Source organism: Gemmatimonadota bacterium, from assembly GCA_026387915.1.
Classification (GTDB): Bacteria; Gemmatimonadota; Gemmatimonadetes; order Gemmatimonadales; family Gemmatimonadaceae; genus Fen-1231.
Genome location: JAPLKS010000014.1, coordinates 57,672 through 173,014 on the forward strand (window position 1 = coordinate 57,672; position 115,343 = coordinate 173,014).

Annotated in this window: 96 protein-coding genes and 1 tRNA gene (2 of these 97 cut by a window edge); 53 read left to right on the plus strand and 44 right to left on the minus strand. The window is 64.2% G+C overall.

Going from position 1 to position 115,343, the window contains the following annotated elements; translation table 11 throughout:
* On the minus strand, positions 1 to 1,704 hold the 5' portion of the coding sequence (gene mprF, locus NTZ43_08485; GenBank protein MCX5767241.1) for a bifunctional lysylphosphatidylglycerol flippase/synthetase MprF. 894 nt of this gene lie to the left of the window's left edge; only the first 1,704 of its 2,598 coding nucleotides appear in the window; the start codon lies at positions 1,702 to 1,704; its stop codon lies off the left edge, out of view.
* A gap of 313 nt (positions 1,705 to 2,017) precedes the next feature.
* Here mprF and NTZ43_08490 point away from each other — a divergent pair, with 313 nt between their 5' ends.
* The 3 genes from NTZ43_08490 (at position 2,018) to NTZ43_08500 (ending at position 5,492) form a co-directional block, all read left to right on the plus strand.
* A complete protein-coding gene (locus NTZ43_08490) occupies positions 2,018 to 2,359 on the plus strand; it encodes a c-type cytochrome (protein ID MCX5767242.1) in 342 nt (113 codons plus the stop codon).
* 55 nt (positions 2,360 to 2,414) lie between these two features.
* Positions 2,415 to 3,902 carry an SDR family oxidoreductase gene (locus NTZ43_08495; protein MCX5767243.1) on the plus strand — a complete coding sequence of 496 codons (1,488 nt, stop codon included), beginning with the start codon at positions 2,415 to 2,417 and terminating at the stop codon, positions 3,900 to 3,902.
* A gap of 147 nt (positions 3,903 to 4,049) precedes the next feature.
* Positions 4,050 to 5,492, plus strand: a complete 1,443-nt coding sequence (locus NTZ43_08500; GenBank protein MCX5767244.1) for an aminotransferase class V-fold PLP-dependent enzyme — start codon at positions 4,050 to 4,052, stop codon at positions 5,490 to 5,492.
* A 66-nt stretch (positions 5,493 to 5,558) separates the two neighbouring features.
* Here NTZ43_08500 and NTZ43_08505 read toward each other — a convergent pair whose 3' ends face one another.
* Both NTZ43_08505 and NTZ43_08510 read right to left on the minus strand, forming a co-directional pair.
* The gene (locus tag NTZ43_08505) at positions 5,559 to 6,713 is read right to left on the minus strand and encodes a hypothetical protein (protein ID MCX5767245.1); all 1,155 of its coding nucleotides are present in this window, start codon (positions 6,711 to 6,713) and stop codon (positions 5,559 to 5,561) included.
* A gap of 135 nt (positions 6,714 to 6,848) precedes the next feature.
* Complete coding sequence (locus tag NTZ43_08510) at positions 6,849 to 9,179, minus strand: discoidin domain-containing protein (GenBank protein ID MCX5767246.1); 2,331 nt, start codon at positions 9,177 to 9,179, stop codon at positions 6,849 to 6,851.
* Positions 9,180 to 9,321: 142 nt separating this feature from the next.
* Between NTZ43_08510 and NTZ43_08515 the strand changes: the two genes are divergently transcribed.
* The 3 genes from NTZ43_08515 to NTZ43_08525 all read left to right on the plus strand — a co-directional run bounded on the left by NTZ43_08515 (position 9,322) and on the right by NTZ43_08525 (position 11,036).
* Entirely contained in the window at positions 9,322 to 10,263 is a 942-nt protein-coding gene (locus tag NTZ43_08515) for an alpha/beta hydrolase (protein MCX5767247.1), read from the plus strand.
* A gap of 90 nt (positions 10,264 to 10,353) precedes the next feature.
* Positions 10,354 to 10,779, plus strand: coding sequence for a hypothetical protein (locus NTZ43_08520; GenBank protein MCX5767248.1), 426 nt, complete (start codon positions 10,354 to 10,356; stop codon positions 10,777 to 10,779).
* Positions 10,780 to 10,841: 62 nt separating this feature from the next.
* Complete coding sequence (locus tag NTZ43_08525; GenBank protein MCX5767249.1) at positions 10,842 to 11,036, plus strand: hypothetical protein; 195 nt, start codon at positions 10,842 to 10,844, stop codon at positions 11,034 to 11,036.
* Positions 11,037 to 11,121: 85 nt separating this feature from the next.
* Here the strand turns inward: NTZ43_08525 and NTZ43_08530 are convergent, their stop codons facing one another.
* The 3 genes from NTZ43_08530 to NTZ43_08540 are packed head-to-tail and all read right to left on the minus strand — an operon-like array spanning position 11,122 to position 13,733.
* On the minus strand, positions 11,122 to 12,639 hold the full coding sequence (locus NTZ43_08530) for an ATP-binding protein (GenBank protein MCX5767250.1): 1,518 nt from the start codon (positions 12,637 to 12,639) through the stop codon (positions 11,122 to 11,124).
* Positions 12,639 to 13,457 (minus strand): response regulator transcription factor, encoded by an 819-nt coding sequence (locus tag NTZ43_08535; GenBank protein ID MCX5767251.1) that lies wholly within the window; start codon positions 13,455 to 13,457, stop codon positions 12,639 to 12,641. The genes NTZ43_08530 and NTZ43_08535 overlap by 1 nt, the downstream gene beginning before the upstream one ends.
* A gap of 33 nt (positions 13,458 to 13,490) precedes the next feature.
* Positions 13,491 to 13,733, minus strand: coding sequence for a helix-turn-helix transcriptional regulator (locus NTZ43_08540; GenBank protein ID MCX5767252.1), 243 nt, complete (start codon positions 13,731 to 13,733; stop codon positions 13,491 to 13,493).
* Positions 13,734 to 13,817: 84 nt separating this feature from the next.
* On the opposite strand from NTZ43_08540, the gene NTZ43_08545 reads away from it, so the two are divergent.
* Positions 13,818 to 14,078, plus strand: coding sequence for a hypothetical protein (locus NTZ43_08545; protein ID MCX5767253.1), 261 nt, complete (start codon positions 13,818 to 13,820; stop codon positions 14,076 to 14,078).
* 65 nt (positions 14,079 to 14,143) lie between these two features.
* Positions 14,144 to 15,358: a DUF4143 domain-containing protein gene (locus NTZ43_08550; protein MCX5767254.1), complete on the plus strand. Its 1,215-nt coding sequence runs from the start codon at positions 14,144 to 14,146 to the stop codon at positions 15,356 to 15,358.
* A 51-nt stretch (positions 15,359 to 15,409) separates the two neighbouring features.
* Here NTZ43_08550 and NTZ43_08555 read toward each other — a convergent pair whose 3' ends face one another.
* From NTZ43_08555 to gspG, 5 genes are all read right to left on the minus strand, one after another.
* Positions 15,410 to 16,540 carry a ketoacyl-ACP synthase III gene (locus NTZ43_08555; protein ID MCX5767255.1) on the minus strand — a complete coding sequence of 377 codons (1,131 nt, stop codon included), beginning with the start codon at positions 16,538 to 16,540 and terminating at the stop codon, positions 15,410 to 15,412.
* Positions 16,541 to 16,587: 47 nt separating this feature from the next.
* Positions 16,588 to 17,376, minus strand: coding sequence for a tryptophan-rich sensory protein (locus NTZ43_08560; GenBank protein ID MCX5767256.1), 789 nt, complete (start codon positions 17,374 to 17,376; stop codon positions 16,588 to 16,590).
* Positions 17,376 to 20,066, minus strand: a complete 2,691-nt coding sequence (locus NTZ43_08565) for a response regulator (protein MCX5767257.1) — start codon at positions 20,064 to 20,066, stop codon at positions 17,376 to 17,378. The genes NTZ43_08560 and NTZ43_08565 overlap by 1 nt, the downstream gene beginning before the upstream one ends.
* Positions 20,067 to 20,108: 42 nt before the next feature.
* The gene (locus NTZ43_08570) at positions 20,109 to 22,439 is read right to left on the minus strand and encodes a DUF5916 domain-containing protein (GenBank protein MCX5767258.1); all 2,331 of its coding nucleotides are present in this window, start codon (positions 22,437 to 22,439) and stop codon (positions 20,109 to 20,111) included.
* A 141-nt stretch (positions 22,440 to 22,580) separates the two neighbouring features.
* The gene (gene gspG / locus NTZ43_08575; protein ID MCX5767259.1) at positions 22,581 to 22,994 is read right to left on the minus strand and encodes a type II secretion system major pseudopilin GspG; all 414 of its coding nucleotides are present in this window, start codon (positions 22,992 to 22,994) and stop codon (positions 22,581 to 22,583) included.
* Between the two features lie 306 nt (positions 22,995 to 23,300).
* Here gspG and NTZ43_08580 point away from each other — a divergent pair, with 306 nt between their 5' ends.
* The gene (locus NTZ43_08580) at positions 23,301 to 23,612 is read left to right on the plus strand and encodes a Rieske (2Fe-2S) protein (GenBank protein MCX5767260.1); all 312 of its coding nucleotides are present in this window, start codon (positions 23,301 to 23,303) and stop codon (positions 23,610 to 23,612) included.
* Positions 23,613 to 23,676: 64 nt separating this feature from the next.
* On the opposite strand, the gene NTZ43_08585 is transcribed toward NTZ43_08580, so the two are convergent.
* From NTZ43_08585 to NTZ43_08630, 10 genes are all read right to left on the minus strand, one after another.
* Positions 23,677 to 24,309, minus strand: a complete 633-nt coding sequence (locus NTZ43_08585) for a V-type ATP synthase subunit D (GenBank protein MCX5767261.1) — start codon at positions 24,307 to 24,309, stop codon at positions 23,677 to 23,679.
* Positions 24,306 to 25,682: a V-type ATP synthase subunit B gene (locus NTZ43_08590; protein MCX5767262.1), complete on the minus strand. Its 1,377-nt coding sequence runs from the start codon at positions 25,680 to 25,682 to the stop codon at positions 24,306 to 24,308. The genes NTZ43_08585 and NTZ43_08590 overlap by 4 nt, the downstream gene beginning before the upstream one ends.
* The gene (locus tag NTZ43_08595) at positions 25,679 to 27,349 is read right to left on the minus strand and encodes a V-type ATP synthase subunit A (GenBank protein MCX5767263.1); all 1,671 of its coding nucleotides are present in this window, start codon (positions 27,347 to 27,349) and stop codon (positions 25,679 to 25,681) included. The genes NTZ43_08590 and NTZ43_08595 overlap by 4 nt, the downstream gene beginning before the upstream one ends.
* On the minus strand, positions 27,346 to 27,675 hold the full coding sequence (locus NTZ43_08600) for an ATPase (GenBank protein MCX5767264.1): 330 nt from the start codon (positions 27,673 to 27,675) through the stop codon (positions 27,346 to 27,348). The genes NTZ43_08595 and NTZ43_08600 overlap by 4 nt, the downstream gene beginning before the upstream one ends.
* Positions 27,672 to 28,682 carry a V-type ATPase subunit gene (locus tag NTZ43_08605; GenBank protein ID MCX5767265.1) on the minus strand — a complete coding sequence of 337 codons (1,011 nt, stop codon included), beginning with the start codon at positions 28,680 to 28,682 and terminating at the stop codon, positions 27,672 to 27,674. Before NTZ43_08605 ends, NTZ43_08600 begins: the two co-directional genes overlap by 4 nt.
* On the minus strand, positions 28,679 to 29,278 hold the full coding sequence (locus tag NTZ43_08610) for a V-type ATP synthase subunit E (GenBank protein ID MCX5767266.1): 600 nt from the start codon (positions 29,276 to 29,278) through the stop codon (positions 28,679 to 28,681). Before NTZ43_08610 ends, NTZ43_08605 begins: the two co-directional genes overlap by 4 nt.
* A 3-nt stretch (positions 29,279 to 29,281) precedes the next feature.
* Complete coding sequence (locus NTZ43_08615; GenBank protein MCX5767267.1) at positions 29,282 to 29,509, minus strand: ATPase; 228 nt, start codon at positions 29,507 to 29,509, stop codon at positions 29,282 to 29,284.
* Positions 29,506 to 31,419 carry a hypothetical protein gene (locus NTZ43_08620; GenBank protein ID MCX5767268.1) on the minus strand — a complete coding sequence of 638 codons (1,914 nt, stop codon included), beginning with the start codon at positions 31,417 to 31,419 and terminating at the stop codon, positions 29,506 to 29,508. The genes NTZ43_08615 and NTZ43_08620 overlap by 4 nt, the downstream gene beginning before the upstream one ends.
* Entirely contained in the window at positions 31,416 to 31,775 is a 360-nt protein-coding gene (locus NTZ43_08625; GenBank protein ID MCX5767269.1) for a hypothetical protein, read from the minus strand. The genes NTZ43_08620 and NTZ43_08625 overlap by 4 nt, the downstream gene beginning before the upstream one ends.
* A gap of 221 nt (positions 31,776 to 31,996) precedes the next feature.
* Positions 31,997 to 33,295, minus strand: coding sequence for a 4-hydroxybutyrate CoA-transferase (locus NTZ43_08630; protein MCX5767270.1), 1,299 nt, complete (start codon positions 33,293 to 33,295; stop codon positions 31,997 to 31,999).
* A 70-nt stretch (positions 33,296 to 33,365) separates the two neighbouring features.
* On the opposite strand from NTZ43_08630, the gene NTZ43_08635 reads away from it, so the two are divergent.
* From NTZ43_08635 to hypF, 12 genes are all read left to right on the plus strand, one after another.
* Complete coding sequence (locus NTZ43_08635; GenBank protein MCX5767271.1) at positions 33,366 to 34,295, plus strand: prenyltransferase; 930 nt, start codon at positions 33,366 to 33,368, stop codon at positions 34,293 to 34,295.
* Between the two features lie 197 nt (positions 34,296 to 34,492).
* Positions 34,493 to 36,925 (plus strand): TonB-dependent receptor, encoded by a 2,433-nt coding sequence (locus NTZ43_08640; GenBank protein ID MCX5767272.1) that lies wholly within the window; start codon positions 34,493 to 34,495, stop codon positions 36,923 to 36,925.
* Between the two features lie 38 nt (positions 36,926 to 36,963).
* On the plus strand, positions 36,964 to 37,254 hold the full coding sequence (locus tag NTZ43_08645) for a HypC/HybG/HupF family hydrogenase formation chaperone (GenBank protein MCX5767273.1): 291 nt from the start codon (positions 36,964 to 36,966) through the stop codon (positions 37,252 to 37,254).
* Positions 37,251 to 38,363, plus strand: coding sequence for a hydrogenase formation protein HypD (gene hypD / locus NTZ43_08650; GenBank protein MCX5767274.1), 1,113 nt, complete (start codon positions 37,251 to 37,253; stop codon positions 38,361 to 38,363). The genes NTZ43_08645 and hypD overlap by 4 nt, the downstream gene beginning before the upstream one ends.
* Complete coding sequence (gene hypE / locus NTZ43_08655) at positions 38,360 to 39,463, plus strand: hydrogenase expression/formation protein HypE (GenBank protein ID MCX5767275.1); 1,104 nt, start codon at positions 38,360 to 38,362, stop codon at positions 39,461 to 39,463. Before hypD ends, hypE begins: the two co-directional genes overlap by 4 nt.
* A gap of 217 nt (positions 39,464 to 39,680) precedes the next feature.
* Positions 39,681 to 40,826, plus strand: a complete 1,146-nt coding sequence (locus tag NTZ43_08660; protein ID MCX5767276.1) for a hydrogenase small subunit — start codon at positions 39,681 to 39,683, stop codon at positions 40,824 to 40,826.
* A complete protein-coding gene (locus tag NTZ43_08665; protein ID MCX5767277.1) occupies positions 40,819 to 42,540 on the plus strand; it encodes a nickel-dependent hydrogenase large subunit in 1,722 nt (573 codons plus the stop codon). The genes NTZ43_08660 and NTZ43_08665 overlap by 8 nt, the downstream gene beginning before the upstream one ends.
* Positions 42,537 to 43,343, plus strand: coding sequence for a Ni/Fe-hydrogenase, b-type cytochrome subunit (cybH, locus tag NTZ43_08670; protein MCX5767278.1), 807 nt, complete (start codon positions 42,537 to 42,539; stop codon positions 43,341 to 43,343). Before NTZ43_08665 ends, cybH begins: the two co-directional genes overlap by 4 nt.
* Complete coding sequence (locus NTZ43_08675) at positions 43,340 to 43,843, plus strand: HyaD/HybD family hydrogenase maturation endopeptidase (protein ID MCX5767279.1); 504 nt, start codon at positions 43,340 to 43,342, stop codon at positions 43,841 to 43,843. The genes cybH and NTZ43_08675 overlap by 4 nt, the downstream gene beginning before the upstream one ends.
* Positions 43,831 to 44,088 carry a hydrogenase maturation nickel metallochaperone HypA gene (locus NTZ43_08680; protein ID MCX5767280.1) on the plus strand — a complete coding sequence of 86 codons (258 nt, stop codon included), beginning with the start codon at positions 43,831 to 43,833 and terminating at the stop codon, positions 44,086 to 44,088. Before NTZ43_08675 ends, NTZ43_08680 begins: the two co-directional genes overlap by 13 nt.
* Complete coding sequence (gene hypB / locus NTZ43_08685; protein ID MCX5767281.1) at positions 44,069 to 44,740, plus strand: hydrogenase nickel incorporation protein HypB; 672 nt, start codon at positions 44,069 to 44,071, stop codon at positions 44,738 to 44,740. Before NTZ43_08680 ends, hypB begins: the two co-directional genes overlap by 20 nt.
* Positions 44,692 to 47,028: a carbamoyltransferase HypF gene (hypF, locus tag NTZ43_08690; protein MCX5767282.1), complete on the plus strand. Its 2,337-nt coding sequence runs from the start codon at positions 44,692 to 44,694 to the stop codon at positions 47,026 to 47,028. The genes hypB and hypF overlap by 49 nt, the downstream gene beginning before the upstream one ends.
* On the opposite strand, the gene NTZ43_08695 is transcribed toward hypF, so the two are convergent.
* From NTZ43_08695 to NTZ43_08715, 5 genes are all read right to left on the minus strand, one after another.
* Positions 47,029 to 47,592 (minus strand): cytochrome C, encoded by a 564-nt coding sequence (locus NTZ43_08695; protein ID MCX5767283.1) that lies wholly within the window; start codon positions 47,590 to 47,592, stop codon positions 47,029 to 47,031. It abuts the gene before it with no gap.
* 107 nt (positions 47,593 to 47,699) lie between these two features.
* A complete protein-coding gene (locus tag NTZ43_08700; GenBank protein MCX5767284.1) occupies positions 47,700 to 48,122 on the minus strand; it encodes a hypothetical protein in 423 nt (140 codons plus the stop codon).
* A complete protein-coding gene (locus tag NTZ43_08705; GenBank protein MCX5767285.1) occupies positions 48,122 to 50,596 on the minus strand; it encodes a DPP IV N-terminal domain-containing protein in 2,475 nt (824 codons plus the stop codon). Before NTZ43_08705 ends, NTZ43_08700 begins: the two co-directional genes overlap by 1 nt.
* Positions 50,597 to 50,693: 97 nt before the next feature.
* Entirely contained in the window at positions 50,694 to 52,067 is a 1,374-nt protein-coding gene (locus NTZ43_08710) for a pitrilysin family protein (protein ID MCX5767286.1), read from the minus strand.
* Positions 52,064 to 53,494 (minus strand): pitrilysin family protein, encoded by a 1,431-nt coding sequence (locus NTZ43_08715; protein MCX5767287.1) that lies wholly within the window; start codon positions 53,492 to 53,494, stop codon positions 52,064 to 52,066. Before NTZ43_08715 ends, NTZ43_08710 begins: the two co-directional genes overlap by 4 nt.
* Positions 53,495 to 53,591: 97 nt before the next feature.
* Between NTZ43_08715 and NTZ43_08720 the strand changes: the two genes are divergently transcribed.
* Positions 53,592 to 54,434, plus strand: a complete 843-nt coding sequence (locus NTZ43_08720; protein MCX5767288.1) for a DNA methyltransferase — start codon at positions 53,592 to 53,594, stop codon at positions 54,432 to 54,434.
* Between the two features lie 121 nt (positions 54,435 to 54,555).
* On the opposite strand, the gene pap is transcribed toward NTZ43_08720, so the two are convergent.
* From pap to NTZ43_08735, 3 genes are all read right to left on the minus strand, one after another.
* Positions 54,556 to 56,040 carry a polyphosphate:AMP phosphotransferase gene (gene pap, locus NTZ43_08725; GenBank protein ID MCX5767289.1) on the minus strand — a complete coding sequence of 495 codons (1,485 nt, stop codon included), beginning with the start codon at positions 56,038 to 56,040 and terminating at the stop codon, positions 54,556 to 54,558.
* Between the two features lie 89 nt (positions 56,041 to 56,129).
* The gene (locus NTZ43_08730; protein MCX5767290.1) at positions 56,130 to 57,236 is read right to left on the minus strand and encodes a hypothetical protein; all 1,107 of its coding nucleotides are present in this window, start codon (positions 57,234 to 57,236) and stop codon (positions 56,130 to 56,132) included.
* Between the two features lie 58 nt (positions 57,237 to 57,294).
* The gene (locus NTZ43_08735) at positions 57,295 to 59,052 is read right to left on the minus strand and encodes a hypothetical protein (protein ID MCX5767291.1); all 1,758 of its coding nucleotides are present in this window, start codon (positions 59,050 to 59,052) and stop codon (positions 57,295 to 57,297) included.
* Positions 59,053 to 59,103: 51 nt separating this feature from the next.
* Here NTZ43_08735 and dut point away from each other — a divergent pair, with 51 nt between their 5' ends.
* The 3 genes from dut to NTZ43_08750 are packed head-to-tail and all read left to right on the plus strand — an operon-like array spanning position 59,104 to position 63,091.
* Positions 59,104 to 59,595, plus strand: a complete 492-nt coding sequence (gene dut / locus NTZ43_08740; protein MCX5767292.1) for a dUTP diphosphatase — start codon at positions 59,104 to 59,106, stop codon at positions 59,593 to 59,595.
* 59 nt (positions 59,596 to 59,654) lie between these two features.
* On the plus strand, positions 59,655 to 60,992 hold the full coding sequence (locus NTZ43_08745; GenBank protein MCX5767293.1) for a pitrilysin family protein: 1,338 nt from the start codon (positions 59,655 to 59,657) through the stop codon (positions 60,990 to 60,992).
* Positions 60,989 to 63,091, plus strand: coding sequence for an insulinase family protein (locus NTZ43_08750; GenBank protein MCX5767294.1), 2,103 nt, complete (start codon positions 60,989 to 60,991; stop codon positions 63,089 to 63,091). The genes NTZ43_08745 and NTZ43_08750 overlap by 4 nt, the downstream gene beginning before the upstream one ends.
* Positions 63,092 to 63,105: 14 nt before the next feature.
* Here NTZ43_08750 and NTZ43_08755 read toward each other — a convergent pair whose 3' ends face one another.
* The 5 genes from NTZ43_08755 to NTZ43_08775 form a co-directional block, all read right to left on the minus strand.
* On the minus strand, positions 63,106 to 64,665 hold the full coding sequence (locus tag NTZ43_08755) for a M20/M25/M40 family metallo-hydrolase (protein ID MCX5767295.1): 1,560 nt from the start codon (positions 64,663 to 64,665) through the stop codon (positions 63,106 to 63,108).
* On the minus strand, positions 64,665 to 66,263 hold the full coding sequence (locus NTZ43_08760) for an amidohydrolase family protein (GenBank protein ID MCX5767296.1): 1,599 nt from the start codon (positions 66,261 to 66,263) through the stop codon (positions 64,665 to 64,667). The genes NTZ43_08755 and NTZ43_08760 overlap by 1 nt, the downstream gene beginning before the upstream one ends.
* Before the next feature lie 24 nt (positions 66,264 to 66,287).
* Positions 66,288 to 68,906, minus strand: coding sequence for a zinc-dependent metalloprotease (locus NTZ43_08765; protein MCX5767297.1), 2,619 nt, complete (start codon positions 68,904 to 68,906; stop codon positions 66,288 to 66,290).
* A 152-nt stretch (positions 68,907 to 69,058) separates the two neighbouring features.
* Positions 69,059 to 70,303 carry a DNA polymerase IV gene (locus NTZ43_08770; GenBank protein ID MCX5767298.1) on the minus strand — a complete coding sequence of 415 codons (1,245 nt, stop codon included), beginning with the start codon at positions 70,301 to 70,303 and terminating at the stop codon, positions 69,059 to 69,061.
* A 106-nt stretch (positions 70,304 to 70,409) separates the two neighbouring features.
* A complete protein-coding gene (locus NTZ43_08775; protein ID MCX5767299.1) occupies positions 70,410 to 71,480 on the minus strand; it encodes an OmpA family protein in 1,071 nt (356 codons plus the stop codon).
* Positions 71,481 to 71,657: 177 nt separating this feature from the next.
* Between NTZ43_08775 and NTZ43_08780 the strand changes: the two genes are divergently transcribed.
* The 6 genes from NTZ43_08780 (at position 71,658) to NTZ43_08805 (ending at position 79,028) form a co-directional block, all read left to right on the plus strand.
* Positions 71,658 to 73,712, plus strand: a complete 2,055-nt coding sequence (locus NTZ43_08780) for an acetoacetate--CoA ligase (protein MCX5767300.1) — start codon at positions 71,658 to 71,660, stop codon at positions 73,710 to 73,712.
* Positions 73,709 to 74,677: a threonine/serine dehydratase gene (locus NTZ43_08785; GenBank protein ID MCX5767301.1), complete on the plus strand. Its 969-nt coding sequence runs from the start codon at positions 73,709 to 73,711 to the stop codon at positions 74,675 to 74,677. The genes NTZ43_08780 and NTZ43_08785 overlap by 4 nt, the downstream gene beginning before the upstream one ends.
* 235 nt (positions 74,678 to 74,912) lie before the next feature.
* On the plus strand, positions 74,913 to 76,037 hold the full coding sequence (gene hppD, locus NTZ43_08790) for a 4-hydroxyphenylpyruvate dioxygenase (protein MCX5767302.1): 1,125 nt from the start codon (positions 74,913 to 74,915) through the stop codon (positions 76,035 to 76,037).
* A complete protein-coding gene (locus NTZ43_08795) occupies positions 76,037 to 77,218 on the plus strand; it encodes a homogentisate 1,2-dioxygenase (GenBank protein MCX5767303.1) in 1,182 nt (393 codons plus the stop codon). The genes hppD and NTZ43_08795 overlap by 1 nt, the downstream gene beginning before the upstream one ends.
* 7 nt (positions 77,219 to 77,225) lie before the next feature.
* A complete protein-coding gene (locus NTZ43_08800; GenBank protein MCX5767304.1) occupies positions 77,226 to 77,846 on the plus strand; it encodes a flavin reductase family protein in 621 nt (206 codons plus the stop codon).
* A 3-nt stretch (positions 77,847 to 77,849) separates the two neighbouring features.
* On the plus strand, positions 77,850 to 79,028 hold the full coding sequence (locus NTZ43_08805) for an aminotransferase class I/II-fold pyridoxal phosphate-dependent enzyme (GenBank protein ID MCX5767305.1): 1,179 nt from the start codon (positions 77,850 to 77,852) through the stop codon (positions 79,026 to 79,028).
* Here the strand turns inward: NTZ43_08805 and NTZ43_08810 are convergent.
* From NTZ43_08810 to NTZ43_08830, 5 genes are all read right to left on the minus strand, one after another.
* Positions 79,006 to 79,431: a thioesterase family protein gene (locus NTZ43_08810; protein MCX5767306.1), complete on the minus strand. Its 426-nt coding sequence runs from the start codon at positions 79,429 to 79,431 to the stop codon at positions 79,006 to 79,008. The two genes, NTZ43_08805 and NTZ43_08810, sit on opposite strands and share 23 nt — an antisense overlap.
* Positions 79,428 to 80,459: an LLM class flavin-dependent oxidoreductase gene (locus NTZ43_08815; GenBank protein MCX5767307.1), complete on the minus strand. Its 1,032-nt coding sequence runs from the start codon at positions 80,457 to 80,459 to the stop codon at positions 79,428 to 79,430. The genes NTZ43_08810 and NTZ43_08815 overlap by 4 nt, the downstream gene beginning before the upstream one ends.
* A gap of 113 nt (positions 80,460 to 80,572) precedes the next feature.
* The gene (gene thrC / locus NTZ43_08820; protein ID MCX5767308.1) at positions 80,573 to 81,877 is read right to left on the minus strand and encodes a threonine synthase; all 1,305 of its coding nucleotides are present in this window, start codon (positions 81,875 to 81,877) and stop codon (positions 80,573 to 80,575) included.
* Positions 81,870 to 82,814: a homoserine kinase gene (locus NTZ43_08825; GenBank protein ID MCX5767309.1), complete on the minus strand. Its 945-nt coding sequence runs from the start codon at positions 82,812 to 82,814 to the stop codon at positions 81,870 to 81,872. The genes thrC and NTZ43_08825 overlap by 8 nt, the downstream gene beginning before the upstream one ends.
* A complete protein-coding gene (locus NTZ43_08830; GenBank protein ID MCX5767310.1) occupies positions 82,811 to 85,303 on the minus strand; it encodes an aspartate kinase in 2,493 nt (830 codons plus the stop codon). The genes NTZ43_08825 and NTZ43_08830 overlap by 4 nt, the downstream gene beginning before the upstream one ends.
* Positions 85,304 to 85,428: 125 nt before the next feature.
* On the opposite strand from NTZ43_08830, the gene NTZ43_08835 reads away from it, so the two are divergent.
* A complete protein-coding gene (locus NTZ43_08835) occupies positions 85,429 to 87,615 on the plus strand; it encodes a S9 family peptidase (protein ID MCX5767311.1) in 2,187 nt (728 codons plus the stop codon).
* 94 nt (positions 87,616 to 87,709) lie between these two features.
* Positions 87,710 to 89,023: an APC family permease gene (locus tag NTZ43_08840; GenBank protein ID MCX5767312.1), complete on the plus strand. Its 1,314-nt coding sequence runs from the start codon at positions 87,710 to 87,712 to the stop codon at positions 89,021 to 89,023.
* A gap of 40 nt (positions 89,024 to 89,063) precedes the next feature.
* Here the strand turns inward: NTZ43_08840 and NTZ43_08845 are convergent, their stop codons facing one another.
* Positions 89,064 to 90,413, minus strand: coding sequence for an amidohydrolase family protein (locus NTZ43_08845; protein MCX5767313.1), 1,350 nt, complete (start codon positions 90,411 to 90,413; stop codon positions 89,064 to 89,066).
* Positions 90,413 to 90,976 carry a DUF502 domain-containing protein gene (locus NTZ43_08850; protein ID MCX5767314.1) on the minus strand — a complete coding sequence of 188 codons (564 nt, stop codon included), beginning with the start codon at positions 90,974 to 90,976 and terminating at the stop codon, positions 90,413 to 90,415. Before NTZ43_08850 ends, NTZ43_08845 begins: the two co-directional genes overlap by 1 nt.
* Positions 90,977 to 91,146: 170 nt before the next feature.
* On the opposite strand from NTZ43_08850, the gene NTZ43_08855 reads away from it, so the two are divergent.
* Both NTZ43_08855 and NTZ43_08860 read left to right on the plus strand, forming a co-directional pair.
* Positions 91,147 to 94,089 (plus strand): prolyl oligopeptidase family serine peptidase, encoded by a 2,943-nt coding sequence (locus NTZ43_08855; protein MCX5767315.1) that lies wholly within the window; start codon positions 91,147 to 91,149, stop codon positions 94,087 to 94,089.
* A gap of 269 nt (positions 94,090 to 94,358) precedes the next feature.
* Positions 94,359 to 94,778 carry a DUF302 domain-containing protein gene (locus NTZ43_08860; protein MCX5767316.1) on the plus strand — a complete coding sequence of 140 codons (420 nt, stop codon included), beginning with the start codon at positions 94,359 to 94,361 and terminating at the stop codon, positions 94,776 to 94,778.
* Between the two features lie 56 nt (positions 94,779 to 94,834).
* On the opposite strand, the gene NTZ43_08865 is transcribed toward NTZ43_08860, so the two are convergent.
* Positions 94,835 to 95,731 carry a cytochrome c gene (locus NTZ43_08865; GenBank protein ID MCX5767317.1) on the minus strand — a complete coding sequence of 299 codons (897 nt, stop codon included), beginning with the start codon at positions 95,729 to 95,731 and terminating at the stop codon, positions 94,835 to 94,837.
* 133 nt (positions 95,732 to 95,864) lie between these two features.
* Between NTZ43_08865 and NTZ43_08870 the strand changes: the two genes are divergently transcribed.
* The 4 genes from NTZ43_08870 (at position 95,865) to speA (ending at position 100,695) form a co-directional block, all read left to right on the plus strand.
* Positions 95,865 to 96,875, plus strand: a complete 1,011-nt coding sequence (locus tag NTZ43_08870) for an ABC transporter ATP-binding protein (GenBank protein MCX5767318.1) — start codon at positions 95,865 to 95,867, stop codon at positions 96,873 to 96,875.
* Positions 96,872 to 97,672 (plus strand): ABC transporter permease, encoded by an 801-nt coding sequence (locus NTZ43_08875; GenBank protein ID MCX5767319.1) that lies wholly within the window; start codon positions 96,872 to 96,874, stop codon positions 97,670 to 97,672. The genes NTZ43_08870 and NTZ43_08875 overlap by 4 nt, the downstream gene beginning before the upstream one ends.
* Positions 97,673 to 97,697: 25 nt before the next feature.
* Entirely contained in the window at positions 97,698 to 98,513 is an 816-nt protein-coding gene (locus NTZ43_08880) for a carboxypeptidase regulatory-like domain-containing protein (protein MCX5767320.1), read from the plus strand.
* Positions 98,514 to 98,625: 112 nt separating this feature from the next.
* On the plus strand, positions 98,626 to 100,695 hold the full coding sequence (gene speA / locus NTZ43_08885; GenBank protein ID MCX5767321.1) for a biosynthetic arginine decarboxylase: 2,070 nt from the start codon (positions 98,626 to 98,628) through the stop codon (positions 100,693 to 100,695).
* A 105-nt stretch (positions 100,696 to 100,800) separates the two neighbouring features.
* Here the strand turns inward: speA and NTZ43_08890 are convergent, their stop codons facing one another.
* A complete protein-coding gene (locus NTZ43_08890) occupies positions 100,801 to 101,409 on the minus strand; it encodes a superoxide dismutase (GenBank protein ID MCX5767322.1) in 609 nt (202 codons plus the stop codon).
* Between the two features lie 137 nt (positions 101,410 to 101,546).
* Positions 101,547 to 102,188, minus strand: coding sequence for a VTT domain-containing protein (locus NTZ43_08895; GenBank protein ID MCX5767323.1), 642 nt, complete (start codon positions 102,186 to 102,188; stop codon positions 101,547 to 101,549).
* Between the two features lie 103 nt (positions 102,189 to 102,291).
* Between NTZ43_08895 and NTZ43_08900 the strand changes: the two genes are divergently transcribed.
* The 14 genes from NTZ43_08900 to NTZ43_08965 all read left to right on the plus strand — a co-directional run.
* Positions 102,292 to 103,041, plus strand: coding sequence for a hypothetical protein (locus tag NTZ43_08900; GenBank protein ID MCX5767324.1), 750 nt, complete (start codon positions 102,292 to 102,294; stop codon positions 103,039 to 103,041).
* A gap of 121 nt (positions 103,042 to 103,162) precedes the next feature.
* On the plus strand, positions 103,163 to 103,885 hold the full coding sequence (locus NTZ43_08905) for a cytochrome c3 family protein (protein MCX5767325.1): 723 nt from the start codon (positions 103,163 to 103,165) through the stop codon (positions 103,883 to 103,885).
* Between the two features lie 9 nt (positions 103,886 to 103,894).
* Complete coding sequence (locus tag NTZ43_08910) at positions 103,895 to 106,945, plus strand: 4Fe-4S dicluster domain-containing protein (GenBank protein ID MCX5767326.1); 3,051 nt, start codon at positions 103,895 to 103,897, stop codon at positions 106,943 to 106,945.
* Positions 106,946 to 106,954: 9 nt separating this feature from the next.
* Entirely contained in the window at positions 106,955 to 108,352 is a 1,398-nt protein-coding gene (nrfD, locus tag NTZ43_08915; protein ID MCX5767327.1) for a polysulfide reductase NrfD, read from the plus strand.
* A gap of 1 nt (position 108,353) precedes the next feature.
* Positions 108,354 to 108,857: a DUF3341 domain-containing protein gene (locus NTZ43_08920; GenBank protein ID MCX5767328.1), complete on the plus strand. Its 504-nt coding sequence runs from the start codon at positions 108,354 to 108,356 to the stop codon at positions 108,855 to 108,857.
* Positions 108,847 to 109,575 carry a cytochrome c gene (locus NTZ43_08925; GenBank protein ID MCX5767329.1) on the plus strand — a complete coding sequence of 243 codons (729 nt, stop codon included), beginning with the start codon at positions 108,847 to 108,849 and terminating at the stop codon, positions 109,573 to 109,575. Before NTZ43_08920 ends, NTZ43_08925 begins: the two co-directional genes overlap by 11 nt.
* A complete protein-coding gene (locus tag NTZ43_08930) occupies positions 109,576 to 110,904 on the plus strand; it encodes a hypothetical protein (protein ID MCX5767330.1) in 1,329 nt (442 codons plus the stop codon). It abuts the gene before it with no gap.
* 137 nt (positions 110,905 to 111,041) lie between these two features.
* Positions 111,042 to 111,114, plus strand: a tRNA-Ala gene (locus NTZ43_08935).
* A 61-nt stretch (positions 111,115 to 111,175) separates the two neighbouring features.
* On the plus strand, positions 111,176 to 111,880 hold the full coding sequence (gene ccmA, locus NTZ43_08940; protein ID MCX5767331.1) for a heme ABC exporter ATP-binding protein CcmA: 705 nt from the start codon (positions 111,176 to 111,178) through the stop codon (positions 111,878 to 111,880).
* A complete protein-coding gene (locus NTZ43_08945; protein MCX5767332.1) occupies positions 111,880 to 112,566 on the plus strand; it encodes a heme exporter protein CcmB in 687 nt (228 codons plus the stop codon). Before ccmA ends, NTZ43_08945 begins: the two co-directional genes overlap by 1 nt.
* Positions 112,567 to 112,572: 6 nt before the next feature.
* Positions 112,573 to 113,283, plus strand: coding sequence for a cytochrome c biogenesis protein CcsA (ccsA, locus tag NTZ43_08950; GenBank protein ID MCX5767333.1), 711 nt, complete (start codon positions 112,573 to 112,575; stop codon positions 113,281 to 113,283).
* A 2-nt stretch (positions 113,284 to 113,285) separates the two neighbouring features.
* Complete coding sequence (locus tag NTZ43_08955) at positions 113,286 to 113,447, plus strand: hypothetical protein (GenBank protein ID MCX5767334.1); 162 nt, start codon at positions 113,286 to 113,288, stop codon at positions 113,445 to 113,447.
* Positions 113,448 to 113,903, plus strand: a complete 456-nt coding sequence (locus NTZ43_08960) for a cytochrome c maturation protein CcmE (GenBank protein MCX5767335.1) — start codon at positions 113,448 to 113,450, stop codon at positions 113,901 to 113,903.
* A protein-coding gene (locus NTZ43_08965; GenBank protein ID MCX5767336.1) for a heme lyase CcmF/NrfE family subunit crosses the window boundary here: on the plus strand, positions 113,900 to 115,343 show its 5' portion. Its footprint extends 503 nt past the window's final position; only the first 1,444 of its 1,947 coding nucleotides appear in the window; its start codon is at positions 113,900 to 113,902; the stop codon falls past the right edge of the window. The genes NTZ43_08960 and NTZ43_08965 overlap by 4 nt, the downstream gene beginning before the upstream one ends.

Here is a 115,343-nt window from a genome sequence, read left to right on the forward strand (position 1 = left end):
GAAGAGCAGCGATTTGTCGCCTAGGAGGGCCAGATACGACAACGTGTCGGGCGACTCGCGCACGATCGTCTCGACGTGGTCGAGTGTCGAAGCGTCAGGCGCGATGGTCTTGGTGGTGACCGGGCGGAGCAACCGGTAGAGCGCGACGAGCGCGACGCCGACGCTGACGCCCACGAACGAGCGGAGAAAGCGCGGCGCGTCGCTTCGCAGGGCAAACTGCCACCAGAGATCGTGCGAGTACGCGACGTTTTTGTACGCAAAGAACCCGAGCCACCCGCTCGCAATCAGCACCGTGGCCGTCATGATGAGCCACTGCGGTGAAAGGAACTCGGCGAGGAGCGAGGCGCGCCGGTAGAAATGGCGACGCGCGGGGATCAGTGTGAGGAGAATGATGCCAAGCGCGGCCGCTTCCTCGTAGTCCCAGCCCTTGAGCAAAGACGTGAGAATGCCGATGGGAAGTCCGATGACCGTGAGGTAGTACGCCGCATCGAGCCGACGCGCGAGTCCATACGCGAGAATCAGGAGCGCCGCGCCCGTGAGACTCGCGACGAAGTGGGATGATTCGATGACGGCGAGCGGCACGAGGTCGCCAATGACCCGCATCCGGATCCGGACCTCCGGCGTGGCGCCGGAGAAGAGGAGAATCACGCCGCCAATGAAAGTGGTGAGCGAGAACAGCGCTGGAGCTGCCACCGGCACCCACCCGCCCGCGACGCGCGCCACTCGTGCCACGCGGGATTTGCCGCGCGACATTTCGCTGGCGGCGAGTAGCACCAGCGCGATGCCGAGCGGAAACAGATAGTAGATGATGCGAAAGACAATGACCGCGCTGAGTAGCCCCGTGGGCGCGGCAAAGCGGCTCAGGAGCGCGATCAGCGTCACTTCAAATACGCCGAGTCCGCCCGGCACGTGACTCACGAGCGCCGCAACCTGCGCGAGGGTGAAGGCGCCGAGGACGAGGCCGAACGTGAGCGTGGCCGGCGGAAGCGGGATGGCCGACCAGAGCACCGCTGCGACAAGCGCCCAGTCCACGATTGCGATGACCAACTGAATGACGGCGATCTGCCACGTGGGTGGCACGAACTCCCAGTCACGCAAACGAATCGGCCGCCGGTAGAACTCGCAGGCCATCACATAGCCGAACACGACCAGCAGTAGCAATGCGCCGACCGGCCGGAGCGCAATGAGCGGAACGCCGAGCACGCTGCCCGCTTCGGCGGGAATGAACAGCAGGGAACCGCCCGCGACGGCGAGCACGCCGATCCAGAACGTGACGGTGTTGAACGCGATTGTCAGCGCAATTTCTGCACTCGACAGACCGGCGGCGTTGTACAAACGGTATCGGAGGCCTCCACCGAGCAACACCGGAAAGCCGAGTGCATTGGAAAACGAAAATGCGATGAACGAGATGAAGGCCACGCGCGGCGCGGGAAGTTGGTGCTTGATGTATCGCAGCGCGAGAATGTCGTACGTCACCAGCACCGCATAGGCGGCAATGGCATAGAGTGTGGCGCGCACGATGAAGGGCGTGTCGAGATCGCGCATGGCGTTGCGTATCTCGCGCACGTTGTATGTGGCGAACTGTTCGCGCAGCGCGAATAACGCGAGGGCGAATATTCCCATGCCCAGTGCCACACCGATCCAGCGCCCCCATTTCTGCACGGGAGGCTCGAGCGGGAGGGCTTCACTCGCCTGCAGGCTCATCGCGTTGGGGTCACGTGGGGAGACTCCGTCATGCCGGGGGCTGGTCGTGCGACGGCACGCTCGGAAAGATGGCCTCAGAACGGTTCCAACGCCAAGAGGACGTGGCCAGTTCCCGTTGTTTATCGCTTGGGCGTGGCGTCCGCGATGATTGGCCGCCCGCGGGCGCCCAACGGCGGCGGTTCGGCGTGGCGCAACGTGGGGGGGACCCAGCGCACGGATGCGGCCGATACTCTAAATTGCAGGTTACACCATCCCGCACGGCTCTGTGGCGCGGGAACTCCCGACAGACCTAACTTTGTCCTTGTCACGGTTCATGACGCGTATCGTACTGCTTGTTGCCATTTTGAGTTTCTCCGCTATTCGCACCCCTGCGCTCGCTCAACAGTTCATGGACGGCAAACCGATCTACGAAGAGAACTGCCGCGAGTGCCACGGCCCACGCGGCGTGCCGCCCCAAACGATGCTGGTGAAGTACGAACGCATTGCGACGTTCAACGCGCTGTTCATCAAAAAGCGCTCGGTTGACTCGCTCGTGAAGATTCTCACGAAGGGAAAAGGGAAAGACATGAAGTCCTTCAAGGACAAGATGTCGAAGGACGAGATGACCGCCGTGGCCGCATACGTGCGCGAGTTGGCGGAGAAGTCGAAGTCATAGCTGGCGGGGACTTTCATTCAGGGAAGGAGCACCCTTCGCGGTGGCCGATCTCCCGATGCACGTTTCATCCGCAGTGGACCGCGCTCCGGCGTTGCGGGCGCGATCGACACATGTGTTGGTCACCGGCGCCACGGGCTACATCGGCGGCCGATTGGTGCCGCGCCTGCTCGCCAAAGGCTACGCCGTGCGCTGCGTGGCGCGCGACCCGAGCCGCCTCGAGGGACGGTCGTGGTCCGGCGTCGAGATCGTCGCAGGAGACCTCAGCGACGCGGAGGCCACGCGGCACGCACTCGCCGGAATCGACACCGCCTACTACCTCGTCCACTCGATGGCGGCGGGGGAAGCGTTCCGCGAACGCGATCAGGCGATGGCGCTGGCGTTTGGGCAGGCGGCCGCCGCGGCCGGTGTGCGCCGCATCATCTACCTCGGTGGACTGGGTGATCCCAAAGAGGTGCACAGCAAACACCTGATCTCGCGTCAGGAAGTGGGCCGAAGCCTTGCCGCCGCTGGCGTGCCGGTCACGGAATTCCGCGCGGCGGTCATTGTAGGATCGGGGAGTGCGAGCTTTGAGATCATTCGCCATCTCATTGAGCGGCTCCCCCTGATGATTGCGCCCATCTGGGTGCGCACGCGCTGCCAACCGATTGGGGTGCGCTCGGTGATCGAGTACCTCATGGAAGCGCTCGATCATCCCACCGCCAACGGAATTTATGAAATCGGGGGCGAGGATATTCTCACCTACCGCGAAATGATGATGCGGTACGCGCGCATTCGTGGATTGCGTCGCTTCATCGTGTCGTTCCCGGTGCCACGTCCAGAGTTCAGCGGGCGATGGGTGGATGTGTTCACGCCCATTCCCTTCAGCATTGCGCAACCGCTCGTCGAAAGCTTGCAGACGGAGGTGGTGGTGCGTGACAATCGCGCGCGCACCACCTTCCACGTGCGTCCCACGGGCTACGATGATGCCGTTCGCCTGGCCCTCACGCGACTCGCGCAAGACAGCGTCGAAACCACCTGGGCGTCGAGCTTGTCGAGTATGTCGCGCGATTTCGACGAGGCAGACGTGCTCGGCTCCCACGAGGGCATGCTGCTCGATCGGCACCGCCGTCGCGTGAAGGCGTCGCCGGAGCGCGTGTTCGAGGCGATTTGTAGCTTGGGCGGTGAGGAAGGATGGCCGGCGGGCAACGCGCTCTGGCAGTTGCGCGGCCTCATGGACCGTGTGGTGGGTGGGGTGGGGATGCGGCGTGGGCGTCGGCATCCTCGCGAACTGCGCGTGGGCGATCCGCTCGATTTTTGGCGCGTCGAGGCCCTCGATGTTCCACATCTCCTGCGGCTCCGCGCCGAGATGAAGTTGCCGGGGCGCGCCTGGTTGCAGTTTGAGGTGGTGGCCGACCGCGCAGGGTCGTGGGTGGAGCAAACGGCTTTCTTTGATCCCGATGGAATCCTCGGATACCTCTACTGGTACTCAGTACTACCCTTCCATCGGTTCGTCTTTCCGGGGCTCATCGGCTCGCTCAAACAACAGGCGGAGTCCGAAGACTAGGCGTGGTGCAGGGTGCGCGGTTGCTTGCGGTTCCGCCGCGTTGGCTCAATGTGGTATCACCTCAAGCGGATGACGCGTTGCCCGCGTCATGACTCGTGGACATACTTCGGTCTGAGTTGCGCTGCTGCCCACCGAACCCTGTCCATTATGACCGCCGAGTCTCCGTTCCCCGCGTCCGACGACGCCTCGCTCGAATACTCCCGTGCGCAAATGCTTGCCATGGGGCAGGCGGTGCTGGAACGCTCAGTGGATCACGTGGCAGCGATCGGCAGTCAGCCGAGTCGCGGCAATGTGGACGCCGCTGAGTTGTGCCGCTCGCTTCGAGAGCCGATCCCCGAAGCTGGCACGGAACTCGAGCCGCTGCTCGCGCTCCTCTTTGATGACCTCATTCCGCGATCCTTCACAACTCCCTCACCCGGCTACCTCGGCTACATCCCGGGGGGCGGTGTGTACCCTGCCGCGCTCGCGGACTTTATTGCCGACACCACCAATCGGTACACCGGCGTATGGCAGGCCGCGCCCGCACTCGTGCAGCTCGAAAGCAATGTGCTGGAGTGGATGTGCGAATGGATGGGTTTTCCTGCCGGCGCCAGCGGACTGCTCACCACCGGCGGATCAGGGGCGACGTTCAATGCGGTGCTCTGCGCACGGGAGCGCCTCCTCGGTCCGGACATTCGGCGCGGCACCATCTATACCTCGAGCCAAGCGCATCTCTGCATTGTGAAGGCGGCGAAGCTCGCGGGCATTCACGCCGATCGCGTGCGCTTGATTCCAGTGGACAGTCATTTCCGTATGCGAATGGACGCGCTCAAGGCCGCGATTGCCGAAGATCGCGCCGCGGGGTTCGTGCCCTTTCTCGTCGGCTCGTCCGCGGGAACGACCAACACCGGTGCGGTTGACGCGCTCGATGAGATTGCCGACCTCTGTGCCGCGGAGAAACTCTGGCATCACGTAGACGGGGCGTACGGCGCGTTCTTTCACGCCTGCCCGGAACTGCGACCGCTGCTCCGCGGGCTCTCGCGTGCCGATTCGCTGACGCTCGATCCGCACAAGGGCATGTTTTTGCCCTACGGCACCGGTGCGCTGCTCGTCCGCGACGCCAGCGCATTGCGCGATGTCCATGCGGCCACGGCCGGCTATCTCCCCGAAAGTCCGGAGGAGTTCTACGATCCGCATCAGTACGGGCCTGAACTCTCTCGCGGATTTCCCGGGCTTCGCGTCTGGATGGCGGTGAAGATGTACGGGGCGGCTCGCTACCGGGCGGCCATCGCCGAAAAACGAGCACTCGCCGTGTGGGCGGCAGAGCGCGTGGCGCGCATTCCGGGCATTGTGATGGATGCGGAGCCGCAGCTCTCGCTCTTTGCGTTCCACCTCGAAGGGCCCACGCTCGCGACGCAAGCCGCACGCAATGCGGCGACCGCCGCACTCGTTGAACAGGTCACTCGGCGCGGCAAGGTGCTCCTCTCGGGCTGCACCCTGGACGGGCGCTATCTCGCACGCGTCTGCGTGCTGAGTTTTCGGACGCGCATGGAGCAGATGGAAACTTGTGTGACGCAACTCGCCGAGGAAGCCGCGAAGCTGCTCGCGTAAAGACGCCTGCGTAAACATCGTGCGCGCCGCGAGTCAGCGGCGCGCACGATTCGTTTAACGGGCGGTTCAGAAGGTGAAGGTCAACGACAGACTCATCCAACTGCCGCTCACGCCGCTCGCGATGCTCGTGGTTCGCGAACCGCCGGGGCCCAGCGGCCGGCCAGGGCGACGGACGCCCGCGACGCCGAGCGAGACGTCCGAACTTCCCGCGACTGTCCCAATCTCCGGCACCAACTCGATGCCTTTGGCAATGGGAATCGACCCATTGAGCGCGACGCTCGTGGCCCAACTCGACGATGATGCGGACGCGAGCGCCCGTTGCGCCGAGGAACTGGCGCCGGAATAGCTGGCCGATGCGCCAACGCTCCCCTCACCAATCGGAACGGTGAGCGCGCCCGTAAACCAATACATCGGCCCCACAGGGACGAGGCGGTTCGGTTGATCGGTGCGGCTCGCGCTGATGGGGATGTACAGGTTGGCAGACCAGCGGGTGTCCCAGTCTTCGCCCCCGGCGACGGCGGGGTTATCGAGCGGCGCGTGCAGGTTGAACTGTGCGGTGAAATCCCCGCCGCCCGGGTACAAGTTCCTGCCGCCGAGTGAATCGGCCGTGCTGGTGGAGTAATCCACCACGCCACTCCAGTCGCCCTTCGCTGTTTTGCCTGTGAGCGTGGCGCCGCCGAGCATGGTGGTGCCGCGCCAGTAGGCTCTGGTCAATGCCGATGGCCGTGGTTCGATTTCGATGCCGCCGCGCAGGTTGAGGACTACGTCGCCCATCGGGAACGTCAACGTTCCGTGCGCGCCGGTCATGGCCTGTGTGCCAAAGTTGATCGATTGCATATCCAAGAGCGTGCCACCAGATACGCCAATGGCAACCAGCTGCGCCGAGTCGAGGTTCGCCGGCTGGCTCCCCGTGCGCCCGAGCAGCGTGAGCGTGTCGCCGTTGTGCACCATCATGTCGAGTGTGAGCGACGTCGGCACCATGCCACTGATGGTGCGCGAGGGAGTGCTATAGTTGACCGAACTCCCGTCGACAGCAAAGTGGAAGCGTCCGGTGCGCAGGTCATAGGAAAAGTTTCCCGTACCTTCCTTGACCGCCGAATCGCCTATCGTGTAGCGCGCACTCGAGAAACCGAGGCTGATCCACTGCTCGGTCTTTGCCGTAGCGGTGTCGGAGGGCGTCGTTGAGGTGCGAGCCGGAGCTTTTGGCGCCGACTGCGCCACCAGTGGTGCACGTGGCGCGAGGGGCGCGAGGAGCGCACCGACGCAGAAGGCCAGCAGGGCGAAGTGACGCAGGAGAATCTCCGGAAAATGGACGTTCGAGAGAATACTGCGAGGTGGGTAGAAGTACCAGCCGTGCTAGGGCGATCGTGTTTCGCGCAGCACGGTGAGCGAATAGGGTGGCACGACGATCGTCTCCCCCGCGCGCCGGGTGCTCGTGCGAGGCGGCAGGCTTTTCGACGGACGTCCCTTGGTGCCGTCGGCATGCCAGGCGTATTCGGCGTCCGAGTATGAGAGCACGGTTCGTGGCCCGGTCGCTCGACCGCCAAACGCGGCGCCAAAATCAAGTGTCACGCGAAAGGCGCGGTCCGGATCCTTGTTCACGAGCATGGTCGACCACGTCCCATCCGGGCGGTGCACAACGTAGGCGGAAAGGAGTTCGTTGTCGTCGCTGTCGTGAACGTCGCTCTCCGCGGCGAACATCGTATGGTCGCCTCCGCTCGGCGTTACCCATTCGCGCATCATCAACTGCGCGCCGTAATAGGTAGCCACGCGTGCGCGTATGCGACGCTGGTCGTCAGTGAGGAAGAGCATGTTGTTGCCCCACTGAGTACAGCGCGCGCTCTTGTCGAGTGACGTGGGCTCCCATCCATACAGGTAGGCTTCGCGTCCGCCGAGGCTGAGAAAGCGGCCGACGATGTCGGCATTGAGCAGGGCGCCCGCCAGTTCCACCTGCGACTGCCCCGCGAATGCGGAGTAGCCGTATTCGGCGATGATGCGCGGAATGCTGGCTGGGAGTCCGTCGTGTTCAATGCGCTGGAGCCGATCGGTGATCCGTTCGGACGCGGCGGTGAGTTGCGGTGCGGAGGTACCGCAGATGTCGTCGTACGGATACCACTCAAACGAAAAAAAGGTGAAATCGCCCGGGCGTCCGCGCTCGGCGAGCGACGCAAGAAAGCGCGGAATCCACGTTTCGCTCGCGCTGTCGCCAGCGCTGTCGGCTGGCCACGCGAACATCACGCGGCTTTCGAGCCCTTGAAAGCCCGGTCCGCCGAGTGGTGCGGTGGGCCAGTGGGCGCGAATGGCGCGTGCGACCTGTGCGTAGAGGGTGGCGTAGTCCTCGGGGGTCACGAACTGCCCGTCGGGCTCCTCGCCCATTTCGATGCGGCCAATCGGGTAGCCGCGTCGGCGCAGGAAACGAATTTCTGCGGCCGCGTCCTCGGGTGTGCCGTAGAGCACGGGCACAGGGATCATTGCCGGACGTCCGAACGTGAGTGTGCTACGGAAGACGCGATCGAAGCCAGGCTGCTCGAGTTCGATGTCGATGTCCGTGGCGCGATGCCAGGGATCGGTGCTCGAGGCGTACGTGGTGGATTGGCGGTGCGAGTCTGCGCCGTGGCGCACCGCATCGCGGAGCGTGTTGCCCTCGAGGGTGCCGATTTCGATTTCGCGAATCGCGTAGCCGGAGGAGTCGCGCGCGTCGGTGGTTGGTTGGTGTGCGCCGGATGTCAGCGGCTCGGTGTTCGGCGCAGCGGATGGTGCGGGACCGTACGCGCTCGCGGTGAGTACGAGGCGCACGAAGCGCGTGCTCACCGGCGCGTCGGAGAGTCGGCGCAGTGCCGTGCCGCCGCGGCCCGAGCGCTCGTTGCCGTTGGCAAAGGTGACCCAACGCCCAGGGGGATGTTCGTCCACGTCGTGCACATTTTCGCCGCGCCAGTACTGCACGCGAAACGCGGAGGCGTGCGGCGCGCCCCAGTGAATACGCATCGCATCCACAGGAAGCGGACGCCCCAAGTCCACGATCACCCATTGTGGGAGCAGGGAGTCCGCCGTACCCGTAAAGCGATGGTCGAGGTAGGGATTGCTCTTCCAAAAGGAGACGGTGTCGCCGTCATCGAGACGCGAGAAACCGGCGTTGTCGATTTCGTCGGTGGTGCCGCGTCGAGGCAGCCGATAGCCGTGCGTGAGGAGAATCGGCGCGGTGGACGAATCGTCAGACAGCCAGTAGCCGCGCTGGTGAGCCGCATCGCTCCAGCGTCCGCGTGGATTCCAATGCCAGCTCTGTACGCCAAGCTCGGTGCGCAGGCGCACGGTGGCCATGGCGACGCCGACGGTTTTCATGGCGGCGATGTTCGCGTTTGTGAAGACGAGCGGCACGACGCCCTTGCCGTGGCCGTCGAGGCCGCCGCCGAAGGTGGAGCGCGGGTCAAAGCGATTGACGGCGGGGCGATTGGTGTGCACGGTGACGAGGGCGTCGGTGATCGGCGCGCTCGCGCGGCGTTGTTCACTCGCGCGGGTTCTGGCCCGCAGGTTGGCCGTCGGTGTGCGGGGGGCTGAGGAGGTTTGCGCGCTCCCGGCATGCGGTGCGGCCGCGAGCGCCACGCCGCAGAGCGTGAGCAGCGCAACGAATAGCGTCGTTCGATATACGCCGCCGCGCACGGCTTGCGTCGTTTGGTGCTCTCGCCTCATGGACTCAATAATACCCGGAAGTGGCCGAGGTCGCCTGCGGCGAGTAGGATTCCATCTTGGTGGCGGGCGCGGTGAAAACGCGGTGTCCCGTCGGCCTCGGGTCCGGGCCCTCAATGTTTCTTCCTGGTGTGAGGCTTTTGCGATGCGTCGTCTGCTGAATACGGTCATCAAAGTTCTCGTGGTGCTCGTGGCCGCCGATATTGCGTACGCCACGTGGCGTATTCCAGAGCGGACAACAATCGACGCATCGGCACGCGCCGGCGCACCAGGAAAGTTCGCGACGCTCTCCGCGGGCGTCACGCACTACGAGCTCAGTGGGCCCGATACGGGGCGCCTGGTGGTGCTCGTGCATGGATTCTCGGTGCCGTACTACATCTGGGACTCGACGGTGGTCGCGCTCACCGGGGCAGGGTATCGCGTATTGCGCTACGACTTGTACGGGCGTGGGTATTCGGATCGTCCGGATGTAGCGTACTCGGGCGCACTGTTCGACCAACAGCTCGACGGCTTGCTCGACTCGCTCCATGTGACAACGCCAGTGGATCTCGTGGGCCTCTCATTTGGCGGCTTTGTGACGGCGCACTACGCGGCGGGGCACGCCGCGCGGCTACGCACGCTCACCTTTGTGGATCCTGTCGCAGGATCTCCCGCACCTCCCGGCATTTTTCGATGGCCGGTGCTTGGGCTGTGGCTCTGGAACGTGACGCAGTTGCCAGGCAAAGCCGAGAGTCAGACGAGCGACTTCTTGCACCCCGAGCATTATCCCGACTGGGCGGACAAGTATCGCCCGCAAATGCGCTATAACGGGTTTGGGCGCGCGCTCCTCTCGAGTGCCACCGAGGCGTCGCGCGTGCCGATGGAGACGATCTACGGCGCGGTGGCCAAGACCGGTGTGCCGACCATGCTCATCTGGGGAAAGCAAGACCAGACGGTGCCGTTCACCCTCTCGGACGTGGTGCGGCGGGCGATTCCCGCCATCGAGTTTGTACCTGTGGACTCGGCGGGGCACCTCCCGCATATCGAACAGTCGCAGGTGGTGCACACGCGGTTGCTCGCCTTTCTCGGGGCGCACGCCGCCAAGTAACGGTCGGCGTGCGGTGTAGGAACGAGCAACGGCCGGCTCGGAGCCGCGCTCACGCTTGCGCTCCATCACAGGCGCACGTACGATCAAGTGATGACACGTGCGCTCTGCGGTGCCTTGGCGATGCTCTGCTGCGCGGTTCCTGCCGTGGCGCAGGCTACTAAACCGACCGCGTCGGTCATCTTCACGACCAAGGATCTCGCTCCGATGGCTGTCACCGGCGGCCGAGCGACGGCGTCTGATGCGGCCGCGGTGACGAAGGCGCAGCGCACACTGATGGCGATGCGCGAATACTGCCAGATGGTGGAGCGCGACGACGTGCTGTATGTGGTGTTCGACAGCGCCAAGCCGCTCGCGGTGGCGCAAATGCCAAAGTCCGGGATGGAATGGATGGACTTCGCAGCGCGGGTCCATGCGACGGACTCCACCTTCCACCAGCGTAGCCGTGCGGTGTCGGTCCTGCGAGACGGCAAGGTGATGGCGGAGGTGTCGGCGGCCGGAGTTGTGGTCCGTAAGTAGGGCGGTTCCGCCCGCGAGGGCGCGCGCTTCTGTATATTGATTGACCTACGAGGAGCGTGTTTGTGGTGAAACCGAATTTCGGCTTCCAGAAGCGCCAGAAGGAACAGGCGAGAGAACGGAAGAAAAACGAGAAGGCGCAACGGAAGCTCGAGCGGGGCGACCAGCCGCTGGAGCTCGAAGCATATGGACTGCTGCCGGCCACGCCGGCGGAGCCAGAGGCGGGTGGGGAGCAGGCTGAGGAGACACCCGAGGCGTAGGGTGGGTCGGGCGTAAGCGTTGCGCCTGACGGCTATCCGGTAACCCGTGCGCGGCTCGCGAGCGAGCCGTCGGTGATGGTCAACGTCATCCGGTGCGGGTCGGCAAGCTCAATTGAAAGATGGTGCATCCCGGGGCGGACTCACTCAGCGTGAGTCGGCCCCCGTGCATTTCCGCGATGCGCCGTGCGATCGCGAGGCCCAGTCCTGCGCCGCTGGCGGTGCTCGCGGCAATCGCCGCCAGCCGATCGGAGCCATCGGTGCTCAGCGTGAGGTCGGCAGCCTCTGCGCTTTCGTCGCGCGAGCGCGCCGCATCCACGCGATAGAACCGCTCGAAGACGCGCGCCTGCGCCTCCTCCGGAATGCCGATGCCGGCGTCGCGAACGGTGACGTCGTAGTGGTCACCGGTGTGCGCCAACGCCACCGACACCGTACCACCTTCGGGCGAATACTTGATGGCATTGTCGAGCAAGTTGAGCAGGAGGCGACCCAGGAGATCGGCGTCACCAGTGAAGGGCGCGTCGGCGGTGGCGGTGAGCTCGAGTTGCACGCCTCGGCGTTGTGCCACGGCCCGTACGGCGCGCGTAGTGTCGAGCACGAGCTCGTCGAGGTAGAGCGGCGCGTGCTGCATGACGAGGTGGCCGGCGTCGGCACGCGCGAGCAGGAACAGGTCGTCAACGATGCGCGTGAGTCGACGCGTCGCGTTTCGCATGACCGTCAGCGAGGCGCGGTATTCCTCTTCTGTGCGATGGTCGCGTGCCAGTGTGACGTCGGCCTCGGTGCGCAAAATGGCGGTTGGGGTGCGCAGTTCGTGCGAGGCATCGGCCACAAATCGCCGTTGCTGCTCGAACGAATGTTCGAGTCGGTCGAGCAGGTCGTTGATCACGCGCGCGAGGCCGACGAGTTCGTCGCCGCCGCCCACGGGCAAGCGTTGCGTCAGGTTTGTGGCGCTGATCTCGGCGGCGTGCGCGGCCATGGAGGCCACCGGGGCGAGACTGCGTTTGGCGAGGACCGAGGCGCCGGCCGCCGCACTGGCCACGAGCAAGGGAATGGCAATGAGGAAGGTCCGCCGAATGCGCGCGAGCATGTCGTCGGAGTCGCGCAGCGAATAGGCGCCGGCAATGCGATACGATTCGGCTCCCACCGTCAGCGGACGCGCGAGCACGCGATAGTGGTCCCGTTCATTGGGAAAGGTGAACGCGAGCGGCGCACTGAGATCACGGCCGCGCAGTGCGGCCAGGACTTCGCGACCCACTTCCGGTGAGGGAGTGGTGGTCGGCTGCCGGTCGTTGTCCGCCAGCGCTGTCATGGCGATCACCGCGCCGGTGGCGTCGAGCACGACGATGTGCAGATCGCGAAAGCGCACTTCATCGATGGTGGCGCGAATGGCCGCTGGCGTGCCGGCTGTGGCCCGACGTTCGGCGGCCACCTCACGCGACAGTGCGGAGAGGGCGTCGCCAATAAAGTGGTCGGTGCGTGCCTGCAACGTCACGCCGAAGGTGAAGTAGCCCGCGAAGGCAAAGCCAACGAGCGGTAAGGCGAGGAGCAGGGAGTACCAGAGCGTGAGGCGGGCACGGAGCGACGACGGCCACGGACGCACGCGCATCACTCCGGGCGGCGCTTGCCGCGCTTGGCTTGCGCCGCGCGCGCGGCGCGCGCGGCGCGTGGCGCACTCGGCTTTTTGGGCGCCGTGGCGACCGGGCTCTTGGTGCGGGCGGCGGAGGGGCTCTTGGCGGTCTTGGTTGTGACCGTCGCTTCGAGCAGAAAGCCGCTCCCGCGCACCGTCGAGAAGAACGCGACCGCTTCGCCGTCGTCGATTTTATGACGGAGTCGGCTCGCGTACACGTCGAGGATGTTGGAGAAGGTGGCGCGCGTGTCGCCCCAGACGTGCGAGAGCAACTCCGCGCGCGAGACCACACGCCCGGCGTTGCGCGCCATGTACACCACAAAGGCGAACTCGGTGGCCGTGAGAGGAATCTCCCGGGCGCCGCGCCGCGACGTGTGGCGAAGCGTGTCGATGACGAGATCGCCCACCACGAGCCGAGGTGGCGGATCGTCGCCGCGGCGGCGTGTGAGGGCGCGGAGGCGCGCGAGGAGTTCGCCGAAGTCGAAGGGCTTGGTGAGGTAGTCGTCCGCGCCGGCGTCGAGGCCCGCAATGCGCTGGTCCACGCCGTCGAGCGCGGTGAGCATGAGAATCGGGAGCTGATTGCCGCGCTCACGCAGCGTGCGGCAGACCTCAATGCCGTCCTTGCCTGGGAGCAGGACGTCGAGAATGAGCGCGTCATAGCTGCCGTCAGATGCGAGGGCGAGGGCGAGCGCCTGCGTGCCGGTGGCTGCTTGATCGACCACATAGGCGGCCTCGCGCAGCCCCCGGGTGATGGAGGCCCGCAGTTGGCGGTCGTCTTCGGCGAAGAGGAGGCGCATCAGACCAAGTTACGCGAGGCGGTCGGGTAGGGGCTAGCGGGACGCCTTTTTGGCGCGCCGAGGGCGTGGTGTCGGCTGATACGACAGGAGGTCGCCGGGCTGTACGTCGAGCACGCGGCAGATGCGGGCCAGGGTGTCGGCGGTGAAGCGCCCAAACTGGAGCTCGGGGTCGGCCAGGCGGTACGCGGTGGGGACGGTCAGCCCGGTTTCCCGGGAGAGACGGTACGGGGTCCAACCCTTCCGTTTGAGGAGGGCGGCCAAGTGAAAACGAATCACGACACACGCTCAGGTGAGAGGGTCGCGAATAATAATGAGTATGAGCAAACTTGAAAATAGTAAGACGAAGCGTTATTATTCGGCATGAGACGAGTCCCCGAAAAGATCAACAAGGCGTGGATCGAAACGCTGGCCGACGCCGAGGTCCTCGAGGTGGAGGCTTGGCTCTACGACAAGTTCGAGACGCTCGACCGCAAGCAGAAAAAGCTCCGCGGCCGCGACTACAACTTGTTGCAAGGCCCCACCACGCTGATTGACGCGTGGGACCGTTGGAGCCGCATGGTCGCGGTCACCAAAAGCCGGTCGCTGGTGGTGCGCCGGCGCGTCGCGATCGCCGAGGCGTAACCCGCTCGGCGGGGCCAACGGCCGCACCGCTCATCCTTTGGCGGCGAGCGGCCGAAACTCCCCAGATGCTACCTCTCCTGTACACGGCCGGCGACCTGCCGCCCGTGGCGACCACGGCTGAACCTGTCCGCCGGCTGTTTACGGCGCCCGCAGGAAGCTTCTGGTTGCTTGGCCCTCGCGGCACAGGAAAGTTGACGCTCGCGCTCCAGCTCTGCCCCAGCGCGGTGCTCGTGGATCTGCTCGATCCCACCGTGGAACGCCGACTGCTCTCGCGTCCCGAGACCTTCGCCTCGCTCATTGGCGACCGCGGCGACGTGGTCATCTGTGAGATTGGCCGCGTCCCCGACTTAGTCGACACCGTGCCCCGACTCGCGGCGCGCCATCGGGATCGACGCTTTGTCCTCACGTCGTCCAACGCTCGTCCGCTGCGGCGAGAACGCGGTAACGTGTTCTCGCGCCGCCTCCCGCGCGCGCGGTTGCATCCGTACGTGGCCGGAGAGCTGGGCGCGCGCTTTCAACTGTCGGAAGCCATGCGCATGGGGCTCATGCCGATGGTCGTGGAAGCGCTGCGCCCCGGACTCGAACGCGCCGACTATATCGAGCGATTCGTGAAAGAAGAGGTGAAGCGCGAACAGCTCGTGCAGCACTACGACCACTTCGTGCGCTTTCTCGACGGCGCCGCGCACGCACAGGCCACGCAACTCCGGCCGGCGCAGCTCGCGAGGAACTGCGAAATCCCAAAGAAATCGGTGCAGCAGTTCCTGACGGTGCTCGAGGATTTGTTTGTGGTGGAGCGACTCGATCCGTTTGTGCACCGGGCGCGGCGGGCGCTCTTTACCGACCCCAAGCTCTTTTTCTTTGATGCGGGGATTCAGCGTTCCTTGCTTCCCCGTTTTGCCCAAGAGGCGTTTGACGACGTGGACGCCGCGGCGCTCGAGGGCGTGGTGTTTCAACATCTCACGGCGTGGGCCTCGTGGGCGCCGTCGGCCCATCGCACGCTCGGGTTTTGGCGCACGCGCTCGGGTGCCGAGGTGGACTTCGTGGTGCACAGCCACGATGAGTTCCTAGGGATAGACGTGAAGAATGTCACACGCCTCTCCGACGACGACTTACGCGGCGCGCTCGCCTTTCACAAAGACTATCCGCACGCCAAGCCGGTAGTGCTGTATCGCGGCACCGAACGCATTGAAGAACGCGGGGTGTTGTGCACGCCCGTGCAGGAGTTTCTGCAACGGCTGCACCCGTCGCGGCCGCTCGGCGTGGCGGCGCGCACGGGGTGAGAGGTGGTTCACGCGGCGCGCAGGCGTCTCGCGTGAACCACGGTCGCCAGCTTAGGCGCCGAGTCGCTGCTCAGCGAACACCGGGGCCATCAATCCAGCCTTCGAACGACCGTGCGGATCTTGATGGCTCCGAATGTCATTCACCATCTCAAGCGCGGTGCGCGTGCACGGCGGCAGTTCAATGTCACTGCTGCCCAGCGGCGTGATGCGCGAGCCCCATTTGACGAGTAGCGCATTGTACGTGAGCCCCCCGCCGAACGCGGGCATCAGCATATAACTGCCCGGCTTCACTCGTCCCTCTGACAGCGCCTCGCAGAGTGCGACCGGCACCGTCGCGGCACTCATGTTGCCGTACTTCTGCACCGTGACCACGACCTTCTCCATCGGAATGCCGGCGTGTTTTGCCACGGACTCGATGATGCGCAGGTTGGCTTGGTGCGGAATGACGAGGCTCACGTCTTCCGGCGACACGCCGCACTGCTGCAACACCTTCACCGAAGACTCGGCCATGGCTTTGACCGCGCGCTTGAAGATGATGGAGCCGTCAAAATCCCACAGCGTGTCGCCAAAGGAAATGTCGAGCCCGGCATAGCCGCATCCGAAGCCGCGTACGCGCAATGATTGCCGCGCCTCAGCGTCGCATCCCAAGACGCTGCCGAGCACCCCTTCTTCGTTATCGGTGGACTGCAGCACGACCGCGGCGGCGCCGTCGCCGAAGAGCACCGCGACATTGCGGTTGCTCCAATCCATGTAGCGACTGATGAGCTCCACGCCAATCACCACGGCGTTGCGCACCACGCCCGTTTTGATCATGGCGGTCGCTGTCGTGAGGCCGTAACAGAACGACGTGCACGCCGTGTTTAGATCGATCGCCGCCGCATGCTTGGCGCCCAATGCCACCTGCACGCCGGACGCGCTGTTGGGCACAAGTTCTTCGTTGCTCACGCCGCCGTAGATGATAAGATCCACGTCTTTTGGATCGAGTCCGGCGCAGGCGAGGGCACGAGTGGCCGCCACGGTGGAGAGTTCCACGGCGGTGACATGCGACACACGGCGTTGCTGCATGCCAGTGCGCGAGGTAATCCACTCGTCCGATGTCTCGAGGAAGGTGGAGAGGTCGTCGTTGGTCAGAATGGCCGGCGGCATGCAAGCGCCCCAGCCAGTGATGGCGGCGTATGTCATAGGGTTAGATAATACGGCATCGGTCAAGCCGCCGCACTAGGCGGGGCTCAGGCCCGTGCCGTGCGTCGGCGAGCGCCATAGAGCGCGAGCAGCACGGCCACTCCTGCCGCCACCCACGCCGCGCTAATCACGAGGCCGGCGTCGGGGAGTCCGTGCGAGCCCGATTGCCGTCGTGCAATGCCGATGAACGCCCAGGTGAGGACGAGCGGAAAGGCGACCTCGCCGTGCTCGTGGGCCATGGCGGCGCCAATCGCGCACGCGGTGCCAAGCAGCAACACGGTCCAATGTTGGGGGGCGAGCCCCCACGCGTTCCAATCGATGTAGTAAAGCACGTCGGCCGCGTTCGCGATGGTCGCAACGGAAATCCAGCCGAGGTACAAACCAAACGGAATGTCCACGCACCACCGCTCGGCGCGCGTGACGGTGACGTGCCCCACGCCGAGTCGGCGGTAGCAAATGATGAGCGTGGTGAGGAGCGCGACCATCACGGCCAGGCTCAACACAAACTGATTGTAGTGCCAACAAAAGAGCCACGCGGCGTTGAGCACATTACTGAGCGCAAACCAATAACCGAGACGTACGATGCGCGGTGACTGGCGCTGCGTGCCAAGCATTTGGAAGGCGGCGAATGCAAGCCAGCCGATGTAGATCACACCCCAAATCGAAAATACGTAACCGGCCGGCACAAAATAAATCTGAAAGCGATCCGAGATCTGGCCGGTGTTTTGGCCATTAAACGGAATGATGTTGGCGAGGGCGTTGACCGTGATCGCGGCGAGGACCGACGCGGTCGTGATCCAGGGACGCCACGCGTCCGGGAATCGGGAGTCGCGCATTAGGAGCGGGGCGGTTCGAGGGTGGCGAGGACGCGAGTCAGGGACTCACGACTAATTGGCTTGGTAATGTAATCGTTCATCCCCGCGTCGAGGCAGCGTTCCCGGTCGCCGTCCATCGCGTTGGCGGTCATGGCAACGATCGGGCGCGTGGCATCGGCCCCGCCGCGCTGGCGAATGCGGCGCGTGGCCTCGAGGCCGTCGAGGCGCGGCATCTGCATGTCCATGAAGATGAGGTCGAATTCGCGCTTGGCGGATTGCTCCACGGCGTCGATGCCATCGCCTGCGACTTCGACGTCGCAGCCCAGCAACTCCAGCATCTTTCCCGCCACCATCTGATTGATGGGGTTGTCTTCGACGAGCAGAATCTGAAAGCGCGCGGTGGTGTCGAGTGCGTCAGCATCGTCAATGACGAGCGAGGGGTGCGCGCTCAGAATGGGCGAGCCGGTAGCCTCCACGAGCGAGTGGCGCGTGATGAGTGGCGCGCCATCGGATCGATCGTGCGGGAGGGCAAGTGAAATCTCCAGCGTGCCCTTGAGCGTGTCGGGGCGGAGCGGCTTGGTGAGGTAGGCGTCGAAGCCGGAGCGTTGGAACCGCTCGGCATCGCCGCGTGTCGGCGCCGAGGTGGCAATGACGAGCGGCATGCGGCCGAGGTCGCGGTCTTCGCGCACGGCGCGGCCGAGCGTTTCGCCGTCCAAAAACGGCATGCGGTTGTCGATGACGGCAATGCGAAATGGATCGCCGGCCAATGACGCGGCGCGCAAGAGGGCGAGCGCCGCGTTGCCGTCGGCGGCCGATTCGACGCGCATGCCCCACGCGCGCATCCACTCGCGCATCACCTGCACATTGAGTTCCACGTCGTCCACGACCAACGCGCGCACGCCGGGGAGCGCCGCACCCTGCGGCGGCATCGGCGGTGGGTTGAGGTCCTCCGGAAGCGGCAGAGAGAACCAGAAGGTCGAACCAATCCCTTCGCTGCTGCGCACGCCGATCGCTCCACCCATCAACTCCACGAGGCGTCGGCTAATAGAGAGTCCGAGTCCCGTTCCGCCAAAGCGGCGCGTGGTGCTCGCGTCCGCCTGCACAAAGGGCTCAAAGAGCGTCCCGATGGTGTCGTCCGAAATGCCGATGCCGGAGTCCATCACTTCAAAGCGCAGCTGCGTTGGGCTCGTGCCGACGATCAACTCGACGCCCACGATGATCTGGCCCGCGTCGGTAAACTTCACCGCGTTCCCCAGCAGCTTGAGGAGCACTTGCCGAATGCGTCCGGGGTCGCCGATCACGCGGCGCGGTGCGTCGGGCGCCAAGCGCAGCACAATCTTGAGCCCTTTTTCCGTGGCGCGCGGCACGAGCAACTCAGCGACGTCGGCAACCGCCGCGTGCACATCGAATGGGATGGGCTCAATCGTGAGTTTGCCCGCTTCGACTTTGGAGAAGTCGAGAATGTCGTTGATGACGGCGAGCAGCAACTGCGCGGAGCGTCGCGTGGCATCGGCATACTCCGCTTGTTCGGCCGTGAGGTCCGTGCCACTGAGCAAGCTGGTCATGCCGAGGATGCCATTCATGGGCGTGCGAATCTCGTGCGACATCATTGCCAAGAAGTCGCTCTTGGCGCGCACGGCTGCCTCCGCTTGTTCCTTGGCGGCCACAAGGCCGAGTTCGTGCGTTTTGCGGTGAGTGATGTCGGTGAGCACCGCGACGGTGTGTTCGAACTCGCCGCTGTCGTCAAAGACGGGGTTGGTCTGTAACTGGAACCAGCGCGGGGTGCCATCGGGATGGGCGAAGGCGATTTCTTGATCGAAGGCTTCGCGACGTTCCGTGGCATGACGCCATGAGAGGGCCACCGGCTCCGTGCCGCCGATTTCCGGCAGCAGAGCGGGGGTGGAGCGTCCGAGCGCCGCGTCGCCTTCGATGCCCGTCATGACGGTGAGCGCGGGGTTGACCCAGTCAATCCGTTCGTCGGCATCGGAGAGAAAGACGCCGCTGGTCGTGCGCTGCGCCACGAGGGCGAGGCGCCGCATCTGCTCGTTGTCGCGGTCATTGCACATCAGCACAAAGCCGAAGGTGAGCACAATGACAATGACGTAGAATGTGAGAAACGACGCGTCCTGAATGGCGCCGGGCTCAAAGATGGCGGCGTTCGCCGTGGTGGTCGTGACGCCGGCGACTGCTGCGTAGTACACGGCGCGCACGCCGAGGACGGTTCCGCACGCCAGAAAGGCACGTCCCGTAAAGCGGTGGCTTGCGGGGCTCGTGCGCGCGCCGCCGCTCAAGAGCACGTAGCTCGACTGCAGCATGGCGGCCGCCGTGCAGACAGCGATCGCGCTGGTGCGCGCGGAGACGTTGTCGGACGACATCGTCCAGTACACGGTGGCGGCCATGTCGAGCGCGGCAGGCAGATAGATCCAGGCGAGCGGCGCTGGTCGTTCGGTGAATTCGCGGAGCGCGTGGTGGTACATCGTCATTGAGATGACGAGGAGCGTCTGCGCGAGAACGACCGACGCGATGTCCGGCACGACGCCCCGCATGCCGAGCAGAATCCACCCGACGGCCTGCGCGAGCGTCGCCCACGCCCAGCGATGCATGCCGTTCATGTGCCGCGAATACGCACGCGACACGCCGAAGAGGGCGATGCTCATCAACAACGCGCCCATAGCGTTGAAGAAGACGACGGTGCGCGGATCGAGGTTCACGGGGGAGGGCGGGGAGGCGGAGACGGCGACTACGGTATCGCGCTACAACGTAGTATGCAGTGCGTAACTGAATTTGACGAACCAGCCGTCGGCGGAGCGCCGCAGATGCTGAAAGGCGAGCGGGTCGCTTTCGGTGAGCGTGTTCCCGTATCCACCGAAGACCACCGTGCCTGGGGCGGGACGATACGAGAGCAGGAAATCTGCCCGAAGGTTGTTGGTGCGTCGGGCCGTCGACGGTTGGTAGCTCCCATCGCTGCTCTTGAGGAGGAGCGTGCGCCCGGTGATCGGGTCGGCGAGTGGTTCGCGGACCGTCGCCTCATACTGCGCAATCAGACGGACAAGGAGGGACCGGGAGAGTTGATATTCGGTCTTCAGGCGTGGGATGCGCGTCGTGGCAGACCGCGACCCGTCGCGTTTGCGTGTGAAGCTGGAGCTGACGTACGTCGCGGTGAGGCGGAGGCGGTCGTCGGGGCGAAGGTCGAGCGTGGCGGTGTAGTCGCGTCGCGTGACGTCGCCCGCTTCCAAGAAATCGATGTCAGCGCCCGTGGTGGTGCCGAGTGTGCCGGCGAAGCGCGAGAACTGTGGGGTGGAGAGGGTGGCGTTCACCAGTGTGGCCTGCTGGCGACCCAACGGCACGTAGGCGCGTTGCACGCCAGCGGTGTTCGACGTGCGATAGCCCGCGTATGCCGCGGAATCGAAGGCATACGTTGCCACCGTTGGTGTAAAACCCACCGTCCAGCCGCCGCGGAGCGTGAACGAACTGTTGGCGTTGGCTAAGTCTTCGAGCACCGTGCGTCCGTGCAAGAAATCATCGTATTTCCACGTCCCGCTCAGCTGCCCGTACAGATTGTAGCGCTCGAGCCAGCTGCCACTCGCGCCGAAGGCGGTAAAGCGATTCATGGCGGACACCTTGGTGATGCCGGTGCGACTCACGAATCCGTTGTCGGTCTGAAAATCGGGATGGATGCCGAGCACGGCATAGTGAAAGCCGAAGCTCCGCCCGGTGCGATCGATCACGGCTTCCCACATCGGGCCGGAGCGCGAGGTGCCGGCGTTGTTCGTGCTGCTGGTAACCGCCTGTAGCTGCGCATAATACAGGCGGCCGAATACGTGACGCATGTCGGCACCCATAATACGGTTGGTGCGGCCGCCGCCGACCCGTTCGCTGTAGAGTAATCCCGCCGTGGACTGCGCCGCGAAGCCCTGCTGAATGCGCACGATGTCGACCATGGGTCGTTCACCGTTCGATGCCGAAGAGCTTTGATCGAGGGCGGAGAGCACGGCCACGTCCGTGCGTCCAATTTTGCCGGTGAGCTTCACCGCCGCATCTGGCCGCACGATGCGGCGCGTGTAGACCAAGGTGTTCGGCACGTTGAACTGCTCGCTGCCTTCCACAAAGAACGGTCGCTTTTCGGCGTAGAAGAGCGCGAAGCGTTCGTCCGTTGCGATCTGCGCGGCGTCGGACTCGACCTGCGAAAAATCAGGCTTGATGGTGCCGTTGAGCACGAAGTTGCTTCCGACGCCCCACCGCACGTTGCCGCCGAGTTGCGGTTTGGAGCTGTAGCCCCAGCCTTGACCGTAGGTGCCACTCGCGGCGCCAGCGATGCTGTTGGTGAGCTCAGGAATGAACTCGATTTCCTGGCCGTGCTGCATGCCGGTCAGGCCGGTGAGTTCGCCAGCCTGAGACACGAAGCTCGCGCTCCCCCGCAGCGCGGGGGTCCACGTTTCTTCGTAGCCGGAGTGCTGCACGTGTCGGTTAATCTGCATGCCCCATTTCTGGGTACCGACCACGGGATAGCGGAGGCTGCTGAAGGGGATGCGCACTTCGACTTCGTAGCCCCAGTCGGTGATGTGCCCCTTGGATTCCCAGCGGAAGTCGGCGCTGAGATCATTCATTCCGGGCATCACGTTGGAGCCGGGAATAAATCCGCCCCCTTCGTTCTTGGTGCCGTCGGCCTGTACGCCCAGCGGGTTCACAATAAATACGAACGCGCGACGCCCTTCGTGAAAGGTGTCGAGGTGCAGTTCAATGTTGTCGTCGTTCGACACGCGATCGCGGTCGGCGAGGGTCGCGCGCACCGCACCGTGTGTTTCGAAGGCCCGGATGCCGAAGTGAATGGCGGTCGGCGAATACCAGACGAGCACTTCGGTGGAGTCTGGGGCGGGACGCCCGTCTACCGGCTGGTAGAGCGAGAAGCCGGTCAGGAGTGCCGCTGATCGCCAGACGGGCTCGTCGAGATGGCCGTCGATGGTGACGGTGGCGTCGGAGGCCGTGGGGCGGGCGCTGGTCTGGCCGTTGCGCGCGTGGTAGACGGGGCCGGCGGGTGGGGATGCGGCGGCCAGCTGGAATGCGATGAGAACGGGAAGAAGCATAGCCAGAGAATATACCAACCGCGGTGCCCTGCCGACGAATTATTCAGGTGGCGTGATTTGGTCCTTTGGCCTCAGGGCGTCGCGACGGTCGGTCACGCATGCTGCCATTGGCTCACTGGTCGGATTGAGAGCCCTCGCCGACTACTTCCAGCTTACCACGTCTGCCGCGTCGCCGTCGCCGCCGGGCTTGCCGTCGGCGCCGAGTGAAAGCAGGTCGTAGCCGGTGCGACTCTGGACCCCCGGCGACAGGTACTGATAGGGGTGCTCCCAGGGGTCATTGGGGACCGGCTTCCGCAGGTACGGGCCGCGCCAACTGGCTGATGCGTCCGCCGGTTTGTCCCAGAGGGCGCCGAGTCCCTGTGCGGTGGTGGGATAGCCGCCGATGTCGAGGCGGTAGGCATCCAACGCCGCCCCAAGCATTTCAATTTGACTCTTCGCCGTGACCGCCTTGGCCGTGCCCACATGCTGGAACACGTTGGGCGCCACGAGGGTAGCGAGAATGGCAATCACCACTACGACAACGATAATCTCAATCAGCGTAAACGCGCGGCGCAGCCCCCCGAGCCGCCGAGTGTGGCGCTCAGGTCGTAATCCGCAGCGGAGTATTGGGGACGCTTTCACAGAATGAAGCTTGCGTGCGTATAAGGGTTGGCGCCAGTAGGCGGCTCATGGTTCTGCGTGCGACGCCGATACTGCGTGGTTAGGCATATCATACAACGGGGGCACGTGGAACAGGACCGGGAATGTGCGGGCTGCGCGATCGGCCGACGCCAGTTTATTACGCAGGGAACCCTACTCGCGGCGGCGGTAGCGTTGGCGGCGTGCGGCGTGGCGGGGAGCGATTTCGGAACCGCGCCCAAGTTGAGCAGTCCAACGGTCATTAAGTTGAGCGACTTTCCATCGTTGGCGTCGGTCGGCGGGGTTGCGGTGCTCACGCTCGCCAACTCGCCCTTCGCGATTGTGCGCACCTCGTCCGCGACCTTCGTAACGCTCTCGCGCATCTGTCCGCACCAGGGCAGCGTGGTGACGCCGGTGTCAGGCGGCTTTACCTGCCCCAACCACGGCGCGCAGTTCAATACGTCTGGACAGTGGGTCGGTGGGCAACCGACCTCGGGGCTCCACTCGTATACGACCGTCTACGACGCGATGGCGGGCACGCTCACTGTTTCGTAAGTCGTAGAGCGGCGCGGCGATTGCATGCCGCGCCGCTGACGACACCGCGGGGCGCCGAGCCTGCTCAGCGCGTCTGCCGCGACTGCACGTGCCGTAAGCGGAGTTGCTCTTCGCGCTCGCGCTCCTCGAGCTGCCGTCGCACGCCCGCAATGGCCTCGGTGAGTTGCGGCGCGACCCGCTGCTCGAGCGTGCGCAGTCGCCGCGTGGTGTCGGCCAGCGCTTCGCCGAGCCGCCGCACCCGTTGTTCCTTGGGCGCGGCTTCCACGAGCAACTCGGTGAGCGCTTCAAACGCCGCAGCTGCGTCGGCGGTGGAGGGGCCGACCAGTGCCGGGGCCACGCCACGGGCATCAATCGTCCGCCGAAAGGTGGGCGCGTTGATCACGTCGCTCACGGCGATGCCCCACACCTGCGCCGGCCGCAGTTCAATCGCCGGCTCAGTGAGTGGCCATGCCGTGACCGCGAGACCCGCGACGCCGTGCGCACCGATCGCGTGCGTGAGTGCGGTGGCGGCGCGGGTGGTAGATGCGGCGATGCGCTGCCGCACGTCAATCGCGGGTCGTGCCGCCGCAAAGAGCTCGCTCACCAGCGCTTCACGTTTGCGTCGGGTGAGATCAATCCCTTTGACAATGCGCGTGAGTTCTCGGCGAGCGCGCAGCAGGTTCATGCGCGTCGGTGCGAGACGCGTGCGGCCGTTCATGAGGCCGTCCCATGTGCGGCGAGCGTCGCGGCACTCAACCTGGTGAGGTCGTCGCTTGGGAGCGTGTGCAGCAGCTGCCAGCCAACAGCAAAGGTTTCGTCAATCGTCCGGCGTCCACTTTGGTTGATGAACGTCTGCTCGAAGGACTCCGCAAATGCCAGCGCGCGTCGGTCGCCAGCCGGGAGACCACTTTCTCCGACAATCGCGGCCATCGAGCGAGCCTCGCGTCCGCGCGCGTAGCTCGCGTATAGTTGATCGCTCCATTCACGATGCTCGGGGCGCGTTCGTCCTTCGCCAATGCCGCCGCTCATCAACCGCGAGAGAGACGGCAGTACGTCTATAGGAGGGGTGACGCCTCGACGATGCAGCTCGCGGCTCAGCACGATCTGCCCTTCGGTGATGTAGCCCGTGAGGTCGGGAATCGGATGCGTGACGTCGTCGTCGGGCATCGTGAGAATGGGGATCTGCGTGATCGATCCCGGTTTTCCCTGAATGATTCCGGCTCGCTCATAGAGCGATGCAAGGTCGGTGTACATGTAGCCGGGGTAACCGCGCCGCCCAGGAATCTCCTCGCGCGCGGTGGCAATCTCGCGGAGCGCTTCGCAATAGTGCGTCATGTCGGCGATCACCACGAGCACGTGCAGGCCGCATTCGTATGCGAGATGCTCAGCGGCGGTGAGCGCGAGTCGGGGCGCATGCAGCCGTTCCACCGCCGGATGCGACGCTTGGTTCAGGTAAAGTACGGTGCGGGGGAGTGCTCCGCTGGCCCGCACGCGGTCGAGAAAATCGCGCGTCTCACGCGCGGTGATGCCGACGGCGGCAAACACCACGGCAAAGGGCTCGTGCCGCGGCGCGCGCGCCCACTCCACAATGCGCGCGGCGATCTCGAGCCCTGGGAGCCCTGGTCCACTGAAGATCGGAAGTTTCTGGCCGCGCACGAGCGTGTTCATGGCATCGATGGCGCTGATGCCGGTTTCAATAAAGTCGCGTGGCCGAGCGCGGCGCACCGGGTTGATGGGTGCGCCATCAATAGGACGAAGGGCTTCGCCTACCGGAGCCGGGAGTCCGTCCACCGGCGCGCCGTGGCCGTCAAAGGCGCGTCCGAGCAGTTCGCGCCCGACCACCGTGGTCGCCACTTCGCCGGTGAGAATGATCTCGGCGCGATCGGGCGCGAGGCCCACGGTTTCGTCGAGCAACTGCACGACCGTGGCGTGCTCGCCGGCATCAATCACCTGCCCGCGGCGGTCAGCGATCCCTGGTTGACGCACCACCACCCACTCGCCGAGCGAAACGCCGCGGGTGCGTTCAAGGAAAAGCAGGGGGCCGCCGGCTGCGGCAGCGCCATGGTGCGTGACGTCAATGCGCGGGCTCATGCGTTCACTCCGTCGCGTTTCGCGGCGAGGGCGCGGCGCGTGGGCGCGAGATCGAGCGCGGCAAACGCGGTGCCGGAGGCGAGGGCGCGCTCCCCGTCGCGAAACGCTTCGAGGGCGGCGTGCGCAAGCGCGTACGTTTGCTGCGGTGAACTAATGGCATCGTGCGGGTGATATGCATTCTGCCGGAGCACCACTTCGCGCACGATGGCGGCAACGTCCATGACGAGATGATCGTGATCTTCGAGCGCGTCGGGTCCCACCAGACTCGCGATGTCGCGGAGCTCCCGTTCTTTTTGCAGTAACGCAAGCAGGTCGGCGCGCACGGCGGCCCACTGCTCGCCTCCATGCGTGGTGAACCAGGGCGCGACTTGATCGGCGTAGAGTGAGAAGCTGCTTTCCCAGTCCACGGCTGGATAATGCCGCTGGTGTGCGAGCGATGCGTCGAGCGCCCACATCGCGCCGGTGACGCGCAACGCCGCTTGCGTGACCGGCTCAGAAAAATCGCCGCCGGGCGGAGAGATGGCGCCGATGATCGTGACCGCGCCCTCACGCGTGGGTGCACCAAGGGGGCGCACGCGGCCTGCGCGTTCAAAGAACTGTCCAAGGCGGCTCGCTAGATATGTGGGATAGCCCTCTTCTCCGGGCATCTCTTGCTGTCGTGCCGCCATTTCGCGGAGCGCCTCTGCCCAGCGCGAGGTGGAGTCAATCATGAGTGCCACGCGATTGCCTTGATCGCGGAAATACTCGGCGATGGTGACGCCCATGTAGATCGACGCCTCGCGCGCAGCCACGGGCATGTTCGAGGTGTTCACAATCAGCACGGCGCGGTCCATCACGGGCCTCCCCGTGCGTGGATCAACAAGTAGCGGGAATTCCGTGAGCACGTCCGTCATTTCGTTGCCGCGCTCACCGCAACCGACGTAGACCACCACATCGGCTTCTGAGAATTTGGCGAGCGACTGTTCGATGATTGTCTTGCCTGTACCGAAGCCGCCAGGGACCGCCGCGCTGCCCCCTTCTGCTACCGGGAAGAACAGGTCGAATACGCGTTGCCCCGTCACGAAGGGGCGCGACGACGCAAACTGCTCCGCGACTGGGCGCGGGATACGCACCGGCCAGCGGTGTGCGAGCCGGAGCGTGGTGCCGTCGGTTAGCGCGCCGATGGGTGTGGTCACGGTGTACGTCCCGCTGTCGATTGCCGCAATCACGCCGCGCACGCCCGGTGGAACGAGCACGCGGTGGGTGATTGCGCGCTCGAGCACAGTGCCGAGCACGTCGCCGGGTTCCACCGAATCGCCGGCCGCGCGCGTGGCGGTAAAGGTCCACTTTTGATCCGCGTCGAGGGTGTCAGCGCGCGCGCCGGGAGCAATAAAGTCGCCGGTGGCTTCCGCCACTCGTTCGAGCGGTCGGCCGATGCCGTCGAGTACCGCGCCGAGCAAGCCGGGGCCGAGTTGTGCCGTGAGCGACACGCCGGTGTGTTCTACCGGTTCGCCCACCGCGAGGCCGGTCGTGGACTCGTAGACCTGCAAAGTGCACACATCGCCGCGCTGTTTGATAATCTCACCCAACAATCGGCGCTTGCCCACAAAGGCCAGTTCGTAGAGGGCGCCATGCAACGGAGCGGCCTCAACGAGCGAACCCGCAACGCGAATGATGCGAGCGGTCACTGGAGCCTCACGCGGTAGCCAATCGCACGTCGGAGCAACTCGAGGATGTAGTCCTCTGCGCCCGACGGGGCGCCGGCCCATGCGGGCGCCGGAATGGGGACAAGAATGGGAACGGCGCGCCGTTCAATGTCGCGACGCACAGTCTCAGGCACCGCGTCGAGGAGGGCCTGCTCAACAAGTAGAATGCCCGTATGTGGTAACGCGGCAAGAATCTGCAGGCGGGACCCCGCGTCTTCCGGCTTGGCGATTTCGTCGACGGCGAGACCAGCCAGGCGAAAGCCGGCCGCGCTAGCGGCCGACGCGAGGACGCGTACGGTGTAACTCACGCGGCCACTCCAAGCGCGCCTTCGATGAGCACCGGCGGCACATGCATCGCAATGCTCCAGGTCACGCGCAGGAGCGCCTGAAGTTCGACGCGTTGCCGCAGTACGAAGTGCACCACGGGGGCGAGGCTCAGCGGCGCCGTGCGGGCGAGCGCTCGGAACTCACGTTCGAGTGCGCGCGCGGCGGCGTCTTCGGCGGAGCGATTGGCGGCGGTGAGTGCCGCCGCCAATGGCGTGTGTGCCACGCGAACGCGAAGGCGCTCGGCGATGTCGAAGCGACTGCCGGCAATCTGCGCAGCCGCAATGTCATCAGCACGAATCAACGTGCCGCCGCAGACAAAAATACTCGCGGGGTCGAGGTCTGCATGTTGGTCTGCGAGAATGAGCACGGACCACAGGTTTTCCAAATCAATGGTGCGCTCGGCGAACCGGCGCATGGCGGTATCGCGGCGCGCCGTTCGCAGCGCCCGTTCGGCAAAGGCGCGGGTGAGTGCGACCTCCAGGCGGAAGAGGTCGAGATGCTGGCGTTGCGCCTCTTCGGCGACGGCGCTCGCAAATGGGTGACGCCACGTGAGCAGTTGCGCTCCGACCGTCGCCACGTCCCCAGCGGTCGCGAGTTGTTGCAGGGCGCGGAGCGGAAGTGAGGAGGTGGGAATGAGTCCCGTGAGCCGCGCTTCCGGCGCAGCGCCTGCCACGGCGCCTCGGACCAACGCGCGAATACTGCGTCGATCCTCGTCATCAAGTAGGGGTGCGAGCTGTTCCACCCGCTCGCCCGCCCAGCTCGCGAGCACGCGGAGTCGCGCCCCTGCACGGCGTCGTAGGCTCTCCTCAAGTGCTGCGGCATCATACGGGACGCCGGTAGCCGGCGCATGCACAATGCCAAGCGTCGTCAACTGCGCGCCAAGTGCGCCAATTCCCTGCGCCTCGCATAGCGCACGATACTGTTCGTCGCGCAACAGGTGCGACGCGAGTCCGCGGGTGCGTGTGATGACGTCGCCCCAGTCGGTCACGGGGTGTCTCCGGCGAGTCGGCGCGCTACCACGATCGCCAACCCGCGGCGGTCTCGCTCGAGTCGGCGCGCGAACGTCACGTCTGCCACAATGCGGCCGTCGGCGGATGTGACGATCGCCCCAACGGCAACCGAGTCGTCGATGGTCAACTGCGCGGCGCGAACGCCGAGGGCGGTGAGCGAACCACCCATCGCGTCGGCAACGGCGCGTGAACAACGGACGATGGCATCGTCTCCTGGCACGCACGCCAGTGCATCGGCGATCGCGCGACTGACCACAGCTCCAAGCCCCGCGTGTACGTCAAGCGCCGGAAGCCGTTCGGCGGCTGCAGAAAAAACCTTGTCGAGCGCGGCCGCTCGTGCGGTGAGCGTTTCGTGCCGCACACGCTGTGCGGCATCGGCAGACGCGAGCTCCAATGCAGCGACTGCCGCGGCCTCCCGCTCGGCGATGCGCGCCGTGCGGTGCTGGGCCACCTGCTCGACGGCCTCCGTTCGCATACGCGACGCTTCCGCTCCGGCCGCAGCAAGCCGCGCCGTAGCGGTGGCGTCGGCCTCGCGCCTCAACTGCGCGAGGAGCAGGGCAGCGGGATCACTCACCACTCAGCCTCCGGTCCCCGCACGCAGAATAATCAGCACGGCGACGATGAACCCAAGGATGACCATCGTCTCTGGGATGGCCACGAGAATGATGATCGTGCCTGCGAGCTCAGGCTTTTCCGCAAGCGCCGCGGCGCCCGCAGTGCCGATCTTCGATTGCGCCCATGCCGTGGCCAACGCCGAGATGGACATGACGCTCGCCGCTCCGATGACAACCCACATGATGTTCATACGACGTTCCTCTCTAGGACAGCGCCCGGCGGCGCCGTTCGGTGACCAAATGGTTCGTACTTGTGTCCGCCGGGACTGTAGAATTTTCCAAAGAACTCCACGTAGTGGAGGCGAAGCGCGTGAATCGCCGGGCTGAATAATCCGATGGCGAAGTTCACGAGGTGAAACAACAGCGCAAACACGAGCCCGATGGCCGTGCTGCCCACCGCGCCCACCATTTGGTTGGCCACCACTGCGAGCATCACAGAGGCCGTGCCGATGGCCATGATGCGCGCGTACGACATCACGTTGCCGAGCGTGGCCAGGAGTTCCACTGGCGCAATAAGCCCCTCAGCAAACACCAGCACGGGAAACGCCACGAGCAGTGCCACCACCGCTGGGGTGAAGAGCTGTTCTGGCAGCACTCGGAAGGCGGCCATCAACGCCGCCACGACGAGGAGCACCATCACCGCCGAGATGCCGCTGCCGAGGGCGTGTCGCGGGTGCTTGCGTCCGGCGCTAATGGCGCCGAGGACTAGCCCGAGCACCACATGCACCACGCCGAGTCCCACGGCGGCCGCCAACGCAGCGAAAATCGCCTGCTCTCGGTCGTAGATGATCGGCTCAAGTCCAAAGAGCCGTTTGCCAAGGTCACCAAAGTACTCGCCGTAGAGCACGCCGAAGATGATGGCAAAGAGGGCGCATGGGCCTGCCACCTCGGCTCCCGTGCGAACGAGCGAGCCGGGAGCGGCTTTTCGATGGATAAGCAACGCCAAACCAACGAGCATCGCCCCGTAGCCCACATCGCCGAGCATCATGCCGAACATCAACGGAAAGAACACGGCGACAAACGGCGTGGGGTCGATCGTGCCGTATCGCGGAAGGGGCAGCAGAGCGATCAACGACTCAAAGGGGCGGAAGAGGCGCGGGTTCGAGAGAATCACCGGTGCATCTGCCGTCCCCCATTCTTCTCGCGCGATGTGTTCGACAATAACAGACGGGCCCGCCTCGGCGGCAATCCGTTCCGTGAGCGCGGTGACGCCGGGCTCAGGAATCCACCCCTCAATGGTGAAGGCGTGTGGTGTTACCGAGCATTGCTGGTGCGCGTAGAGAGCGGAGAGCCAGTCGCTGAGCGCTGCGTGGGCGCGCCGCAGCTCGGTCGCGTGCGAACGCGCCAGCGCGGCGAGGTTGGTACGGCAGGCGTCAACGTCGCGGGGAATTTGCTGCAGCCGGTCGAGCATGAGCGGTACCGCGTCTTGGAGCGGCATGCCTCGGTACGCGGCGGGCAGTGGCACTTCAGGAACGCGTGCCTCCGCCAGCCGCGATTCCAAGCGCGCACTGAACTCCTTTGGCAGGACCAAGAGGATCGCGAGGTCTCCGCCGGGGAGCGGCATCGTGGTCATAGAAAACTCAGCGCCGAGTTCCGCGCGAAGCGACGCGGCCATCGCATCCACGGTGGCGCGCGCTGAGGCTGGCGCGACCACCGCGTGGCTGGTCAGACGTTCGGACGTTGCCACGCGGCGCACCACGGGGAGCACCGCAAGCAAAAAGTCGCGATAGCGTGCCACCAGCGCGCGCTCTTCGTCCAGCGCAGTCTCGCGGTCGCTGAGCGCGCGGGCGTCGCGGCGCACGCGACTCGCCACGCGCGCCCACCGCGCGGCGTCAGCGACGGTCGCAGGGGGCGGCAAGAGGCGTGGCCCCGTTGGGCTGACGGCGCGCAGCGCGTGCAAGGCGTCCGCAACATCGGTAAGTACTCGCTGCAGTTGGCCGCGGCGTCGCTCGCCGCGTGCGTCGAGACGCGCCGGCTCGACGCCCGCTCGTGCCGGCGCTTCGTCCAGATGCAACTGGCCGACGTCCTGCACCGCATGCAACGTGTCCTCGAGCCGTTCGCGCGGTCCGAGAATGCGCAGCCGTGCCATGGGAACGATCACGACGCCGCTCCTAACCCAGTCAGTTCCGCGACGACCAGCTCTGCCAGCGTTGCGATCTCTGCATCCGGCACTGCGCGATAGCGGCGCACCAGCTGTTCTGCTTCGCGCTCGATCTCGCTCACGGCGGCCGCGATGTCGCGGAGCGAACGGGCATCGATAGACGCGAGTTCCTCTGCGAGGGCGATTGCCGCCACGCGATGCGTCTCCTCCGCGTCAGTATGTGCGGCATCGAGGATTTCGCGCGCCCGTCGCTCCGCATCAGCGAAGTGCTGCGCGATCTCTTGCTCCGTCGCGAGCAGAGCGTCCAATGCAGAGGACGGCGCTTGGACGGCGGTATGTGCGGTGCGGGTGCTCATATGCGTCACCGGCCCCTAGGGAGAACGGTCGCAATGGCCGTTCTCCGCATAGTCTACAGGAAAGCGGCACGGCTCCGAAGCCGTAAAACGGACGATTCCGTGTCGGGGATTACCGCACGGAATGTCTCGGCTAAACGGTTAGCTCGGCTGACGCGCCCGTGTTCCCGATGCGCATCCGTGCAGCGCGCACGCGTCGCCGATGCCGCGCCGCCATCTGCGGCTCACCCGAGATGCAGTCGCTGCAGGTCGCGCGTGAGCTCGGCACGGAAATCCGGATGCGCAATCGACACGAGTGCGGCACCACGCTGGCGCAGCGAGAGTCCGTGCAAATTCACGGCGCCGTATTCCGTCACCACCCAGTGAACATGGCCGCGAGTCGTCACCACGCCGGCACCAGGCTTCAGTTCTGTCGTGATGCGAGACACAGTGCCGCCAGCCGCTGTTGCTGGGAGCGCGATGATCGGTTTGCCGCCGCGAGAACGTGCAGCGCCGCGAATGAAATCCATTTGCCCACCGATCCCCGAATACACGCGATGGCCAATGGAGTCGGCGCACACTTGGCCGGTGAGATCGACTTCGATCGCCGAGTTGATGGCGGTTACGCGCGGATTGCGTGCAATGCGTTGGGTGTCGTTGGTGCGGTCGCAGGAGTGAAACTCGACGCGCAGGTTGTCGTGCACAAAATCATAGGTGCGGCGAGATCCCATGCAAAACGATGTCACGATGAGTCCGGTGTCGATGACCTTGTACTTGTTGGTCACCGCACCGCATTCCACGAGTTCTACCAAACGATCCGAAAACATCTCGGTGTGCACACCGAGGTCGCGCTTGTCGGTGAGTCGGGCAAGTACCGCGTCTGGGATGGCGCCGATGCCCACTTGGAGCGTGGCGCGATCTTCGACGAGCCCAGCGACCAGCTCGCCGATCCGCGATTCGACTTCTGACTCCGCACCCGGCGCGTGCGACGGCAGGGGGCGATCGGTGTGAATGAAGGCGTCGATTCGGTCAAAGGGCACGGCGCTGTTGCCGTGCGTGCGCGGCATTTGCTCGTTGATCTCGGCAATGATAAAGCGTGACGTGTCCGCGGCGGCACGCGCTGCGTCTACACTGGTGCCCAGCGAGCAGTACCCATGCGCGTCGGGGGGTGAGAGTTGCAGCAAGGCGACATCAAGCGGCACGCGTCCCGAGTGGAAGAGTGCTGGAACATCAGAGAGGAAAATCGGCACGAAGTCGGCGCGGCCGTCGCCCACCGGCTCGCGCATGGCGGGGCCGTTGAAGAATGAAATCGAGTGAAAGCGTCCGGCGTGCTCCGGCGTCGTCCAAGGGGCCGCGCCGTCCGTGTGGAGGTGGTAGAGACTCACCCCTTCGACATCAGTGCGCCGCGCGAGCGCTTCGAGCAATGGCGTGGGGGTGGCCGCTGCGCCGTGGACGTACACGTTCATGCCGGAACGCAGCAGGCCAACGGCATCGTCGGCAGAAACGGCGCGTTCGCGCCAGCTATCGGGGCGTGGTTTTATCATGGCAAGAAAGGGTTGCGCTTGTCTGCGCGCGCGACGGCGCGCAGTTTGCGGGTTCATCCAAGAGGTGCAGATGATGGTGGATCAAGGGCCTGTCGGCGAGCCGTCGCTGTCCGTGTGGCTGCAGACGAGTCGTGTGAATTCGTTGCTCATTTCGACGATCTCCGTGCTGACCGGCGCCGCGCTCGCGTGGCGTGATGGCGCCGCCACCTCGCTGGTGGCGCTGGCGTGGCTCTCCGCCGTGGCCGCGCAGGCCGGTACGAACCTCATGAATGTCTCGTGGAACTATAAGGCCGGCGCACGCGCGCCGCGCGCGGTCGATCCGCGCGGATCGAGTGCGCCCGTGCGCGGTGGGATACTTACGCCGGAGCAGGTACGGCGCGCGGCGCACCTCTGCTTTGGTGTGGCGCTCGCGAGCGGCGGAATGCTGGTGTGGCGCGTGGACCCGCGACTCATGTGGATTGGCGTGCCCGGCTTGTTCGCGGGGTACTTCTATGCGTCGCCGCCCATTCGGTTGGCCTACCTTGGACTCGGGGTCCCCACGGTCTTTGCATTTATGGGCCCCGCCATGGTGGTGGGCACCTACTGGCTGGGCGCGCACGCGACCACCCCAGGCGCCTGGGCTGCAGCTTGCGCGGTGGGACTGACCGCGGCCGCCGTGATGCACGTGAATGACGTTCGCGATTTTGACGGCGACGTCGCGGCAGGGAAGCGGAGCTTGGCACGCGTCGTCGGTCCGTTCGGCGCGCGAGTGCTGATGGCCGCAATGATCGTGGGCGCCTACGGTGCGGTCGTCGCCGGTGTCCTTTTCCAATGGTTGCCCGTTGGCGCGCTCGCCGTGGTGCTGTCGGTACCGCTTGCCGTGCACATGTTGCGGATTGTGTTCTTGCATCACGATGCCGTTCGCCTAAACGACGCGTGGCTCGCCGGCGTCAAGTTGCACACGGCGTTCGGCGTATTGCTGCTGCTGTCTCTGGTGCTGGCGGCCATACGGCGGGCGTAGCGGCGCGGACTGGGCTTTGAGATGGGAACGGCCGCGTCGAGCGACGGGCGTGTGAACTCCGTGGTCTAAACATCGTCCGACGCACCGCGCCCCTAAGTCGGGGTTGCGCCCGCCAAAGATCAGGGATTTCCTGCAACAAGTCCGCGGTACGCAACTATAAAATCACCGGTGTGGCCCCCTACCACCGGAGTCCATGTATGTCTTGGAAGAATATGCTTCGCTTGGCGATACGCGTCGTGGCGATCGCCTCGCTGATGGTTGTGCCCGAGGTCTCTCGTGCGGCGCGCGCGTTCGATGGAACTGAAATCACGGGCCGAATCACTGACGCGCGGACCGGGAACGGCGTGGTCGCCGCTCAGGTTGTGGTGCGCGACGCGCAAGGTGTGATCGTCGCCGGTGCGATGACCGATTCCCTCGGACGCTACCTGATCGGCGAGGTCCGTGCCGGAATCTACGTGGTCGAATCGGCTCGGCTGGGCTATGCCCGTGCGGCGCAGACCGACGTCGTTGTCGCCGATCGCGCGCGGGTGGAAGTGAATCTCCGACTCGATGTTGTGGCGCTCACTGCCGCTGCGGTCGTCGTCACGAGTACGCGGCGCGTGGAGCGCGCGGCGGATACCGATGTCTCCGTGACCGTGATTGAGGGCGATGCCATCGCCCGTAGCGGCGAACCTACTGTGTTTGGCGCCATGAAGCGCGCGAGCGGCGTCGATTTCTTTTCCTCAGGGCTCGGACAGCAGCAACCCAATGCCCGCGGCTTCGTGAATCCGTTCACGACCAACCTGCTGGTGCTCGTCGACGGACGATTGTCTTCACTCCCTGGATTGGGCACCGTGCTGCCAGGGATGATGCTCGTGACGCCACAAGATGTGGCGCAGGTTGAAGTCGTTACTGGGCCCTCGTCGGCACTGTACGGCGCGAATGCGGCCAACGGCGTGCTGAGTATTGTCACGCGCGACCCCCGCGACTCGCGCGGCGGATCAATCTCCGTCACCGACGGTGATCGCGGCGTTGCTGCGTTCAGCCTCCGTATGGCTGCGGTGATATCCGATCAGTTCGCATTCAAACTGACGGGCGAATCGTATCAGGCCAGAGATTTTGAGCGCCGCAATGCCTTTGCCGGCTCCGGCGGATTCTCCGTGCTTGATCAACCCGACTTTCAGCTGTCACATCAAACAGCGGGCGGCTCGCTCTTCTATTACCCGAGCGCCGGTAACCGGCTGGTGTACTCCGCGGGTGCCACGCGCGCCAACTACATCAACCTGACGGTCGCAGGGCGACTGCAGGTGAAGGATTGGGATGCCTGGTACCAGCAGCTCCGTGCCAACTTCACCGACGTGCTTGGCGGCGCGCTCTATGTCAATACTGCCTACACCAAGAATGACGCCGGCGACAGCTACTACCTCGACGTCCTCACGCGCATGCAAATCCCGCAGGCCAATGGCGGGGCGGGGCTGTCGCCGTCCCTGGCCATGCAGCGCGCGCTCTTTGTTGACCGCTCCGACCGCTTTGAGTTTGAAGCCCAGCACGCCTGGCACAGCGGCACGCGGCACTTCGTGACCAGCGGCGTGATGTATCGCACCTCGCATCCCGTGAGCGGCGGCACGTACCTCACCGACGGCACGACGGGTGCCCCCATTCGGATCAACGAGAGCGGTGCATACGTGGGCTATGACAATCTGGTCATCCCCAAGCTCCGCCTCACCGCGGTGGGGCGCTATGACACGCACAGTGATTTTAGCGCGCGCTTCTCGCCCAAGCTCTCCGCGTCGTACACGCTCGCCAATGGCGATGCGGTTCGCCTGACGTACAACGAGGCGTTCAACAGTCCGACCACGTATCTCCTCTACGCGCAGAGCAACGCCGGACGCGATGCCGCGAGTGGGCTGCAGAACTGGATTCGCGGGAACCGCGCCGGCTTCAGCTTCGTGAACACGGCGGGCGGCGCGGTGCCGGCGAACATTCCGTCGCTCGAGCCGTTGCATGTTTCATCCGCCGAGTTAGGCTATCGCGCCACGTGGGGCAGTCGCGCATCGCTCGACGTGACCGCCTACTACTCCACCTACCGCAACTACATCTCCAAGGAAGCCGCCCTCAGCCGGCCCGCCGACTCGGTGTTTGTGCGCGACCCCGTGACGGGGCTGCCGCGGCGCGAGGTCACCAAGACCTATCTCAACTACGGCGAACTTCCCGTGGCTGGCCTGGACGTATCAGGCGAGTGGTTCTTTGACGCGCAGTGGAGCGCCACGGCGTCGGTGTCGTATCAGCAACCGGGGACCTTCCGCAAGCCGATGGCCGGTCTCTCCGAGCCGGGGTTCAATGCGCCGACGCACAAGGCCAAGGGTGCCGTCATGTGGCACGATTGGTGGCGGACGGGAACCCGCGTGGAGCTCTCAGGAGTCCAGGTCAGTCGGTTCGATTTCGTGAGTTCTTTGCCTTACCTCACCGGCCCGGTACCCGAATACCTGGTTGCGGATGCGGGGGTCTCTGTGCCAGTTTCGCTCGGGAACCGTTCCCGTGCGCGACTTGAGCTCACGGCAAAGAATCTGCTCGATCGACGTCACATTGAGGTGCCCGGCGGCGCGTCGCTCGGCCGTTTGTTCTCGCTGTCGCTTGCTGCTGACTGGTAACATCCGACGTGGCGTAGTGTCTTCAGGAGGATTTCCCGATGTGCCTCGGCATTCCCGGCAAGATCATTGAAATGCGAGACGATAACGGCCTCGCTATGGGCGTCGTCGACTTTGGCGGCGTGCGCCGAGAGTGCTGCTTGGCGTATGTGCAAGACGAAGTGACGCTCGGCGACTACGTCATTGTGCACGTGGGCTTTGCCATCACGAAAGTGGATGAGGCCGAGGCGCAGCGCACCTTCGAAGTGCTCAAGGAAATGGGGGAGACGCAGGAGCTCGAGTGGTTGCAAGAGGTTGCCGATAAATCGCTGGCGGCCGGTAACGACGCATGAAGTTCTTGAGCGAGTATCGGGATGCGCATATTGCCAAGGCGGTGATTGAACGCATCAAGGCCGAAGCCACGCGGCGCTGGTGTCTGATGGAGGTGTGCGGCGGTCAGACGCACACGATCGTGCGGCAGGGGATCGACGAGTTGCTCGAAGACGCCATCGAGATGATTCATGGGCCCGGTTGCCCAGTGTGTGTGACGCCGCTCGAGCAGATCGACAAAGCGCTGCTCATTGCGGCGCGCCCCGAGGTGCTGTTCACCTCGTTCGGTGACATGCTGCGCGTTCCCGGAAGCGACTGCGACCTGCAACAAGTGCGCGCGCGCGGTGGCGATGTGCGCATTGTGTATTCGCCGCTCGATGCACTGGTGCTGGCCCAGCGCAATCCCACCAAAGAGGTGGTGTTCTTCGCCGTCGGCTTTGAGACGACCGCGCCCGCCAACGCGATGGCCGTGTGGCGCGCGCGCGAGCTCGGGGTCAAGAACTTTAGTGTGCTCGTCTCGCACGTCACGGTGCCGCCGGCCATCACGGCCATCATGGAAGCACCGGACAATCGCGTGCAGGGCTTTCTCGCCGCGGGGCACGTGTGCGCAGTAATGGGCTGGACCGAGTACGAACCGCTCGCTGCCAAGTATCACGTGCCAATCGTAGTGACGGGTTTTGAGCCGGTGGACATTCTCGAGGGGATGTTGCTCGTGGTGCGACAGCTCGAGGCGGGGCGGCACGAAGTGGAAAACCAGTATGTGCGTTCGGTGCGCCGCGAGGGCACGCCGGCAGCACGTGTGACGGTGGACCGCGTCTTTGAGCTTGGGAACCGTAAGTGGCGAGGGATTGGGGAAATCCCGATGAGCGGACTCAGGCTCCGCGACGAGTTCTCGGATTTTGATGCCGAAGTAAAGTTTGGCGTCCAGGACCTGACGGTGGAGGAGCCCGCCGAGTGCCGAGCGGGGGACGTGCTCACTGGGCGGCTGAAACCACCCAAGTGTTCCGCCTTCGGCACGCGGTGCACGCCGGAGCACCCGTTGGGCGCGCTGATGGTGTCCGCAGAGGGCGCGTGCGCGGCGTACTACCACATGGGGCGGTATCGCCCGGAAGCCACGGGAGCGGCGACGTGAGCAGCACGCCAGGGAAAAGCGCGACGGGCGCGGCGGCGGTGGGTTCCGCGCCGAGTCTTGCCAATGGCCCCGTGTGTCCCGCGCCGATCACGACGGTAGACCGCGTACAACTCGGGCACGGTTCCGGCGGCAAGATGAGCGCGGCGATCGTCGCAGAACGTTTCTGGCCAAAGTTGCAGAACGACGCACTCGGCAAGTTCGCCGACGCCAGCGTGGTGCAGGTGAGCGGGGGGGAGATTGCCGTCTCCACCGACACCTTTGTGGTGCAACCGATTGAGTTCCCCGGTGGAAATATTGGGTCGCTCGCGGTGCACGGCACGCTCAACGATCTCGCGATGATGGGCGCGCGGCCGGTGTGTCTGACCGCCGGTTTTGTACTGGAAGAAGGATTGTCCTTTGAGGTGCTCGACCGTGTGATTGACGCGATGGCCGCGGCGTGCCGCGACGCCGGCGTCCCCGTGGTGGCAGGCGACACGAAGGTGGTGGAGCGGGGGAAAGCCGACGGGTTGTATATCAATACCACGGGCGTCGGCGTGTTTGACGACGCGCTTCGCCCCGCGCCACATCGCGCCGTAGTGGGCGACGTGATTCTCGTGAGCGGCCCGCTCGCGCGGCACGGTATGGCGGTGATGGCCTTCCGGGAAGGACTCGCCTTTGAGAGCGAGATTACGAGCGACAGCGCCTGCTTGGTGCCGCTCGTGCAGCAACTCCGGATGTTTGGCGCCGACGTGCATGTGCTGCGCGACCCTACACGTGGCGGCGCAGCCAGTGCGCTCAATGAGATCGCGCAATCGTCGAACGTGGGCGTGGAAATAGATGAGGCGGCGATCCCCGTGCCGGACGACGTGCGCGCCGCGTGCGAAATGCTCGGCCTCGATCCGCTGTACGTAGCCAACGAGGGGGTATTGATCGCGTTCGTCGCGTCCGAAATAGCCGGACAGGCATTGCACCAAATTCGGAGACATCCGCTGGGTTCTCGCGCGTGTGTCTTAGGGCGTGTCGTGGCCGAGCATAAGCGTATGGTGGTGCTGCGCAATGCGTTGGGCGGCACGCGCGTGGTGGATTTGTTGCCAGGTGACCAGTTACCGCGCATTTGCTGATAACCATTTAGCCGGTTTCGCCTGTACGGAAAAGCCCGACGCGCGTGGGAGAGAAGTGAGAATGCGCTCCGGTAATCCGACTCCTAGCTTCGCAACTTCGCAGTGAATAGTTGCGGCACATGTCCTTTCGCGTTGGTCCGGCGCTCGCGGCGCCACGGCGAGTATCCCCCTGCTCGCACGGTTCCATCACGCAAGCTTGGCAGAGGAGGTCGGCGGCATGCTTTCACCTAGTGCACATTCTTGGATCGAGGGGGAAACCCTCGGTGAGCACCTCGAAGAACATGGGGTCTCTCGGCGCGATTTCTTAGAATATTGCGCGGAGCTCTCGGTCGTTCTGGGCGTCGGTTCGGCGCTCGCGCCGAAAATGGCGCATGCGATTGAAGCGCAGAAGCGCCCCACCGTCATCTGGCTACAGCTGCAGGAATGCACCGGATGTGTGGAAAGCGTGATCCGTACGGAGAATCCGTCGATCGGCGATCTCTTGCTCGACGTGATCTCGCTCGACTATCACCACACGCTCATGGCCGGTGCCGGCGCTGCGGTGGAGAAAGTGAAAGCCGCGTCGATGGCGGCGAATAAGGGGAAATACATTCTCATCGTCACGGGCTCCATCCCGACGAACAATGACGATATGTACCTGATGATCGGCGGCAAGACCGCGCGTTCGGTGCTCGAAGAGGCCGCCGAAGGCTGCGCCGCCATTCTCGCCCTTGGCGCCTGCGCCTTCTGGGGCGGCATTCAGGGGGCCCGCCCGAACCCGACCGGTGCAGTTGGCGTGCGCGACATCATCAAGAACAAGCCGATCGTGAACCTGCCCGGATGCCCGCCCATTGGCGACACGGTCACGGCGACGGTCGTGCACTATCTCACCTTCGGCGCGCTGCCGGAAGTGGATCGCGAAGGACGTCCATTGTTCGCGTACGGCGAGCGCATTCACGACCAGTGCTCGCGTCGTGCGCACTTCGACGCCGGTCAGTTCGTCGAGACGTTTGACGACAAGGGCGCGCGCGAGGGGTGGTGCCTCTATCAGGTCGGGTGCAAAGGCCCAGCGACCTTCTCGCCCTGCCCGATCTTCAAGTGGAACAACCGCACGAGTTGGCCGATCGAAGCGGGGCATCCGTGCCTCGGTTGCACCGAACCGCATTTCTGGGACACGATGACGCCGTTCTACGGCCGTCTGCCAGATGTGGCGGGTTTTGGAATTGAAAAGCGGGTGGACACCATCGGTGCGTCGCTCGCGATTGGCGCCGCCGCCGGAGTCGCCGCGCACGCGACGATGACCGTAATGCATCAGATCAAACGCCGCCGTGCCACCGATCAGGTGCCGGAAGCCCACGAGAATGCCGGAGAGAACAATGGCTAAGACCAAACTGGTCGTCGATCCGATCACCCGTATTGAAGGACATCTGCGCATCGAGGCGCAGTCCGAGAACGGGAAGATCTCGCAAGCGTGGGCGAGCGCCACGCAGTTCCGTGGCATTGAGCTCGTGGTGCAGGGGCGCGATCCGCGCGACGCGTGGGCCTTTACGCAGCGTATCTGCGGCGTCTGCACGGCGGTGCACGCCATTGCGTCGTGCCGAGCCGTGGAAGACTCGCTCGGCATCAAGATTCCGCACAATGCCAACACCATTCGCAACATGGTGCTCGGCATGCAGTACATCCAAGATCACGTGATTCACTTCTACCACCTCCACGCCCTCGACTGGGTGGACGTGGTGAGCGCGCTTTCGGCTGATCCGGTCAAGGCAGCGGCAATCGGCAAGAGCATTTCGCCCTGGCCGGGAAACGACGAAGCGCACCTCCGTGCGGTGCAGTTGCGCGTGAAGAAGTTCGTTGGCTCAGGGCAGCTCGGTATTTTTGCCGGCGGCTACTGGGGACATCCGGCGTATAAGCTTCCGCCCGAGGTCAACCTTCTCGCGGTGTCGCACTATCTCGAAGCGCTCGATTGGCAGCGTGACGTGATTCGTCTGCAGGCGATCTTCGGCGGCAAAAATCCGCATCCGAACTTCCTCGTGGGCGGCATGGCGTCGGCCATCAATTTGAGTCAGGCCACGACGATCAACGCCGAGCGCATTGCTGATCTTGCTGGCATGATCAAGCGCGCCAAGACGTTCGTCGAGCAGGTGTACTGGCCCGACCTCGTAGCGATCGCTGGCTTCTACAAGGACTGGGGCTCGATCGGTGGCGGCGTGCCGAACTATCTGGCGTGCGGCGAATTCCCCGAGACCGATGTGTATGATCTCAAGTCGCTCTACATGCCGCGCGGCATCATCATGAACAATGATTTGTCCAAGGTGGTGGAGTACGACCAGAAGAAGGTCAAGGAATACATCCACAGCTCTTGGTACGATTACAGCAAGGGTCCGGAAGAAGGGTTGCACCCGTATGAGGGCGAAACGAATCCCAAGTACACCGGCCCGAAGGCGCCGTGGACCGGCTACCTGCAGGATGAAAAGAAGTATTCGTGGATGAAGTCGCCGCGATATGAGGGCAAGCCGATGCAGGTGGGGCCGCTCTCGCGCATGCTCGTCGCGTACGCCAGTGGGCACAAGGACGCCAAGGAGTTGATCGGCGAAGCGCTGAAGAAACTCAACGTGGGCCCTGCGGTGCTCTTCTCCACGCTCGGCCGCACGGCGGCTCGCGGTGTCGAGGCGGTGCTGTTGGCGAACAAGATGGAAGGGTGGCTTGGCGATCTCACCACCCACATTAAGAATGGCGACCTCGCCACGTTCACCAAGGACAAATGGGAGCCGTCGAGCTGGCCGAAGAAGTCCGAAGGCTACGGCTACGTCGAAGCGCCGCGCGGCGCCCTCGGGCACTGGGTGCAGATCGAAGACGAAAAGATCTCGCGCTATCAGTGCGTGGTGCCCACGACGTGGAATGCCTCGCCGCGTGATGCACAGGGACAGCCCGGGCCGTATGAAGCCGCGCTGCAGGACAACCATCCGCTGGTCGATCCCGACAAACCGCTGGAGATTCTCCGGACGATCCACTCGTTCGACCCGTGTCTCGCATGCGGCGTGCACGTTCTCGATGCGGAGGGGAACGAGATCAGTTCGGTGGAGGTCAACGTATGAGTAAGGTGTCCAATGAAGTTGGCGCCCGGCATCCGCCGGGTGCCCGCTACCTCCAAGAGTTCGGCAAGGCGGTACCGCGCGAACGCGGTGACTTTACGTGGGTGTACCTGTGGGGCGCGCCGCTCCGCATCATGCACTGGATTGCCGCGCTGTGCATTGTGGCGCTCGTGATTTCTGGCCTGTACGTGGGCCGGCCGTACTTCGCCACCACGGGGGAAGCGAGTTCCCATTTCTTGATGGGCAAGTTCCGCTTCGTGCACTTCACTGCCGCAGCGGTGATTGTCATGACGGGGATCGTGCGCGTGTACTGGCTCTTTGCCGGAAACGCGTTCGAGCGTTTCCCCGCGCTCTTCCCGATGTCGCCCCGGAACATGCAGAGCATGTTCAAGGTGATGCGGACGTATTTCAACTTCCAAACGCAAGAACAGCCGCACTTTGTGGGGCACAACCCGCTGGCGCAGTGGGCCTATACCAGCGTCTATCTAATGATGACCATCATGGTGATCACTGGCTTCACGCTATATGGGCAGTCGGCGCCGACGGGATTTTTCTACCACCTCTTTGGGTGGGTGCCAGGGCTGATGGGTGGCCTGCAGATCGTGCGCTTAGTGCATCACGCGCTCACCTGGGCCTTCCTGATCTTTGTGCCGATTCACATTTACCTCGCGATTCGTGCGGATTACGTCGAGCGCGCCGGTATCGTGTCGTCCATCATTACGGGCGGCCGGTTTGTGGCGTCGGACGACGAGTTTGAAGACATCGACCTCGCGGCCGGTAAGTCACGCCCTTGGCCGAAGGAATGAGCGCGAGCACCGTACTCCTTGGGCTTGGGAGTCCGATCATGGGCGACGACGGCTTAGGCCTCGTCGCCCTTGAGCGCTTGCGGGAGCGTTGGGTGATTGACGACATCGAGTTGGTAGACGGCGGGACGTGGGGGATGACGCTGCTGCCGGTCATTCAGGATGCGGACCGGATGCTCGTGGTGGACGCGATTGCCGCGCACCAGCCGCCGGGCTCGCTGGTGGTGCTGGAAAAGGAACGGCTCCCCATCTACCTCACGCGGGCCCTCTCACCGCATCAGGTTGACCTGCGCGACGTCCTCGCCGTGGCAGAACTCACGGGCCGGATGCCCGAGGTGATCGTGGCCATGGGGGTGCAGCCGGAAACGGTGTCGCTCTCCACGGAGCTGACTCCAGTGGTGGCCGCTCGGATGGACGAACTCGAAGCGGCGATTATCGAACGGCTCCGGCTCTGGGGACATAGCTGCGAGCCGGTGGCAACAGGAACCGCATGCACGAAATGAGCGTGGCGATGGAAATCGCACGCATCGCGGAACAAAAACTCGGTGCACAGGCTTCTATGCTGTGCACCGTTGCCGTTGAGGTCGGCGACGATAGCGGGCTCGAACCGAGCAGTCTCGAGTTCTGTCTCGATGTTGTTTTTCGTACGCCGCCCTTCACGGGGGCCAAGCCGGAGATCCTGCGCCGGCCGGGAAATGTGTTGCAAGTCGCATATCTGGAGATCGACGATGGCTGTCCGGACGATTGAAGTGCGGGAGCGCGTCATGGCGCGCAACGATGAACTCGCGGGAGGCGTGCGCCGCCGATTGGCGGAAGCAGGCATTGTCGCGCTGAACCTCGTGTCATCGCCCGGCGCCGGGAAAACCTATCTCCTCGAAAAAACCCTCGCTGCCCTCGGTGGGGAACTCGACATTGCGGTCGTGACGGGCGACGTGCAAACACAGAACGACGCCGACCGCCTCGCGCGCCACACCACGCGCCTCGTGCAGGCGGTGGTCACCGGCGGGGCCTGCCACCTCGACGCGCTCCAAGTGAACACGGCCCTCGACGCGATCGACCTCACGCGCACCCGCCTGCTGTTTATCGAGAACGTGGGCAACCTGGTCTGTCCGGCGTCGTGGGACCTCGGCGAGCTCTGTAAAGTGGTGCTCTTCACCGTCACGGAGGGTGAGGACAAGCCGCTCAAGTATCCGAAGATGTTCCAGAACGCCAAGTACGCTGTGCTCACCAAGACCGATCTGCTGCCGTACGTGCCCTTTGATGTGGAGCTGGCCAAGGCCAACGCGCGCACGGTGAATCCAGCGTTGGAGTTCTTTGAGCTCTCCGCCACGAATGGCAGCGGAATGGAGGCGTGGTTCGCCTTCTTGCGCGGACTGGTGGCATCCGGCGCCACGGTGTAATGCCGATGGACGGCGCCACGCACGCGCGCGATTTGCGGGTGACCGGCGTTGTGCAAGGCGTGGGCTTTCGTCCGTTCGTGCATCGCCTCGCGTTGCGGTATCGCCTTACCGGTTGGGTGCGCAACGTCGCCGGAACAGTGGAGATTCATGTTGAGGGTGCCCCTGAGGCGCTCGATGCCTTCCAGCGCGATCTTCGAGCCGAAGCGCCGCCGGTATCCCGCATCGACACGCTGGCCTCCGCGCCCGGCACACTCGAAGGACTACTCGCATTCGAGATTGCCTCAAGCGCGGACGCCGACGGCACGCGCCCCGTGCCGCCCGACGTGGCGATCTGCGCCGCTTGCGAAGCAGAGTTGCGCGACGCCGACAACCGGCGCCATCGACACGCTTTCATTACGTGTACCGACTGCGGGCCGCGCTACACGATCATTGACGCGCTTCCGTACGACCGCGTGCGCACAACTATGGCCACCTTCGAGCCGTGCACCGAGTGCGCGGCCGAGTACGACACCGCCGGCGACCGGCGCCATCACGCCGAAACACTCGCATGCCCGTCGTGCGGCCCGCAGCTCTGGCTCGAATCGCGCGACGGTCGTCGCTGGGCCTACAACGACACGGCCGTGCATCTCGCCGCTCGCTCGCTCCGCGGTGGCGCCATCCTCGGCGTGCGCGGAATCGGCGGCTTTCATCTCGCCTGCGACGCATCGAATGACGTCGCGGTGCAACGACTCCGCGCACGCAAGCATCGCGACGCGAAGCCGCTCGCCCTGATGGTGCGCACCGTTGAGGAGGCGCGGAAACTCGCGCTGGTGAACGACGCCGAGGCCGTCGCCCTTTGCGGCAGCGCGCGTCCGATCGTGCTGCTGCGCGCGCGCGACGACGCGCCGCTTGCTGAGGGGCTCGCACCTGGGCTGCGCCACATAGGCGTGATGCTCGCGTATTCGCCGCTGCATCACCTCCTGCTCGACTCGTTCGACGCGCCGCTCGTGATGACCAGCGGCAATCTCAGCGACGAACCGATTGCGATGGGGGTAGACGAAGCCCGCACGCGATTGTCGCATATTGCCGATGAGTTCCTGATGCACGACCGCGAGATTCTGTCGCGCGTCGACGACTCCGTGGTGCGCGTGGTAGACGGCGCGCCCATGCTGCTGCGCCGCTCGCGTGGTTATGCGCCACTTCCGCTCGCGCTACCGGTGTCGGCGCCCGTGCCGATCATCGCGGTGGGGCCGCACCTCAAGAACACCTTCACCCTCGCGCGCGACGGGTGGGCCTGGCCGAGTCCGCACATTGGGGATCTCGAAAACCTCGACGGCCTCGCGCATTGGCACGCGGCCTTTGATCGCTACCGCGATCTCTTCCGCATTGAGCCGCAGGTGGCGGTGCGTGATCTGCATCCCGGCTATCTGTCCACTCGGGTCGCCGAGGAGCTCGGGCTCCCGCGCCTGATGGTCGTGCAGCACCATCATGCGCATATCGCGGCGGTGGCGGCCGAGCATGGTGTCACCGAGCGAGTCATCGGACTCGCGTTTGACGGCACGGGGCTCGGCGACGACGGTCATGTGTGGGGCGCCGAGACGCTCGTGGCTGATTTGCGATCGTACCGACGTGTGGCGCGCCTCCGGTATGCGCCGCTGCCTGGAGGCGACCTCGCGGCGCGCGAGCCGTGGCGCGTCGCGCTTGGCTATGCGTCGCTGGAGCCGGGAAGCGAGGCCGCGTTCGCGCTGGCGTACGAGGGAGTGGCGGCCGAGGAACTGCGCATCGCGCAACGGCAGATTGCGCGCGCGCTGAATGCGCCTTTTGCGTCGTCGATGGGACGATTGTTCGATGCCGCCGCGGCGGTGATTGGTGTGCGCCATCGCTCCGGCTACGAAGGGCAGGCGGCATCGGAACTCGAGACGCTCGCGGCGGATGCCGTCAGCGTGCCGATCGTGATGCCGTGGCGCGAGGTGGACGGTTGCTGCGAGTTCGACCCCGTGCCGCTCCTCGCGACGCTTGGTGAGCGCCGGCAGGGCGGCGAACCCGCGGAGGAGCTGGCCGCGGTGTTCCACGACAGTGTGGTACACGCGGCCGCCGAGATGGCGACCATTGCCGCCGAGGCAAATGGGATTGGCGTGGTCGCGCTTGGAGGCGGCTCGTTTCAAAATGCACGCCTGCAGAGTGGCGTGCGGCGGCTCCTCGAAGCGCGCGGCCTACGCGTGCTCGTGCCGCAGTTGTTGAGCCCCAATGACGGGGCCATCAGCTACGGGCAGGCGGCGGTGGCCGCCGCCTGCCTCGCAGCGGAGTAGCTACTTCGGCTTCTTCGTCTCTGGGCCAGCCGGCTTCTTGGTGGTATCCACCGGCGGCAGCGGAGCGCCCTGCTTGGTGGAGAGATCCACATACTCACCAAACGGATCGGCGCCGGGCTTGGCGCTGCGCGGGAGGCGCGCACCGACCTTGTTTCCGAGCGACTTCGTGTACTTGAACGTGTTGCGGATGTCTTCTTCGGTCATGAGTGCGGTGTTGTGCCACGGCATCGGGAGCTTGCCCTCGCCGTCGTCGGCAGTCGTCATGACCTTCACCCAGTGATCCTCACTCTGGCGTGCGGCAATGGACCGAAGATTCTTTCCGTACACCGTCCCCCACGGCCCCTTATAGCCGACAGGATTGCCGGTGAGCTGATCGTCCTTGGCCACCTTGCCCTTGGCGGCGGTCCAGCCGGCCGTGTGGCAATCGTGACAGCTGCCGAGGATCATCAGGTATTCGCCCGCGGCTTCCGGCGAGGAGGCGACCACCTTTGGCTTGTCCTGCGCGGCAAGTGCGGCGGGCAGGAGGCACGCCAGGGTCAAAGCAAGATGACGGCTACGGAGCATTCGGTCCTCGTCGGAGAAGTGGAGCGGGGGAGCATAAGGTTAACGGATGCCGGGGCTCCGGCGTTAGCGGTTACGCCAGAAGCCCCGGACTCCAACGGGTTATCGACCTACTTTCGCTTATTGACCGTGGTGACCTCAATGGCACCGAGCTCGTGCCCCGGCCCGCGGAGCGCGACGGCCGCGTTCTGTTCGAGAAAACGCATGGACACCACCTGACTGAGCTTTACCGTCTTCAGTTCTTCAAGGGACGGCTGGCGCACGTCGTCGATATAGCAGATCACTTCGCTCGCGCCGCCGCCATTGCCCAAGACATTGGACGATGACGTATGCGACATGGTTGGATTCAGCCAGTTCGGACGCAGGAGCCGAATGGCGTCATACGCCGAGTGCATGCCGCTCGGCGTTTCCGCTAGGTCGTCCGCGGTGATGTGCGTGCGGTCGCCCTTCCGTTTGGTTTGCGCCTCTGCCGCCGCGGGAAGAGCGAACCCCGCGGCGGCCAACACGAGCGCGACGATCGATACTCCGCGCATTACGGAATGATCGGCAGGCCAGGGACGTCCGGATCGTCCGGATCAACTGGCGAGCTACCGTCGCCCGGACCCATCGATCCATCCGGTGGGGTGATCTTGTAGTTGTCCGGCGGTGTCTTGCCAAGCAGGTACTGCACGAAGTAGTCCCAACGACGGCGAATGAAGTACGGCTCGTTGAGTCCGTGCGCCCGGTTGGGCGCCCACACGAGATCGTACTGCTTGTTGGCCTTGGTGAGCTCGTCAATAAGCTGCACGGTGTTGGCCGGATGCACGTTGTCGTCCATGTCGCCGTGCATCAGCATCAACTTGCCCTTCAGGTTCGCCGCGTACGTTTTGTTCGCCGAGGCGGTGTAGTTGTCTTCGCCGCGACGAGCGGTGTCCTTTTTGAGCAGCCCCTGATATTTCTCGGCCCAGTAGATGTTGTAGCTCCGGTTGTCGTGATTGCCGGAGCTGCTGACAGCGACCTTGAAGAAATCGGGGAAGCGCAGCATGGCGTCGGTGCTGGCAAAGGCGCCGCCCGAGTGGCCGTAGATGCCAACACGTTCAATGTCAATAAAGCTGTACTGCGCGGCGAGCTGTTTGATCACGGTGACGTGATCGGGGAGCCCGTTGTCGGTGAAGTTGCCGTAGTAGTTATCATGGAACGCTTTGGAGCGGTTCGGCGTGCCGATGTGGTCAATCTGCACGACGATAAAGCCGAGCTCGGCGATTGAAAACGGTTCGCCACCGCTCTTGTACGTCCACGAGCCAACCGAACCCACCTGCGGACCCGGGTAGATGTTGGAGATGATGGGATACTTCTTGGTTTCGTCAAGATTCGACGGCAGGTACATCACGCCGTAAATGTCGGTGACACCGTCGCGTGCCTTCGCCGCAAAGGTGCGGGCGTTCTTGAAGCCAAGGGCGGTGAGTTGCGTGATGTTCGCCTTGGCCAGCGTGTTGATGATGCGGCCCGTCGTGATGTCGCGGAGCACCGTCTCGGTGGGCTTTTCGATGCGGCTCATGCGGTCGACGATGTACTTGCCGCTCGGGCTCACCTCAACATCGTGGTACGAGTCTTCCGGGGTGAGGAGTGTCAGCCCCGTGCCGTCGAAGTTCACCTTGTAGAGCGCCTGATAGTACACGAAGTGATCGGCTTCGCGGCCGCGCGCGGTGAACCAAATCTGTTTGAGCTTCTCATCAACGTTGACGACCTTACCCACCTGCCACGGACCGCTGGTGATCTGGTTCTTGACCTTCGCGTCGGGGCCGAGGCGGTAGAGGTGTCCCCAGCCGTCACGCTCGGACCACCAGATGACGTCCTGGCCGTCCTTGGTCACGTACCAGCTCGTGGGATCCGATGGCGGGGCGGTTTCTACGAACGTCTTGGTGGTATCGCGCGCCAGCAGCGTGGACTTGCCGGTGGCGGCGTCCACTTCCCACAAGTACGCGCTCTTGGAGGCGCGGGTGATGCCCGAGAGCTTCACCTTGTCGGAGTTCGGCGTCCAGACCGAGTCACGCAGGGAGTTGCTGGTCGTGAGCGAGGCCACCTTCAGCGGGAGCTGCACCACGACATTGGTCTTGGCGACGCGGTCGAGAATGTGCGCGCCCGGCACTGGGATGATCGAGTCGCCCGGCAGCGCATAGGGCTGCGAGAAGGCGCGCGGCCGCTGGGGCGTGTAGCTGATATAGGGCATGTGGCCCACGCCACGCGTGTCCTGGCGGGCGACGAGCAACCGCTTCGAATCCGGCGCCCACACAATTTGCGGACGGCGCGGTGCGAGTCGTGGGGCCATCATTTGCTGCGGCGTGGGTTCACCCTGACCGTAGCCCCAGCCGACGACACCGTCGGTGGTGAGTTGTGTGGTGTCGCCGCCGTGACGCGGGCGCACAAAGACGTTGAAATTCGTCACGAATGCTTCCCACTTTTTGTCCGGGGAGAGCACGAACTGCGTTTCAGTGGGGATCGTGTCACCAGCCACGCAGCTGTACGCGGTGATGTCACAGGTCACGCGCTTGCGGCCGACGCGGAACTCAATATTCCGTTCGTCTTCGTTGTCTTTGGTAAAACGGAACGACTGAAACGGAAGCTTGTTGCCGTCGACTGCGGAGTCGGTGGCCACGGTAATGGCCGCTGCGAGGCGGGCGTTCTCGAAGAGCGGACGAATCGCGTTCGTGGCCGCATCGACGTACATGAAGTCCGCGCCGTTCTTGGTTTTATTGCGGAACCAAAAGCGCGAGCCATCCTTGTACCACTGAGGCTGCACGACGTCGCCGTACACGAGCTTGCTCGTGTTCCACGGGAGCATTTGTTCGGCGCGCGTGTATCGCTCCACCATCGTGCGTGGGGCGGCTGGCGCTGCAACGCTGGTGGTCACGTTGACCGTCGTCGCAGCCTGCGTGGCGGCTTGTGCACGGACGGCTCGTGGTGCAGTCGCGCCAGCAAACGCCGTCAGCGCCACTGCGGCAATGGCGGGTGAGAATCTCGTGCGCATCGAACGACCTCGTTAGTGGGAGACGTTTCTTAGAGAACGCAGGTGCAAACGTACACTTCTTCGTCCCATTCCTCCAGCACAGAGCCGTCGGAGGGAGCTACCGATACGGGGCGAGCTGAGTCTGAACGGACTTTCTGTCCCCAATGACTGTGATCGTCATGTGCGCCGGATCGAGCTGTTCCTGCGCCATTCGCCGCACGTCCTGCGGCGTCACCGCCATGACCCGCTGCACGTAACCGGTGAGGTACGCCTCTCCCAGCCGGAACTCGTCAAGGAACTGTAGCCGGCTCACCACCCCCCACCGCGAACTGTTCTGAATCACGAATAGTCCTATCAGGTTTTGCTTGATGCCGTCGAGCTCAGCCGCTGGAGGGGCCTCGGCGCGTAGCCGCTCGATCTCGCCCAGTATTTCCTTGAGGGCGTTGCCGGTGTCTTTGGTGGTGACGTCTGCGGTCTCGACCCAGTAGCTCGCGCCGCGGTGCTGCCACAGGATGGAGTTGGGCGAGTAGGTGTAGCCTTTGTCCTCGCGAATGTTGGTCGTGATGCGCGAACCAAAGGCGCCACCGAGGAGCGCGTCGGTGACCTCAAGCTTCGTGAAGTCCGGATGCGATGGGCCGATCACAGGAAGCCCAATCCAGATTGTGCTCTGCGGCGCGTCAGGCCGGTCTTCAAGCGCGAGCTGACGACTGGTGCTCCCCACGGCGGGACGGTCTTTGGCCGGCGTACCGGCATCCCAGTCAGAGAACGATTCGCGCGCGGCTTTCTCCACCGCCGCATCGTCAAAGACGCCGCTTACATACAAGTGGGCGCGCACGGCGCCGAAGTTGTCATCAAAAAAGTTGCGAAGGTGCCCGATCTCGAGTGCCTTGAGTGTGGCTTCTGTGGAATACGGCCGCCCAAACGGGTGGTCCGGAAAGAGCAGCCCTCGCCAGCGTTGCCGTGCTTGATCCCCGGCTTGCTGCATCGTGATGGCCAAAGTGCGAAGCGCGTTTTGTCGCACACGCTCGAAGTCGGCTTTTTCGAAGCGCGGATGGTGCGCCACGTCCGACACGAGGGACACAAACTTGGCCGCGTGGATGCTCAACACTTCGCCGCCGATCGTTGACTGCACCGCACCGGCCGTCGCGCTAATGCTTCCACCCATCTCCGCGGCTTCGCGCGAGAGTTGCTGAGCCGTGTGCATGATCGTGCCTTCGAGCAGCAGATCGGTGGTGAGCGCAGCAAGCCCAGGGGCAAAGGGCGGTTCGTCGATGGCGCCGGTCTCCATGGCGAGCGAGACGACGGCCTTCGGCACGGAGCCGTAGTGCACGAGCGTCACCTTCAGTCCGTTGCGCAACGTAAAGGTGCGATGCACTGGGAGGGTGAACGGCTTCGGTGAGCCGGGCTTTGGTGCTTGCGCGACGAGGGGGGACGTAGTGGACGCCGCGGTGATCGCGGCGGCGAGCGCCCCCCAGATGATGACAGCCCTCATGGCGCACCTCCGGACGTCTTGGCACCGGGGACGATGGTGTACACCGTGCGATTTTCCTTATTGAGCCACTCTTTGGCCACCTTCTGAATCAACGCCGGCGTCACCGCGTCAAATCCACGCTCAAGAAAATTGACGCGCGCCGGATCGCCGTCGAACAGCGCGAAGCTCGCGAGGAGATCGAGTTTGCCAAGACCGAAACTTTCGTCGGCGATTCCATAGAGTTGCGAGCGCATCTTGGTCTTGGTGCGCGTCAGTGTGGCGGCATCCACGGGCTTGGCGCGGAGCAAGTCCAGTTCTTTGTCGATCACAGTGAGCAGTGCACTCGCGGGCTTGTTGGTGTCGTGATACGCGGTCACCACCCAGAGCATGGGTCCTTCGTAGTTGAACTGGTTGCCAAGTCCCCAGTTGATCCCCGCGTTGATCTCGCCCGTCAGGTTGGCGCGCTGCACGAGGGCGTCATAGAGTCGGCTGTCGCGCCCCTGCGCGAGGAGTTGATCGATCAAGCCCATCGCAAACCATTCGGGGGTCCACCGCGGCGGGACATGCCACGCAAGGCCGAGCGCCGGTCGGTTGGCCAGTGAATCCACGCGCGAGTGCGTCCGTTCCACAGCTTGATGCGGCTCACCGACATCCAATGGCGGGGGTGGCTCACTGGCCTTGATGTCGCTGAAGTACTTCAGCACCCAGGCGCGCGCATCGGCGGGATTGAAGTCGCCGACCACGGCGAGCACGGCATTATTGGGTGCGTAGTAGGTGCGGAAGAATGTTCGCGCATTCTCGAGGGTGGCCGCGTCGAGATCCTTGAAATCGCCGTAAAAATCGTGCGCGTTGGCCCAGTTGGTGTTGGCGGTCATCGGCAAGTCGATCCACGGAAAGCCGCCGTAGGGCTGATTCTGGACGTTCACGCGGACTTCGTTTTTCACCACGTCGCGCTGGTTGTCTATGTTCGTCTGGTCAATCTGCAGGCCGCGCATGCGGTCGGCTTCGGCCCACAAAATCGTCTCAAGGACGTGAGCCGGGACGACTTCGTAATAGTTGGTGAAGTCGAAACGCGTGGAGCCGTTGAGAATGCCGCCGTTGTTTTCGATGAGCTTTACAAACTGCATCTTGCCCATGTTCTGCGAGCCTTGGAACATCAGGTGCTCAAATAGGTGGGCAAAACCGGTGCGGTCGCGTGGTTCGGTGCGGAATCCAACCTTATAGTAGACCCCCACGCCGACGGTGGGCGCGGTGGTGTCGCGTGAAAAGACCACCCGGAGGCCGTTGCCGAGTGTCCAGTAGTCGGTGGCAATGTTGAGTCGCGGCGTCGCGGCGGTTTGCGGCGCGGAGGGTGCCGCAGGAGCAGCGCGTTTGGGGCGCTGGGCGTCCAAGGTGGAGCAGGCCGCGAAAAGGAGCGCAGCGGTTCGGGCCGCGCGGAACGGGGGCATTGCGGGCAATCTCAGGCGAGGGGCAGGCGGGGGCACCGGGGACACTAGAATGTCCGCTCCGGCGCGCCTGGTGGCAACTGCGCGCTATCTTGTGTCCGTGATAACGGTCTACCGTGGCGACAACCTGAAGGTGCTCCGTCCGTTCACGGACGGCGCGTTTGATCTCATTTATATCGATCCGCCCTTCAATACGGGGCGCGTGCAGCGCCGGAGCCGCGTGCGGACACGCGCCGACGTGGACGGCTCCCGCACCGGGTTCGGCGGCCGCCGCTACGCGGTAGAAAGTGTGGCCAGCGGCGCCTACGGCGACAGCTTCGGCGACTACCTCGGCTTTCTCGGCCCTCGGCTTGAGGAAGCACGCCGACTGCTCAGCGCCACCGGGAGCCTGTTCGTGCACCTCGATGCGCGTGAGGTGCATTACGTGAAAGTGTGGATGGACACCCTTTTCGGTCGCGCAAGCTTTATCAACGAGATCGTGTGGGCGTACGACTATGGCGCTCGCTCAACCAAGCGGTGGTCGGCCAAACACGACACCATTCTCTGGTACGCAAAGGACCCGGAGCGGTACACCTTCAATGCGGCCGCCAGCGATCGGTTGCCGTACATGGCGCCCGGGCTGGTGACGCCGGAGAAGCGTGCGCGCGGCAAGATGCCCACGGATACATGGTGGAACACGATCGTCAGCCCAACCGGCAAGGAAAAAACAGGCTACCCCACACAAAAGCCGCTCGCGATTCTCGAGCGCATTGTGAAGGTGCATTCGTCGCCGGGCGACCAGTTGCTCGACTTCTTTGCGGGGAGCGGTTCGTTTGGCGATGCCGCGGACCGGCACGGACGCGACGTTACCCTCGTTGACGAGAGCGCCGAAGCCATTCGCGTAATGCGCGCGCGGTTCCGCGGGCGTGAGGTGCGGTTCGTGCCGGTGCGCTCGGCGCGTTAGGGGGCGCCCGTTGGCGCCCGTTGGCGCCCAGCGGCGCCCAGCGGCGCCCAGCGGCGCCCGCCCAGCGGCGCCCAGCGGCGCCCGGCGGCGTGGCTTGGGTTTCGGAGGCGCTAGCGGTGTGCTACCGCTCCAACGAGCGCTCAATCGCGCCACACACCGTCTTTAGCACGTGAATGCGCGCCCAATGCTTGTCGTTGGAGGGCACTAATGTCCACGGCGCCTTGGTGGTGCTCGTCCGGTCTACCATGTCGCACGCCGCCTGCCGATACGCATCCCACTTCTTGCGATTGCGCCAGTCGTCGTCGGTAATCTTGAACTGCTTGAACGGCGTGCGCTCGCGGTCCTTAAACCGCTTGAGCTGCTCGTCCTTCGTCACGGCGAGCCAGAATTTTACGACCACAACGCCAAATCGCACCATCTGGTGCTCAAAGTCGTTGATCTCGCTATACGCGCGCATCCACTCCGATTCCGGGGCAAATCCTTCGACGCGCTCCACCAACACCCGTCCGTACCACGACCGGTCAAAGATTGTGGCGCCGCCGAGCTTTGGCACGTGCCGCCAGAATCGCCAGAGATACGGCTGTGCACGCTCTTCCTCTGTGGGCGCCGCAATGGGAATGATCTCGTATTGTCGCGGGTCCAGCGGCCCGACGATGCGTCGAATCGCGCCTCCCTTGCCGGCGGCATCATTCCCTTCGAATACTGCAACGAGCGCACGATCGCGAAACCGGCGGTCACGGGTAAGGGTCGCCAATTTCCCTTGCCACCGTTCGAGTTGCGTCTCGTACTTGGCCTTGGTGATCGTCTTGGAAAAATCGAGTTCGCTCAGGACATCTTTGGCGTCGATCGGCGGCAACAACGGTGGTGTCCGATCCACCGCGCGGGCGGATTTCTTTTCTGCCACACGCTCCTGCACCGCAGCGAGCACACTCTGGCCTACCGTGAGATCGCGATAGCGCTCGTCCGTGGCTTCGGTAATGAGCCAAGGCGCGTCGCCGCTGCTGGTTTGCCGAATGAAGTGCTCCGCCACTTTGCGAAAAGCGTCATACCGTTTGAGCCGTTGACGATCCAACGCCGTGACTCGCCAAGCGGTCTTCGGATCCTTGGCCAGCGTCTTGAGGCGTAGCCGCTGCGCTTCTTTGGGAATGTGCAGCCAGTACTTGAGGAGCAACGCCCCTTCGGCGACGAGCATGCGCTCGAATCGCACAATACGCTGAATGCTCTGGTCGAGCTCCGCGGCCGTGGAGCGCCCTTCGGCGCGATCCACAATCGGCGTGGTGTGCCATCCGCCAAACAGAATGCCGATCTTTCCTTTGGGCGGCAGCGATTGCCAGAAGCGCCACATCGGAGGGCGTTGGCGTTCGTCGTCAGTCGGCTCTGGAAAGGAGCGCACCGAGATATGCCGAGGGTCCATCCACTCGAGCAGGCGCTTGACCGTCTCGCCGCTGGTGGCGCCGTCCACGCCGCCAATGAGCAGAATGACGGGGCAGCGCTTTTGCTGTGAGAGCGCGAACTGCGCTTGCAACAGCGCCTCGCGCAGGGCGGGGACCTGTGCGTCCCAACGCTTCTTGTCTACGGTGTGGCCAAGCTCGGCGGATTCGAACATGCTTTCACACTAACGCCGGGGGGCGTGGGCGCAACAGACGAAAACCGGACAGCCGGCCTGCTAACCAGTGAGCCGTCCCCGTGATGACGCTACTGATACTGGATGTAGAGCGGCCGCGGATTGAGCTTGAGGATCTGGGCAATGGTCGTGCGCGGGTTGTCGTTGCGTTCCTTATAGAACTGCTTCCACCCCACGAACTGCACCGGTTCTGCCTTAATCCATTTCATGAACGTATTGCGCTTGAGCCAGGGCGGCCCAAAGCCATCCATGTCCATCACGATTTGCACGCGTGGGTCGAGCTTGATCAGGTGCGAGTTCGTGACGCCGCGCTGCGTGAAGCGATGCACCACCAACACCTTCGGCGGCAGTTTGTACTGCGTGACGAGGTCGGCGAGAAAGTCGCGCGCAATATTCACGTCGGCCGCATCAAATGAACCGATCTTCTTTCCCGGTACCGTGCCGTCCTTCATCGAGAATTCGGGATCAATGCCCAAGTGAAAGTTCGGCCGCATCAGGAACTTGGCGAGCCGCGGGAGTTCGTCGCGCAGATTGCTCTGGCCCACCTGAATGTCCAAAAACACTAAGGCGTTCCGCTTGGCGGCCCAGCCGGCCACCTTCTCGATGAGCGATGAGTCCATGCGCAACCGATACCGACCGTCGCACCCCGGGCCGCCCTGCGCTACCACCGCAATCAGGTGCAGCGCCGGCTGCACCGGCGTGGTGGGGTCGGCCTTGGTCCACGCGGCCACTTCGGCGTCGAGCATGCGAAGCATTTCGTCCGGCTGATACTCGCCGAGCACGCCCATGCGCTGCGACAGCGGATTCCCGTAATAGGCGATGATGCGCTTGGCGGGGAGAATCGACCCCGGCAACGGTTCAGGTCCTTTGACGGGCCACTTCGCGTTCAGGATCGAATCTTCACGTGCATGCGCGAGGCTGTCGGGGTCGGCGAGCTGGGTCTTCCACGATCCCTTTTTTCCGGCCTTTGTCGCTTTCGCCCCAGCCGCGGCTTTGGGGCTCTTTTTCGCCCCAGCTTTCGCCGCCTGAGCAGCGCTTTTCTTCGGCGCCGAATCGGCAGGGGTACGGGCGGTGTCCTGCTGCGCGACGAGGAACGCGGGCAGGAACAGCGCGAGGGCGAGGGTGCGGCTGGAATTCATCATCTCGCGCGGAGACGACCCGCCCCAGCGTCTCGTCACGGCAAGACTACTGGCCGACGTCCCCACGCCCGGCTACGAGGTAATCACACGCTCCCCATTACGGGGTGATCACTTCGATACGGTGGTCGGCGCGCACCGTGTACTGCCCAGCCACCGTGACCTCGAGCTGCACGATGTACGCCCCCTTCCGCAGGGTGGACACGTCGAGCTCCAGCGCTCGCTGCGTCACGCTACTGCCGCGCGCCGACATGTCGTTCACCGCCACACTCACCGGCGTTGCTTCCCGAACAAGATTGAGCGCCTTGGCCTGACGACGCAGAAATCCGCTCTCCTCGACCTCCTTCACCACCGTCAGGGAGATATGAATGTTCTCCCCCTGCGGATCGGTGCCGTACGACTCCCAGTACACGCCGAGTTTCTCGTCGGCGCGCAGCCGCTCGGTGGGATGGGCGTGGGGCGCCGCTTCTTCAATGGTCGTGGGGATCGAACCGTACGGTTTATAGAACAACAGGTCGCTCAGGGTGACGCGCGTGCCAACCGAGAAGGGTGGGTTCGCGCCGTATCGCGCCCGAGCCACCGCTCCCTTGGACGGTGCCGACACTTCGGCGCTCATCAGTAGCGGTCCCCACGGTGCTTTGGCCGTGAGCACGCCCGTGCGGGAGGTGTTGCGACGAATCACACCGTAGTCCGCCGCACCCGAGTTCGGCGTCACAATCAGCGCGGCGTCCACCGGCGCGCCAGCGAGTTGCTTGGTGACGTTCGCATCGTAGGCCATCACCACCAGCGCCGTGTCGCCGCGCCTGAACACCGCCTTCTGGTGCTCGAGGGGCGTGAGCGACTTCGCATAACTCGGCGCGTACCGGCCGATCACCGGAGGTAAATGCAACCGCCAGTTCGCCGAATCCGAGAGCGATGGATTGTTCAGCACAAAACCCGCCGGAATCATCCGGTACGCAGGCACCGGCTCCGCCGAAATAATATCGACGCCGCCGCCCTGACGTCCCCCGCGCCCCATACTCGGGCGACCGGGCGAACGCGACCACCAGCGTGGCCAGCCAAAACGGAGCAGCAGTTCGCGTTCGTCGTCGCTAAAACCATTCTGGTGCGGCGAGGCGGCGTCCTGCAACATCAAGCTCATCGTCATGCGTGAATACCACTCGGTGCGCGTGTCGTTGCCGGGGCGCGAGAACAGCGTTCGCGAAAAAGCCCACACGCGGTCTTCGAACGCCGTGCGCTTGGGGTCGTCGCAGCCAAAGCGCCGATACTGCTGGCGCGTGTCGTCGTCCACGAGCATCGAGATGTCGCGCCACTGGCAGCGGTCGCGCGGCAGCATACGCCCGAGCGCCACCGCGAACGTGCTGTCGCTGCGCACATCGTCGCCGGCCGTGTGAAGCGCAAAGCCGATCAAGATGTCGCACCACCATCCGCCTGTTCGGCATTCCTTGGCGGCGGCCACCGCATCCGCAGGGCGATCGGCTTCGGTGAGATAGCGCACGCGTTGCGCCGAGAGCCAACGATCCTCTGGCGCTTGCCGTGCGAGAGTGTCGAGTTCTCCAATCAGCCGCGACCGCGCATCCGTAATGTCCTTCGGCTCCGTGGGGCCGGGACGCTCATCGTACCAGTAGCACCAACTCCCCACCCGCTCGTCGCAGTTGGCGGGCGCGCTCACGCGCGAGGTGGGGAGGTGCAGCACCCGATATTGCTCGAACATCGCTTGTGCGCGATGCCCCTCAGCAACCGGATTCCCAAAGATGGTGTCGCCAGTAGCCGAGGCGGCTCCTGGCTGGCGGATGATCTGTGCGGGCGCGGCCGTGCCGATGGCGGCGAGCAGCAGAAAGACGATGAGTGGGCGCATGGGGAGGTTATACACTCCACAAGGATAATTGCCTCACACTATCTTTGTGCCATGCCCTCCATTGTCTTTGAGTCGCTCCACCCGGATGTCGCGCCTCCGGCCCGCGGAACTGCAGGCAGCGCCGGCTACGATTTGGCCGCCTGCCTGGCTGGGCGCACTGCTCGCGTCTGGACCGGCCCCACCATGGCCGAGCGCGCCGCCTCCGCCGATGGCGCCCTCACCCTCGCTCCTGGCGAAAAGGCGCTGGTTCCGTTGGGCTTCAAGGCTCGCCTCCCCGCCGGCTTTGAGGCCCAAATCCGCCCGCGTTCTGGCACGAGCGTCAAAACCGACCTCGTGATTGCGAACGCGCCGGGCACCGTGGACGCCGATTATCCCGACGAATGGTGCGTGCCAGTCAAGAATGGTGGACCGGCCCCGCTGGTCATTCGCCACGGCGACCGGATAGCCCAAATGGTCATTGCCCGCTTTGAAGTGCTCGACTTCACCACCGGATCCGTGGGGCAGACCACAGATCGGGCGGGCGGGTTCGGGTCCACGGGCTGAGGGCGCTCCGTAGCTTTGAACGCATGGTGGATCTCCACTCTTTCCCCCGGGGAGCATTCGTGAAGCCCGTCCTCCGAGCCGCGCTCGCCGCCGTACTCAGCGTCTCCGCGCTGGCGGCGCAAGAGCCGCGCGACATCCCCATCAAGAGCTACACGCTCCCCAACGGATTACGCGTACACCTCGTGGAGGATCACTCCGCTCAGGTGGTCGCCGTCAACCTGTGGTACCGCGTGGGCGCGCGCGACGAACGACTCGGACACACGGGTTTTGCCCACCTCTTTGAACACATGATGTTCCAAGGATCGGAACATGTGCAAAAGGCCGAGCATTTTCAGTTCATCGAACGCGCCGGAGGTACGCTCAACGGTTCCACGCAGGCCGACCGCACGAACTACTGGGAAGTGCTGCCGTCCAACCGGCTCAACCTCGGACTCTGGCTCGAAGCCGAACGGATGCAGTCGTTGGCCGTCACGCAGGCCAACCTCGACAACCAACGCGAAGCCGTAAAGGAAGAGCGGCGACTGCGCTTCGACAATCAGCCGTACGTCGGGGCCCTCGTCGATTCGATTGGCCTCCTGTATGACCGCGAACGCTGCTTTGCCTACAGCCACTCGCTGGTGGGGTCGATGGCCGACCTCAACGCCGCAAAGGTCGAAGACGTGCAGGCGTTCTTCCGGCAGTACTACGCCCCCAACAACGCCACGCTCGTGCTCGTCGGCGACTTCAACTCGGCGGAAGCAACCGCGCTGATTGCGCAGTACTTCAACCAGATTCCCGCCGTCCCCGCGCCGCCCTCAGTGGCCTGCGACCAACCGTACAACACCGGTGTGCTGCGCCGTAACGTGGCCGATGCCAATGCGACCATCGGTGCGGTGCTGGCGTTCTGGCGCATTCCGGCTGTGTCGCACGCCGACTACCCGGCCCTCGATCTGCTCAGCACGATCTTTGGGCAGGGTGAGAGTTCGCGCCTCAACCGAACGATCGTTCGCGAGCAGAAAGTCGCGGCCATCTCGCAGTCCGTGCTCAATCCTATTGGACCCACGCGCGGCCCTGGGATTTTTGGCGTGCTGGCGATTGCCAATCAGGGAGTAGCGGTGGACTCGGTCGAACGCGCCGTCGTGGCGCAGGCGGCACAACTCGTCAGTGGAATCACCGAAGGCGAACTCGCGAAAGCAAAGGCGTATCGCAAAAGCACCGCGGTATCGCAGCGTCAGCACGCACTCGGACTCGCCGAGGCCATTCAGTTTGCCGATCTCTTTTTGGGAAGCGCCAATCGCGTGAACGACGATATTCGGCGCTACGACGCGGTGACCGTGGCGGACTTGCAACGCGTCGCCGCCACGTACTTGCGTCCCGATAATTCGCTCACGCTATTGATTGTGCCGGGGGGCAAATGATGCCGCGCCGCGTACGACTTGCCGAATGCGCCACGGTCGCGGGCGCGCTGATTCTGGTGGCCGCGTTGACGCCGCTCTTCGCCAGCGCACAACGTCCCGCCGCGGCGCCTCCCGCTGCACCGATTCGCGCCGCCCAGTTCCCACCGACCCGCGAAGCCACGCTCGCGAACGGCATGCGGCTCGTGGTCGTGCAGAGCAACAAGCAACCCGTGGTCGCGGTCTCGCTCACCTTTGCGGCTGGCGCGGCCTATGATCCGCCAGCCAAAGCTGGGCTCGCCGACATGATGGCCACGCTGCTCACGCGCGGCGCCGGCGCGCGCTCCGCGGAGGAGTTCTCCGCGGCAATCGAGAACGTGGGCGGGCAGCTCACGGCGTCGGCCAGCGCGGATTTTGTAACGCTCCGGGCGGACGCGCTCACCGATGCCGCTCCGCTGGCTTTTTCGCTCCTCGCCGACGCAGCGCGGCGGCCGACATTTCCCGACAAAGAAGTCGAACTGTTGCGCACGCAGTTGCTCTCCGCGCTCACTGTCGAGCTCTCGCAGCCGACGAGTCTCGCCGAGCGCACCTTCGTGCGCGGCGTGTTCGGTGAACATCCGTACGCGCGTCGTGCCGATCCAACCAGCGTGCGCAGTATGACGCGCGCCGACCTCGTAGCATTTCACGACGCGCGCCTGCGTCCCGCGGGTGCATTGCTGGTGGTGGCGGGCAGTCTCTCGTTTGAGCAAGCAAAGAAACTCGCGGAGCAAGCGTTCGGCTCCTGGACCGGCGCCGCCGCTTCGGCTTTGCCGCGCACGGCGATTCCCGTGCGCTCGGCGCGCGAGATTGTGCTTGTGCACCGGCCGGGCTCGGTACAGTCGAATATCCTCGTTGGCAATGCCACGTGGCGGCCGAACGATCCGCGCGCGTATGCGGCGGCAATCGCGAATCGCCTGTTGGGTGGCGGCGCCGATTCTCGGCTCTTCCTCACCTTACGCGAGAAGAAGAGTTGGACCTACAGCGCTCGCTCGTCCATCGCGTCGCGTCGCGAGATGGGGAGCTTCGAAGCCGCGACCGAAGTGCGCAACTCGGTCACCGACTCGGCGCTGGTCGAGCTGCTCGCGCAAATCGACCGGCTGGGCACTGAGCCGTTGGACCGCGCGGAGTTCGATCGTACGCGCAACGCCATGACGGGAGCGTTCCCGCTGTCGATCGAAACCGCGGGACAAGTCGCCGCCGAGATTGCCAACGCGAAACTGCTTGGCCTTCCCGCGGATTTCGTGCAGAGTTACCGGCAAAAACTGGCAGCGGTGACGCCAGAGCAGGTGCAGCGCGCCGCGCGCGACGGGATGCGATCATCCTCGCTGTTCATTGTGGTGGTGGGCGATGCGCTCAAGGTGCGTGCCCAGCTTGAGCGCATCGCGCCCGTGCGCATTGTGTCTGTTGACGGCACACCGCTTCGCCCAGAAGATCTCGTGGTGAAAGCCGCCGCGCTTGATCTCGACCTCACGCAACTGGTGCCGCGCACCGACAGTTTTTCTATTCTGGTGCAGGGGCGCCCCTTTGGATATCAGCGCACCACGCTCGCGCGCACCGCGGCTGGCTGGGAGTTGCAGGACGTGACTCGACTCGCCACCGTCATACAGCAGAACACAACCGTGCGCTTTTCAGCAGCGCTCGTCATGCAGTCGGTGTCGCAGTCCGGAAAGGCGCAGGGGCAGGACACCAAAATTGAAGTGACCTACGCGAATGGTCACGCCACTGGCACGGCGGTCGCGCCGCAACAGGGAGCCATCAAGACCGTGAATGTGGACGCTGATCTGCCTGCCGGCGCCGTGGATGATAATCTCATCGCGACGCTGCTTCCAACGTTGCGGTGGGCCAGCGGCGCGCGCTTCGTGCTTCCCGTGTTCCAGTCTGGCAAGGGAACGGCGACCGCGCTCACCATCTCTGTCGCAGGGGAAGAGTCGGTGACGGTGATTGCCGGCACCTTTGCGGCCTGGAAGGCCGACATCACCGGCGGCGATGCGCCGATCAGCGTGTGGGTGGAGAAGGGCGGGGCCCACCGGCTGCTCAAGCTGGCCATGACAGGACAGCCGGTGGAGTTTCAGTTGGTCAAATAGCGTGGCCCGTATGCTTATGGCACCACGCTCGGCCACGCCTTGCCGAGGTTCGCCATCACGCCGGCGAGCGTCTCAATGCCATCCCACAAGTTCTGCAGGCGTACATTCTCGTTTTTGGCGTGCTGATCGTTGTCGTGGTTCACAATCGGCAAGCTGATGGTCGGCGAGCGCAGCACATCGGTGAAGATGTACTGCCCGAGGCTCGCGCCAGAGGTCGGTGACATCAGCACCGCCTCGCCGCGCGCTTCAGTGATCACCGAGCGCAGTGCCTGCGACACGGCGAGGTCCATCGACGTTCGCGTCGCCGGATATCCGTCTTCCCAGTCGAGTCGCACCACACGTGCGTGGGCGAGTCGCATCTCGGCAGTCACCGAATCGTGCGTAATCCACCAACCGCGTTTGGTGAGATGCGCTTCAAAGAGTTGTTTGATGCGCTGCGGCGTCTGGTTTGGCACGAGTCGAAAATCAATCGACGCCTTGGCTTCCGGGGAAATGGCGTTCGCGGCCGTCGGCGCCACATTGCCCACGCGAATGCCACGCAGGTTGAGCGCCGGGAGCATGACGCGTTCGCTGAGCGGCGCGTCGTTGGCCTCGCTCCGTGCCAACAGGAGATCGCGCCGCAGTTGCGCATCAACGGACGGTAACGCGCGCACCGCAGCCAACTCGGCGGCCGTCGGCTTGGCGATGTCATCCATAAAATGATCAATCAGGATGTTCCCCTCGCCATCGCGGAGCGACGCTAAGAGTTCCACCATCAACATGCCAGGGTTCGGCGCCCAGTTTCCGTAATGCCCGGAGTGCAGGGCGCGCGCCGGGCCGTACGTGGCCAGCTCGAGCCCGAGCACGCCGCGCACGCCAAAACTCAGGAGCTGCTTCCGGCTCTGGTGTACCGGGCCGTCCACAATCAGCCACACGTCGCCGCTGAGCACATCCTTGTATTTGGTGAGAAGGTCGCGCAGATGCTCGGAGCCCGCTTCTTCTTCGCCCTCAAAGAAGAACTTGAGATTGACGGTGGGGGCAATGCCATTCGCGCGCATCGCGTCGAGAGCGGCGAGCATTGCGACGATCGGCGCCTTGTCATCGGATGCGCTGCGGGCATAGATGCGCGATTCGGGATCGAACCGCCCCTGCGTGGGCATCGGAATCACGGCACTCAGAGCGTTGTTCGCGCCCGGCTTGGCGCGCAACACTGGTTGCCATGGGGCAGTGGCCCACTCCTTGGGGTCCACGGGCTGGCCGTCGTAGTGCGCATACAGAATGATCGTGCGCGTAGCGCCCGGCACCTTCAGTTCGCCGAACACCGCGGGCGGAAACGCGCCGTGTTCCAGGATGCGCGCCGGCACGCCACGCTTGGCGAGCATCGTACGGATCAGTTCGGCGTTGCGTCGGATGTTCGGTGTGTCCGACGCATTGTTCGGAATCGTGAGGAGTGAGTCCAGTTCGCGCACAATCTCAATTTCGTGCTGCTCGCGCCAGGCGCGCACCTTCGGCGTAATCGATTGCGCGCCGACGTTAACGGAGAGAGCGGTGAAGGCCGTGAGCAGGGCGGCGGAGTGCAACGGGAGGGTGCGCATCACTTGTTTTCTTTCGAGGGAGCGGCGGAGCTGCTGTGCCGCAAGGCATGGCCGGCAAGCACACCGGTCAGTTTACCACTGTCCACGGCTCCTTTGCCGTTCACAAAGACCCACCGCATTCCCGTGGCCAACTTTTCGGGCTCGGTGTAGGTCGACTGATCGCGAATCGTAGCGGGGTCAAATACAATCACATCGGCAAACCAGCCGACTTCCAGCTTACCGCGTTGCGGAATGCCGAGGTCGTGCGCTGGCTGGGCGCTGCTCGCTTCAATCGCGCGAGCCATCGTGAGCACGGGTTTGTCAATCACAAACTCGCGGAGTTTCTTGGGGTAACTGCCGTACTTGCGCGGGTGCCCGTCGGAGCCGTCAGAGCCGGTGGTCACAAAGGGCGCCTTCATAAACGTTTCGATGTCGCGTGCGTTCATGTTGAACGACGCCACGCTCTGGTCGCCCACCGTGCGGATAATCTCCAGCGCGGCTTCCACGGGCTCGAGTTTGCGCGTCGCGGCAATCGCATCGAGACGCTTCCCGTACAACTCACGCGACGCCTTGTTCACGACGAGCAGTGAGGACGCCCCGCCGCGCCGTCGCAGATTCTCGCGCATCTCCGCCACAAGCTTGGTATGCGTGGCGGGATCCGCGATGCGATGCAGCAGCGAATCGCGTCCACCGGCCTCGGCCCATCGCGGCAACAACGACGTGACAAGCGAAGTGCCCGACGCATCGTACGGATATTGGTCAGCGCTCACCGTGATCCCTTCCTGCTGCGCCGCTGTGATCAGTGCGATCACGCTATCGGCGTAGCCCCACACGTCAGCGCCGAGCGCCTTGATGTGGGAGAAGTGCACGGGAATCTTGGCCTCGCGTCCAATGCGTAGCACCTCGCGCACCGAGCCCAGGAGGCCAATTGTATACGAACTTTCGTCGCGCTGGTGGGTGTCGTAAATACCGCCATGCCGAGCGGCCACTTTGGCGAGCGCAATCACTTCCTCCGTGGTCGCATAGCTGCCGGGCGCGTAATAGAGCCCTGCCGACAAGCCAAAGGCACCGTCGCGCATGCCGCGTTCGACGATGTCTTCCATCTTGGCGAGTTCCGCTGCGTTCGGTGCGCGATCGCTCATCCCGAGCACTCGGCCGCGTACACTGCCTTGCGGCACGTACACCAAAGCGTTCGTGCCAATCCCCGCTGAGTCCCACTTGGCGAGCAGCGGTCCGACGTCCGTGGCGCCGCCACCGTCGTTGTTGGTGGCGACGGTGGTCACGCCCTGCATCAGATACGGTGCATTGCCGCGCCGAACCGGCGACGAAAGATCGGTGGGCGTATGCGTATGCGGGTCAATGAACCCCGGCGCGACGATAAGCCCCGTCGCCACAATGGTGCGTGTGGCGGTGACACCAGCACTCTTGGCGTCCCCCACAAACACAATGCGATCACCACGAAGCCCTACGTCGGCCACGCGACCGGCGGCACCAGACCCGTCGTACACAAGTCCGCCGGTGATCAGAATGTCCGCTGATACGCGCTGGGCCCCGGCGCGTACGCCGGAGCCCAGTGCGAGAATCAACGGAAGAACACGAATGCGAAAGCACGGCCACATATCGGTCTTCCCAGAAAAGGAGTCTTACTTCTTAGGGTTCAAAATATCGTCAATCTGGTGACGCGCCTCGCCGAGGTGCGCCTTGGTCATCGGGTCGGTTGCGCGTCCCTGCGCCGCCGCGATCTGTCCGTCGAGCGTCTTGAGTTCGGCGCGGAACATCGCCTTCGCGTCCGCCGTTCGGCGGGTGAGCTGCGCAATGAACGACGCCGGAATCCCAGCGGGAATCGGACCAAGGTTAATCGGTTGCGGATTCACCTTGCTGCGTGCCAGATCGATATACGAGGTCTGGAGTCCGCGGCGATAGGCATCGATTTTCACCGACGGGTGCGACAGTTCGCCCCACACGCCGCTCCGCACATCCGCCAAGAGTTCAGCAAGCGTGTAGACCGTCTCGCCGGCCTTGGCGTCTGCCTCAAACGACACGAGGCGCGACAACCGGATGTCGCTGAGCACCGTGGACAGCACGCCGCGCTGTGCGCCGTTGATGCGCTGGATCGAACCTTCCGGCTCAATGCGGCGCAGGATCGCGGGATCCAAGAAATACGTCGGCGTCGCAAACGCATTGTCGTTCAGGAACTTTACCGCGGAACGCTGACGCGCCGCGCTCGTCGGCGTGAATCGCACACCGGCTTGCCCACCGAGTTTTTCCTGCGTTTCTGCCGAGCCCACAATCACCGCCACGTGGCGGAGTTCGGTGGCCCACTGACCAATCAACCGGCCGTAGATCTCCGACGTCTGATCGTTGTTCTGCAAGTCTTCCTGCGTGGCCGGCAACAGCATCGGCACGAGGCGCTTGAGATTCTTGATGCCGAGCGCGGTGCTCTTGACGGCGTCGGCGTCGCCCACGGCTTCGGTGTTGTTGTACGGGTCAGCACCCTGATCGTCGTCGGTGGAGAAACGCAACCACGGCTTGGTGTCCTGCTCACGCGCCCAGCTGTCGAGCGTCTTGCGCTCCTCGTCGGGTGTCTTGGCGCCAGCAATCGGCGCGTAGCCCCAGTGCGTGGCCCAAATGTCGTACGGGCCGATCTTCGGAATGAGATCGCCGAGCGCGATGCCGTCTTCCGGCTGCGCCACATAGTTGAAGCGCGAATAGTCCATCAGCGTGGAGACGTGTCCCATGCGATGCACAAAGTCCTTGTTGCGAATCGAGTCGGCCGGGTACATGCCGCTGGCTTTCATGTTGTGCTGGAAGCCGAGCGAGTGGCCGATTTCGTGCGCAATCACATACTGCATCAAGCGCCCGCCCAGCGAATCCGGGAAGGGGAGCTTCTTGGCGCGCGGGTCGACGGCGCCGGCCTGCGTCCAATACCAGTCGGTGTTGAGGTTCATCACGTTGTGGTAGATCTGCAGATCGGCTTCCATAATCTCACCCGAGCGCGGATCGTGCACGTGCGGTCCCACCGCGTTCTCGATGCTCGATGGCAACCACATAATCACCGAGTAGCGCGCATCTTCGGCGGCCCAGTCCGGATCTTCTTCCTTGGTGGGTGCGTACTTGGCCACGATGCCATCCTTGAAGCCCGCGGCTTCGAAGGCCGGCTTCCAGCTATCAATGGCCTTGGCCACCCACGGCTGCAGCCACTTCGGCGTGCCGGGGTCTACGTAGTACGCGATCGGCTTCTTGGGATAGCAGAGATTGCCTTCCTTGCGATCGCTGCACTCCAGGCGATAGCGCGTAATGAACGTGCGTGTTGCGGCCTTCAGTTCTTGGCGGCTAAAGTCCGTGGTGCTCGTGGAGAAATAGCCCACGCGCTCATCCATCAGACGCGGCATCATCGGCGTCTCGGGGAGCTTGAGCATCGACCAGTGCACGAGGAACGACGCCGACGGCGGGAGCGCGGGGCCAAAGCCCCCAGGCGCACCCGGAAGGGCGGGCGTCGAGTTCACGGTGAGCGTGGCTTCGACTTCAATGTTCGTCGGGTAGGTCGCCACACGCTCGAGGAACGAACGCGTCGCGTCAATCGCGCCGCGGTACCGCGTCGTCACGTTCAACTCGGCGGGTGGATTGGTATACATACGCGAGACGTCAATCACCGGCGCCGAGTCGGCACCGTAGGCCTCAACGTTGAACGCCGCGAGAATCGCGTTGTAGTTCGCGGCCTCAACGGCGCGGTAAATCGGATCGGTCGAGTCCGCGCGAATCTGATAGCTCACGCTCTTGAAGAGCACGCGATTGTTCTTGAGCTCCCAGCGCACGACGCGGTTGCCGAGCGCCTGGCCGCCGTAGCCAGCGCCGACGGTCGTCTTGGCGATCTGGCTGACCAGCAGCATGTCCTTGCCCAACTCACCGCGCGGAATCTCATAGAGCACGCGCGATCCAATGCGGTGCGTCTTGAAGAGCCCTGACTTGGTTTTCACGTCGCCGCGAATGACCGTTGCGTAGGGACGTGGGTTCGGTTCAGCCGCGGCCGCCCCGGGAAGGCCGCCCGGCCCGCCAGCGGCACCGGCGCCTGGTGCACCGGCGGGCGGCGTGGGACGGGTGGTGTCGGCCGGAGTGGCCGGAGCGCCGGCCGGACGGGCGGCACCAGCCGCTGCAGACGGAGTGGGCGAGGGAGCGGGTGCCGGAGTCTGCACCGTCGCCGGCTGGCAGGACGCGAATACCAACGCGGCCGCGAGGGGCAGGGAGGAGCGCAGTCGAGTCATCGGTGTACCGAGAGGTTGGTGGATGCTTCGGAGGGTAGCTCGCTGGTCAGCAGGCCAGTCCGAAAGCCGAGCGAATCCAGCACGGTGCAAGATGCGCTCCCAGCCCACGGCCGCGCCAGCGGAGCGCGGCACTCTTCCACGATCGAGGGCGGTTACCTGGGGCGGCGCGCCCCTTTCTCGCCCAGCGGGCGCTCCCGTTTTGGGCCAGAGCCAATGGCCTCGTCGCCAAACTTCTCGCGCACGCGGTCCAGCGCCCGCGAGAGGTCTCGGTCGCGGGGCAACTCCACTGCCGGCGTGCTCGTCGCGAACATTGTGAGCTGCTCCGCGTCCCGCGACGAGGCAAAGTTCGAGAGCGCCACGCCAACGAGGCGCGCCGGTTTACGCTGTGCCACCCGCAACTTGCGAAAGAGCTCCAACGCCACGTCCGTCACCGCGCGGTCCGATTCTATTCCCTCACGCAGGGTGCGCCCGGCGGTGCGGGTCGTCCAATCGTTGGTGCGGTATTTCACAGTCACCGTGCGCGCCGTGAGCCCGTCGCCACGCAGGTCGGCCGAGACCTTGGCGCAGAGGCGCCGTAGTTCCGATTCCACCTTGGTCACCTCCGACACATCGCGGTCAAAGGTTTCTTCGCGGCTCACCTGTTTGGCTGGCGCGTGCGGTTCTACGGCCGAAACACTGTTGCCGCCCACGCGCGCACGAAGCCACGCGGCGGTTTTGGCGTCGAGCCAGCGCGCGAGCGTCGCGTCGTCGTGTTGCAGGACGTCGGGAACCCGGTCGAGCCCGAGGTCGTGCAGCTTGGCCGTCAGTTTGGGGCCAATGCCGGGGATGTCGCTGAGGGCGAGCGTGGCCATAAAGTCGCGCACGCCGTCATCAGGGACGATGTGCACGCCGCCCGCCTCTGGCGCCTTGGTGGGTTTGGCACGCTCCGCCGCCAACTTGGCCACAAGCTTGTTGGGGCCGCCGCCAATCGAAAGGGCCATTCCCGTTTCGTCGAGCACAGCGGCGCGAATGCGTCGAGCCGTGGCCTCGAGCGATTCGTGTTGATAGAGCGCTTCGGTGCCTGATAAATCCAAGTACCACTCATCAATGCTCGCCCCTTCCACGGCCGGCGTGAATCGCTCGAGCACCCGCTTGATCGCGCGACTGGAATCGCTACACGCCTGCCGCGGCACCGGCACGCAGAGTGCATCGGGGCAGAGCTTCAACGCGAGCGTGATCGACATGGCCGACCGCACGCCGAACGCGCGCGTTTCGTATGAAGCAGAGCAGACCACGCCGCGCGAGCCCGGACGGCCGCCCACGATCAGCAGCGGCGCGCGGCCAGCGCCCTCGGGGTCCTCCTTCCGCGCGACGGCCACAAAGAACGCATCAGCGTCGGCGAGCAAGATGCGCGACATACTGGAAGCTACTCACCGCGGCGCCAACGCACACGGCGGCGGCCGGGAAAACCCGACCGCCGCCGTGTGACACGCTGCAGCGCCGCGTGAGCGGCACCGATTGTCTTTACGGAACTTCGATGATCACCGCGCGACGGTTCTGCGCACGGCCTTCCTTGGAAGCGTTGTCGGCCACCGGCTTCGATTCACCAAAGCCCTTGATCGCAATGCGGCTCGCGGCAATACCGTGAGCGGCCAAATAGTTCTTGACCATCGTCGCGCGGCGCTCCGAGAGACTCTGGTTATACGCGTCCGTTCCGATGTTATCCGTGTGCCCCTGGATTTCCACCTTCGTGTCGGCGTGCGCCTTGAGGAACGCCACGCCCACATCGAGCGTGTCCTTGGCGGCCTTCGTCAAATCGGCCTTGTCGAAGGCAAAGTTCACATCATGCAGCGTGAGCAGTTCGCGCGGCTTGGCCGGAGCCGGTGCCGGCGGCGCTGGCGGAGCCGGAGCGGGCGCTGGGGCCGGAGCCGGAGCAGCCGCTGGGGCCGGTGCTGGCGCAGGAGCGGGAGCCGGCGTCACCGGAGCCGGCGGCGGGGGCGGCGCCTGCGGAGCCACGTAGCAGCTGTTGTTCTTGACGTGGCCACCAAACATGCGGCTAATGCCGGCCGTCAGGCGGTACGTCGTCGTACGCTGGCCACTCGGCGTCTGGTCCGACGGATCCTTGAAGTCCGCCGTGCCGCCAAAGCGCCACGACCAATCTTCATTCACGCAGTACCGGAAACCGATGGACGCATTGCCGCCGGAATCGTACTGGTTCTTGGTGGTGTCCGACTCATAGCGCGAGCCCGTCCAGCCGCCCCCGATCAGAAACTTCCACTGATCGTTGATGGGGTGCGTGTAGATAAGGTTGATGCGGTTGTTCAGCGCGTTCAGATTGCCCACACGCGAACTCTTGGTCTTCGAGTAGTCCACTTCGTACTCGAGGGCCACGCGATCAAGCGGCCAGCCATTCCACGCGTCGAACGGCGAAATGCCGACGCGGGCGCCAATGCCGAGGGGGTTGTCGAGTTTGGTGAAATCATCGTACTTGGTCCACTGGGCCATGACACCAATTTCGCCGACGGTGGCACGCTGGGCGGCCAGCGGTGCAACGGTGGCAAGTACGAGCAGCGTCGCGAGAGCGAGTCGTCGCATTGCGGGGAGCTCCTGTTGTGCTGTGAACGTTCGCCTCAGTTGAGGCGCTTAGTCTGGTGCCTTACCCATTACGGCGCACAGACTTAAGACATGTAAGATAATACCGATTCGAAAATCCGTCTGCCATCACTTTCCCGAGTCCGCCGGACACATATTGGACTCGACCTGCCTCCAGCAATGACCAATCGCTCTGACCATTCTCTCGATCAGAACGCTCCGCTCTGGGCGCCGGTTCCCGCGCAGGCGCTGGAGACGCAGCTCTTCGCGTTCTATGAAAACGCGGCTCGGCGGTGGGCAGGCACGCCCGCTCCAGACGCGCCGTATGCCCGCTGGCACGCTTGGTCGTGCGACCGGCCGGAGCAGTTCTGGGCGTCGGTGTGGGAAGAGACGGGCGTTGTCGCCGAGTCGCGCGGTGAAGGAACGCTCCCGTGGGACGAGGTCCTCGTCGGCGGTACGCGCATGGCGCCGCCATCCACCGACGCTGGCCCGCATTGGTTCCCCGGCGCACGGCTCAACTTCGCCGAGAATCTGCTTCGGCACCGCGGGCCCGAGCTCGCACTGATCTTTCGCGACGAACGAGGCCGCCGCCGCACCCTCACGCGTGATGCACTCGCTGAGCAGGTCGCGGCACTCGCCGCCACATTGCGCGCCCTCGGCGTTCGGCCCGGCGACCGCGTGGCAGGATTCCTGCCGAACGTTCCCGAGGCGGTCACCGCGATGCTCGCAGCCGCGGCCTGCGGTGCGGTCTGGTCTTCGTGCTCGCCCGACTTCGGAGCCAAGGGCGTGCTCGATCGCTTCGGACAGATCGCACCGCGCGTGCTCTTTGCCGCGGACGGCTACACATACGCGGGCAAAGCCATCGATCTCGTGGCGCGCGTGGCGGACATCGCGGAGGCCATCCCCGAGCTCGAGCACGTGGTGCTCATTCCGTTCCTGCGCGACAGCATCGACGCCGCGTCCATCGCTGCCGTGCGCGGCAGCGTGCCGTGGAGCGACTGCCTCGCACGCAGTGCGGGCGCCGCGCTGTACTGCGAGCAGCTCCCGTTCAACCATCCGTTGTATGTGATGTATTCGTCGGGTACCACCGGGCTCCCCAAGTGCATGGTGCACGGCGCGGGTGGCACGCTGTTGCAACATCTCAAGGAACACCGGCTGCACGTGGAGCTGCGCGCGGGCGAACGCATCTTCTACTTCACCACCTGCGGGTGGATGATGTGGAACTGGCTCGTGAGCGCGCTCGCCTCGGGCGCCACCGTGGTGCTCTACGACGGTGCGCCGATGCCACCATCGCAGCCCGACGCGCTCTGGACGCTTGCGGCCGAGGAGCAGGTGGCGGTGTTTGGCACGAGCGCCAAGTTCTTAGCCATGAGCGAAAAAGAAGGGATGCACCCAGCGCGCACGCACGATCTCAGCGCGATGCGCACCATCCTGAGCACGGGGAGTCCGCTCGCCGAGCACAGCTACGATTTTGTCTACCGCAGCGTGCGCAGCGGTGTGCATCTCGCCAGTATTTCGGGCGGCACCGATCTCATTTCATGTTTCGCGCTCGGGAATCCCATGCTGCCGGTGTGGCGCGGCGAGTTGCAGTGCCGTGGTTTGGGAATGGCAGTGGATGTGTTCGATGCGGCGGGGCAGTCCGTTCGAGGAGAGGCCGGTGAGCTCGTGTGCACCACGCCATTTCCCTCAATGCCGGTGGCCTTCTGGAACGACGCCGACGGCGCCAAGTATCACGCGGCGTATTTCGATCAGTATCCCAATGTCTGGCGCCACGGCGATTGGGCCGCGATCACCGCGCACGACGGTCTCGTGATCTACGGCCGAAGCGACGCCACCCTCAATCCGAGTGGCGTGCGCATTGGCACCGCCGAGATTTATCGGCAGGTGGAGCAACTCGAGGAGATTCTCGAGAGCGTGGTGGTGGGGCAGGAGATTGTCGCGGAGGGAAGTGCCGATGTGCGCATCGTACTGTTCGTGCGGCTCCGTGCCGGCGCGGTGCTCAACGACGCGCTCCGCGACACACTCCGCCGCCGCATTCGTGAGGCCGCGAGTCCGCACCACGTGCCCAAGGTGATCGTGCAGGTCGCGGACATTCCGCGCACAATCAGTGGTAAGATTACCGAGATGGCGGTGCGTGATGTGATCCACGGCCGCGAGGTGAAGAACACCGATGCGCTGGCGAATCCCGCCGCGCTCGATCTGTACCGGAACCTGCCCGAGTTGAGGTTGACATGACCAACGAAGCCACCGTTGCTCCTCTCGTGACACTCGACGCGGTGCGTGCCGCGCGCACCGTCATTGGCGACCGTGTGCGCCGTACGCCGATGATGGCCTCGGCCACGCTCTCTGCGATGACCGGTGCCGATATCTTTCTCAAGCTCGAGCTCTTTCAGAAAACGGGATCGTTCAAAGTGCGTGGGGCGCTGAACCGAATGGATCAGCTCACGGCAGAAGAGCGGAAACGCGGCGTCGTCACGCTCTCGGCGGGCAACCACGCGCAGGCCGTGGCGTGGGCCGCGCGCGCGATGGGAGTGTCGGCCACGGTCGTCATGCCAACCACGGCCGTGCGCAGTAAGGTCGAAGCCACGCGCGGCTACGGCGGCGATGTCGTGCAGACGAGCGGCGATCTGCTCGGCACCGCACATACCCTACAAGCAGAGCGCGGCCTGACGCTCGTACATCCTTTTGACGATGACCGCGTGATCGCAGGCGCGGGCACGCTGGCTCTTGAGGCGTTCGAGGATGTGTCCGATCCAGACGTGCTGCTCGTGGGCTGCGGCGGTGGCGGTGTGCTGAGCGGCATTAGCGTGGCCGCGCGGGGGCTACGGCCTGCCGCGCGCGTGATTGGCGTCGAGCCAGATGGTGCTTGCGGAATGCGGCAGAGTCTCGACCACGGCTCCCCAGTGGCTCCGGACCGCCTGTCGACCATCGCGGACGGCCTTGCCGCGCCCTTCACCGGCGTGCGCAACTTTGCGCATGTGAAGGGACTGGGCGTTGAGATGGTCACCGTGCCCGACGAAGCGATTGTCGAGGCGATGTGGCTGCTGATTGAGCGCTGTAAGGTGCTAGCCGAGCCTGCGGCGGCGGCTGGGCTCGCGGCGTTGCTGGCCGGAAAAGTGACCGTCCCCAAAGGCGCGAAGGTCGTGCTCTTTGTGACGGGCGGCAATGTGGACCGGGAATGCCTGCGCACGCTCGGATGAGTGCCGGAGTGGGCGCCAGTTCCTTGCCCTCCGACGAACCGTCCCACCGGACACTATATTAGGGAAATGAAAGGCGCCCTCTGTCTCCTCCGGCAGGCTTCCATCGGACTCGAGTGGTCCCGGTGGTGGACGTGCGCCCGCACGGGTTCCCGCGGCGCCTAATTCTGCGCGTGTGGCACGTGAACGGTTCGTACTCGACTGTCTACTGTCTACCCGCCCATTATCAGGAGCCCCCATGGCTACTACCGCGTCTCCGCTCAAGTCCGAGCCACACGACACCTTTCCGATCAACGGAACCGATTACATCGAGTTCTGGGTCGGCAACGCCAAGCAGTCGGCGCTGTATTACCGCGCAGCATTCGGTTTTCAGCTCGTCGGCTACCGCGGCCCCGAAACCGGCGTGCGCGACCGCGCGAGCTACTTGCTGCAACAAGACAAGATTCGGCTCGTCATCACATCAGCGCTCGGTCCATCGGGTGCGATCTCGGAGCATGTCGCAAAGCACGGCGACGGCGTCAAGGATCTCGCCTTCTGGGTGGATGACGCCCGCGATGCCTGGGCCAAAGCCGTAGAGCGCGGCGCCCGCTCCGTGCAGGAACCGACGGTGCTCACCGACGCCGACGGCGAAGTGGTGATTGCCGCTATCGCAACGTACGGCGACACCATCCATTCGATTGTCGAGCGCCGGAACTATCGCGGATTGTTCATCCCAGGTTTTGTGCCCAAGACCTCGGAGTTCAACGCGCCGCCGGTTGGGCTCAAGTATGTGGACCACTGCGTGGGCAATGTCGAACTCGGCAAGATGAACGAGTGGGTGGAGTTCTACTCGCACGTCCTCGGCTTCTACAACCTGCTCACCTTCGACGACAAGGACATCTCCACCGAGTACTCCTCGCTGATGTCCAAGGTGATGTCGAACGGCAACGGCCGCATTAAGTTCCCGATCAACGAGCCGGCCGTCGGCAAGAAGAAATCACAAATCGACGAGTACCTCGACTTCTACGGCGGGCCGGGCGTGCAGCACATCGCCGTCGCCACCGACGACATTCTCGCGACGGTCAAGGCGCTCAAGTCGCGCGGCGTGGAGTTCCTCGGCACGCCGTCGTCGTATTACGACGACCTCGAGGCGCGCGTCGGCAAGATCGACGAGCCCGTCGCCGAGCTGAAGGCGCATGGCATTCTCGTGGACCGCGACGACGAAGGCTACCTGCTGCAGCTCTTCTCCAAGCCGGTGCAGGACCGTCCGACGCTCTTCTTTGAGATCATCCAGCGCAAGGGCGCCAAGGGATTCGGCAAGGGCAACTTCCGCGCGCTCTTTGAGAGCATTGAACGCGAGCAGGAACTGCGGGGGAATCTCTAATGCCGATGTATCACATCCTGGGGCAGGTGCCACGAAAACGGCATATCGTGTTTCGTCGCCCCGACGGCGGGCTGTACAGCGAGCAGTTGATGGGCAACGAAGGCTTCACCGGACCGTCGGCGTTGCTCTATCACATTCATCCGCCCACGACCATCAAGTCCGTGCGCGAACTCAAGAAGCTCGTGTGGGAAGCCGACGACAGCGCAGCGCTGCGGCACCGGCACTTCCGCACGCGCCAACTGCCAAAGGGCGGATCGCCTACGCTCGACCGCATTCCGTTGATGTACAACAACGACATCGCGATGCTCTGGGTGGAGCCGGATAAAACCGACGAACATTTTTATCGGAACGCGCAGGCGGATGAGGTGGTGTACGTCGCCGAAGGAGAGGGCACGGTCGAAACGCAGTTCGGCCCGCTCGCCATTAAGCCCGGCGACTATCTGATGCTCCCGCGCGGCATCATGCATCGGTATCGCTTTACCACGCCGGCCAAGTTGCTCTGCTTTGAGAGCCGCGGCTATGTGCGCACGCCCTCGCGGTATCGCACGGAGTTCGGACAGATCGTGGAAGGCGCGCCGTACAGCGAGCGCGACTTCCGCCGTCCCACGGAACTCGTGACGCACGACGAAAAGGGAGATTTCCCCATCATCGTCAAGCAGTACAACGCCCTCACCGAGATGGTGCTCGATCACCATCCGCTCGACGTCGTGGGCTGGGATGGTTTTTTCTACCCATGGGCGTTCAACATCCACGACTTTGAACCGATCGTCGGCAAGGTGCACCAGCCGCCGCCAGTGCATCAGACGTTCCAAGGCGACGGATTCGTGATCTGCTCTTTTGTGCCGCGTCCGTACGACTTTCACCCGCAGGCGGTGCCAGCGCCGTACAATCACAGCAACGTGGACAGCGACGAGGTGCTCTTCTACGCCTCGAGCGAGTTCATGAGCCGCAAGGGGATTGAGTACGGCTCCATCACGCACCATCCGGATGGTCTGCCGCATGGTCCGCATCCGGGGCGCGTTGAAGCGAGCATTGGCGCCAAGGAAACCAACGAACTCGCGGTGATGATGGATTCATTCCGGCCCATGAAGATTGCCAAGCCGGCGCTCCCTGCTGAAGACGAACAGTATTTCCGCAGTTGGATCGAAGCCGGCGACGGTTTCAATCCGCCGACGTCCTGAGTCCGTCATGCTCACGTTCGATATTCCGGCGCTCCCCATCCCCGAGCGGTCTCGACTGCTCGCCCGGGTGGTCGCGCCGAGGCCGATCGCGTTTGTCTCCACGGTCGGCGCGGACGGTGTCGGCAATCTCGCCCCCTTCTCGTACTTCACCATGGGGGGCGGGAATCCGGCCTGTCTCACCTTTTGCACGGTCAACCTGCGCGACGGAAAGGAAAAGGATTCGCTGCGGAATATTAAGGCGACCGGTGAGTTCGTCGTCAATGTGGTCACCCGCGCGATGGCGGAGCAGATGAATCGCACCGCCGTCGATTTCAGCTCAGACGTGGATGAGTTCGACGTCTCCGGCTTTACGCGCACCGCCAGCGTCCGCGTCAAACCGCCGGGTGTGGCGGAATCTCCGGTGCGCATCGAATGCCGCCTCGTGCAGGTGGTGCGCGTGGGCGAAGGCGCGTCGGCCAGCAACTTTATCATTGGCGAAGTGCTCTACGTATCAGTCGACGCCGCCGTATGCACGGATGGTCTCCCCGACAATCACAAGCTCGACCAACTCTCCCGGCTCGGTGCCGACCTGTATCTGCCCATGACGCCCGACGCGCTGTTTTCTATGGCGCGTCCCGCCAAACCCTAGACTATGCCAACGTTCTCGCGCCGTTTCGCGTCGTTGCCCCAGTACCTGCTGGCCACTATCCCGCAGAAGAAGCGCGACTTGATCGCGCGCGGCATCGACGTCATTGACTTAGGCGCAGGAGATGCGGATCTCGCGCCACCGCCAAAGGCTGTCGAAGCCTTAGCGGCCGCCGCGCGCGATCCAGCCATGAGTCGTTATGGTTTTGGCCTCGGACTGCCAGCGTATCGCGATGCCGTGTCTGCCTGGATGCTCAAGCGATTTGGGCATCAGTTCGACCCGCTCACGGAAATCGTTCCGCTCATCGGCTCCAAGGAAGGACTCGCGCATCTCGAACTCGCCTATCTCCAAAAAGGCGACGTCGCGATTCTTCCCGATCCGGGCTATCTCGCCTACCTCGGCGGCGCGCTGCTCTCTGAAGCAGAACCGTATATGTATCCGATCACGCCGCGCACGAACTTTCTCGTAGAACTCGACGATGTGCCAGCCGACGTGCTCGCGCGCACCAAGTTGCTCTACCTGAATTATCCCAATAATCCCACGGCTGCCGTCGCACCGCTCGAATATCTCGAGCGCGTGGTGGCGCAGTGCCGTGAGCGCGACATCGTGCTCGTCTACGACAACGCCTACTCGGAGATGACCTTCGACGGTTATGTGGCGCCGAGCATCTTTGATGTACCGGGCGCGCGCGACGTGGCGATTGAGTTCCACTCGCTTTCGAAGACGTACAACATGACCGGCTGGCGCTGCGGCTGGGCCTGCGGCAACAAGACGGTCGTTGGTGCGCTGGCCAAGGTGAAGAGTTTCCTCGACACCGGTCAGTTTATGGCGGTGCAAAAGGCCGGCATCGCCGCGCTCGACAGCTGGGCCGAGTGGGTGCCGGGCAACATTGCCGTGTTTAAGGAGCGGCGCGATGCCGCCGTGGCGGCGTTCCGTGCGAATGGATTTTCGGTGGAGCCGCCCAAGGGCTCGATGTATCTCTGGCTTCCACTCCCGGCTGGCGTGTCGAGCCGCGAATTCCACGAACGGATGATGGAAGAGCAGGGCGTCATCGTGCTCCCTGGCGCCGGCCTCGGCGCGGGCGGCGAAGGGTTCTTCCGTATTTCGTTTATCACAAGTCCCGAGCGCATTGCCGAAGCGGCACGTCGCGCCGGCGCGGTGCTCAGGGCGATGACGGCGGCGTAGGCGCGGAAAAACGTGCGCGCACCTCGGCGCTCACTCGGGTCAGTTTTCCGGTGGCGCGATTGATGGGGCAGTAGATCGTGAGGGCGCGCGCGAGCAGTTTGTCATCGCTCGCGCGCCGTACCTCGGTGTTGCGCTCAAATCGGTGCGAGTCCGCGCTGCCAACCCAGGTGCGCGCGACCACTGAGTCACCAAGCACGGCAGGGTGCTTGTAGTCGATTTCATGCCGGATGGCGACCCACGCCACCTCTGCTTGCTCCTCTGGCGGACAGGCGGCATTCCAGTGCGCGATGGCCACATCCTGCACCCAGCTCAGGTACACTACGTTGTTCACGTGGCCCAGCGTGTCGATGTCGCTCGGCGTGACCGCGATGGTGAGTTCGAAGCGTTCTACGGGCGCGTTCATCCGATGGCCTTCCGCACAGCGGGCGCCACTTTGGTGCCGAACAGTTCTATGGAGCGCATGAGTTGCGCGTGCGGAATGTGTCCCACCGCCATCTGCGCGAGAAAACGGTCGTGTCCAAAGAGCTCATGCTGAAAGAGAATCTTCTCAACGACTTCCTCTGGCGATCCTACCGCCAGCGCGCCGTGCAGCGAGCGTCCCGCCTCGAACTGCGCGCGCGACATCGGCGGCCATCCGCGCTCTCGCCCAATGCGGCTCATCGTCGCGGCGTAGCCCGGAAAGAACTGATCGGCCGCTGCCTGTGATGTGTCGGCCACAAAGACATGCGAGTTGATTCCCACGCGAGCAACTGACGCGTCGTGCCCCTCAGCAACCACGGTGTCACGATAAAACTTTACCATTGGCGCGAAGTTCTCTGGCATCCCGCCAATGATCGCGATGGCGAGCGGCAGCCCCAATGTAGCCGCGCGGTGCACCGACGCCGGCGTGCCGCCAACCGCAATCCATATGGGGAGCGGGTCCTGCACGGGGCGTGGATAGACGGGCTGGTCACGCAGGGGCGCACGGTGCTTGCCTTGCCACGTGACGCGCTCGGAATCGCGAAGCGCGAGCAAGAGATCGAGTTTTTCGGAGAAGAGCGAGTCGTAGTCGTCGAGCGCGTAGCCGAATAACGGAAACGATTCAATAAACGATCCGCGGCCCGCCATAATCTCGGCGCGGCCGCCCGACAGCAGATCTACCGTTGAAAATTCCTGAAAGACTCGGACCGGATCGTCCGAGCTCAGCACCGTGACCGCGCTGGTGAGGCGAATCCGCTTGGTACGAGCCGCAGCGGCAGCCAGAACGACCGCTGGCGCGGACACCGCGAAATCTGGGCGATGGTGCTCGCCGATTCCGAATACGTCGAGGCCGAGTTGATCGGCGAGCTCGACTTCTTCGAGGAGGTCGCGGAGCCGCTGCGCCGCACTGATGGGCGTGCCCGTCAGCGGATCGGCCGACGTGTCAGCGAATGTGTAGAGTCCAAGTTCCATCGCGAATAATCTCTGGCTGCAATCTTGGGGGGAAGGTCAAAAGCGCCTTCGCTAGCCGCAGAGGCAACGCTTCCTTGGGCGGCTAGGGAGGGTGCGCGTGCGGACGGCCAGAGTCAGCGCGCCGGTGCCGACAACACCCGCGCAACCTCTGCCAGCGTCGCTCCAATCTCCACCGGGCGGTTCGCGCGTGCTGGCGCGGGATCTCGCTGCTGGTGGTACTCAATCAACGCGCCGGGGTCCTTCAGGACGTGACCGGTCAGCACCGCTACCACCGTGGCGTCCGGCGCAATCACACCGGCGGCGCGGAGTTTGCGCACGCCCGCTACGCTGGCCGCACTCGCCGGCTCGCAGCCGACACCTGCGGCATCGATCACCGCTTTAGCGTCGAGAATCTCGTCGTCGGTCACAGACGCGACGGCACCGTTCGTTTCGCGAATCGCACGAATCGCACGATCCCAGCTCGCGGGGTCGCCAATCCGGATGGCCGTCGCGATCGTCTCGGGCTTCACTGTTGGGTGCGTCGCAAAATCGTCGGCGAACGCCGTCGCAAATGGCGCCGCCCCGGCCGCCTGCACCGCGAGCAAACGCGGCACGCGATCAATCAGCCCGAGCGCATGCGCCTCGCGCAATGCTTTTCCGAACGCCGATGTGTTGCCGAGGTTTCCTGCGGGCAACGCAATCCAGTCTGGAGCCTGCCAGCCGCGCTGTTGAAGCAGTTCAAAGACAATCGTCTTTTGCCCTTCAATCCGCCACGGATTCACCGAGTTCACCAGATACACGCCAAGCTCAGCGGACGCTTCGCGCACGAGTCGAAGGCAGTCGTCAAAGCTTCCGTCCACGAGCAACGTGCGGGCGCCGTACGCGAGCGACTGCGTCAGCTTACCCATGGCCACCTGACCGCGCGGCACCAGCACGAGGGCAGGGATGCCCGCATGCGCGGCATACGATGCCAGCGACGCGGAGGTGTTTCCCGTGCTCGCGCATGCCACCGCACGTGCACCGACGCGAGCCGCCTGCGTCACGGCAACCGTCATTCCACGATCCTTGAACGATCCTGTGGGATTCTGCCCTTCGTGCTTCAGCCAGAGTTCTGCGACCCCTGCGTACGTCTGCACGGCCGTACGGCGGAGCAACGGCGTGTTCCCCTCAGGATGCGTCACGTGCGAGGTCGCCGACGGCATCACGAGTTCAGCAAAGCGCCACACGCCGCTGGCCTCGCTCCCTGGGTGCGTGCAGCACCGCGACCCAAACCGTTGGAGCAGCGCAGCGCCGTGCGCCGTGGGCGTCGGCTGTACAATGGCCAGGAGGCCGTCGCACGTGCGACAGGTCGCGCTCGCGTCGAGCTCGGGCCAGGTCGCGCCGCACGATTCGCAGCGCTGCACCGATGGCGTCCCTGCAACAGCAAATAGTTCAGACACTGGTAGAATCCTCGCTAAGTCCAATGGCGCCGTGCGTGGCCACATGTGCCACGCGCGTGTCACAGGCAATGCCGAGTGCCGCGTACGCATCGCGCACCGCATGCGCGACGCGCTGGGCGCTCAAGTCGTTGGTCGCAAAATAGAAACTGGTTGGGCCAGCGCCGCTAATGGAACCGCCCAGTGCGCCCGCTTCCATCGCCGCCGTTTTCGCGGCGATGAATCCTGGGAGCAACGGCGCGCGCGCCGGCTCAGCAATCTGATCTTCGAGGCCGCGACCAATCATTTGCAGATCGCCGGTCCAGAATCCCGACACCATCGCGGCGACATTCGCCATCTGCGCAACCACGAGCGCGCGATCAATCGACTGCGGCAGCGCCGCGCGCGCATCTGCCGTGCGCAGCCGTTGATTCGGATGCGCCATCACAATGCGCAGCGCCGCGGGCACAGGTAAAGCAATCACCTCGAGTGGCGCCACCGATCGAATGAGCGAGATGCCGCCGAACATGGCCGGCGCAAGATTGTCCGCGTGGCGCCCCGACACCGTCGCTTCTGCTTCCAGCGCGCACGCGAGAAGCGTCATCGGGTCGAGCGGGTTGCCGAGAAGTCGGTTCACGGCCACCGCACCGGCAACGGCCGACGCAGCGCTTCCGCCCTGACCACCGGAGAGCGGAAGCCCTTTGATGACGGTCAGGCTTACACCCACGTTTTCCGCGCCCGCAAACGACAACACCTGCATCGCGGCAATGCCGGCGGTGTTGCGGTCGGCCGCCGTCGGAAGTTCTGGGTGCCCCGCATCGGCAATCGTCACACCGCGCCCGAGCACGCGCTCCGCAATCACACGATCGCCGGGTCCACTCACGGCCATCCCGAGCACGTCGAGCCCTGGCCCGATATTCCCAATGCCGCCTGGCGCGATGGCAGCGGCGCGCGCGGTCATCGCGCCCTCCGCGCCAGCGACAGGATGTCGTTCATCACGCCAGCGGCGGTCACGTCGGGGCCAGCGCCTGGGCCCGTGACCACCAGCGGGCGGTCGCGATACCGATCTGACGTGAACACCACCTGATTATCCGTGCCGATGAGCGACGAGAATGGACTCGAGGCATCCACCGCCACGAGCCCCACGCGCACGCGCCGCGCGGTGACCACGGCCACATAGCGGAGCACGCGCCCCTTGGTGCGCGCAGCGGCGACGCGAGCCGCCCAGTCCTCGTCGAACAAAGCGAGTGACTTCAAAAACTTGGGCAACGGCCACGTGCGCGCGCGCGCCGGCACGAGTGACTCAATGGCGAGGCTTCCAAGCTCTCCGCGGAACCCAAGCAGTCGGCCAAGCGTGAGTGCCTTTCGCGCCACATCCATACCGCTCAGATCTTCGCGCGGGTCTGGCTCTGTGTAGCCCAGTTGCATGGCTTCGGCCACGGCCTCGGAGAACCGCGCGCCACGTCCCATGCGATCAAAGAGAAACCCCAGTGTGCCGGAGAGGCATCCTTCAATTTTGCGCACGCGATCACCAGACTCCGCGAGCTTGCTGAAGGTGTCGAGCACCGGCAAACCCGCACCCACGGTGGCCTCGGCTAACAGATGGCGCCCACGATCACGCGCGGTGGCGAGCAGTTCGTCGGCGCGTGCCGCCGAGCCGGTCATCGGACGCTTGTTGGCGAGCACGATGTCCATGCCGCCGCGCAACGCCGCCATGAGTGCCGGTACGGTTTCGTCCGCGGTCACATCCACCGTGATCGGATGATGCAGGGCATGCGTCGCGGCATACGCCACAGCGGCGGTCGCATTCATTGTGAGTGCGCCGCGCGTTTTGGCAATCGGTACGCCGCGCTGCTTCGCGTGTGCGAGCGCATCGAGGCGCTGCGGCGAAATCCCCGCCGGGTCAAAGAGCACGCCACTCGTGTCGCACACGCCGACAACGCGCAACGCAAGGCCCCGTTGCCGCACGCGTGGCGCCATCGTTGCGACGCGACGACCAATCTGCCCAAATCCCAAGAGAAAGAGATCGGTGCGCGCAGGCTCACCCACCGCGCCCCCGCCAATCTTGTCGAGCTGAAAAGCGCGGTGAATGGCGCGTTGTGCATCGCCGGCGCGCGCGTCCTCCACCACAATCGAGATATTGAGTTCCGACGAACCCTGCGCAATCGCAATCACATTCACGTCGGCATCGCGTAGCGCGCCGAAGGTGCGCGCCGCCACGCCCTTGGTGCCCGCCATCCCCAACCCCACCACGGCGATGATGGCGATCGCTGGTTGAATCGTCACGCCGTCAATTTCGCCGCGGCGAATGTCGTCGGCGAACACCGACTGGAGCCGCAGCTGCGCGGCGCGCGCGTCGCCTGCTGGCACGGCAATGCAGAGCGAGTGCTCACTCGACGCCGCGGTGATCAATGGAATCGAGAGCCCCAGCTCTTGCAGACTCGACAGCGTTCGCGCCGCGACGCCAGGCAGCCCGAGAATTCCGTTTCCTTCCACCGTCAGCATCGCTTGCCCGCGCAGTGCCGCGAGTGCGCGCACCGGCGAGCGGCCGGCTACGCGTCGCGTGGACACTTCCGTGCCCACCGACGCGGGGTCGAGTACGGGACGCACCCGCACGGGAATGCGGCGTCCCGCAATCGGAATCATGGACCGTGGGTGGAGCACCTTGGCTCCGTGATACGCCAACTCCGCCGCCTCGCGAATGTGAACGTGCGGGAGCACGCGCGCGTCGGGCACCACGCGCGGATCGGCCGTCAGCAGACCAGGGACGTCCTTCCAGAGTGAGACCTCGCGTGCACTGAGTGCGCGCGCGATAACCACAGCCGTTAAATCCGTGCCGCCGCGACCGAGCGTTGTGACATCGCCACTCGGCGCCTTGCCGAGGAACCCCGGCACCACCGGCACCAACCGACGACGTAGGAGCGGACGTAGGACGAGTCGAGCCGCACGGTCCGTCGCTGGGAGCTGGGGCACGGCGTCGCCGAATCGCGCGTCCGTGTGGAGGAACGTCGTCGCATCCACGTAGCGTGCGCGACGTCCGATGGCGGCCGCCACGAGTGCGGCGCTCAGCCGCTCACCGCGAGCCACAATCAAGTCGCGCGTGCGTGGCGTGAGTTCGCGCAGTGCGGCCAACCCGCCGAGGACGGCGAGGCAGTCGTTGAATTCGCCGGTGACCATCTGTTCGTATGCGCGCCGCGATGCGCCAGCGAGCAACGCCCGCGATGTGGCGCGATGGCGTTGTGCGAGCGGCGCGAGCAGCGCCGCGGCGCGCGTGCCGTCGCCAGCGAGTGCGGCGTCGGCGGCGGCAAGCAGTGCGTCGGTCACGCCATGCATTGCCGAGACCACCACGACCAATGGTTCGCGGGTGTTCTCGATGATGGCGAGCGCGCGTCGGATTGCCGTGGCATCGGCGAGGGCGGCGCCGCCGAACTTGTAGACGAACGGTTTCATTGGGCTGGGAGGGCAGGGTACCCTGTCAGGTTAGCCGATCACACGCCTAGTGTCCATCAGGGCATACGCGGACTACATTCTCACGCGATCGATTTTCCGCTCAATCCTCGATGGAGATGTCGGCCATGCGTTTCGCCGCGATTCGTCCAATCCTCGCCGTTCTGTCCCTCCCTGCAGCCTTGGCAGCGCAGGCGGCTGCCCCAGCGGCGGCTCCGCGCGCCATGCAGCCCAACGACTGGCACCGCGTGACGACCCTGAGCACGCCGGCGCAGTCACCCGACGGTCGCCGCGTGGCCGTTACGGTGACGACGGTGGTAGAGCGCGAGAACAAGCGCCATTCGGAAATCTGGGTCGTGCCCACCACCGGTGGGGCGCCCGTCCGCTGGACCTCACCCGGCTATGAGAGCAGCAATCCACGTTGGAGCGATGACGGCAAGTTGCTGTTCTTTACCTCCACACGCCCCGGCGGGCGCGGAGCAAGCTGGGCGCTACACGCCGACGAATCGGGCGGCGAAGCCTATCAACCGGAAAATGCGGAACCAGTGGGATCAAGCCCGAAGGACCACGCCGTGATCGTGTACACGGCGGCCGATACCGCGTCGAGCGCCGGTGCCGGTGGCCGCGGCGGCCGTGGCGGTGGAGCCGGTGCGGCCGGTGGCCGCGGCGACGGACCGGGCGGCATGAACACGCCTCCGTACGGCGCCATCACCAAGCCGGTCGATCAGGCGCGCTTTGACGGACGTCAAATTGTCAACTTCCCGTACAAGGCGAACGGAGTTGGCTTCGTCCCCAATGCCGCCAACGCTCCGGTTCGGCCGCGGCCGCAGCAGATTATCAGCTTCGTTCGCGCCAGCCATGCCCGCACGGCCCTTACGAGCACCGCGTACTCGCACCGCGACGTCACCATTTCGCCCGACGGCAAATGGGTGACGTTCGTCGCCGACGCGCAGCTGCGCAGTGATTCGCTCGTCACCGCCATCAACGATTCGACTGCCAAAGCGCCGTTCGACCGTGCGCGCGACGAAGCCCCGCGCAACGACAACGACGTGTACGTCATGCCCGCGACCGGCGGCACACCCCGCAAGGTGCTTTCGCTGCAGGGCGACGAATCCGATGTGCAGTGGTCGCCCGACTCCAAGCGCTTGTCGTTCGTCTCGCGCCCTGGCCGTACCAAGAACGCCGTGCTGATGACCATCGATGTGGCCGGTGGCGCTCCGCAGAACCTCACCGAGGGATGGCAGTATGAGCCGGCCACGCACGCGTGGCTCCCGTCGGGCGAAATTGAAATGAGTGCAGTCATCGGCGGTCGGACCGCGATGTTCGTGGTCACGCCGAAAACCGCCAAGATGCGCGAAGTTATCGCTGGTCGGCGCGAAGTGCGCGGCTGGAGCTTCGACGATAAAATGAAGACGGTGGCCTTTGTGGCCTCTGGTACCACCACCCCGACCGAGCTGTTCATCGCCGACTGGGACGGCAAGAACGAACGCAAACTCACCAACTTCAACGACAAGCTCAACGCCGAACTCGCGTGGAGCGATGCCGAACGTATCACCTATCCGAGCGTCGGCGGCCGCACCATCGAAGGCTGGCTGATGAAGCCGTTCGGGTACACGGCCGGCAAAAAATATCCGCTCGTCCTCTACATTCACGGCGGCCCACACTCGCAATACGGCGAAGGGTGGTTCGACGAATTCCAAAACCTCGCGGCCGCGGGCATGTTCGTGTTGTATACAAATCCGCGTGGCTCGAGCGGCTATGGCGCCGACTTCACCTACGCGAGCCGCGGCGACTGGGGCGGCGACGACTTGAAGGACATGATGAAAGCCGTCGACATCGCCGCCGCACGCGCCGACGTCGACAGCACACGCATGGGCGTCACCGGCGGCAGCTACGGCGGCTTTATGACCGCCTGGATCGAAACCAAGACCACGCGCTTCAAGGCCGCCGAAACCGACCGCATGATCAGCAACTGGGTGTCGTGGTATTCCACGAGCGATGCGCAGGGACTCACCGAATGGGAGTTCTACGGCAAGCCCTGGGAAAACCCGGCGATGTACGACACGCTCTCCCCCATCAAGTACGTGGCCAAGGTGCAGACCCCCACGTTGATGGTGCAGAGCGAAGAAGACTTCCGCACGCCAATGCCAGAAGCCGACCAATGGTTTATGTCGCTCAAGAAGCGCGGCGTGCCCGTGGAATGGGTGCGGTACCCGCGTTCCAACCACGATCTCAGCCGCACTGGCGAGCCCTGGCTGCTCGTGGATCGGCTCGGGCGTATTCGCCAATGGTTCACGCATTGGCTCAAGCCGTAACGGTGGTTCGTTCGTTGCTCCGCGCTGAGCGCCGACCTCTCCGAGGCTCGGCGCTCAGCGTCGCTTTGCGTGGCGCGTCACCGCGGAGTGTGACGTGCTGAAGCGCACGCTTACTACCACGGCCCTCGTGTTCGTGATGTTCTTCACGACCTCGGGCGGCGCGTACAGCATGGAAGGGCTCGTGGTGGCGGCGGGCCCGGGGCTCGCCCTCGTAATGCTGCTCGCGCTGCCGCTCGTGTATTCAGCGCCAGAGTCGCTCATCATCGCGGAGCTGGCGTCTGCGATGCCAGAGGAAGGAGGCTATTACCGCTGGGTGCGCCGCGCCTTCGGGAGTTTCTGGGGCTTTCAAAACGGGTGGATCACCTACCTGTATTCGCTCGTGGATATGGCGATCTATCCGGTGCTGTTCAACACGTACCTCTCCTGGTTCGTGCCGAATATGTCCGCGGGCGCGCACTGGGGCGTTTCGCTCGTGCTGATCTGGGGTGCCACGGCGATCAATCTGAGCGGCGCGCTGAATGTGGGGCGCGTGTCGATTGCCGCCGGTGTATTCGTCCTCACGGGCTTCGCGGTGCTGGCGGTGGTCGCACTGCCGCAAGTCACGCATGCGCCGTGGACGCCGTTCGTCGTCCCAGGCTCTACCGTTGGCGCTGGGCTCGCCGTCGCGCTCTCAACGGCGCTGTGGAACTACATCGGCTGGGACAATGCCTCCACGGTGCAGGGCGAAGTGGTGGATGCGTCACGGGCCTATCCGCGCGCACTCAGCTTTGCGGTGCCACTCGTCACGCTGAGTTATTTCATCCCGCTACTGCCGACGCTGGCGGCGACGAATTTGGGTCAGTGGAAAGAAGGCGCGTGGCCCGCGGTGGCCGTGGCGCTGGGCGGACGCTTCGGTCCCTTCCTCGCGGCATGGCTGGCGATTGGCGGCATGATTAGCGCGATGGCGCTCTTGAATGCGTTGCTCATGACCTACTCCCGCGTGCCGCACGTGCTCGCCGTGGACGGACTCCTTCCGCGCGCACTAGCCGTGACTGACGCGCGGGGCACACCGCGTCGTGCGGTGGTGATATCGGCCATCGCGTATTCCATTTTCGCGTTACTGCCGTTCAGTCGGCTCGTGGTGGCCGACGTGCTCCTCTATTCGCTGGCGCTCATTCTGGAGTTCTGTGCACTCCTCGCACTGCGCCGCCGCGAACCGGAACTGCGTGGCGTGTTCCGCATTCCGCTGGGCTGGGGAGGCGTCGCGGCAATCGCGACGTTGCCGACGCTTGTCCTCTGCGTCGTCGTCGGACTGGCGGTGCACGACGGGGAACTCGCCATGCCGTCGTTGATTGGCAGCGCCGTGGGCGTGGCGCTCGGGCCACTGTTCTACTTCATCGCAAAACGGAGCGGGCGAACCACCGCGTGACCACCGTCGCCTCGCGTTCGGGCGACGGTGGCGGTCGGCGTTACGGCTTGCGGTACACCACGCCGTTCTTCATGACGAATTTCACGTTGGCGGCGCGCGTGCGCGAAATATCCTTGGTCGGATCACCGTCCACGGCAATGACGTCGGCAAGGAGGCCAGCCTTCACCGACCCGACCCGCGAGTCCACGTGCAAGACTCGCGCGTTCACGCTCGTGGCTGCCTTGAGGGCGGCCACTGGCGTCATGCCATAGTTCACGAGCATCTCAAGCTCGCGCGAATTTTCGCCGTGCGGAAAGACGCCCACGTCGCTCCCGTTGCAAATCGTCACACCGGCGTCGAGCGCCAGCTTGAACGAGGCGCGCTTCGCGGTAATGCCGCGCGGCTCGGGGTCTACACCCTTTTTCCACCCAGCGTATTGTGACGTGGCGTCACCCGCCGCGAGGGTGGGGCAGAGCGCCACGCCCTTCTCCTTCATGAGGGCAAAGATTTCCGGCGTGCCAGCGTCGCCGTGATCAATCGTCTCCACCCCCGCCATGATGGCGCGCCGCATCCCTTCGGGCGTGCTCGAGTGCGCCACCACCGCGCGTCCACTTGAGCGCGCCGTTTCGACCATCGCGCGGAGTTCCGCTTCGCTGAACGTCGGCATCGTTTCGCCGCGCGGGCCCCAACGATAATCGGCATACACCTTCACCCAATCGGCGCCGTGCGCAATCTGATCGCGCGTCACGCGAATCACATCTTCCACGCCATTCGCTTCTTCTGCACCCTGCGGCGGGTCAAACGAAAAATCCACGCGACGCGGGGCGTAGCTTCCCGTCGCCACAATAGCGCGCGTCGTCACGAGCATGCGCGGACCGGGAATAATCCCTTGGTCAATCGCCTGCTTGAGTCCGACGTCCGCGTAGCCAGCGCCCTCGGTGCCGAGGTCGCGCACAAAGGTCCAGCCGGCCATGAGCGTGTTGCGCGCGTGGTTCGTGGCGCGTGCCACGCGTAGCGCGAGCGGCTCCTTGAGCACCTGATCGTTCCACTGCGCTTCGTTGTACGGATGCAGCAGGAGGTGCGAGTGTGCTTCAATCAGCCCGGGCATCAACGTGGTGCCGGGCAACTCCACCACCGTCGCACCGCGCGAGGCGGGCGCATCCGATGCCGCGCCCGCGAAGGCAATGCGATCGCCGCGCACGAGCACCACCCACCCGGCATGCGGCGCGTCCGCGATCGCGTCCCACACGGCGGCGGGGCGCAACAACACGAGCGTGTCGCGCGGCTGCGCCTGAGCTGACGCGGTCACCGCGAATGCCGCGATCGTCGCGCCGAGCAGCGGCGCGCCCAGCGCAACTCGCGTCACCAGCGTCGTGCGCATCACAGACCACCCTTGAGAGAGCACTCGCATTACGACCTCGAAAGCAAATGGGGAATGTCGGTCACGCCACCCGATACCACAAAGGCCATCACATCCGCACTGTCGGCGCCGAGTGGCGTCACACGCGACGCCGGCACAACAAAGGTCCAACCCGCAAAGGCATACGACTGCGGAAAGTACACCACCACGGAGTCTGCGAGTCCCATCGCCTCCATCGATTCCTGGGTGACAAATCCGAGGGCACGCATGGCGCCGTCAGCCGTCATCGACACGAGCACGGGCTTGTCGAAGCGCCGCTTCTCGCCAACAAAGGCGTTCAATAAGTCTTTCGTTGCGGAGTAGACGAGCCGCACCAGCGGCAAGCGTCCCATCAGTCCTTCAAAGCCGGTCAACGCGGTGCGCGTGAGGAGGCTTGTGCCGAGGAATCCAACGGCGATCACCATCAGAATCGTGGCCACGAACCCGGCCCCGGGCACCGAGAGGCCCAGCCAGCTATCGAGCCGGCGGAAGAGCTGCCAGAATATCCATCCGGTGACCACTAAAGGGACGGTGATCAGCAAACCCTGCACGAACCATTTGAGCAGTCGCGTCATCGTGGGGCACCCGTGGGGGAAACAGCGCCGCAAGCAAGGCGCGCGTACATTCATCATCGGCCGCGGTACTATCGGCGAGGACGGCAGTCGTGGCACATGGAGTGCCGGCGCCCGCAGACGCCACCGCGGCAGGGTGGAACGTTGGTGCAACATAACCCGAACGAGGTCGAATGATGAGAGTGCTCGCCTCCCGCCTCGCCGCCGCTGCGGTGACTGCCGTCTTGGCCGCGGTCGCCCCACTAGCTGCGCAATCGGCGAAGAAGCCCATCACGCAGGACACCTATGATCTGTGGCGCTCCATCTCCGGCGCCACACTCTCCGCCGACGGCAAGTGGGCGATGTACACCGTCTCGCCGGTTGTTGGCGAGGGGGAACTCATCATCCGTTCCACCGCTGGCGCTACCGAATACCGCGCGCCCCGTGGCTACACCGGTCGCCCGCAGTTGCAGGCGGCCGCTGATTCCGCCGCTCAGTTCTCGCCGGCGGGCGCCCAGTTCAGCGCCACGTCGCAGTTCGCGGCCTTCATTCGCTACGCCTCGCAGGCCGACGTCGAAGCCGCACGTCGCGCCCCACGCGGTCGTCCGCTGCCACAACCGCGGAACTCGCTCGGCATCGTGAGCCTTGCCGACGGGAAGGTCACGGTTGTTCCGCGCGTCCGCTCGTATCGCTTTGCGCGTGACGGCGGAAAGTTCATCGCGTATCTGCTGGAATCTGACACCGCGTCTGGCGCGCCGGGCGGCGGCGGTGGCGGACGTGCCGGTGGACGTGGTGGTGCCGCGGGTGGCGCCGCCCCCGGCGGCGCCCGTCAGGAACCGGGCGCTCCGCTCATTCTGCGCGATCTCGCCAGTGGACAGGAAACGCGCATCGAAGACGTGACCAGCTACCTGTTTGACGACGCCGAACATTGGCTCGCCTACAGCGCGCAGAGCGCCGACTCCACCAAGTCCGGCGTCTATGTGCGCGACCTCGCCGCGGGATCGATCATCACGCTGGCCAGCGGCAAGGGCAACTACCGCTCCCTCGCCATCGACAAGAAGGGCACACAAGTCGCGTTTGTGTCTGACCGCGACGACCAAGGCACCGCCAAGCCGCGCGCGTCGCTCTACTACGCGTCGCTCGTTATTGCCAAAGGCAAAAAAGAACTCACGCCCACGGCCAAAATTGTCGCGGCAGGCAGCGTAGGAGACGGTCTGCTCATCGCTGATCGCGGCCGCGTGGATTTTGTGCGCGACGGATCCGTGCTGCAGTTTGCGCTCGCTCCAGTACCCGCCGACTCCATTCCCGCCGACTCGCTGAGCGACAAGGCCGTGTACGATCTCTGGCACTGGAAAGACACAAAAATCCAGCCGCAACAGAAGATTGACGCCGCGCGCGATCGCAATCGCACCTATGTCGCCGCCTACACGCCGGCCTCCGGCAAGTGGGCGCGCCTCAGCAACGACTCGCTCAACTCCGTCACCATCGCGGATAACGGCAAGGTCGCCTTGGCGTTGAACCCGGTGGAATACGCCATCGAGCAAACGTGGGGCGACGGCGGCAGCGACGTCTATCTTCTCGATCCCACCACGGCCGCGCGCACCCTCGTGGCCAAGAACCTGCCGTCGCGTCCGCAACTTTCGCCGGGCGCCAAGTACATCACCTGGTTCGAAGGCAAGAAGTGGTATGCCTATGCCACCGCTGGCGGCAAGAAGGTAGAACTCACCGCCGCCATCAAGAATGTCGCCTTCGACAACGAAGAGTTCGACATGCCCGACAACGTGCCAGCCTACGGTGCCGGCGGTTGGACGAAGGACGACAAATCCGTACTGCTCTATGACCGCTACGACGTGTGGGAAGTCGATCCCACCGGCGTCGCCGCGCCGCGCAACGTGACCGCCGGCGCAGGCCGTCAAAAGAAACTCACCTACCGCGTCGTCAATCTCGACGTCGAAGACCGCTTCCTCGATCCGGCCGAACCGCTCGTATTGAGCGTGCTCGACAGCGTGACCAAGGACGGCGGCTTCGCGCGCGCCAAACTCGGCGCCTCCACCGCTCCCGAAATGATCGTGCGTGGCGCCCGTCGCTACGCGGGGCTACAGAAGGCGCGCAAGGCCGAGCAGTACCTGATGACGCAACAGACGTATCGCGAGTTCCCCGATCTCTGGACCGGCACATCCATCGCGAGCGTCGCCAAAATCTCCAATGCCAATCCGCAGGAAAAAGAATATCCGCGCGGCGACGTGGAACTGGTCAACTGGCTCAACGACGACGGCGTCCGCTTGCAGGGCATGCTCTACAAGCCGGAGAACTTTGATCCGTCCAAGAAGTATCCCCTCATTGTCTATTACTACGAGCGGTTGTCCGACGGCCTCCATAGCTACGTCGCGCCGAGCGGTCGCAATGTGATCAATCCGCTCGTGTACACCTCGCTCGGCTACCTCATCTTTGAGCCGGACATCGTCTACACCGAAGGCCAGCCCGGCAAGAGCGCACTCAAGGCCGTGGTGCCTGGCGTGCATTCGCTCATCGCGCGCGGCTTTGTGGACGAAAAGCACCTCGGCCTGCAGGGGCAGTCGTGGGGCGGCTTCCAGACGTCGTACATCATTACGCAGACCACGATGTTCGCGGCCGCCGTGCCAAACGCCACGGTCGTGAACATGACCAGCGCGTACGATGGCATTCGCTGGGGCCCTGGCGTGCTGCGTCAGTTCCAGTACGAACACACGCAGAGCCGCATTGGGGGATCGCTTTGGCAGTATCCGGAGCGCTACATCGAAAACTCCGCGCTCTTTTATCTCGATCGCGTCACCACGCCGGTCCTCTTCATGGCGAACGACGCGGATGATGCGGTACCGTGGTATCAGGGCATTGAGTTCTACGGCGCCATGCGTCGCTTGAAGAAGGAAGCGTACCTCGTTGTGTATAACGGCGATGTGCACAATCCCACCAAGCGCGCGAATCAAAAGGACATCGACAAAAAGATGATTGAGTTCTTCGGCAACAAACTGCAGGGGAAGGCCGCGCCGGAATGGATGGTGCGCGGCGTGCCGTACCTCGAGAAGGGACGCGATCAGGTGAAGATGACCGGTGCGCCGGCGGGCAGCGGCGGCCGTGATCCGGAGCCGCAGCAGTAGCGCTGGGCAAGTATCGACCGCACGGTAGCCTTTCGTGCGGCGATAGAGAGAAAGACGGAAACCATGAAGGGCCCGAGCGTCGCTCGGGCCCTTCGTGATTCACCCCGATCCTCGACTGAATCGCGCGTCGAGCCACGCGTCGAGCGCAGGCGCCCAGTCCGTGCCCGTCGTCCCGGTGTGAAGAGTTCGAAGTGACGGCTTTATAGTTGACTACATGAGCATACGGTGTTATATATCCAACATCCCCTCTGCGGAGCCCTGTCGTGAACGTGCAAAACTCGTCGTATGGCTTCTCCCGCACCGTGCCACTCGCGTATGACGAAGCCGTGGCCGCCACGCGTGCCGCACTCGCCGTCGAAGGCTTTGGCATTCTCACCGAAGCCGACATTCGCGCCACCTTCCGGGCCAAACTCGGCATCGACTCGCGCCCGTACGTCATCCTCGGCGCCTGCAACCCCGGATTGGCGCGTCAGGCGCTCGATATTGAACCGCAACTGGGGTTGCTCCTGCCATGCAACGTCATCGTTTACGCGGCCGAGGCTGCGGGTGAGAGTGTCGTCGCCATGATGGACCCCGTCGCCGCAATGAGTCTTGCCGGAAATCCCGCGTTGGCCGCATTTGCCGCCGACGTCAAAGAGCGCCTCGAGCGCGCGCTCAGAGTCATCGGCAGCGCCACCGTCGCTGCGTAGCAAGCGCCGTCGAAGGTTGCCGCGGTGCTCGGCGGTCGGCCGAGCACCGCGTTCCATTACCGCCCGCCGTACGCCTTGGGCGGCACCGTCTTGAGATAGGCCCACACGGCCTTCAACTCATCATCGGTCATCTCCGCCGTTGCTTTCCACGGCATCGGAAAGTTGATGGCGCCGCCGTTGGGTCGAACGCCGGTGCGCAGTGCCGTGATGAACTTCTCCTCGGTGTATCCGGCGAGTCCCGTCGGTGTCAGGTTCGCGGCCGGCAGCCACGACGGATCGCCCTGCGGAATCTTGCCGCCCGAGAGCGTCTCACCGTGGCAGCCGACGCAACCACCGACCTTGGCGAGATATGCGCCGTACTCAGCGGTCGCGCCCGCCGCCGGAGCGGCCGTCAGCGGCACCTCTCGCCCCACGACATCCGCGGCAAAGAGCGGAGCCGCCGACGTCGCAATGAGGACACGCGCCACCGGCCCAAAGGTTGGGCGCGCAACGTCGCGGTCCACCGGCGCCAGCGACCGCACATACGCAATCACCGCGCCGAGGTCCTCGGCGCTGAGGCTGCTGTACTCGACCGATGGCATGATGACGAGTTTGTGTCCATCAGCGGCCACACCATGTCGAATCGCGCGCACCATCTGGGCGTCGCTCAGCGTCGCGCCCAATCCGCCCTTGCCGCGCGTGAGATTCATGCCAGAGAATTTTCCCATCGGTGGCGCGTCCACAATCGTGGCGCCTCCGAGGTCATTGCCGTGACAGTCCACGCATTTGGTAATCGCGCGGGCTAAATGCCGGCCACGTTCAATGGACGCGGAGTCGGTGGGAATCACCACGGAATCATCGGCGACCGTGACGGAGGCGCGAATCGCGCGCTCGCTCATCACGTACACGCCCATCGCTACGATCACGACCAGCGCGCCGACCACAAGGGCCAGCCTTCGAAGCAGCTTGCTCATACCGGGGGGACTCCTGAGCGTCAGTTGTCGTTGCCAGCCATCGAGGCCGGAAACGGTTGGGTAATTCGCTGGGGCAAAAACCTACTGACTGGTTGCCCCTTGCGCGAGTCATCATATTCGAAGGATGCCGCCGATGATCGAAACGCGCGCGCTTACCAAGGTGTATGCGGCGCCCTCTCCACGAAAAACTCCCGTGGGAACCACGGGCTCAACCGCGCGCGCCCCAGTTGGGCGCGGTGCGCGCGCCTCGGCCAGCATCGTCGCACTCGACGGCCTCGATCTCGATGTGCGCGAAGGCGAAATGTTCGGGCTGCTCGGGCCCAATGGCGCCGGCAAGACCACGACGATCGGCATTCTGACCACGCGCGTGCGCGCGACGTCCGGCGAGGCCTTCGTTGCCGGGCGCAATGTGTCCACGCACGACACCGCCGTGCGCCATCTCATTGGCGTTGTGCCGCAGCGCCCAAATCCGGACCGCAGTCTCAATGTCATCGAGAACCTCGTCTTTCACGGCGCATACTTTGGCATCGGCACCGCTGAGTCCACGCGCCGCGCGATGGCGTTGCTTGAGAAGTTTGAGATTGCGGAGAAGGCCACGGCCAAAGTCGACGATCTCTCGGGCGGCCAGCAGCAACGCCTGATGATCGCACGCGCGCTCTTGCACGAGCCCGAGGTGATGTTTCTCGACGAGCCCACCGTCGGACTCGACCCGCAAGCTCGCCATGCACTCTGGGATGTGTTGCGCGCGCTGCACCGTGAAGGCCGCACCATCGTGATGACCACGCACTACATGCAGGAAGCGGACGCCCTCTGTGACCGCATCGCGATTGTTGATCGCGGCAAACTCCTTGCCTGCGACACGCCCGCGGCACTGACCGCGCGGGCGCCGGGCGCCACGCTCGTGGATCTCACCGTCGAGGGCGATCTCGCCGCGGCCGCCGCGCGCTGTCGGCTCGTGGATGGCATTTCTGCGGTCGATGTGGTGGGCTCCGATCTGCGCGCGCAAAGTCTTCGGGGCGGGGAATCACTTCCCGCGCTCATTCGCGCCGTGGAGGACGCGGGGTCGCGCGTGCAGAACATCAATCTCGCCAAGCCCAGCCTCGAAACACTCTTCATCTCTCTCACTGGGCGGAAACTCGATTGACCGCCGTTGCCACGGAACGCGACGTTCCCACCTCCTACGTATTTTTTGCGATGCTGCGCCGCGACATTCGCGTGGCGCGTCGCGAACTGCCGTTCTTCCTCGTCCGCACGGCGATGCAGCCGTTGCTCCTCATGATCGTCTTTGGCTACCTCATGCCAAAACTCGGCGTCATGCAAAAAGGGTATACGGCCACGCTCCTCCCAGGTGTGCTCGCGCTCTCCCTCGCACTGTCGTCGGTGCAGAGCGTCGCCTTGCCGATGGTCACGCAGTTCGGCTTCTCAAAGGAGATTGAAGATCGGCTGCTCGCCCCCATCCCCAATCACCTCGTCGCCCTTGAACTGATTGTGGCCGGAACTATTCAGGGAATGATCGCGGGGATTTTCGTTCTCCCGGCGGGACGCCTGATTATGGGCGCCATTCCAGGGCTCGCCCTTTCAAACCTGCCGCACATCCTCGGCATCACCATCCTCGGCGCTGCCACGTTCAGCGCGCTCGGATTGGTGATGGGCTGCGCCATTCAGCCGCAGCAGATTGGACTGATGTTCAGTTCCATTATTAGTCCGATGATATTTTTCGGGTGCACCTACTATCCGTGGAAGGCGCTCGACAAAGTGCCAGTGATGAAATACGCGGTACTCGTGAATCCACTGGTCTATGTGGCGGAGGGGATGCGCGGCGCCATCACGCCTGATGTGCCGCACATGGATCCGCTCGTCGTGGCGCTGGTGCTGGTGGGGCTGCTCTACGTCTTTTGGTATTTTGGGAAACGCGCCTTTCTCAAACGCGCCGTTTCGTGACCCCGCATCGCGGGTGCGACGCCGCATGACCAGCTTTCTGCGCGGGGTTTGGATCCTGCTGATCGCTGCAGCACCGCTGGCGGCGCAGCCACGCGCCGTGTTCCGCGGCAACGTGCTCGTCGATGGCAACGATGCGCCCATTGTAGGCGCCGAAGTGTCGCTCCCGCAGTTGGCGATCATCGTGCATACCGATTCCACTGGCGCCTTTCGCATTCCCGGTATTCTCGCCGGACGCCATCAAGTGAGTGTGCGGCGCGTCGGATTTCAGTCACTCGTGACGGTGCTCGATTTCGTCGCCGGAGATTCCGTGGATACCGATCTGCTGCTCGCCCCAGTCGTCACGACCACGGGCGCGAACGGGCAGGCCCTACCCGGCGTCGTGGTCACCGCGGCCGCACCGGTGCGGGGCAAGCTCTCCGAGTTTGAGGAGCGGCGGACCATGGGCGCCGGCGGCCACTTCCTCACGGAAGAACAACTCTCCAAGATGGAAGGGCGCCGCATGTCGGAAGCCCTCGCGACAGCCGGAGTCCCCGTGGTGATCGGCAGTACCAATGCGGCGTGGGTCGCGTCCTCGCGCGGCACCCAGTCGGTGCTCCGAGGACCAAAGCCCACAAAGTGGGACGTCTCGAAAGGTGCCAAGCCCAACGCCTGTTACGCGGCCGTCGCGGTCGACGGGGTGCTCGTCTATCAGGGGCACGAAGAGGAGCCGCTCTTCGACATCAACTCGCTCGCGCCGAACGCGATTGCGGGGGTCGAGTTTTATGCGGGCGGCGCGTCGATGCCGGCAAAGTTCAACGGCACGCGCAACAGCTGCGGCCTGGTGCTGGTCTGGACGAAGTAGCCACACGACTCACGGTCGGCAGTCCTGCGCGCGGTGCAGCGCGGCCGCCTCGCTCCGCGCGATAGCGCCAGCGGTTCCCTCAGCGGCTCCGACGCCCTACTGTTAAACGTCTATGAGCGCTCCAACCTCGAACGAACCGACCGCCACACCGACGCCCGCCGCCGGTGCTCCAACGACCTCCGAAAAAGTGAGTGCGAGTAATGGCGCGCCCGCGGAGAAGGGGAACGGCGGAAATGGTGCGTCCGCTGACAAAGCAAGCGCCGACGCGCCGTGGACGGTTGAGCAAGCCCGCAACGTCTACAACGTCGAAGGATGGGGTGACGGCTTCTTTGATGTGAATGAAAAAGGGCACGTCGTCGTTCGCCCCGACAAAGATCACGCCGACCGCGAACTCGATCTCTACGAACTGGCCCTCGATCTCGAAGCGCAGGGCGTCGCGCTCCCCGTGCTGCTCCGCTTCTCCGACATTCTACGTTCGCGCATCATCTCGCTCAATGCGCGGTTCCAGCACGCCATTCAGGAATTCGAGTACACGGGTGCCTACACCACTGTGTATCCGATCAAGGTCAATCAGCAGCGCCATGTGGTCGAGGAAATCGTCGAGTTCGGCAAAGCCACTGGCGTCGGTCTCGAATGCGGGAGCAAGCCCGAACTACAGGCCGTGCTTGCGCTCAGCGAGAGCACCGACCATCTCATCGTCTGCAACGGCTACAAAGACGAAGAGTTCATGCGCCTCGCCCTCATGGGGCAGAAGCTTGGGCACGACGTCTATATCGTCATCGAGCAGGTCAGCGAGCTCGACGTCCTCTTGCAGGTCGCCGCGGAAATCGGCGTCACCCCCAAGGCGGGCGTGCGCATTAAGCTCTCCGCCGAAGGCAGCGGGCGTTGGGCGCAATCGGGCGGCGAAAAATCCAAGTTCGGCCTAAGCCCCGCGCAGTTGATGGTGATCATCGACAAGCTTGCCGCCGCCGGCAAGCTCGACATCGTCAAGCTCATCCACTGCCACCTCGGCTCGCAGATCACCGATATTCGCTACATCAAGCGCGGGCTGCAGGAACTCTCGCGCTACTACGCCGAACTGCGTGCGATGGGACTCGACATCACGCACGTCGATGTCGGCGGCGGATTGGGCGTGGACTACGACGGCACCCAGAGCACCGCGCAGGCGAGTGTCAACTACTCGCTCCAGGAATACGCCAACGATATCGTGTACACGCTGGCCGAGGCTTGCCGCGACAAAGAACTTCCGATGCCGCACATCATCAGCGAGTCGGGGCGCGCACTCACGGCGCACCACGCCCTGCTGCTGCTGAGCGTGATCGATGTCGAATCCGTGAACGAACCGCAGGCCCCGACGCTCACCGAGGACGACCACCAGTTCCTCCTCGAGATGCACGAGGATCTCAAGGCCGTCTCGCGTAAGAATGTGTCGCTGCGCCGCGTGCGCGAAGCGTACCACGACGCCGTGTTCGACAAAGAACGTGCGCACACGCTGTTCAACAGCGGCGTCCTCTCGTTGCGCGACCGCGCCTCGGCCGAGCGGTTGTATTTGTGTACGCTCAATCAGATTGCCCGCGTGGCGCAAAAGCACCGCGACGATTTCGAGGACATCATTGCCGACCTCGACGCCGCGCTCGTCGATCGCTACTTCTGCAACTTCTCACTCTTTCAGTCGCTCCCCGATAGCTGGGCCATCGATCAACTCTTTCCGATCATGCCCATTCATCGCCTGCTCGAGGAGCCGACGCGTCGCGGCACGTTGCAGGACGTCACCTGCGACTCCGACGGCAAGATCGATCGCTTCGTCGGCGGTCGCGATGGTGAACCCTCGATGCCGTTGCATCCATTTCTCGATAACGGCGATCCCTATCTGCTCGGCGTCTTCCTCACCGGCGCCTATCAGGAAATCCTCGGCGACTTGCACAACTTGTTCGGCGACACCAACGCCGTGCACGTGCGCCTCGCGGAGTCGGGCTACGAAATCACCGACCTCGTCCATGGCGATACGGTTACGGAAGTGCTCAACTACGTGCAGTTCCGCGCGTCGGACCTGCTCACCACGTTCCGCCGCAAAGTGCAGCTCGCCACAAATATCAGTCGCGATGAAGCGAATATGTTCATCGCCGAGTATGTGGCCGGCCTTGAGGGCTACACCTATCTCGAAGGCGACGCAGCCAAGTAAGCCTAGGGAAGCCCGAAACCGGACCACCGACAACGAAGAACGGAAAACGAAAAACGGCCCACCGCAGTTATCAGTGGGCCGTTCACCGTTCTAAGTACACCAGACTTACCGCGCCGCGTACCGCTTCGCCACTTCCGCCCAGTTCACCACGTTCCACCACGCCCCGATGTAATCCGGGCGACGGTTTTGATACTTGAGGTAGTAGGCGTGTTCCCACACGTCGAGCCCAAGAATCGCGGCCTTGCCCGCCATCAGCGGGTTGTCCTGGTTCGGCGAACTTTCAATCGTCAGCTTGCCGCCCGAGTCCGTCACCAGCCACGCCCATCCCGAGCCAAAGCGACCGACGCCCGCGGCGGCAAACTGCTCGCGGAACTTCGCAAAGTCGCCCGAAAGCGCGTTGATCGCGGCGCTCAGGTTGTCACCCGGCTCACCGCCCGCATTCGGCGCCATCAACTGCCAGAACAGCGAGTGGTTCCAGTGCCCGCCGCCATTGTTGCGCACGGCGCCGCGTACGGCTTCGGGCACCGCGTCAATCTTGCGGCACAGATCGTCGAGCGACCACGTGGCCAGCTCCGGCGCCTTCTCAATAGCCGCGTTCAGGTTGTTGACGTACGCCTGATGATGCTTGCCGTGGTGAATCTGCATCGTCTGCGTATCAATGTGCGGCTCCAACGCCTCGTGAGCGTAGGGCAGGGCAGGAAGTGTATGTGCCATGGGGTGATCTCCAAAAAGTGAAAATGGTTGACCGTCGTTGACGGTCGTTGACGGTCGTCAGCTATCCGTGGGCGGAAAACGGAAAACGGAAAACGGCCAACCGTAAACGACCGACAACCCGCTGTACCAAGAACCATCTATGTACCCGACTTGTTCCCAACCCGCGACCGCAGCCACGCAATCCCCGCCGGCGTCACCGAAATCAGCACAATCACCACAATCAATTTCTCAATGTGCTGCCCCACAATCGGGAACTGCCGCGCCAGAAAATAGCCGAGCAACAACATCGACCAAATCCACGTCACCGCGCCAATCACGTTGTACGTGATAAAGCTCAGGTAGCGCATCTCGGCCGCTCCAGCCACCACCGGCGCAAAGGTGCGCACAATCGGCATGAACTGCGCAATCGTGATCGTTTTGCCACCATGCTTTTCGTAAAACTCGTGCGCGCGAATCAGATGGCTGCGCTTGAACCAGCGCGAATCCTCGCGCGTGAACAAGGCACGCCCCGCTCGGCGCCCAATGAAATATCCGGTGGAGTTTCCAAGTATGGCCGCCGCCGTACAGAGGCACCCCAGCAGCCATACGTTGAGACGGACTGGCCCGTCCGTCTGCGACGCCAGCAGTCCCGCCGTCACAAGCAGCGAATCGCCGGGGAGCATTGGAAAGAGCAGCCCGGTCTCAATGAAGATGATGGCGGTAATCCCCACGGTTCCCACGGCGGCAATGAGCGCGGACGGGTCGCGGAGCGCATGCAAGAGGTTGATGATCGTGTCCATCCTCCAAAACTCGACGGGCGACCACCGCAGGGCAACCCGCCCTCGGTAGAAAAAGCGCCCCCGCCCAATGCCGCACGTCCCGCCATCACACCAGATTTCCTTCGTGTCCATTCTCAATAAAATCGTCGTCGTCTTCCATCGGCCGCAGGACCCCGTCAACATCGCCGCCACCGTGCGCGCAATGAAAAACATGGGCGTCGAGCGGTTGCGCCTCGTGCAGCCCGAGCCATACGACCCCTGGCGCATTGAAGGCGTGGCCCACGGCACCCGCGACGTCGTCAGCAAGATCGAACACTTCGACAGCCTCCCCGCCGCCCTCGCCGACTGTGTAAAAGTCGTCGCCTTTGCCGGAAAGCGGCGCGCCTCGCGCTGGCCCCTCGCCACCCCGCGCGAGATGGCGCCGATTGTCCTCGAGGCCGCCGCCGAGGGAAACGTGGCGCTGCTCTTTGGCCAAGAAGATCACGGCCTTCCCAACGAAGCGCTCGATCTCTCGCAGCTTATTGTCACCTTTCCTACGACCGAGCACAGCTCGCTCAATCTCGCGCAGGCCGTGATGCTGGCGCTCTATGAGCTCCACGTGGCCGCCGGTGACGCCACGCGCAGCCTCAATGGCCCCAAGAAAGCCACCGGCCCCGCCACCCACGAAGAGTGGGAGCAGGTGTACGCCGACATTCGCGAAGCACTCAGCGCCATTCGGTTTTTCCGGACGCGCAACGAAGATCAGATCATGCGGGCGGTGCGCTCCCTGCTCGCGCGCACGGAGCCAGACAAGCGCGAACTGATGCTGGTTCGCGCCATGGCGATCGAGGTCCTACGCACCTTAGACCGTGCCCACCGAGGGTTACTGGACTGACTCCTTTTCGCGTGAGCTTGCGGTAGCGCTGCGCGGCAATCATTATTCGTGGTTTCCCACTCCTTGTGAAACGTTTCACAAGGCCTTCTGTTGAGCCCTTAAACACACCCGGATTCAGTCGATGACCGGACTCAGGAAGTGGGTCGTCATCCCCGGCGTCGCCGCCATTGCATTGGTTGCGACGATGATGTCCGCATATGCGGGCTCGCAGCAGGGCGCTGGTGCGCCGGCTGTCGGAACTAAGGAGACGGCGACTCAGATCGCGAATCGCGAGGCGGCCGGTAAGGCCGTCCCAGGACCGTGGGCCTACTCGGGCGCCTCCGGTTACACCAACTACCTGGGACAGGGTACCGGCCGTTCGCCGGTACAGCCGATCAAGTTCCCGCATCCCGTGCACGTGAACACGCTCAAGATGAATTGCGTGTTCTGTCACAGCGCGGCGTTCAAGTCGAGCGATCCGGGGCTCCCCGCCACCGGAACCTGCATGGGCTGCCACACGATCGTCGCTGGGGATCGCGCCGAAGTGAAAAAGCTCGCAGACTACTCCGCCAAAAAGTTGCCCGTGCCGTGGGTGCGCGTGCACAAGGTGCCGGAGTATGTGCGCTTCCCGCACATGCGCCACGTCAACGCCGGTGTCACCTGCCAGACCTGTCACGGCCAAGTCCAGAACATGCCGCAGGTCTATCAGTACGCCTCGCTCAACATGGGCTGGTGCGTCACCTGCCACGTAAACGGCTACTCGCCCGCCGAAGGCCTCAAGGCCGCCGGATACGAACCTGACAAGGCGGCGCTCGATGCGCCGCGCAAAAAGGCTTCGTATGACTGCACCAACTGCCACTACTAGGAATCGACGATGAGCCAGGACGTCAACACGACATCGCCGACCGACGGCGTCAAGCGTCGCGAGTTCCTCAAGGTGATCGGCGCCACAAGCGCCGCCGCCACGCTCGTCGGCTGCGCCAGCGATAAAGTCGAGAAACTCATTCCATACGTCGCGTCGCCTGATAACACGGTGCCGGGCGTTTCCAGCTACTACGCCACCACCTGCCGCGAATGCGCCGCTGGTTGCGGGCTCATCATTGAGACCCGCGATGGACGCGCCATCAAGGCCGAGGGGAATCCTGAGCACCCCGTCAACCAAGGCGCGCTCTGCGCTCGCGGTCAGTCGGCGCTGCAGGGGCTGTACAATCCGGACCGCTTCCGCGGCCCGATGATCCGCGAAGGGGGCAAGCTCGTTGCCACCACGTGGGACAAAGCGCTCGACGCCGTCAAAGCCAAGCTCGTCGAACACAAGGGCAAAGCAGCGTCCACCGTCTTCATCAACCAGCACGAGCAGGGTTCGTTCCCGGCCTTCCTCGATCAGTGGCTCGTTGGGTTCGGCCTTGCGCCGCACATCGGCTACGACGCCGAAGCTCCGCTCGCCGCCGTCGCCGCCAATCGCGCGGCCTACGGAGTCAGCTGGCCCAAGCTCGACTTCTCTGCGGCCAAGCTCATCGTCTCGTTTGGCGCCGACTACCTCGATGGCTGGGGCTTGTCGGTGCAACAGCAGCTCGCCTTCTCCGAAGCGCGCGCAAAAATCGACGATGCCCCGCGCGTCGTGTACATCGGCGCCCGCCGTTCGCTCACGGGGCTCAACGCTGACAGCTGGATTCCGGCACGCCCGGGTTCCGAAAAGGCCGTCGCAGAAGCGCTCCTCGCTGCGGTCAAGGGCTCAGGCTCGCTCAAGGCTGCCGCTGATGCCGCTGGTGTTTCCGTAGCATCGCTCGAATCGCTCGCCAAGGAACTCCTCGCCGCCAAGCCGAGTCTGTTGATCGCCGGCGGCAACGGGGAAGACGCTACCGGTACCGCCCTCGCCGTCGCCGAACTCAACAAGGCGCTCGGCAACGTCGGTGTCACCGTCAAACCGGCCGAAGGATCGCTCGCCTACGAAGGCGCGTCGTCGCATGCTGCCGTACGTGACGCGGCCGAGCGCATGGCCGCGGGTTCGGTGAGCCTCGCGATCATTCGCGGCGCCAATCCGGCGCACACGATGCCAGGCGCCGTGAAGTTTGCGGACGCCTTCGCGAAAGCAGGCTTCAAGATTTCGTTCTCCAGCTACCCGGACGAAACCACCAGTCTCTGCGACGTGGTGCTCCCCGATCACCACAGCCTCGAAAGCTGGGGCGACGCGGAGCCGGTGAAGGGAACGCTCGCGCTGCAACAGCCGGTGATGGATCCGGTGTTCAACACCCGCGCCACGGCCGACGTGCTCATCGCACTCGCCAAGGCCGAGTCCGCACTCGGCGCCAAAATGCCGGCGGATTATCGCACCTTCATCGCCGGACGCCTCGGCGGTGCCGCCAATCTTGCGGCGGCCCTCCCGAAGGGCTTCACCAACGGCTCCGTGCTCGCGGTCGCTGCGGCCAAGGCCGTGACGCCGAAGTCAGGTGCTGGTATCGGCCAGAGTCAGGGGTCGTACTTCCTTCACGTCTATCCGTCGCCGGTGCTCGGTGATGGTCGCGGCGCGAACAAGCCGTGGTTGCAGGAACTTCCGGATCCCGTCACCAAGACGTTGTGGCAGACGGTGATCGAGCTGCACCCCGAAACCGCACTCAAGCTGTCGATCGAACAAGGCGATCACGCCACGGTCGAAACGGCGCAGGGTTCGCTCACCGCGCCTGTGTATCTGTACATCGGCATTCGCCCCGACACTATCGGCATTGCCACCGGCCGCGGCCACACCGCCTACGGTCGCTACGCAAAGGATTGCGGATTCAATCCGATGCTCCTGCTGCCGACCGTCGAGGACGCGCGCTCTGGTGCCGTCACCCTCGTCAGCACCAAGGCGGGGCTCAAGAAGGCCACTGGCAACTCGCGCCTCGTCACCACCGAAGGCTCCGGCCGTCAGCATGGCCGTGGCATCGCGCGCGCTGTGAGCGTGGACCAGTACCGCAAGGGTGAGTTGCACGAGGAGAAGGAAGCGTTCGTCGGTCAGGCGAGCACGGCCTTCCTCCCCGGTCTGCGTTCCCCCGTCGCCAACGACGCGCAGGGTGAACTCGGCGATCCAAACTCCAAGAACAAGGGACAGTACGATCCGAATCACTGGAGTGGCGCCGCCAAGCGTCGCTGGGCGATGACGATCGATCTGGCCAAGTGCACCGGCTGCTCGGCGTGCGTCACGGCCTGCTACGCCGAGAACAACATCCCGACGGTAGGCGCACCGTGGCAGGGCGGGCAGGTGATGCCCGACCGCACCGGGTTCGGCGCCAACATCACGCGTTCGCGCGAAATGGCGTGGATTCGTCTGGAGCGGTATTTCGAAATCGATCGCGAACCGAAGGACGTGGCGTTCAACCCCGACTTCGAAACCCGCGTCATTCCCATGATGTGTCAGCACTGCGGCAATGCGCCGTGCGAGCCGGTGTGCCCCGTGTACGCCACGTATCACTCGCCCGACGGCCTCAACGTGCAGGTCTACAACCGCTGCGTCGGCACGCGGTACTGCAGCAACAACTGCCCGTACAAGGTTCGCTACTACAACTGGTTCGGATACGGCGAGCCGGATCGCACGCAGTACGCGTTCCCGGAACCGCTCCACTGGCAGCTCAACCCGGACGTCACCGTCCGCGGTAAGGGCATCATGGAGAAGTGCTCCTTCTGCGTGCAGCGCATCAAGGAAGCCGAAAACCGCGCCAAGCTCGAGCAGCGTGAACTGAAGCCCGACGAGTTTACTTCTGCGTGCGCGCAGGCCTGCCCGTCGCGCGCGATCATTTTCGGCGATGCCGCCGACGAGCAGTGGTCGGTCGCCAAAATGATCAAGGACGAACGCGGCTATCACGTGTTCGAGGACCTCAATACCTACACCGCGGTGGTCTACTTGCTGAAGGTCAACCATCCGTCGCCCGCCGCGGCGACTAAGGCGTAAGGGGCTACCATGGCAACCATCGCTCAGCCCAGCCACGACGGACCCCGCCGCCCCAACATCGCGTCGGCCAACGTCCAGCTTCCGGCCGTCAAAGATTACGAACAGGTCGACAACGAAATCATTGCGACGCTCGCGCCAACCAAGAAATGGTTCGCGCTACTCGCCTTGGCCGTTTGCTTCCTGATGGTCGGCATCGCGTCTTGGATGTACCAGATTCACGAAGGGCTCGGCGTCGCCGGCTACAATCCGCCGGTGATGTGGGGCGTCTACATCATTACCTTCGTGTTCTGGGTCGGTATCGGCCACGCCGGTACGCTCATCTCGGCCATTCTGTATCTCTTCCGCGCCGGCTTCCGCACCACGATTTACCGCTGCGCCGAAGCCATGACCGTGTTCGCCGTGATGACGGCCGGTCTCTTCCCGATCATTCACATCGGGCGGCCGTGGAAGTTCTTCTGGCTCATTCCGTATCCGAACTGGCGCCTGTTGTGGCCGAACTTCAAGTCGCCGCTCGTGTGGGACGTGTTCGCCATCTCCACGTACCTCACCATCTCGACGACCTTCTTGTTCATCGGCCTCATCCCCGACATCGCCACGTTGCGCGATCGGTGCGTGAACCCGGTGCGCAAACAGATTCTTGCGGTGCTCTCGTTCGGCTGGCGCAACAGTGAGGAGGAGTGGCGTCACTTTGTGCGCGCCTATCTGTTCCTCGCCGCGTTCAGCACGCCGCTGGTGCTCTCGGTGCACTCGGTGGTGTCGTTCGACTTTGCCATGGCGCTGACGCCCGGCTGGCACACGACGATCTTCCCGCCGTACTTCGTCGCCGGCGCCATCTTCTCGGGCATCGGGATGGTCTTCACGATCATCATCCCCATCCGAAAGTATTTCAAGCTCCAGCATTACGTCACGCTCAACCATCTCGACGCGGCCGCCAAGCTGGCGCTGTTCACGTCGATGGTCGTTGGCTGCGCCTACATCGTGGAGTTCTTCATCGCCTGGTACGGCGGCGTGCAGGCCGAGCAGGACTACTTCTGGAATCGTGTGTTTGGTCAGTGGTGGTGGGCGGCGTGGATCATGCTGACGTGCAACATGATTCTTCCGCTCTCGCTCTTTTCGCAGAAGCTGCGCCGCAATCCGTCGTGGCTCTGGATCCTCTCGATCTTCATCAATATCGGGATGTGGTTTGAGCGTTTCGTGATTGTTGTTCCTTCGCTCTCGCACGAGTTCGAGCCCTGGCAGTGGACCACCTATAGCCCGACCTGGGTGGACTACGGCATTCTGCTCGGATCGTTCGGTTGGTTCTTCATGTGGTTCTTGCTCTTCATCAAGCAGTTGCCGGTGCTGGCGATTTCCGAAATCAAGGAAATCATCCCGCCGAAAATGAGAAGCGCTCGGGGAGGTCACTAACATGATGCAAGGCATGATGGGCGCCTTCCAGGAGCTCGACGCGACGGTTGCCGCGATCGAAGAACTCAAGCACAAGAAGATCGGGCAGATCAGCGTCTTTACGCCGACGCCGCGCCACGAGCTGGAGCATGCGGTGCATGCACCACAGAGTCCGGTGCGCCGCTACACGCTTATTGGCGCGCTCTCCGGCATGGTGTTCGGCTACTGGATGGCGGTGTGGGCCTCGGAGTATTGGCCGCTGATCGTAGGCGGCAAGGCCGTTTCTACTTGGATACCGTACACGATTTTCGGCTTCGAGGTGATGGTGCTTGTGGGCGCCCTCTCTACGGTGGCCGGCATGTTCATTCACGCGCGCATCCCGCGCCTCACGTTGACCGTGGGTTACGACGCACGGTTCAGCCACGGCGACTATGGCATTTGGGTGGAATGCGCGCCCGACAAACTCAAGGACGCGGAAGCGATCCTGCGCCATCATGGCGCGGTGGAGGTGCGTGGTGACCGCTAACGTGTTTCGTCGCAGCGTCGCACTGGCGCTCCCCATCGTGCTGCTTAGCGCATGCAAAGGGTGGATCACCGACTTCAAGCAGCAGCCGTCGGTCGGCACTTGGCAGGAGTTCAAGGCTGACTCGGGTGAACTGCAGGGCTTCCGCGGCCAGCCGGCGGGTTCTGTGAACACCAACGGCACCTTGATGGCCGACTGGCAGGTGAGTCATTCCAATCTCCCGGTCACCATCGATTCAATGAGCGGCGTACAGAATCCCGTGGCCGTGGACGAACGCTCGCTCGCGAGCGGGCGCAAGTACTTCTCCATCAACTGCGCCGTCTGTCACGGCGACCTCGGCGACGGCAACGGCGCGCTCAAGCAGCTCAGCCCGATGTACGCCTTTCCGCCGAGCCTGCTGATGGACATCACCAAGAATCGCACCGACGGCTACATCTGGGGCATGATGCGCAATGGGCGTGGCCTGATGGCCGCGGCTAATCGTATTGAAGAAACCGAGCGGTGGGACGTCGTGAACTACGTCCGCGGTTTGCAGGGCAGGTACCCGGTCGCGACAGGCCCCGTCGGTCGCCCCGGCGAAACGGGCGACAAGCTCCCGGGCTTCACCAAGCTCGGACCGCAGGTGCCCTCGCAGTACTTCCATCCGGTCGTCACTGAGCGGCCGATCAAGAAAGCGGAGGGCGCCGAGGGCGCTCCCGCGGCCAAACCGGAGGGCAACTAAATGAGCGCGCATGAAACCGCCGCTCCGTCGCGTGAGCGTGTGATTGCCGCCGGCGCCAAGCCGATGCCGGCCATCCTCAAGCCGGCCTCGCTTGGGCTCCTGCTGCTCGGACTCGTGATTTTCATCTATGGAGTCGCCACCGGTAACAACCGGGCTTGGCACGCCTTTCAGGTGAACTGGCTGTTCTTCACAACCATTTCCTCGGCCGCGGTGATGTTTGTTGCGGTGCAGCGCATTACCACGGCGCGTTGGTCGCGCGGGGTGATCCGCTTCTTCGAGGGCTATGTCGCATTTTTGCCGGTCGCGTTCTTGGGCCTGTTGGTGCTGCTGTTCTTCGGTCGCGATCACGCGTATCCGTGGTGGAACGAACTCGGCGCGCTCAAGCACGAAAAGCAGTTGTGGCTGGGGCACCGCTTCTTTGCGATTCGTGATGCGGCGGTGTTCTTCGTCATCATGGGCATTCAGCTCTGGTATATCTGGACGTCGGTGCGACTCGACGTTGGTGTGTCGCCTGAGGCCGGTGCCGGCTGGGCCGCTGGCATCCGCGCTCGCATGCGTGCGACCTTCGGCGAGGAGCGCCGCGAACTGCACTCCACGCACTCGCTGCAGGGCAAGCTCGCAGTCTTCATGGCGCTCATCTTCGGCTTCGGCTGGTGCGCGATCGCGTGGGATCAGTCGATGTCGCTCGACCCGCATTTCTTCAGCACGATGTACGGCTGGCAGGTGTTCATGGGCGGCTGGCTCGTGGCGCTGATGACGCTTGCCGCGCTCGTGCGGTTCTTCCGGAATCACTTGCAGGCCGAAGACCTCGTGACGGACGCCCATTATCACGATCTCGGCAAGCTCTGCTTTGCCTTCACGGCGTTCTGGGGCTACCTGACGTTCAGTCAGTTCTTGGTGATTTGGTACGGCAATATGGTTGAAGAAACGCACTTCTTTACGCTGCGATTGAGCAACGCGTGGAAGGCGTGGACTCTTGGGGCCGGCGTGTTGACCTTTGCGCTGCCGTTCTTTGGCTTGCTGTCGGTGAAGGCCAAAATGTATTCGCCGGTCATGTTGTTCTTTGCCGCCTGCAGCTTCGTGGGACTCTGGATCACCCGGTACGTCGAGGTGTATCCGTCGGTCTACGGGGTGTCGTACAACGCGCCGTTCCATTTCTGGGAAGTCGGTATTTTCCTCGGATTCCTCGGCGCCTGGGGCTTCTGCTACACCTCGTTCATGGACGCCTTTCCCAAGTTTCGTGTGCTCCTGATCACATCGGAGTTCCGGGACGAGGTGCAGATTCCCGTGGATGCACGCACGATGGAGCCGCTACCGGCGCACGAATAGCCGGTAGCGCGTAGGACTGTGTCAGTCAACCCACCACAGAGGTTAGGGTTGTCGCCGACTTCAGTTGGACGGGCGTACCCTTATTATCCGGTTACGCCTCCGATAAGTTGTTATGGAGTCTGCTGTTGTTGTCGTTGGGGGCGTTAGCTCAGCTGGGAGAGCACCTGCTTTGCAAGCAGGGGGTCACCGGTTCGATCCCGGTACGCTCCATGGAGCCGCGTGCGCGGCGATGGCAGGAGGCTCTCTCCACGTCTTCGCACCGGAATAAAGAATGTCGGTTGCTTTGCGGGACCAAATCGCGATTGATGCAGTAGGCGTGGCTCGGCGCTTTGGTGCGCGCTGGGTGCTGCGCGGCGTTGACCTACAGGTCCGCCCCGGTGAGATGGTGGGTCTCCTCGGCGCCAACGGCAGCGGCAAGAGTACGCTCCTGCGTATTCTCGGCACGCTGCTCAAGCCCAGCGCGGGCGGTGCCACGGTCTACGGCCATGACGTCGTGAAGTCGCCTGATGATGTGCGCCGGCAGATTGGCTTCCTGGCACATACCCCCGGCCTCTACGACGACCTCACCGCGCGCGAAAACCTGCAGTTTGCTGCGTCCATGCTCGGCCTTGAGAACGCGAAGCTCGACGAAGCGCTCGATCGCGTCGGCCTTGGCGGCGTGCGCAACGAACGCGTGCGTGGCTTTTCGGCGGGCATGCAGCGCCGCCTGTCGATGGCTCGGTTGCTCCTGCGCAATGCGCGAGTACTGCTGCTCGACGAGCCCTACAGCAATCTCGATGTGGCCGGCATCTCGCTGATGAATGAGTTGATCGGGGAGTCGGTGAAGGGCGGGGGTGCCGCGTTGGTGGTGCTCCATGAACTCGCGCCGGCCGCCGCGGTACTCGACCGTACGGTGACCATCCGCGAAGGGCGCATTGATGAACCGGAAGGCGCAGCGCTCGATGCCGCGAACTTCGCGGTCGCCGGAGAGGGCTGATGTCCGCGCACGAAGACTGGCGCCGCGTTCGCGCAATCGTCTGGAAGGACCTCACCACGGAGGGGCGTTCCAAGGCGGGATTCAACTCCGTGGCCGCGCTTGGCGTGACAATCCTGGTGTTGTTCGGCTTTGCCCTCGGCCCCGACGCGCAGGCACTGCGCGACGCAGCCGCCGGCGCGCTCTGGCTCGCGGTGCTCTTTGCCGGGGTATTGGCATTCAATCGGTCGTATCAGGTGGAGTTGGAGAGCGGTGCACTCGAACCGCTGCTGCTGTATCCTGGCTCCCGCTGGACGATTTTTGTGGGCAAACTGTTTGCGAATCTGATTTTCGTTGGACTCATGCTGGTAATTGTCACCTTGGTGGGCATCGTGCTCTTTCAAGTGACGATTCCCCCCTCGTGGCCCAAGCTCGTCGCGGTCCTCGCGCTCGGCACCATCGGGCTGGTGTCCCTCGGCACGTTCTACGCGGCGATGGCGAGCCGTAGTCGCGCGCGCGAAGTGTTGCTCCCGTTGCTGTTGTTTCCAATGCTCGTTCCCGTGCTCCTCGCGGCCATGCAGGCCTCCAAAGTGTTGCTCAATGGCGATATGATGCACGAGGCAGGCGCGTGGATGAGCATGCTCATGGCGTACGACGTGATTTTCGTTGTGGCGCCGCTGCTCGCATTTGAACACGTCATCGAGGTCTGATCCCCTGTGACTCAATCTGTCGACACCAATCCTGATCTCCCGAAACCCGGCTACTGGCCGTGGTACGGGGTCTTCTGCTTCCTGTTTCTGATCGGGTCGCAGGCCTCTGGCCTGTTGCTCTCGGTGCCCGATCGCGACATGGGGCATCTGCAAAAAATCATGTACGTGCACGTGCCAGCGGCGTGGATTATGTCGCTCACGTTCGTCGTCGTCCTCTATTACAGCTTCCGCTATCTGTGGAAGCAGCAGGAGAACGACGACTTGGTCGCGGCGAGCGCGGCGGAAGTCGGCGCCGCGTTTTGCGGACTCACGCTGGTGCTCGGCATGATTTGGGGCAAGCCGACGTGGGGCGTCTGGTGGACGTGGGACGCCCGCCTCACCTCCACGCTCGTGCTGTTCCTGATCATGGTCAGCTACCTCGCGTTGCGCGCCTTCATTGACGATCCGCATCGCCGAGCGCAGTGGAGTGCCGCCGTGGGCATTTTGGGCGCGATCAATGTGCCGATCGTGTACATGTCCGTGAAGTGGTGGCGGACGCTGCATCAGGTGCAGTCCATGCCGTCGACGGTGGACCCCATGTACGTGATCAACCTGCGCCTGAATGCGTTCGCGTTTTTGTTCCTGATGATTTACTTCATTCGCCGTCGGTACGAAGCCGCGCGGTTTGAGCGGGCGGCAGAACTGGCGGTGCAGGCCGCCGCGCTCGGGAGGCGCTGACCATGGGTGCCATTGGGTCGGAGAACAACTGGTCGTATGTCGCGGCCGCCTTCATCATTTCGTGGTGTGTGATTCTGGGGTATACCGTGCATGTGCATCGGGTGTTGGCGCGCGCACGGAAAGCATACGAAGACGCATCGGCCTCGCGGCCGAAGGGGGCATAGATGGCTGGCATTTCGCGGAAACAGGTATGGATGATCGTCGCCGGCGCCGTGTTGGTGAGCGCGTTCGGCTGGTTGCTGATCGGTGGGCTCGACAAGAACGTCGTGTTCTTTTTGACTCCGAAGGAGCTGCTGGCCAAGGGGAACTCCGGCTATGAAGTGCCGGTGCGTCTCGGCGGGCAGGTGAAACCCAAGAGCGTGCAGTGGGACGACAAGGCATTGGATTTGCGCTTTGTGCTCACCGACGGCGCCGGCGATGTGTCGGTGCACGCCAAGGGTGCTCCGCCGCAGATGTTCCGCGACGGCATGGGCGTGGTGGTCGAGGGCAAGTATGGCCGCGACGGCGTCTTTCAGTCGAGCAGCCTGATGATCAAGCACTCCAACGAATACCGTCCGCCCAAGGCCGGTGAAAAGCCGCAGGAAATGTACAAGACGCTTATCAAGGGGAGCGGCGCGTGATTGGAACGCTGGCTCGCGACGCCCTCCTCGTCTCGCTCGCTGTTATCACCTTCGGTCTGTTGATTGGGCCGATCGCCATCGCCAAGGGACGCCGAGACTGGATTCCGTTGTCGTACGCGGCGGTGTACACAAACTTTTTGCTCATCACAATCGCGACGGTTGCGATGATTGTGGCGCTGGTCACACACGACTTTTCGGTGTCGTATGTGGCGCAGGTGGGCAGTCGGGCCACGCCGCTCCTGTATACGGTGATCTCGCTCTGGGGCTCGCTCGAAGGCTCCATCTTGTTCTGGGGCTGGGTGCTGGCCATGTACGGCGCGGCCGTGGTGTTCATCAACCACCGCCGCCCAGGCGACCTCGTCCCGTACGCGTCCACCGCGCTGCTCGCGGTGTCGCTGTTCTTCACCATCCTGCTCGTCGGGCCGGCTGATCCATTCAAACCGGTCTTCCCGGTGCCGTTGGATGGCCCAGGTCCCAATCCGCTGCTGCAGAATCACATCCTGATGGCGGTGCACCCGCCGCTGCTCTATTTGGGCTACGTCGGCATGGCGGTGCCCTTTGCTTTTGCGATTGGTGCGATGCTCTCCGGTGAAGTGGAGCACGACGATTGGATTCGCATCACTCGCCGCTGGACACTCGCCAGCTGGGCGTTTCTCTCGGCAGCCATTATTGCCGGTATGTGGTGGTCGTATGAAGTGCTCGGATGGGGCGGCTACTGGGCGTGGGATCCCGTTGAAAACGCGTCGTTCATTCCGTGGCTGACGGCGACCGCGTTCCTCCACTCCGCGATGGTGCAGGAGCGTCGCAAGATGTTGCGCCTCTGGAACGTGAATCTCGTGGTGGGCACCTTCGTGCTCACGATCCTCGGGACGTTCCTCACGCGTTCGGGCATTATCTCGTCGGTGCATGCGTTTACGACGGGCGTCATCGGCTATTACTTCTTGGCCTTTATTGCGGTCGTATTGCTCGTGTCGCTGATTTTTGTTGCGGGCAACTCGCTCAAGCTCAAGACGGTGGGACGGTTCGATTCGCCGGCGTCGCGCGAGACGGTGTTTCTGCTCAACAATCTGTTCCTCACGGTGTTCATGTTCACCGTGCTCATTGGCACGCTCTTTCCGCTGGTGGCGGAGGCGGCGCGCGGCGTGAAGGTGAGCGTGGGTGAGCCGTTCTTCAATAAGATGACGCTGCCGGTGATGGTCACGCTGCTGTTTCTGATGGGCGTGGGCCCCGCCTTGCCGTGGAAGAGCGCGTCGCCAGAGCTGGTGAAGCAGAAGTTGCTGCCGCCCTTTGCGTTGGCGGCCGTCTTTGGCGCGATCGCGCTATTGATGGGTATTCGCAATGTGTACGGCGTGCTCGCGTTCACCTTTACGGGCTACGCGTTGTTTGCCAATCTTCGCGAGTTCTACATCGGTGCGGCAGCGCGTCGGCGTGCGCATGGCG

Excerpts from the sequence above, each read along its gene's own strand:
- NTZ43_08680 (MCX5767280.1), top strand. The coding sequence starts at position 43,831 with ATGCACGAAATGAGCGTGGCGATGGAAATCGCACGCATCGCGGAACAA.
- NTZ43_08500 (MCX5767244.1), top strand. The coding sequence starts at position 4,050 with ATGACCGCCGAGTCTCCGTTCCCCGCGTCCGACGACGCCTCGCTCGAA.
- NTZ43_08865 (MCX5767317.1), bottom strand. The coding sequence starts at position 95,731 with ATGAGCAAGCTGCTTCGAAGGCTGGCCCTTGTGGTCGGCGCGCTGGTC.
- NTZ43_08895 (MCX5767323.1), bottom strand. The coding sequence starts at position 102,188 with ATGGACACGATCATCAACCTCTTGCATGCGCTCCGCGACCCGTCCGCG.
- NTZ43_08880 (MCX5767320.1), top strand. The coding sequence starts at position 97,698 with ATGACCAGCTTTCTGCGCGGGGTTTGGATCCTGCTGATCGCTGCAGCA.
- NTZ43_08590 (MCX5767262.1), bottom strand. The coding sequence starts at position 25,682 with ATGAGCCCGCGCATTGACGTCACGCACCATGGCGCTGCCGCAGCCGGC.
- NTZ43_08815 (MCX5767307.1), bottom strand. The coding sequence starts at position 80,459 with ATGGAACTTGGACTCTACACATTCGCTGACACGTCGGCCGATCCGCTG.
- NTZ43_08870 (MCX5767318.1), top strand. The coding sequence starts at position 95,865 with ATGATCGAAACGCGCGCGCTTACCAAGGTGTATGCGGCGCCCTCTCCA.
- NTZ43_08555 (MCX5767255.1), bottom strand. The coding sequence starts at position 16,540 with ATGACATACGCCGCCATCACTGGCTGGGGCGCTTGCATGCCGCCGGCC.
- cybH (MCX5767278.1), top strand. The coding sequence starts at position 42,537 with ATGAGTAAGGTGTCCAATGAAGTTGGCGCCCGGCATCCGCCGGGTGCC.
- NTZ43_08695 (MCX5767283.1), bottom strand. The coding sequence starts at position 47,592 with ATGCTCCGTAGCCGTCATCTTGCTTTGACCCTGGCGTGCCTCCTGCCC.
- NTZ43_08705 (MCX5767285.1), bottom strand. The coding sequence starts at position 50,596 with ATGCGCACGAGATTCTCACCCGCCATTGCCGCAGTGGCGCTGACGGCG.
- hypB (MCX5767281.1), top strand. The coding sequence starts at position 44,069 with ATGGCTGTCCGGACGATTGAAGTGCGGGAGCGCGTCATGGCGCGCAAC.
- NTZ43_08805 (MCX5767305.1), top strand. The coding sequence starts at position 77,850 with ATGCCAACGTTCTCGCGCCGTTTCGCGTCGTTGCCCCAGTACCTGCTG.
- NTZ43_08660 (MCX5767276.1), top strand. The coding sequence starts at position 39,681 with ATGCTTTCACCTAGTGCACATTCTTGGATCGAGGGGGAAACCCTCGGT.
- speA (MCX5767321.1), top strand. The coding sequence starts at position 98,626 with ATGAGCGCTCCAACCTCGAACGAACCGACCGCCACACCGACGCCCGCC.
- ccmA (MCX5767331.1), top strand. The coding sequence starts at position 111,176 with ATGTCGGTTGCTTTGCGGGACCAAATCGCGATTGATGCAGTAGGCGTG.
- pap (MCX5767289.1), bottom strand. The coding sequence starts at position 56,040 with ATGTTCGAATCCGCCGAGCTTGGCCACACCGTAGACAAGAAGCGTTGG.
- NTZ43_08930 (MCX5767330.1), top strand. The coding sequence starts at position 109,576 with ATGAGCGCGCATGAAACCGCCGCTCCGTCGCGTGAGCGTGTGATTGCC.
- NTZ43_08715 (MCX5767287.1), bottom strand. The coding sequence starts at position 53,494 with ATGCCCCCGTTCCGCGCGGCCCGAACCGCTGCGCTCCTTTTCGCGGCC.
- NTZ43_08825 (MCX5767309.1), bottom strand. The coding sequence starts at position 82,814 with ATGACCGCGCGCGCCGCTGCCATCGCGCCAGGCGGCATTGGGAATATC.
- NTZ43_08955 (MCX5767334.1), top strand. The coding sequence starts at position 113,286 with ATGGGTGCCATTGGGTCGGAGAACAACTGGTCGTATGTCGCGGCCGCC.
- NTZ43_08635 (MCX5767271.1), top strand. The coding sequence starts at position 33,366 with ATGATGGTGGATCAAGGGCCTGTCGGCGAGCCGTCGCTGTCCGTGTGG.
- NTZ43_08490 (MCX5767242.1), top strand. The coding sequence starts at position 2,018 with ATGACGCGTATCGTACTGCTTGTTGCCATTTTGAGTTTCTCCGCTATT.
- NTZ43_08775 (MCX5767299.1), bottom strand. The coding sequence starts at position 71,480 with ATGCGACGACTCGCTCTCGCGACGCTGCTCGTACTTGCCACCGTTGCA.
- NTZ43_08495 (MCX5767243.1), top strand. The coding sequence starts at position 2,415 with ATGCACGTTTCATCCGCAGTGGACCGCGCTCCGGCGTTGCGGGCGCGA.
- hypD (MCX5767274.1), top strand. The coding sequence starts at position 37,251 with ATGAAGTTCTTGAGCGAGTATCGGGATGCGCATATTGCCAAGGCGGTG.
- NTZ43_08795 (MCX5767303.1), top strand. The coding sequence starts at position 76,037 with ATGCCGATGTATCACATCCTGGGGCAGGTGCCACGAAAACGGCATATC.
- NTZ43_08910 (MCX5767326.1), top strand. The coding sequence starts at position 103,895 with ATGAGCCAGGACGTCAACACGACATCGCCGACCGACGGCGTCAAGCGT.
- NTZ43_08850 (MCX5767314.1), bottom strand. The coding sequence starts at position 90,976 with ATGACGCGACTGCTCAAATGGTTCGTGCAGGGTTTGCTGATCACCGTC.
- NTZ43_08780 (MCX5767300.1), top strand. The coding sequence starts at position 71,658 with ATGACCAATCGCTCTGACCATTCTCTCGATCAGAACGCTCCGCTCTGG.
- NTZ43_08760 (MCX5767296.1), bottom strand. The coding sequence starts at position 66,263 with ATGTGGCCGTGCTTTCGCATTCGTGTTCTTCCGTTGATTCTCGCACTG.
- NTZ43_08510 (MCX5767246.1), bottom strand. The coding sequence starts at position 9,179 with ATGAGGCGAGAGCACCAAACGACGCAAGCCGTGCGCGGCGGCGTATAT.
- NTZ43_08550 (MCX5767254.1), top strand. The coding sequence starts at position 14,144 with ATGCTACCTCTCCTGTACACGGCCGGCGACCTGCCGCCCGTGGCGACC.
- NTZ43_08625 (MCX5767269.1), bottom strand. The coding sequence starts at position 31,775 with ATGAGCACCCGCACCGCACATACCGCCGTCCAAGCGCCGTCCTCTGCA.
- NTZ43_08615 (MCX5767267.1), bottom strand. The coding sequence starts at position 29,509 with ATGAACATCATGTGGGTTGTCATCGGAGCGGCGAGCGTCATGTCCATC.
- NTZ43_08520 (MCX5767248.1), top strand. The coding sequence starts at position 10,354 with ATGACACGTGCGCTCTGCGGTGCCTTGGCGATGCTCTGCTGCGCGGTT.
- NTZ43_08515 (MCX5767247.1), top strand. The coding sequence starts at position 9,322 with ATGCGTCGTCTGCTGAATACGGTCATCAAAGTTCTCGTGGTGCTCGTG.
- NTZ43_08800 (MCX5767304.1), top strand. The coding sequence starts at position 77,226 with ATGCTCACGTTCGATATTCCGGCGCTCCCCATCCCCGAGCGGTCTCGA.
- dut (MCX5767292.1), top strand. The coding sequence starts at position 59,104 with ATGCCCTCCATTGTCTTTGAGTCGCTCCACCCGGATGTCGCGCCTCCG.
- NTZ43_08920 (MCX5767328.1), top strand. The coding sequence starts at position 108,354 with ATGATGCAAGGCATGATGGGCGCCTTCCAGGAGCTCGACGCGACGGTT.
- NTZ43_08665 (MCX5767277.1), top strand. The coding sequence starts at position 40,819 with ATGGCTAAGACCAAACTGGTCGTCGATCCGATCACCCGTATTGAAGGA.
- NTZ43_08750 (MCX5767294.1), top strand. The coding sequence starts at position 60,989 with ATGATGCCGCGCCGCGTACGACTTGCCGAATGCGCCACGGTCGCGGGC.
- NTZ43_08830 (MCX5767310.1), bottom strand. The coding sequence starts at position 85,303 with ATGAAACCGTTCGTCTACAAGTTCGGCGGCGCCGCCCTCGCCGATGCC.
- NTZ43_08735 (MCX5767291.1), bottom strand. The coding sequence starts at position 59,052 with ATGCGCCCACTCATCGTCTTTCTGCTGCTCGCCGCCATCGGCACGGCC.
- NTZ43_08675 (MCX5767279.1), top strand. The coding sequence starts at position 43,340 with ATGAGCGCGAGCACCGTACTCCTTGGGCTTGGGAGTCCGATCATGGGC.
- NTZ43_08700 (MCX5767284.1), bottom strand. The coding sequence starts at position 48,122 with ATGCGCGGAGTATCGATCGTCGCGCTCGTGTTGGCCGCCGCGGGGTTC.
- NTZ43_08570 (MCX5767258.1), bottom strand. The coding sequence starts at position 22,439 with ATGCTTCTTCCCGTTCTCATCGCATTCCAGCTGGCCGCCGCATCCCCA.
- NTZ43_08640 (MCX5767272.1), top strand. The coding sequence starts at position 34,493 with ATGTCTTGGAAGAATATGCTTCGCTTGGCGATACGCGTCGTGGCGATC.
- NTZ43_08765 (MCX5767297.1), bottom strand. The coding sequence starts at position 68,906 with ATGACTCGACTGCGCTCCTCCCTGCCCCTCGCGGCCGCGTTGGTATTC.
- NTZ43_08810 (MCX5767306.1), bottom strand. The coding sequence starts at position 79,431 with ATGAACGCGCCCGTAGAACGCTTCGAACTCACCATCGCGGTCACGCCG.
- NTZ43_08710 (MCX5767286.1), bottom strand. The coding sequence starts at position 52,067 with ATGAGGGCTGTCATCATCTGGGGGGCGCTCGCCGCCGCGATCACCGCG.
- NTZ43_08855 (MCX5767315.1), top strand. The coding sequence starts at position 91,147 with ATGATGAGAGTGCTCGCCTCCCGCCTCGCCGCCGCTGCGGTGACTGCC.
- NTZ43_08585 (MCX5767261.1), bottom strand. The coding sequence starts at position 24,309 with ATGAACGGCCGCACGCGTCTCGCACCGACGCGCATGAACCTGCTGCGC.
- NTZ43_08645 (MCX5767273.1), top strand. The coding sequence starts at position 36,964 with ATGTGCCTCGGCATTCCCGGCAAGATCATTGAAATGCGAGACGATAAC.
- NTZ43_08560 (MCX5767256.1), bottom strand. The coding sequence starts at position 17,376 with ATGCGCGACTCCCGATTCCCGGACGCGTGGCGTCCCTGGATCACGACC.
- NTZ43_08770 (MCX5767298.1), bottom strand. The coding sequence starts at position 70,303 with ATGTCGCGCATCTTGCTCGCCGACGCTGATGCGTTCTTTGTGGCCGTC.
- NTZ43_08530 (MCX5767250.1), bottom strand. The coding sequence starts at position 12,639 with ATGCGCGTGCGTCCGTGGCCGTCGTCGCTCCGTGCCCGCCTCACGCTC.
- NTZ43_08755 (MCX5767295.1), bottom strand. The coding sequence starts at position 64,665 with ATGCGCACCCTCCCGTTGCACTCCGCCGCCCTGCTCACGGCCTTCACC.
- NTZ43_08890 (MCX5767322.1), bottom strand. The coding sequence starts at position 101,409 with ATGGCACATACACTTCCTGCCCTGCCCTACGCTCACGAGGCGTTGGAG.
- nrfD (MCX5767327.1), top strand. The coding sequence starts at position 106,955 with ATGGCAACCATCGCTCAGCCCAGCCACGACGGACCCCGCCGCCCCAAC.
- NTZ43_08945 (MCX5767332.1), top strand. The coding sequence starts at position 111,880 with ATGTCCGCGCACGAAGACTGGCGCCGCGTTCGCGCAATCGTCTGGAAG.
- NTZ43_08785 (MCX5767301.1), top strand. The coding sequence starts at position 73,709 with ATGACCAACGAAGCCACCGTTGCTCCTCTCGTGACACTCGACGCGGTG.
- NTZ43_08630 (MCX5767270.1), bottom strand. The coding sequence starts at position 33,295 with ATGATAAAACCACGCCCCGATAGCTGGCGCGAACGCGCCGTTTCTGCC.
- NTZ43_08960 (MCX5767335.1), top strand. The coding sequence starts at position 113,448 with ATGGCTGGCATTTCGCGGAAACAGGTATGGATGATCGTCGCCGGCGCC.
- NTZ43_08845 (MCX5767313.1), bottom strand. The coding sequence starts at position 90,413 with ATGCGAGTGCTCTCTCAAGGGTGGTCTGTGATGCGCACGACGCTGGTG.
- NTZ43_08905 (MCX5767325.1), top strand. The coding sequence starts at position 103,163 with ATGACCGGACTCAGGAAGTGGGTCGTCATCCCCGGCGTCGCCGCCATT.
- NTZ43_08535 (MCX5767251.1), bottom strand. The coding sequence starts at position 13,457 with ATGCGCCTCCTCTTCGCCGAAGACGACCGCCAACTGCGGGCCTCCATC.
- NTZ43_08545 (MCX5767253.1), top strand. The coding sequence starts at position 13,818 with ATGAGACGAGTCCCCGAAAAGATCAACAAGGCGTGGATCGAAACGCTG.
- NTZ43_08835 (MCX5767311.1), top strand. The coding sequence starts at position 85,429 with ATGCGTTTCGCCGCGATTCGTCCAATCCTCGCCGTTCTGTCCCTCCCT.
- hppD (MCX5767302.1), top strand. The coding sequence starts at position 74,913 with ATGGCTACTACCGCGTCTCCGCTCAAGTCCGAGCCACACGACACCTTT.